This is a genomic window from Traorella sp. mt218 (assembly GCF_055420025.1).
The window spans coordinates 1-111,659 of the sequence record NZ_JBVAYM010000006.1; the positions used below are offsets into that span (position 1 = coordinate 1).

At 36.8% G+C, this 111,659-nt stretch carries 104 protein-coding genes and 3 tRNA genes; 26 read left to right on the forward strand and 81 right to left on the reverse strand.

What is annotated here, in order from left to right:
- Positions 1 to 133 precede the first annotated feature (133 nt).
- Complete coding sequence (locus ACZYT3_RS04285; RefSeq protein WP_464087804.1) at positions 134 to 2,107, forward strand: collagen-binding domain-containing protein; 1,974 nt, start codon at positions 134 to 136, stop codon at positions 2,105 to 2,107.
- 232 nt (positions 2,108 to 2,339) lie between these two features.
- Here the strand turns inward: ACZYT3_RS04285 and ACZYT3_RS04290 are convergent, their stop codons facing one another.
- The 11 genes from ACZYT3_RS04290 to ACZYT3_RS04340 all read right to left on the reverse strand — a co-directional run bounded on the left by ACZYT3_RS04290 (position 2,340) and on the right by ACZYT3_RS04340 (position 12,994).
- On the reverse strand, positions 2,340 to 3,650 hold the full coding sequence (locus ACZYT3_RS04290) for a four-carbon acid sugar kinase family protein (protein WP_464087805.1): 1,311 nt from the start codon (positions 3,648 to 3,650) through the stop codon (positions 2,340 to 2,342).
- Positions 3,640 to 4,299 (reverse strand): aspartate/glutamate racemase family protein, encoded by a 660-nt coding sequence (locus tag ACZYT3_RS04295; RefSeq protein WP_294561582.1) that lies wholly within the window; start codon positions 4,297 to 4,299, stop codon positions 3,640 to 3,642. The genes ACZYT3_RS04290 and ACZYT3_RS04295 overlap by 11 nt, the downstream gene beginning before the upstream one ends.
- Position 4,300: 1 nt before the next feature.
- The gene (locus ACZYT3_RS04300) at positions 4,301 to 5,371 is read right to left on the reverse strand and encodes an iron-containing alcohol dehydrogenase family protein (protein WP_464087806.1); all 1,071 of its coding nucleotides are present in this window, start codon (positions 5,369 to 5,371) and stop codon (positions 4,301 to 4,303) included.
- Positions 5,372 to 5,414: 43 nt separating this feature from the next.
- The gene (locus tag ACZYT3_RS04305) at positions 5,415 to 6,059 is read right to left on the reverse strand and encodes an RpiB/LacA/LacB family sugar-phosphate isomerase (protein WP_294561584.1); all 645 of its coding nucleotides are present in this window, start codon (positions 6,057 to 6,059) and stop codon (positions 5,415 to 5,417) included.
- Positions 6,060 to 6,084: 25 nt separating this feature from the next.
- Positions 6,085 to 6,840, reverse strand: a complete 756-nt coding sequence (locus ACZYT3_RS04310; protein WP_294561585.1) for an SDR family NAD(P)-dependent oxidoreductase — start codon at positions 6,838 to 6,840, stop codon at positions 6,085 to 6,087.
- Positions 6,841 to 6,902: 62 nt separating this feature from the next.
- Positions 6,903 to 7,787, reverse strand: a complete 885-nt coding sequence (locus ACZYT3_RS04315) for a class II fructose-bisphosphate aldolase (RefSeq protein WP_294561586.1) — start codon at positions 7,785 to 7,787, stop codon at positions 6,903 to 6,905.
- A 46-nt stretch (positions 7,788 to 7,833) separates the two neighbouring features.
- Positions 7,834 to 8,934 carry a PTS fructose transporter subunit IIC gene (locus ACZYT3_RS04320; RefSeq protein ID WP_464087807.1) on the reverse strand — a complete coding sequence of 367 codons (1,101 nt, stop codon included), beginning with the start codon at positions 8,932 to 8,934 and terminating at the stop codon, positions 7,834 to 7,836.
- A gap of 23 nt (positions 8,935 to 8,957) precedes the next feature.
- Complete coding sequence (locus ACZYT3_RS04325) at positions 8,958 to 9,275, reverse strand: PTS fructose transporter subunit IIB (RefSeq protein ID WP_294561588.1); 318 nt, start codon at positions 9,273 to 9,275, stop codon at positions 8,958 to 8,960.
- Positions 9,276 to 9,432: 157 nt separating this feature from the next.
- Positions 9,433 to 9,966 carry a PTS sugar transporter subunit IIA gene (locus ACZYT3_RS04330; protein WP_294561589.1) on the reverse strand — a complete coding sequence of 178 codons (534 nt, stop codon included), beginning with the start codon at positions 9,964 to 9,966 and terminating at the stop codon, positions 9,433 to 9,435.
- A gap of 18 nt (positions 9,967 to 9,984) precedes the next feature.
- Complete coding sequence (locus ACZYT3_RS04335; protein ID WP_294561590.1) at positions 9,985 to 11,955, reverse strand: BglG family transcription antiterminator; 1,971 nt, start codon at positions 11,953 to 11,955, stop codon at positions 9,985 to 9,987.
- A gap of 274 nt (positions 11,956 to 12,229) precedes the next feature.
- The gene (locus ACZYT3_RS04340; RefSeq protein WP_294561591.1) at positions 12,230 to 12,994 is read right to left on the reverse strand and encodes a DeoR/GlpR family DNA-binding transcription regulator; all 765 of its coding nucleotides are present in this window, start codon (positions 12,992 to 12,994) and stop codon (positions 12,230 to 12,232) included.
- An 80-nt stretch (positions 12,995 to 13,074) separates the two neighbouring features.
- On the opposite strand from ACZYT3_RS04340, the gene ACZYT3_RS04345 reads away from it, so the two are divergent.
- Positions 13,075 to 14,130 (forward strand): transaldolase family protein, encoded by a 1,056-nt coding sequence (locus tag ACZYT3_RS04345; RefSeq protein ID WP_464087808.1) that lies wholly within the window; start codon positions 13,075 to 13,077, stop codon positions 14,128 to 14,130.
- Position 14,131: 1 nt separating this feature from the next.
- Positions 14,132 to 15,283 carry an iron-containing alcohol dehydrogenase gene (locus ACZYT3_RS04350; protein WP_294561593.1) on the forward strand — a complete coding sequence of 384 codons (1,152 nt, stop codon included), beginning with the start codon at positions 14,132 to 14,134 and terminating at the stop codon, positions 15,281 to 15,283.
- Between the two features lie 98 nt (positions 15,284 to 15,381).
- Here ACZYT3_RS04350 and ACZYT3_RS04355 read toward each other — a convergent pair whose 3' ends face one another.
- From ACZYT3_RS04355 to ACZYT3_RS04455, 21 genes are all read right to left on the reverse strand, one after another.
- Positions 15,382 to 16,230 carry a MurR/RpiR family transcriptional regulator gene (locus ACZYT3_RS04355; RefSeq protein ID WP_464087809.1) on the reverse strand — a complete coding sequence of 283 codons (849 nt, stop codon included), beginning with the start codon at positions 16,228 to 16,230 and terminating at the stop codon, positions 15,382 to 15,384.
- A gap of 104 nt (positions 16,231 to 16,334) precedes the next feature.
- On the reverse strand, positions 16,335 to 17,246 hold the full coding sequence (locus ACZYT3_RS04360) for an N-acetylglucosamine kinase (protein WP_464087810.1): 912 nt from the start codon (positions 17,244 to 17,246) through the stop codon (positions 16,335 to 16,337).
- The gene (locus ACZYT3_RS04365; protein ID WP_464087811.1) at positions 17,231 to 18,340 is read right to left on the reverse strand and encodes a DUF871 domain-containing protein; all 1,110 of its coding nucleotides are present in this window, start codon (positions 18,338 to 18,340) and stop codon (positions 17,231 to 17,233) included. Before ACZYT3_RS04365 ends, ACZYT3_RS04360 begins: the two co-directional genes overlap by 16 nt.
- 57 nt (positions 18,341 to 18,397) lie before the next feature.
- A complete protein-coding gene (locus tag ACZYT3_RS04370; protein ID WP_294561597.1) occupies positions 18,398 to 19,753 on the reverse strand; it encodes a PTS sugar transporter subunit IIC in 1,356 nt (451 codons plus the stop codon).
- 26 nt (positions 19,754 to 19,779) lie between these two features.
- Positions 19,780 to 20,094, reverse strand: a complete 315-nt coding sequence (locus ACZYT3_RS04375; protein ID WP_294561598.1) for a PTS sugar transporter subunit IIB — start codon at positions 20,092 to 20,094, stop codon at positions 19,780 to 19,782.
- Between the two features lie 109 nt (positions 20,095 to 20,203).
- Positions 20,204 to 20,566: a hypothetical protein gene (locus ACZYT3_RS04380; protein WP_294561599.1), complete on the reverse strand. Its 363-nt coding sequence runs from the start codon at positions 20,564 to 20,566 to the stop codon at positions 20,204 to 20,206.
- Positions 20,532 to 21,038 carry an alpha/beta fold hydrolase gene (locus tag ACZYT3_RS04385; protein WP_464087871.1) on the reverse strand — a complete coding sequence of 169 codons (507 nt, stop codon included), beginning with the start codon at positions 21,036 to 21,038 and terminating at the stop codon, positions 20,532 to 20,534. Before ACZYT3_RS04385 ends, ACZYT3_RS04380 begins: the two co-directional genes overlap by 35 nt.
- Complete coding sequence (locus tag ACZYT3_RS04390; RefSeq protein WP_464087812.1) at positions 21,005 to 21,268, reverse strand: hypothetical protein; 264 nt, start codon at positions 21,266 to 21,268, stop codon at positions 21,005 to 21,007. Before ACZYT3_RS04390 ends, ACZYT3_RS04385 begins: the two co-directional genes overlap by 34 nt.
- A gap of 8 nt (positions 21,269 to 21,276) precedes the next feature.
- On the reverse strand, positions 21,277 to 21,600 hold the full coding sequence (locus ACZYT3_RS04395; protein WP_294561601.1) for a PTS lactose/cellobiose transporter subunit IIA: 324 nt from the start codon (positions 21,598 to 21,600) through the stop codon (positions 21,277 to 21,279).
- A gap of 16 nt (positions 21,601 to 21,616) precedes the next feature.
- Positions 21,617 to 22,525, reverse strand: a complete 909-nt coding sequence (gene murQ, locus ACZYT3_RS04400; protein ID WP_464087813.1) for an N-acetylmuramic acid 6-phosphate etherase — start codon at positions 22,523 to 22,525, stop codon at positions 21,617 to 21,619.
- Entirely contained in the window at positions 22,515 to 23,972 is a 1,458-nt protein-coding gene (locus tag ACZYT3_RS04405; protein ID WP_464087814.1) for a glycoside hydrolase family 1 protein, read from the reverse strand. The genes murQ and ACZYT3_RS04405 overlap by 11 nt, the downstream gene beginning before the upstream one ends.
- Before the next feature lie 288 nt (positions 23,973 to 24,260).
- On the reverse strand, positions 24,261 to 24,701 hold the full coding sequence (locus ACZYT3_RS04410) for a hypothetical protein (RefSeq protein WP_464087815.1): 441 nt from the start codon (positions 24,699 to 24,701) through the stop codon (positions 24,261 to 24,263).
- 13 nt (positions 24,702 to 24,714) lie between these two features.
- Positions 24,715 to 25,209: a hypothetical protein gene (locus ACZYT3_RS04415; protein WP_464087816.1), complete on the reverse strand. Its 495-nt coding sequence runs from the start codon at positions 25,207 to 25,209 to the stop codon at positions 24,715 to 24,717.
- A 321-nt stretch (positions 25,210 to 25,530) separates the two neighbouring features.
- The gene (locus ACZYT3_RS04420; protein WP_464087817.1) at positions 25,531 to 26,274 is read right to left on the reverse strand and encodes a hypothetical protein; all 744 of its coding nucleotides are present in this window, start codon (positions 26,272 to 26,274) and stop codon (positions 25,531 to 25,533) included.
- Positions 26,275 to 26,348: 74 nt separating this feature from the next.
- Complete coding sequence (locus ACZYT3_RS04425) at positions 26,349 to 26,996, reverse strand: ATP-binding cassette domain-containing protein (protein WP_464087818.1); 648 nt, start codon at positions 26,994 to 26,996, stop codon at positions 26,349 to 26,351.
- Between the two features lie 11 nt (positions 26,997 to 27,007).
- Positions 27,008 to 27,706: a hypothetical protein gene (locus tag ACZYT3_RS04430; RefSeq protein WP_464087819.1), complete on the reverse strand. Its 699-nt coding sequence runs from the start codon at positions 27,704 to 27,706 to the stop codon at positions 27,008 to 27,010.
- On the reverse strand, positions 27,690 to 28,337 hold the full coding sequence (locus tag ACZYT3_RS04435) for a hypothetical protein (protein ID WP_464087820.1): 648 nt from the start codon (positions 28,335 to 28,337) through the stop codon (positions 27,690 to 27,692). Before ACZYT3_RS04435 ends, ACZYT3_RS04430 begins: the two co-directional genes overlap by 17 nt.
- 185 nt (positions 28,338 to 28,522) lie before the next feature.
- Positions 28,523 to 29,353, reverse strand: coding sequence for a hypothetical protein (locus ACZYT3_RS04440; protein ID WP_464087821.1), 831 nt, complete (start codon positions 29,351 to 29,353; stop codon positions 28,523 to 28,525).
- Between the two features lie 15 nt (positions 29,354 to 29,368).
- Positions 29,369 to 29,587, reverse strand: coding sequence for a hypothetical protein (locus ACZYT3_RS04445; protein ID WP_294561612.1), 219 nt, complete (start codon positions 29,585 to 29,587; stop codon positions 29,369 to 29,371).
- A gap of 161 nt (positions 29,588 to 29,748) precedes the next feature.
- Positions 29,749 to 30,441 (reverse strand): hypothetical protein, encoded by a 693-nt coding sequence (locus ACZYT3_RS04450; protein ID WP_464087822.1) that lies wholly within the window; start codon positions 30,439 to 30,441, stop codon positions 29,749 to 29,751.
- Between the two features lie 233 nt (positions 30,442 to 30,674).
- The gene (locus tag ACZYT3_RS04455; protein WP_464087823.1) at positions 30,675 to 31,916 is read right to left on the reverse strand and encodes a hypothetical protein; all 1,242 of its coding nucleotides are present in this window, start codon (positions 31,914 to 31,916) and stop codon (positions 30,675 to 30,677) included.
- Positions 31,917 to 32,072: 156 nt separating this feature from the next.
- On the opposite strand from ACZYT3_RS04455, the gene ACZYT3_RS04460 reads away from it, so the two are divergent.
- Positions 32,073 to 33,314 (forward strand): hypothetical protein, encoded by a 1,242-nt coding sequence (locus ACZYT3_RS04460; protein ID WP_464087824.1) that lies wholly within the window; start codon positions 32,073 to 32,075, stop codon positions 33,312 to 33,314.
- Positions 33,315 to 33,486: 172 nt separating this feature from the next.
- Here the strand turns inward: ACZYT3_RS04460 and ACZYT3_RS04465 are convergent, their stop codons facing one another.
- Positions 33,487 to 33,681: a hypothetical protein gene (locus ACZYT3_RS04465; RefSeq protein WP_464087825.1), complete on the reverse strand. Its 195-nt coding sequence runs from the start codon at positions 33,679 to 33,681 to the stop codon at positions 33,487 to 33,489.
- 204 nt (positions 33,682 to 33,885) lie between these two features.
- Here ACZYT3_RS04465 and ACZYT3_RS04470 point away from each other — a divergent pair, with 204 nt between their 5' ends.
- The 5 genes from ACZYT3_RS04470 to ACZYT3_RS04490 all read left to right on the forward strand — a co-directional run bounded on the left by ACZYT3_RS04470 (position 33,886) and on the right by ACZYT3_RS04490 (position 39,101).
- Entirely contained in the window at positions 33,886 to 34,278 is a 393-nt protein-coding gene (locus tag ACZYT3_RS04470) for a helix-turn-helix domain-containing protein (protein WP_294560852.1), read from the forward strand.
- Between the two features lie 2 nt (positions 34,279 to 34,280).
- Complete coding sequence (locus tag ACZYT3_RS04475) at positions 34,281 to 35,486, forward strand: hypothetical protein (protein ID WP_464087826.1); 1,206 nt, start codon at positions 34,281 to 34,283, stop codon at positions 35,484 to 35,486.
- 94 nt (positions 35,487 to 35,580) lie between these two features.
- Positions 35,581 to 37,017 carry a tagaturonate reductase gene (locus tag ACZYT3_RS04480; RefSeq protein WP_464087827.1) on the forward strand — a complete coding sequence of 479 codons (1,437 nt, stop codon included), beginning with the start codon at positions 35,581 to 35,583 and terminating at the stop codon, positions 37,015 to 37,017.
- Between the two features lie 2 nt (positions 37,018 to 37,019).
- Positions 37,020 to 38,492, forward strand: a complete 1,473-nt coding sequence (locus ACZYT3_RS04485) for a UxaA family hydrolase (protein ID WP_464087828.1) — start codon at positions 37,020 to 37,022, stop codon at positions 38,490 to 38,492.
- Entirely contained in the window at positions 38,493 to 39,101 is a 609-nt protein-coding gene (locus ACZYT3_RS04490) for a hypothetical protein (RefSeq protein WP_294560848.1), read from the forward strand.
- A gap of 90 nt (positions 39,102 to 39,191) precedes the next feature.
- On the opposite strand, the gene ACZYT3_RS04495 is transcribed toward ACZYT3_RS04490, so the two are convergent.
- The 3 genes from ACZYT3_RS04495 to ACZYT3_RS04505 are packed head-to-tail and all read right to left on the reverse strand — an operon-like array spanning position 39,192 to position 41,970.
- Complete coding sequence (locus ACZYT3_RS04495; RefSeq protein WP_464087829.1) at positions 39,192 to 40,214, reverse strand: PfkB family carbohydrate kinase; 1,023 nt, start codon at positions 40,212 to 40,214, stop codon at positions 39,192 to 39,194.
- 8 nt (positions 40,215 to 40,222) lie between these two features.
- Positions 40,223 to 41,179, reverse strand: a complete 957-nt coding sequence (locus tag ACZYT3_RS04500; RefSeq protein ID WP_294560846.1) for a bifunctional 4-hydroxy-2-oxoglutarate aldolase/2-dehydro-3-deoxy-phosphogluconate aldolase — start codon at positions 41,177 to 41,179, stop codon at positions 40,223 to 40,225.
- An 8-nt stretch (positions 41,180 to 41,187) separates the two neighbouring features.
- Entirely contained in the window at positions 41,188 to 41,970 is a 783-nt protein-coding gene (locus tag ACZYT3_RS04505) for a 5-deoxy-glucuronate isomerase (RefSeq protein ID WP_294560845.1), read from the reverse strand.
- Positions 41,971 to 42,318: 348 nt separating this feature from the next.
- Between ACZYT3_RS04505 and ACZYT3_RS04510 the strand changes: the two genes are divergently transcribed.
- Positions 42,319 to 42,522 (forward strand): hypothetical protein, encoded by a 204-nt coding sequence (locus ACZYT3_RS04510; protein ID WP_294560844.1) that lies wholly within the window; start codon positions 42,319 to 42,321, stop codon positions 42,520 to 42,522.
- Positions 42,523 to 42,552: 30 nt separating this feature from the next.
- Here the strand turns inward: ACZYT3_RS04510 and cysK are convergent, their stop codons facing one another.
- The 3 genes from cysK to ACZYT3_RS04525 are packed head-to-tail and all read right to left on the reverse strand — an operon-like array spanning position 42,553 to position 46,949.
- Positions 42,553 to 43,452 (reverse strand): cysteine synthase A, encoded by a 900-nt coding sequence (gene cysK / locus ACZYT3_RS04515; protein WP_464087830.1) that lies wholly within the window; start codon positions 43,450 to 43,452, stop codon positions 42,553 to 42,555.
- Between the two features lie 45 nt (positions 43,453 to 43,497).
- Positions 43,498 to 45,240, reverse strand: a complete 1,743-nt coding sequence (locus ACZYT3_RS04520; RefSeq protein ID WP_464087831.1) for an ABC transporter ATP-binding protein — start codon at positions 45,238 to 45,240, stop codon at positions 43,498 to 43,500.
- On the reverse strand, positions 45,237 to 46,949 hold the full coding sequence (locus ACZYT3_RS04525) for an ABC transporter ATP-binding protein (RefSeq protein ID WP_464087832.1): 1,713 nt from the start codon (positions 46,947 to 46,949) through the stop codon (positions 45,237 to 45,239). Before ACZYT3_RS04525 ends, ACZYT3_RS04520 begins: the two co-directional genes overlap by 4 nt.
- Positions 46,950 to 47,060: 111 nt before the next feature.
- On the opposite strand from ACZYT3_RS04525, the gene ACZYT3_RS04530 reads away from it, so the two are divergent.
- Both ACZYT3_RS04530 and ACZYT3_RS04535 read left to right on the forward strand, forming a co-directional pair.
- Positions 47,061 to 47,136: transfer RNA gene (locus ACZYT3_RS04530), tRNA-Asn, on the forward strand.
- Between the two features lie 5 nt (positions 47,137 to 47,141).
- Positions 47,142 to 47,217, forward strand: a tRNA-Glu gene (locus ACZYT3_RS04535).
- Between the two features lie 496 nt (positions 47,218 to 47,713).
- Here the strand turns inward: ACZYT3_RS04535 and ACZYT3_RS04540 are convergent.
- The 10 genes from ACZYT3_RS04540 to ACZYT3_RS04585 form a co-directional block, all read right to left on the reverse strand.
- Complete coding sequence (locus ACZYT3_RS04540; RefSeq protein ID WP_464087833.1) at positions 47,714 to 49,030, reverse strand: PTS sugar transporter subunit IIC; 1,317 nt, start codon at positions 49,028 to 49,030, stop codon at positions 47,714 to 47,716.
- 18 nt (positions 49,031 to 49,048) lie between these two features.
- Positions 49,049 to 49,348: a PTS sugar transporter subunit IIB gene (locus tag ACZYT3_RS04545; protein ID WP_464087834.1), complete on the reverse strand. Its 300-nt coding sequence runs from the start codon at positions 49,346 to 49,348 to the stop codon at positions 49,049 to 49,051.
- A 22-nt stretch (positions 49,349 to 49,370) separates the two neighbouring features.
- Positions 49,371 to 50,846: a glycoside hydrolase family 1 protein gene (locus ACZYT3_RS04550; protein WP_464087835.1), complete on the reverse strand. Its 1,476-nt coding sequence runs from the start codon at positions 50,844 to 50,846 to the stop codon at positions 49,371 to 49,373.
- A gap of 18 nt (positions 50,847 to 50,864) precedes the next feature.
- Positions 50,865 to 51,185 carry a PTS lactose/cellobiose transporter subunit IIA gene (locus ACZYT3_RS04555; protein ID WP_464087836.1) on the reverse strand — a complete coding sequence of 107 codons (321 nt, stop codon included), beginning with the start codon at positions 51,183 to 51,185 and terminating at the stop codon, positions 50,865 to 50,867.
- A gap of 12 nt (positions 51,186 to 51,197) precedes the next feature.
- A complete protein-coding gene (locus tag ACZYT3_RS04560; protein WP_464087837.1) occupies positions 51,198 to 53,105 on the reverse strand; it encodes a BglG family transcription antiterminator in 1,908 nt (635 codons plus the stop codon).
- 789 nt (positions 53,106 to 53,894) lie between these two features.
- Positions 53,895 to 55,316, reverse strand: coding sequence for a pyridoxal phosphate-dependent decarboxylase family protein (locus ACZYT3_RS04565; protein ID WP_464087838.1), 1,422 nt, complete (start codon positions 55,314 to 55,316; stop codon positions 53,895 to 53,897).
- 143 nt (positions 55,317 to 55,459) lie between these two features.
- Positions 55,460 to 56,866 (reverse strand): glycoside hydrolase family 1 protein, encoded by a 1,407-nt coding sequence (locus ACZYT3_RS04570; protein WP_464087839.1) that lies wholly within the window; start codon positions 56,864 to 56,866, stop codon positions 55,460 to 55,462.
- 43 nt (positions 56,867 to 56,909) lie between these two features.
- Positions 56,910 to 57,230: a PTS sugar transporter subunit IIB gene (locus ACZYT3_RS04575; protein ID WP_071441384.1), complete on the reverse strand. Its 321-nt coding sequence runs from the start codon at positions 57,228 to 57,230 to the stop codon at positions 56,910 to 56,912.
- A 51-nt stretch (positions 57,231 to 57,281) separates the two neighbouring features.
- On the reverse strand, positions 57,282 to 58,595 hold the full coding sequence (locus ACZYT3_RS04580) for a PTS sugar transporter subunit IIC (RefSeq protein WP_071441383.1): 1,314 nt from the start codon (positions 58,593 to 58,595) through the stop codon (positions 57,282 to 57,284).
- A gap of 11 nt (positions 58,596 to 58,606) precedes the next feature.
- A complete protein-coding gene (locus ACZYT3_RS04585) occupies positions 58,607 to 58,933 on the reverse strand; it encodes a PTS lactose/cellobiose transporter subunit IIA (protein ID WP_464087840.1) in 327 nt (108 codons plus the stop codon).
- A 132-nt stretch (positions 58,934 to 59,065) separates the two neighbouring features.
- On the opposite strand from ACZYT3_RS04585, the gene ACZYT3_RS04590 reads away from it, so the two are divergent.
- The 3 genes from ACZYT3_RS04590 (at position 59,066) to ACZYT3_RS04600 (ending at position 67,506) form a co-directional block, all read left to right on the forward strand.
- Positions 59,066 to 60,952 carry a BglG family transcription antiterminator gene (locus tag ACZYT3_RS04590; RefSeq protein WP_464087841.1) on the forward strand — a complete coding sequence of 629 codons (1,887 nt, stop codon included), beginning with the start codon at positions 59,066 to 59,068 and terminating at the stop codon, positions 60,950 to 60,952.
- Between the two features lie 873 nt (positions 60,953 to 61,825).
- On the forward strand, positions 61,826 to 62,779 hold the full coding sequence (locus ACZYT3_RS04595) for a hypothetical protein (protein WP_464087842.1): 954 nt from the start codon (positions 61,826 to 61,828) through the stop codon (positions 62,777 to 62,779).
- 173 nt (positions 62,780 to 62,952) lie between these two features.
- Entirely contained in the window at positions 62,953 to 67,506 is a 4,554-nt protein-coding gene (locus ACZYT3_RS04600; RefSeq protein WP_464087843.1) for a SpaA isopeptide-forming pilin-related protein, read from the forward strand.
- A 29-nt stretch (positions 67,507 to 67,535) separates the two neighbouring features.
- On the opposite strand, the gene gltA is transcribed toward ACZYT3_RS04600, so the two are convergent.
- From gltA to ACZYT3_RS04615, 3 genes are read right to left on the reverse strand one after another with little or no spacing between them, the layout of a single operon-like run.
- Positions 67,536 to 68,918 carry an NADPH-dependent glutamate synthase gene (gltA, locus tag ACZYT3_RS04605; protein WP_464087844.1) on the reverse strand — a complete coding sequence of 461 codons (1,383 nt, stop codon included), beginning with the start codon at positions 68,916 to 68,918 and terminating at the stop codon, positions 67,536 to 67,538.
- Entirely contained in the window at positions 68,918 to 69,757 is an 840-nt protein-coding gene (locus ACZYT3_RS04610; RefSeq protein WP_464087845.1) for a sulfide/dihydroorotate dehydrogenase-like FAD/NAD-binding protein, read from the reverse strand. The genes gltA and ACZYT3_RS04610 overlap by 1 nt, the downstream gene beginning before the upstream one ends.
- 38 nt (positions 69,758 to 69,795) lie before the next feature.
- Positions 69,796 to 70,431, reverse strand: a complete 636-nt coding sequence (locus ACZYT3_RS04615; protein ID WP_464087846.1) for a M48 family metallopeptidase — start codon at positions 70,429 to 70,431, stop codon at positions 69,796 to 69,798.
- A gap of 113 nt (positions 70,432 to 70,544) precedes the next feature.
- Here ACZYT3_RS04615 and mnmL point away from each other — a divergent pair, with 113 nt between their 5' ends.
- Positions 70,545 to 71,489 (forward strand): tRNA modification radical SAM protein MnmL/YtqA, encoded by a 945-nt coding sequence (gene mnmL, locus ACZYT3_RS04620; RefSeq protein WP_464087847.1) that lies wholly within the window; start codon positions 70,545 to 70,547, stop codon positions 71,487 to 71,489.
- A gap of 38 nt (positions 71,490 to 71,527) precedes the next feature.
- Here the strand turns inward: mnmL and ACZYT3_RS04625 are convergent, their stop codons facing one another.
- The gene (locus tag ACZYT3_RS04625) at positions 71,528 to 72,682 is read right to left on the reverse strand and encodes a S1C family serine protease (RefSeq protein WP_294561025.1); all 1,155 of its coding nucleotides are present in this window, start codon (positions 72,680 to 72,682) and stop codon (positions 71,528 to 71,530) included.
- A 129-nt stretch (positions 72,683 to 72,811) separates the two neighbouring features.
- Between ACZYT3_RS04625 and ACZYT3_RS04630 the strand changes: the two genes are divergently transcribed.
- Positions 72,812 to 73,642, forward strand: a complete 831-nt coding sequence (locus tag ACZYT3_RS04630) for an undecaprenyl-diphosphate phosphatase (RefSeq protein WP_294561024.1) — start codon at positions 72,812 to 72,814, stop codon at positions 73,640 to 73,642.
- Here the strand turns inward: ACZYT3_RS04630 and ACZYT3_RS04635 are convergent.
- Positions 73,635 to 74,222, reverse strand: coding sequence for a hypothetical protein (locus ACZYT3_RS04635; RefSeq protein ID WP_294561023.1), 588 nt, complete (start codon positions 74,220 to 74,222; stop codon positions 73,635 to 73,637). The two genes, ACZYT3_RS04630 and ACZYT3_RS04635, sit on opposite strands and share 8 nt — an antisense overlap.
- Positions 74,219 to 74,761: a hypothetical protein gene (locus ACZYT3_RS04640; RefSeq protein ID WP_464087848.1), complete on the reverse strand. Its 543-nt coding sequence runs from the start codon at positions 74,759 to 74,761 to the stop codon at positions 74,219 to 74,221. The genes ACZYT3_RS04635 and ACZYT3_RS04640 overlap by 4 nt, the downstream gene beginning before the upstream one ends.
- Before the next feature lie 216 nt (positions 74,762 to 74,977).
- Here ACZYT3_RS04640 and ACZYT3_RS04645 point away from each other — a divergent pair, with 216 nt between their 5' ends.
- The 4 genes from ACZYT3_RS04645 to ACZYT3_RS04660 all read left to right on the forward strand — a co-directional run bounded on the left by ACZYT3_RS04645 (position 74,978) and on the right by ACZYT3_RS04660 (position 78,713).
- Positions 74,978 to 75,856 carry a PRD domain-containing protein gene (locus tag ACZYT3_RS04645; RefSeq protein ID WP_464087849.1) on the forward strand — a complete coding sequence of 293 codons (879 nt, stop codon included), beginning with the start codon at positions 74,978 to 74,980 and terminating at the stop codon, positions 75,854 to 75,856.
- Positions 75,843 to 76,724 carry a 4Fe-4S dicluster domain-containing protein gene (locus ACZYT3_RS04650; RefSeq protein WP_464087850.1) on the forward strand — a complete coding sequence of 294 codons (882 nt, stop codon included), beginning with the start codon at positions 75,843 to 75,845 and terminating at the stop codon, positions 76,722 to 76,724. Before ACZYT3_RS04645 ends, ACZYT3_RS04650 begins: the two co-directional genes overlap by 14 nt.
- 4 nt (positions 76,725 to 76,728) lie before the next feature.
- Positions 76,729 to 77,223, forward strand: coding sequence for a PTS sugar transporter subunit IIA (locus ACZYT3_RS04655; protein ID WP_464087851.1), 495 nt, complete (start codon positions 76,729 to 76,731; stop codon positions 77,221 to 77,223).
- Between the two features lie 116 nt (positions 77,224 to 77,339).
- Positions 77,340 to 78,713, forward strand: a complete 1,374-nt coding sequence (locus ACZYT3_RS04660) for a PTS transporter subunit EIIC (protein ID WP_464087852.1) — start codon at positions 77,340 to 77,342, stop codon at positions 78,711 to 78,713.
- Between the two features lie 61 nt (positions 78,714 to 78,774).
- On the opposite strand, the gene ACZYT3_RS04665 is transcribed toward ACZYT3_RS04660, so the two are convergent.
- Positions 78,775 to 79,185: a hypothetical protein gene (locus tag ACZYT3_RS04665; protein WP_294561021.1), complete on the reverse strand. Its 411-nt coding sequence runs from the start codon at positions 79,183 to 79,185 to the stop codon at positions 78,775 to 78,777.
- A 141-nt stretch (positions 79,186 to 79,326) separates the two neighbouring features.
- Here ACZYT3_RS04665 and trkA point away from each other — a divergent pair, with 141 nt between their 5' ends.
- The 3 genes from trkA to ACZYT3_RS04680 all read left to right on the forward strand — a co-directional run bounded on the left by trkA (position 79,327) and on the right by ACZYT3_RS04680 (position 82,292).
- Positions 79,327 to 80,685: a Trk system potassium transporter TrkA gene (trkA, locus tag ACZYT3_RS04670; protein ID WP_464087853.1), complete on the forward strand. Its 1,359-nt coding sequence runs from the start codon at positions 79,327 to 79,329 to the stop codon at positions 80,683 to 80,685.
- Between the two features lie 5 nt (positions 80,686 to 80,690).
- A complete protein-coding gene (locus ACZYT3_RS04675; RefSeq protein WP_294561019.1) occupies positions 80,691 to 82,145 on the forward strand; it encodes a TrkH family potassium uptake protein in 1,455 nt (484 codons plus the stop codon).
- A gap of 73 nt (positions 82,146 to 82,218) precedes the next feature.
- A tRNA-Trp gene (locus ACZYT3_RS04680) sits at positions 82,219 to 82,292 on the forward strand.
- Between the two features lie 326 nt (positions 82,293 to 82,618).
- On the opposite strand, the gene ACZYT3_RS04685 is transcribed toward ACZYT3_RS04680, so the two are convergent.
- The 23 genes from ACZYT3_RS04685 to ACZYT3_RS04795 form a co-directional block, all read right to left on the reverse strand.
- Complete coding sequence (locus tag ACZYT3_RS04685) at positions 82,619 to 84,427, reverse strand: ABC transporter ATP-binding protein (RefSeq protein ID WP_464087854.1); 1,809 nt, start codon at positions 84,425 to 84,427, stop codon at positions 82,619 to 82,621.
- Positions 84,417 to 86,225, reverse strand: coding sequence for an ABC transporter ATP-binding protein (locus ACZYT3_RS04690; RefSeq protein WP_464087855.1), 1,809 nt, complete (start codon positions 86,223 to 86,225; stop codon positions 84,417 to 84,419). The genes ACZYT3_RS04685 and ACZYT3_RS04690 overlap by 11 nt, the downstream gene beginning before the upstream one ends.
- Before the next feature lie 66 nt (positions 86,226 to 86,291).
- Positions 86,292 to 87,290, reverse strand: a complete 999-nt coding sequence (locus ACZYT3_RS04695) for a sensor histidine kinase (protein ID WP_464087856.1) — start codon at positions 87,288 to 87,290, stop codon at positions 86,292 to 86,294.
- Positions 87,287 to 87,970, reverse strand: a complete 684-nt coding sequence (locus ACZYT3_RS04700; RefSeq protein ID WP_464087857.1) for a LytR/AlgR family response regulator transcription factor — start codon at positions 87,968 to 87,970, stop codon at positions 87,287 to 87,289. The genes ACZYT3_RS04695 and ACZYT3_RS04700 overlap by 4 nt, the downstream gene beginning before the upstream one ends.
- Positions 87,971 to 88,396: 426 nt before the next feature.
- Positions 88,397 to 88,810 carry a hypothetical protein gene (locus ACZYT3_RS04705; RefSeq protein ID WP_464087858.1) on the reverse strand — a complete coding sequence of 138 codons (414 nt, stop codon included), beginning with the start codon at positions 88,808 to 88,810 and terminating at the stop codon, positions 88,397 to 88,399.
- 8 nt (positions 88,811 to 88,818) lie between these two features.
- Positions 88,819 to 90,312 carry a Y-family DNA polymerase gene (locus tag ACZYT3_RS04710; RefSeq protein ID WP_464087859.1) on the reverse strand — a complete coding sequence of 498 codons (1,494 nt, stop codon included), beginning with the start codon at positions 90,310 to 90,312 and terminating at the stop codon, positions 88,819 to 88,821.
- Positions 90,313 to 90,457: 145 nt separating this feature from the next.
- Complete coding sequence (locus ACZYT3_RS04715; protein ID WP_294561012.1) at positions 90,458 to 91,018, reverse strand: TetR/AcrR family transcriptional regulator C-terminal domain-containing protein; 561 nt, start codon at positions 91,016 to 91,018, stop codon at positions 90,458 to 90,460.
- Positions 91,019 to 91,089: 71 nt separating this feature from the next.
- Complete coding sequence (locus ACZYT3_RS04720) at positions 91,090 to 91,398, reverse strand: PTS lactose/cellobiose transporter subunit IIA (protein ID WP_464087860.1); 309 nt, start codon at positions 91,396 to 91,398, stop codon at positions 91,090 to 91,092.
- Position 91,399: 1 nt separating this feature from the next.
- A complete protein-coding gene (locus tag ACZYT3_RS04725) occupies positions 91,400 to 91,702 on the reverse strand; it encodes a PTS sugar transporter subunit IIB (RefSeq protein WP_294561010.1) in 303 nt (100 codons plus the stop codon).
- A complete protein-coding gene (locus ACZYT3_RS04730) occupies positions 91,703 to 92,800 on the reverse strand; it encodes a DUF871 domain-containing protein (RefSeq protein WP_464087861.1) in 1,098 nt (365 codons plus the stop codon).
- Positions 92,797 to 93,243 carry a DUF3284 domain-containing protein gene (locus ACZYT3_RS04735; RefSeq protein WP_464087862.1) on the reverse strand — a complete coding sequence of 149 codons (447 nt, stop codon included), beginning with the start codon at positions 93,241 to 93,243 and terminating at the stop codon, positions 92,797 to 92,799. The genes ACZYT3_RS04730 and ACZYT3_RS04735 overlap by 4 nt, the downstream gene beginning before the upstream one ends.
- Before the next feature lie 61 nt (positions 93,244 to 93,304).
- On the reverse strand, positions 93,305 to 93,526 hold the full coding sequence (locus ACZYT3_RS04740; protein ID WP_464087863.1) for a hypothetical protein: 222 nt from the start codon (positions 93,524 to 93,526) through the stop codon (positions 93,305 to 93,307).
- A 49-nt stretch (positions 93,527 to 93,575) separates the two neighbouring features.
- On the reverse strand, positions 93,576 to 94,889 hold the full coding sequence (locus tag ACZYT3_RS04745; protein ID WP_294561006.1) for a PTS sugar transporter subunit IIC: 1,314 nt from the start codon (positions 94,887 to 94,889) through the stop codon (positions 93,576 to 93,578).
- A 261-nt stretch (positions 94,890 to 95,150) separates the two neighbouring features.
- The gene (locus tag ACZYT3_RS04750; RefSeq protein ID WP_294561005.1) at positions 95,151 to 96,116 is read right to left on the reverse strand and encodes an ABC transporter permease; all 966 of its coding nucleotides are present in this window, start codon (positions 96,114 to 96,116) and stop codon (positions 95,151 to 95,153) included.
- On the reverse strand, positions 96,116 to 97,267 hold the full coding sequence (locus ACZYT3_RS04755; protein WP_464087864.1) for an ABC transporter permease: 1,152 nt from the start codon (positions 97,265 to 97,267) through the stop codon (positions 96,116 to 96,118). Before ACZYT3_RS04755 ends, ACZYT3_RS04750 begins: the two co-directional genes overlap by 1 nt.
- On the reverse strand, positions 97,264 to 98,796 hold the full coding sequence (locus ACZYT3_RS04760) for an ABC transporter ATP-binding protein (RefSeq protein ID WP_294561003.1): 1,533 nt from the start codon (positions 98,794 to 98,796) through the stop codon (positions 97,264 to 97,266). Before ACZYT3_RS04760 ends, ACZYT3_RS04755 begins: the two co-directional genes overlap by 4 nt.
- A 169-nt stretch (positions 98,797 to 98,965) precedes the next feature.
- On the reverse strand, positions 98,966 to 100,057 hold the full coding sequence (locus ACZYT3_RS04765; protein ID WP_464087865.1) for a BMP family lipoprotein: 1,092 nt from the start codon (positions 100,055 to 100,057) through the stop codon (positions 98,966 to 98,968).
- 213 nt (positions 100,058 to 100,270) lie between these two features.
- Entirely contained in the window at positions 100,271 to 101,125 is an 855-nt protein-coding gene (locus tag ACZYT3_RS04770) for an aldo/keto reductase (protein ID WP_464087866.1), read from the reverse strand.
- A 116-nt stretch (positions 101,126 to 101,241) separates the two neighbouring features.
- Entirely contained in the window at positions 101,242 to 102,078 is an 837-nt protein-coding gene (locus ACZYT3_RS04775; protein ID WP_294562114.1) for a YjjW family glycine radical enzyme activase, read from the reverse strand.
- A complete protein-coding gene (locus tag ACZYT3_RS04780; RefSeq protein ID WP_294562113.1) occupies positions 102,062 to 103,570 on the reverse strand; it encodes a YjjI family glycine radical enzyme in 1,509 nt (502 codons plus the stop codon). Before ACZYT3_RS04780 ends, ACZYT3_RS04775 begins: the two co-directional genes overlap by 17 nt.
- Before the next feature lie 163 nt (positions 103,571 to 103,733).
- The gene (locus tag ACZYT3_RS04785) at positions 103,734 to 105,596 is read right to left on the reverse strand and encodes an ABC transporter ATP-binding protein (protein WP_464087867.1); all 1,863 of its coding nucleotides are present in this window, start codon (positions 105,594 to 105,596) and stop codon (positions 103,734 to 103,736) included.
- Positions 105,593 to 107,326 carry an ABC transporter ATP-binding protein gene (locus tag ACZYT3_RS04790; protein WP_294562111.1) on the reverse strand — a complete coding sequence of 578 codons (1,734 nt, stop codon included), beginning with the start codon at positions 107,324 to 107,326 and terminating at the stop codon, positions 105,593 to 105,595. Before ACZYT3_RS04790 ends, ACZYT3_RS04785 begins: the two co-directional genes overlap by 4 nt.
- The gene (locus tag ACZYT3_RS04795; RefSeq protein WP_464087868.1) at positions 107,319 to 107,753 is read right to left on the reverse strand and encodes a MarR family winged helix-turn-helix transcriptional regulator; all 435 of its coding nucleotides are present in this window, start codon (positions 107,751 to 107,753) and stop codon (positions 107,319 to 107,321) included. The genes ACZYT3_RS04790 and ACZYT3_RS04795 overlap by 8 nt, the downstream gene beginning before the upstream one ends.
- Positions 107,754 to 107,915: 162 nt before the next feature.
- Here ACZYT3_RS04795 and pyrR point away from each other — a divergent pair, with 162 nt between their 5' ends.
- Together pyrR and ACZYT3_RS04805 are read left to right on the forward strand one after the other, a co-directional pair.
- A complete protein-coding gene (gene pyrR / locus ACZYT3_RS04800; protein WP_294562109.1) occupies positions 107,916 to 108,434 on the forward strand; it encodes a bifunctional pyr operon transcriptional regulator/uracil phosphoribosyltransferase PyrR in 519 nt (172 codons plus the stop codon).
- Between the two features lies 1 nt (position 108,435).
- Entirely contained in the window at positions 108,436 to 109,455 is a 1,020-nt protein-coding gene (locus tag ACZYT3_RS04805; protein WP_464087869.1) for a M42 family metallopeptidase, read from the forward strand.
- Positions 109,456 to 109,499: 44 nt separating this feature from the next.
- Here ACZYT3_RS04805 and ptsP read toward each other — a convergent pair whose 3' ends face one another.
- Both ptsP and ACZYT3_RS04815 read right to left on the reverse strand, forming a co-directional pair.
- Positions 109,500 to 111,206, reverse strand: coding sequence for a phosphoenolpyruvate--protein phosphotransferase (gene ptsP / locus ACZYT3_RS04810; RefSeq protein WP_464087870.1), 1,707 nt, complete (start codon positions 111,204 to 111,206; stop codon positions 109,500 to 109,502).
- Positions 111,207 to 111,269: 63 nt separating this feature from the next.
- Complete coding sequence (locus tag ACZYT3_RS04815) at positions 111,270 to 111,572, reverse strand: MG284/MPN403 family protein (protein ID WP_294562106.1); 303 nt, start codon at positions 111,570 to 111,572, stop codon at positions 111,270 to 111,272.
- Positions 111,573 to 111,659: the final 87 nt, after the last annotated feature.

Sequence of the window (111,659 nt, forward strand, 5' to 3'; positions counted from 1 at the left end):
CATCAAGTATAACATATCCATGATAATTTTTTCTTCATTAAAAAGCATCAACATGATACGCTTGTCTTCATATACTGAATAAGAATGATTCTTTTAGCTGATTTTGTAAACCAAATCTATCCAAGGAGAACTTATGAAAAAAATTAACAGCTTTATCTTGCTACTCTTATCTGTTTTCATTCTTAATACTCAAAATATCAAAGCAACTGCCGCTTCAAATTTTGAAACGACATCCGGAAGCTATACAATCGAAAATATATTAAGCAAATTCAATGTATTTTCGTTTAACGATGTTAGCGGTGTGCATATCGTAGGCCCGATTATTGCCAAGGGCGATCTATATAATCGCACAAGTCATCAAGGGTTTACCTTTGGTGATTATGATCAAGGCATTTCCAGCTATATTCAAGGAAAGATCGCTGCCGGAAGCCGTATTAGCAGTTCTTACAGTCATATCAATCCTGACCAGTATATCGGAAATACAAATACACTTTTTAAAAAGGTTTATTGGGGAGATGACTTTGTTTATCAGGTAAATGGTGCTGATTATGTCAATAATAAAGTCAATGTCTATCAAACAGATCATTATGTCGATTGGAACAAGGCTAAAGATATGCTGGCAAATGAATCGATCCAACTTTCCCAGCTGCCTTCCCGTCTATTAACAAATGCAGATATAATCACAACGCCAGGTATTGTCAGCGTACAGATTCATGCAGGAGAGCGTGTAACGATACCTGAAAGTGTCTTACGTCAGATCAATCGCATCCAGTTTATCGGCAGCTATGAAGAACAAACCGTCATTAATATTCTTTCTGAAAATGAGGTCATTCTTCCGGGCGTGATCACATCCTCTTCATTTGGTGAATATGGAAGCAATATGAACATCGTGTTTAATATTCCTTACAGCACCCAGGTAACTTTGCCCAATGCTTATGGTAATGGTATCGGTCATATCGTAGCCCTCAATGCTAATGTCATCCATCGCAGCGGTAATTATAACGGCGGCATCATTGCGGCCAATTTAGACAGCTACTCAGAAGGACACATGTGGAATTATAGCGGTGGACCGTTGATCACGGAAACACCTGTCGAAACAACTCAAATCAGTGGTACTAAATATTGGAACGATCAAAATGATTCCTATGGATTACGTCCGCAAAGCGTTCAGATCAATCTATATGCCAATGATGAGCTGATCGACTCACAAAATATAAATGAAGCAGGAAACTGGAAATATTCATTCAATGATCTTCCTATCTTAGAAGAAGGTTCTTATTCGATACGTGAAACTGAAACAGAACATTATATCGCTTCTTATGAAGATCATGATATTACCAATACCCTTCAAACAGGAAATATCCAAGTAGAAAAAAAGATATTCATCAATCAGATACAAACTGACAGTGATGAGATTTTCCATGTTGCTCTTTATGCCAGGGATCAATTAATAGCCGTCAAGTCAATTCAGGCAAATGAAACCATTACCTTTGAAAATCTTCCTTTAGGTACGTATCATCTCTATGAAACCGACAGTAAAGGTCACACGCTTATCAATTTTCCTTACCAGTCTATCTTCACATCAAATATGATCGAATTAAATGAACACCAACAGATGTTTACAACTACCCTTATCAATTCAATCAATACCCATGTACAGATTTATAAAAAAGATATTGATGATAATAACTTGAAAGGAGCCCACCTCCAGCTGTTAGATGAAAATCAGAATATCGTAGCGGAATGGATTTCTGCCGATGCGTCTTATGACATATATGCATTACTTTTACCGGGTAAGGAATATACGTTAAGAGAAACAAAATCACCTCAGGGCTATCAAAAAGCAAATGATCTAAGCTTTACGGTACAATACAGTAATCAGATACAAAGAATAAATCTGATCAATGAACCGGAAAAAATCATTGATCCTGAAATTGTGGTTGATCCGGAAAAGCCGGCAACCCCTCAAAAACCTGTTGGTCCAATTCAATCAGATAAAACAAATACACCAAAGACAAGTGATTCTTCACTTATGATTTATGGTTCACTGTTACTTATCTCCGGTTTATGCATCCTATTATCCGTTAAGATGAAAAAAAAGTCCTAGTGACTTTTTTTTGTTTAGGCTATACAGCATGGATCGATAAATTAATCTGAGAGGATCAATACATCTAAAACAGCACATGAGATAATCCCATCTAAGCTTTGTTCCCATACTTGTAAGAAAGACTAAAAATGTAATTCCTCATGATCATGTCATGCATCAGCTTTTTATCATATAATGGATATCCAAATAAAAAAGCTCTTCAGATAAATTGTCTGAAAAGCTTTAATAATTCTTAATTATGAAGTGTTTCAACTACCTTATACAACGTAGTTTCATCACCGACATTTCCCGGGAAAACAACGACCGGAAGATTTTCAAATTTACTGCCTTCCAGACAGCGAACCACACCGACATTCTGTTGGATCTGGCCCAATACCCATTCTTTTGATACTTTTAGGCCTATTGTTAAAGCATCGCTGGAGGTAATACCGCCTTTGGTGATCAAAAAGCGCGGGCGAATCGTTAAACGGGAAAGAACACCAATCAGCTCACTTGAAATCGCTGTTGCCATTTCCAGTTGCTTTTCCGGGTCATCACCCGGAAAATCCACTCTTTCTCTTCGTGTCGCAACGACCGCAACCTTATCCTCTTTCAATACCTTTTCAAGTTCATTGCTGACACGCAGACTTTCTTCATGTAAGGTATGGTCTAACACCTTATGCTGGTTAAATTCGATCCATACCAAATCCTTGGCATGTTCTTTTAAATAAGCTAATTGTGAAGCCGTTTTCTTTACATGGCTGCCGACAAGGATCAAACCTCCCGTACCTTCCTGAACACAATCTTCTTTCGTCAGATAAGGACGATCTTCGATATGGGCCAGCTCTTTTACGATACTGGCAGCACAACGGAACATATAGCGCTTATGACATTTTTCAAAGGCACCGACAAATTTCTTCAGATCATCCATGCATGTACAATTGACGATTACCTTATTGAAATGTGAAATACTGTCCAGTTTCTCAACAACTGTATGCTCATCATTAAGATCTTCAAGTGAAATGCTGATACAATCGGCTGCCTTATAAGCACCCTTTGTCTTTTCTTCTACATATTCCTTTAGATCAGAAGTATGGTAAGCAAAAGATTTATCCTTTGCAAACTCACTTTCACCACATGGCAGCCAGCCATCATCCGTTTTCACATAATGAATGTCATTTTCTGTTTTACGAATACCGTCTAAATACGGGCAAATGATCTCACCGTCAATTTGTTGTCCGTTTTCTTCTAAGACCTGACGGATGACTTCTGTTTCCAACGGATAATGACCACGTAATGTTGAATCACCTCTTGAAAGGATCATAAAGTCAGTATTGCTTTGTTTAGCGGCTTCTACGATCAACTGTGTTAGTTCTTTATGATATTCAGCTGTTTTTTCTTCACTGAAAGAACGAGAATTTGTCAGAATATAGAAAAGTGATCCTGATGATGTCATAGCTTCCTTCAGATTATCAAGTGTTGGCTGAGTAATTACCAAAACATCATGAACACTTTGAATACCTGTCGGATCATCATCAAGTACGATCATCTTTCTATTTTCCATAAAGCATCTCCTTTGCACGATCAATAGCCATTTCAGGACTTGTAAGCACCGGCTTAGAAGTTTCTTTCAAATAAGGAAGGATGGCCGTCATAGAACCCTGGGCCAAGACAACGACATCACATTCTTCACAAGCCTTGTTGATTTCATTTAATACAAGCTGATTATGCTTTTCGACATTTTTCTCCTTCATCAGGATATCTAAAGCACCATTAACAAGATATTCTTTTACTTCAACTTCTTTTCCGGCTTCCTTAGCCTTGGTTCTTACTAAATTACAGCTAGGCTTCATCGTAGAGGCAACAGTTGCGATCACCGCAATTTTCTTACCTAAAGACACAGCCTTCTCTGCCATGGCTTCATCAATCTTAAGTGTTGGGATATCTGTGCATTTCTTCGCAATATCAAACGCTTCACCAACGCTTGAGCACTGATTAAAGATCAAATCAGGCTTTAAAGAAGCAGCTGTCTGAACATAGGTCATCATACGTGAAATAATAGCCGGTGTCAGACCGCCATTGCCCTTGACTTCTTCCAAGAGTGAATCATCAATGATATTCACTAATTCAACTTCGGGCATCTTTTCTTTTACTAATTCTTTTAAATCATTTAAAGAAACAGGACTTGTGTGAATCATTACTATTTTTTTCATCTTATTTACCTCCATATTCTTCTAAATCTTTCATTGCCTGATAGATTAAATCTTTGGTTACCGGATATGGTACATGTTCAAGCTCGGAATTACTTTCAGCTTTTTCCAAGATATCACTTAAATCATCATGAATATCCAATTCCAGATCTTTTAGACAAGTTGGTAATCCGATCTGTTTATTAAACTGATAAGTCTTTTCTAACATATCCATCTGCTTGTCCATCATCAGCTGTACTAAAGTTCCATAAGAAACGACCTCACCATGCAAATGATTTTTTTCAATGTGCTTACGTACGGTCAAGCCATAGAAAAGTGCATGGGCAAGTGCTGAATTATAGGCCGGATCAACTGATAAAGAAACACTTCCCGTCGTAATCAGAATATTCTGAATTACCCTCTCAAGAGCCGGTGTCACTTTATGATGTTTCGCATCCTCTAAAGCCTTTGCGCCATCACGAAGCATTGGATAGTAGCAATTTTCACCAATCTTGATACCTAATTCACTGGCATAATCCAATTCATCATTTCTGGCACTAAATACAGATTCTACATGTTTTGCCATCGTATCACCGATACCTGCCCATAAATATTGGAGCGGAGCATCACAGATGATGCGTGGCTCAATAAAGCAGTGAACCGGAGGCTGCTTGAGCTTCGGAATATCTTTAAATGAACCATCAGCATTATACATAATACTGATCTTTGTTACTGCAGCACATGTCGAAGCAATGGTCGGAATCGTATAAACCGGTAAATTCAGCTTATCACCAACATATTTGACCGTATCCAGACATTTACCGCCACCGACACCGATCAGTGCCTCTACCTGGTCCATGCCTTCAAATTGACATATCTTTTCAACATTTTCATAGGTTGCTTCATGACCATAGTTTTGTGAAACTACGACATCTAATTTAGCTTCAGCAAGCGCCTCATCTAAATAAGGCTTTGCAGCCTGATAAGCTTTATTTCCGTATAAAACGGCAACCTTGGTATTTTCTTTCAAAAAATCACGGATTGATTTACATGCATCCACGCCCATCGTAAATCGTGGTAAAAATACACTATTCATAAAAGTTCCTTTCTATAAAAGAAACCATGCGAAAACATGGTTCCTATTTTGCTAATAATTCGTCAACGTAAGCCTTTAATTCAGGAACCTGACAGCCTTCATTGAAGCATTCCAAAAATCTTGGAGATAATGCCTGTTTAACGATATCCTGATCGATAGCTTTTAATGCAGAAACCAAATCTTTGCCAATTGCTTCTTTCATCTTGAACAGATTTGCAGCATTTCTATTCTGAGATTCTTTTCTGCCCGGCTCATTTGGATAACCCATTCCCTTAGGTGAACCAAAAGCCTTTTCAAAAATCGTATGAATATTCAGTTCAGCACCCCATCCAAATCCTTTTGCATAAGGAATTGAAAGTGCATTACCGTTATTGATCTGTAAGAATAAGTAAGCATCACTTGGTTCGATGCAATAACCGCAGACAACGCCCGGGAATGCATTTAAAGCCATTAAAGCTCCCTGACCTGTACCACATCCGGTAACTACAAAGTCAACAGCCTTTGAATTTAACAATAAAGCTGCCTGAACACCAAGGTTCAAATAAGTCAGATAAGGATCATCGCCATCCTTGCACATACCTGTATTATATACAGTGTGTCCCATTGGCTCTACAACATCTTTCAACTGTTCCAAAATAAGTGCGTTTTTAGAAGCCTGACTGAATTCATTCATCAATGCAATTTTCATAATCGTTCTCCTTTTCTATTGTATATTAACGTGACAGCCATCCGCCATCAACAGGTAATGTAGCCCCACATACATAATCAGAGGCACTGGAAGCTAAGAAAACCACCGGTCCTTTAAGTACTTCAGGTTTTCCCCAATATCCGATAGGGATACGGTCCAATACTTCTTTATTACGTACAGGATCTTCCTGCATCGGCTTTGTCATCGGAGTATCCATATACCCCGGTGCGATAGCATTACAATTGATTCCAAGTTTCGATAATTCATTGGCCATGGATTTGGTCAATCCCATGACACCACTCTTGCTTGCGGCATAGGCCGGAGCATAAATACCGCCGGTAAATGATAACATGCTGGCAATATTAATGATCTTGCCCTTGGTCTTTTGCTTAACCATTTGATTTGCAGCACTTTGTGACATATGGAATACATTTTTCAGATTCAGATTGATCAGAAAATCCCAATCTTCTTCCGGATAATCTAAGAACGGTGTACGACGGTTCGCACCGGCATTATTTAACAGAATATCCAAATGACCATATTCCTTTACCACTTCTTCTACGATTTTATCAGATAAAGCCTTTGAAGGTTTTGACAGATCAGCGAAATAATAACGATATTGACGTCCTGTTTTTTCAATAGCAGCTTTGATTTCATCATCATTATCATTACCAACATTGAAGATGTCAGCGCCCGCTTCAGCTAAAGCTATGCACATAGCGAAACCAAGCCCTCTGTTGGCACCGGTCACTAATGCAACCTTTCCATTTAATTCAAACATCTTTCTACCTCACTCGCATTCCTCAAAAATGAAGGTGGCTTTAACAGCCACCTTTATCAAAACTATTCGTTACCTACAGTAACTGTTTCACCATAGATGTACTGGTCATTTGAACCAATAACACGAATATAATCTTTAACAAATTTCTTAATAGCAGCTTCTGCAACCATCATGATTTCAAGATAGTTCAGTCCCGGATTTTCTTCCCAAGCAGCCTTCATAGCATCTTCAGCAGCATGGAAAGCATCAGTACAAACATTGATCTTGTTAATACCGCCGGCAACAGCCTTACGGATGTTTTCTTCTCCTGAACCTGAACCACCGTGTAATACAAGTGGCATATTAAGAGCTTTCTTTAGTTCAGCAAGTCTTTCGAAATCAAGAACCGGAACATAACCTTTCGGATAATTTCCATGAGCTGTACCGATAGCAACCGCTAAAGCATCTACACCTGTATCCTTTACAAACTGAACAGCTTGTTCAACATTTGTGTACAGATCATCTCTTGAATTGTCGCCATCAGCAGCCTGTCCTACGTGTCCTAATTCACCTTCAACACAGATGTTCAAAGGATGAGCCAAGGATACGATTGTTGAAGTTCTCTTAACATTTTCTTCATAAGGATAGGAAGAGGCATCAATCATTACGCTTGAGAAGCCACGATGAATTGCATCTACCATATCACTGAATTTCTGTCCATGGTCAAGGTTCAATGCAACCGGAACATTTGCACGTTCAGCCATTTCCTTGATCATTGGAACCATTTCAGTCGGATGAGCCAGTTTAGCCATCTGGCCAACTCCAATATTAATGATAATAGGTGAATGTTCTTCCTCAGCAGCTTCGATGACTGCACGAGCCATTTCCATGTTCACACTATTAACTGCCATAACTGCATAATTGTGTTTATGAGCATGCATTAAGATATCTTTCATTGATACATACATAACTAATTTCTACCTCTTTTCCTTCCTTTAGATTCAAATAATAATATTACAGGTTAATGTCTAAGTCTACGATTTCTTCTTCGACTGTATCTTCTTCAGCCAGCGGTTTCTTAACAATAGCATATAATACACCAGTTACCACTGAACCAACGACCAATGCAACAACCCACATCAAAGGATTTGTTGACAATGGCATAACGAAGATACCACCATGAGCTGCAGGAGTTCCGATTCCAAGCATCATTGCCAAACCACCGGCAATACCACTACCGATCATTGAGCAAGGGATGAAACGAACAGGGTCGTTAGCTGCGAATGGAAGAACACCTTCAGTAATGAAGCAAAGTCCCATGAAGATACAAGAAATACCAGTATCTCTTTCAGCCTGAGTAAACTTCTTAGGCTGTAAGAATGTAGAAATAGCAACTCCCAGAGGTGGAGTCATACCACCGATGATCTTTGCTGATTCTGGCGCATAGATTCCGTCAGTCATCAATGCGTTAGCAGCCATAGATGCAGTCTTGTTGATAGGACCACCCATATCGAAGCCCATGCAAGCACCGATAACGGCACCAACGATAAACTGAGATCCACTGTTCAGTGAAGTGATCCAATCTAACAATGCGTTCATAATCCAAGTCATTGGAGCCATTGCTACACCGAAGAATACAACACCTGAAATGAAAGTTACACATACCGGAATGATCAATACCGGCATCAAACCCATCATAGCTTTAGGAAGCTTGATCTTCTTAAATACATTTACTAACCATCCAATGAAGAATGCCATGATCATTGCACCCAAGAATCCGGCTTTAGCCTGGTTAGCAGTATAACCGATGATGAAGCCCGGAACGATACCTGGACGCTCAGACATAGAATAAGCAATACCAGCAGCTAATACACCGCAAGCAAATGCCATAGCAAAATCAGATAATTTAGAAATTGACCACCAGAACTGTTTCCAATCTAACATATTTAAGTTAGAGAAAATAGTTGCAGCTCCTTCAGCATCAGGTGCGTAATCTCCTACTTGCCATCCACCAAGACCTTTTGCAAGAGCACCTAAGATACCTCCGGCAACTACCATTGGGATCATGTAGGAAATACCGGTCATAACATGTTTCTTAACAGTACTTATTGACATAATTTTACCCCTCTTTATTTTTTTTATTTTCTATTAGCTAACTTCTTTTCGATTGTCGCAATCAAGCTCTTTGGATTCTTCATTGCAACGTTGATAGGAATATCAACTACCGGCTTACCGGCAAATCTTTCAACTCCGCCTACTGCGATATCATGAGCTAAAATAACAACATCAGCAGCAGCAATGTCTTCAGCTGTCAACTGGTTCTGCGCACCAATCGTTCCCTGAGTTTCAATCTTGCACTGATGACCTGCTTCAGTAGCAGCAGCCTGGATCTTCTCAGCTACGATATATGTATGTGCGATACCTGCAGTACAGCATGTAACACCTACAATTCTCATTATTTTCACCTCAACTTTCTAAATGACTTGCTTAACTACATTCATAATTTAACACTCGTAAACCCTTTCAGTAAAAGTTAAGTGGTAATTTTAATGTGGTAATTTTTAATTTATTTTCATTTCATGTCTATTTTATGAGCATTTTTTGAATATTTTATTAAGAGAAATTGATATCAACATCGAAGTTTTCATCTTCCTGATTATCCCCGGCATCACCGCTTTCCGGCTCATTCAGGATCACATCGATCAATTCCTTTTTCGTTTTTACATCCTGCAATTTCGCAACACGTGCATCATTACCAAGCTTGCCTGCCAATTCAGCCAGCAGCATCATATGATTGGCAGCAAAATCAGAATCATTGCTTACACAGAATAAGAAAATGATATTTGTATCCTGAAAACCGTCATTCGACATGCTGCTTTCCCATTTGATCATATTCTTCGTACGTCCGATCGCAATACCGATCTTCTTAACAGCATCACTTTTTCCGTGAGGAATTGAAATATGATTTCCCATGCCCGTAGGTCCTTCTGCCTCACGTACATAAATATCCGATACAAACTGATCTACACTTGTAATATAATCATTTTCCAAAAGTCTTTGACTCAAATTTCTTAATACTTCATCCTTTGTAGTTCCTTCTACTTCAAGATCAATAATATTCTCATCCAAAATATCTATAAGTGCCATATTTTTTCCCTCCATTGCTTATTGAACCAAATATGTATAGAAATCGACATTTGATTCAATATTTCTTAAAATGTTGACTTTCTCGTCGCTATCAACAAGCTTGATATATTGCTTATAAAACATCTGTGTCCGATTGGCCTCAAATTCATTTGACATTTTCACAACCAAAAGGAAGACCACATCTACTTTTTCAGTGTCCCATAAAATCGGTTCTTGCAGGGTGGCAATTGCTACCTTTGCCTCATTGATCTCGTTTTGATCACCATGAGGAATCGCTACACCATTACCGATGGATGTCGGTGTGATATTTTCACGATCAAAGACCGTTTGAATATATTTATTGGTAACATAACCCTTTTTAACTAATTTCTTTCCGATCAAATTCAAAAGTTCTGTCTTATCCTTGACCTTCTGATGAACAAAGATCAGATCAGGCTCAAAAAGCTGGTGACAGGAAGCATCGAAATGCACCCTTTTCTCATTGCTTTGATAATTGATCTGACGGATTTTCTCCTTCACCTTATTGACACCGGTATCGTTGATCCAATCACTGATTTCCACGATGCGGGGATCCTCCAGATATAGATGCTTGGTCGTAATGATCAGATTCACATCTTCACAGTCACGGATATTAAAATCATGCATGCTGCTGACATGAATCGTCTTCAGCTCATCGCAGGAACGCTTCAGCTTATCACAGATCATCTGATTCACTCCCATGCTTGCATTTGAAACAAGCAGTGCCGTGATCGGTGATGAGTTGCGATCCAAAGCTGACTGAATATATAAGGCAATATAGCTCAGCTCGTCTTCCGTGATCTTCAAACCGAAATCTTCTTCAAAAAGCACTGAGATGAGCCATGAGATACGCAGTGTCTGTTTGAACTCGCTTTTGATATAGCCCGTCAGCTCATTCGAGTACGTACGCTCATACTTCATCCTGAAAATCATGGGTCTTAGATGCAGCAGCAAACCGCGATAAAGCTCCTCATCATTCGTCAGATCAACATTGGTCACGTTGCTGACAACATCAATGACCTTCTTCACAAAGGCTTCCAGCTTGGAATCATATTCTTCCAGGATCGAATGCAGACCGGTGCCGTTATATCCCTGATCGATCATTCTGGCACACAAGATCTGAATTGATAAGAAAGCAATATCTTCGATTGGAATCTGCAGATCCATATTTTCAGTGATCTTTTTGAATACCATTTCCGCAAGACGATATTCGCTGTACTGTGACAGCGTCTTCAATTCGCTTTTTGAAATCTGCAATGACTTACGCTTGTCCTGCATACATTCAAAAACGCTCATACAGGAGTAAATCAAAATTTCATTAAAAGATTCATCTGCCAGATTAAAGCCCCATTCCTTTTCCGTAGAAATGATGCTTTTACGTATCAGATTTACATTTAACCCGGGCATGAAATACAGAATACTGGCATCAATATCCGAAGTATTCTCCATTTTCATAATGAAATTCTTTAAAGCCAGGCGATAGCTAACCTCACTGCACTCAAGTTCCAATCCCTTGTTACGGACGATATTCAGATTGATAGAAAAAATCTTTAACCAGTCTTTACAGTCATTGATGACCTTTAATGCTGTCGGTACGCTGAGATAGAGATAATCTGCCAGCTGTCTTGTAGTTAAACTCGTCGTTCTATTCATTTTAAGAATCCTGCGTAAAGCTGCGATCATACGTGACTGGTCACTTTGGATGACATCCCTGTTGGCGCTTGTTACATTCATCATGATCTTGCTGCGCTGATATTCATCCGCTTTCAGCCACATACCGATTCGAGGCTTCTTACAGATTTCGCCTAAACCATTTTCCATCAACATCGTATTGATAGCATCGATCTTCGTGCGAATCGTTTTCTCTGACAAACCTATCTCACTTGCCAGCTGATTATTGGTCACCATGTCATTTTCTAAAAAGGCTTTCAATATTTGCTGGGTGTAGTAATTCGATTTGTTATCGTTCAAGCTCTTCACTCCTTTCATGTGTAATTTATCACAAGTTTTCCACTCTTCATTAAAAGAAACATGGAAACAAATGTGGTAAATTTTTATTTATTCAAACTTATTATAACGTTTTCATTTATATTTTTCAAATTTTGTGTGTATTAAAAAGGAGCAGAACCTAATTTTTCCACTCCTTTTCTTCACATTTGAATTTCATTATTTTTTTGAGTAACTTTTGGTAATATTTTGTTGACATTGTGAGTAACTTGTCCTAGAATGTAATTGTAATCAAAGATTATTGAGGTGTAATGACTTTGATTTGATGTTTTTTGAAATAGTTCATGTATTTTACTTCCGGAAGCTTGTCCGTAACCAGCGCATCGATCATTTCAAGATCTGCAAAGCGATTGAACGCTACACAGCCGATCTTACTGGAGTCACACATGAGATAGACCTTGTCAGAACGTTCTATCACCTGTCGCTTCAATATACCGTCCTGTGGATCCATGTTGGTCAAACCTCTTGTCAGAGAAAGTCCGACCGTCGCCAAAAAAGCTTTTGAATAATAGTAATGCGCATGTGTTGCATCAAAATTAAAACCTCGGATGCGAGGACAATATTCCCCGCCAAGAAGGATGACCTTCATATCCTCACAATCTTTTAAAGCTTCCATTGCTAAAATACTATTTGTCACCACGGTAATATTCTTTGTCTTATCAAGATAAGGAATGATATGGCAGGCAGTCGTACCGGAGTCCACAAAGATGACATCATTTTCTTCGATCACCTTTGCGGCAACTTCACCGATACGTTCTTTCTCTTCAAGGTGAGAGCTTAAACGCAATTTGATGTCGATGAAGGTCTTTCCTTTCATGGAATCATCCTCATTGATGACGACACCTCCATATACCTTGCTGACGATCTTGCGGTCTTCCAGCTCTTTTAAGTCACGACGAAGCGTCTGCATTGATACCTTAAAAATATCCAGCAGCTCTTCATTCGTTGATGATTTTACTTTACGAAGATAAGCTTCTATTTCATTGATTCGATTATATTTCATCTCTTCACCATCCTCCTCAATATTATAGCGATTCACTTTAATTTTTTCAACAAAGAAAAAGGAAAGAGGTAAAAGGCAAAATGAAAAAATTATTAGAAACTGTTACAAAATTTCCGCAGACACAGGTATGGAATGATTCCTGCAGCTGTAACGAGCTGAGCTATGCGATTGAAAACGGTGCAGTAGGCGCAACAACCAATCCGGTCATCGTTTTGAATGTATTGAAAAAAGAATTGAAGGAATGGGAACCGACAATTGAAAAGATCATTGCTGACAATCCGACTTTCAGTGAAGATGAAGTAGCATGGGAAGTGATCAAATCAATGGGAGCGAAAGCAAGCAAGCTTCTCTATCCTATATTTAAAAAAACAAACGGACAGAAAGGACGTATCTCTTTCCAGACAAACGCTAAATTTTATAATAATGCCGCTAAGATGGTCGATCATGCCTGCGAGCTGGCAGCAACCGTTGAAAATTCCCAGATAAAGGCTCCTGCTTCAAAAGCCGGTATCGAAGCCTATGAAGAAATGACCTATCGTGGTGTCAGCATCAATGCGACCGTTTCCTTCACCGTTGCTCAGGCCATTGCCGTTGCGGAAGCAGTTGAAAGAGGTCTGAAGCGTCGTGAAGCCGAAGGCTTGCCAATTGATACGATGCATCCGGTATGTACGATCATGGCAGGACGTGTCGATGACTATTTGAAAAATGATATCAAAGCAAAAGGAATGCTTGTAGAACCTGAAATATTGGAATGGGCAGGTGTCGCAGTTGTAAAGCATGCTTATCAGATATATAAGGAAAGAGGCTATCGTACACAATTGTTAGTAGCTGCTTACAGAAATCCTTATCACTGGCTGTCATTTATCGGCGGCGATATCGTTCTGACGATCCCTTATGCATGGCAGGTTAAATATAATGAATCTGATTATGAAATCAAAGACTATATGAGCCAGCCGGTAAATCCGGATTATCTATCTAAGCTGATGGAACTTGAAGAATTCCGCAAAGCCTATGATGAAGATGGTTTAAAACCTGAAGACTTTGAACATTATGGTGCCTTTAAAGCAACCATCAATTCATTCTTGGGAGGCTATGATGACCTCTGCAAGCTGATTCGTGGCTATATGGTGAAATAATATGGCACATACATTTTTAACTCCATCTAAGATCATCAGCGGCTCTAACGCTTTAAATGATGCTCAAGCCACGATAGCATCTTGCGGTACAAAAGCCCTGATCGTGACAGATGAAACGATGATCAAACTGGGAAATGCCCAAAAAGTCATTGATATCTTAAGTGCCAATGATCAAAAATTTGTTGTCTTTGCCGGTGTTACAGGCGAACCAAATGATATCATGATCGCTGATGGTGTCAAAGCTTATCAGGAAAATGAATGTGATTTCCTTATTGCCATCGGCGGCGGTTCACCGATTGATTCAATGAAAGCAATCGCTATGATGAACCAGTCAAAAGAACCGATTGCTTCTTACATGGGTAAAAACATTGAAATGGATCTGCCAAAGATGATCGCCATTCCGACAACGGCCGGAACAGGAAGTGAAGCAACGATGTTTACGATTATCACCGATACCGCATCAGAAGTAAAGATGCTTCTAAAAGGTGCCTGCCTCATTCCTGATGTAGCCATCATCGATCCACTATTCTCAATGAGTGCCCCTAAATCTGTAACAAGCTCCACAGGTATCGATGCCCTCTGCCATGCTGTTGAAGCCTATACTTCAAGAAAGGCACAGCCACTTTCCGATACCTTTGCACTTAGTGCCATCAAGAGAATCTTCAACAATCTTCTGATTGCTTACAACGAACCGTCTAATGAAGAAGCACGTATTCAGATGTCACTGGCTGCCTTAGAAGCAGGTATTGCTTTCAATAACTCTTCTGTAACGATCGTTCATGGCATGAGCCGTCCGATCGGTGCCCTCTTCCATGTGCCTCATGGATTAAGTAACGCCATGTTACTGGAAGGCTGCATGAAATATGTCGTTGATGGCGCTTATGATCGCTTTGCCGATATTGCCCGCTACACCGGTGTATCAACCAGCACTTCTGACAAAAAAGCTGCCAATGACTTCATCAATTATCTCGTTGATTTCCTTGCCAAGATGAATGTACCTACGATGAGTGAATATGGCATTGATAAGGAAACATTTGACGGATGCATTGATAAAATGGCAAATGATGCTTATGCCAGCGGATCACCAAGCAATACAAGAAAAGAAATCAAAGTCAGCGATATGGTTCGCTTATACAAAGAAATCTATAAATAATAGAAACTCCTGTTTGCGTTCACAAACAGGAGATTTTTTTTCATCATTGATTGATGAAAATATAAAGATTGCCTACATAAAAATCTGCAATACTACCATTACTTGTTCTTTTTTAATTTATGAATCAGGCTTCTTGTCTTTGTTAAAGCAGATTTGGTTTCATTGAAGTTTTCTTTTGCTATTCCATAGTAAATCAGATCTGTTAATACCAATGCAGAATTTCTTGAAGAAATTGCACCTAAGCGCAGTTCTTTTTCTTCAATCGGTGTATAAAGCTTTATATCTGCATTTTTTGATAACGTACTTTTCACATTATACTGTGTTATCGCTATAACCGGAACTTCATTTTCCTTTGCGTAATCTACAGCCAGGTTTACCATCTGGGTTTCACCGCTATAACTGATGGCTATTAAAATATCTTCTTTGCTGATATGGGCCAATCTGGCTAAAAGCACATCAAAATCCTCATGATAAATTACATTTCTATTAATACGGGTCAGTTTCTGCATAAAATCCATACAAACGATTCCACTGCCTCCTACTCCGATCAAATAGATATTCTTGGCATGTTTTACTTTATCTATTGCATTCTTTAAATTTGTGATATCAAGGAGCTTGTATGTCTGTTGAATATTACGTTCTGATATCTTTTGGATCTTCTTCACCATTACTTCGACAGAATCAGTTTTTTCAATTAAGACATTAAATAATTCATCACTTTCATCTTCATCTTTTGCTAAATCTAATTTCATAGCAGTAATACCTTTATAACCCAGCTTTTGCGCAAAGCGAATTGTCGCTGCAGCTGAAGTACCTGTTTCTTCTGCTAACCTTTGTGTCGTAAATGTCAGGGCTTGTTCTCGATTATTCAATATATAGTCTGCTATGCGTTTTTCTGTGGCAGTAAAAGAAGATGATGCTTGTTTTATTTTATATATGCAACTCACACTGTTACCTCTCTCTCCTTATTATAATATTATAATAACATTAAATTGATTGCCAAAGAAAGATTAAATTATTAAATAAGCAAGAATATCGGCTGTTTTTTCATTTATTTCTCTTTAAATGCATCTCTTGCAAGTAAATATGCTCCATATACCGGATTGTGAAGAGGAGCGATGATCTTTATTTTTTCATCACATAATTTGTTCAACGGATCTAAAATATAATGACCCGCTTTCCATACGCCACCGGCATAACTTACTAATACATTTTCCGGAAAATCTGATTCCAACGCATGGATCATTTGATACAGATGTTCTGCCGCTTCTTCATATATTGCAATTGCAGCGGCATCATTCTCTTTTGCCAATTCATATGCATATATTGCGAGATTTGCAATTTTATCACGCTTATTTTCCAAAACATTTGAGATGAAAGCTATCATATCATAATCATCATCTATTTCACATTTTTCCTTAAGATAGGACATAAGTGCTGTTTGAGGTTTTCGTCCGTCACACTGCATGGAATATTCCTGAAGAAGTCTTTTCGCAATCCAATATGCACTTCCTTCATCTCCGATCTGGAATCCCCAGCCACCACACCGGTCATACTCATCATTATGCTTAGCCAGTGCAATAGACCCTGTACCGGCAATCAACAAGATCCCATCTTTTCCATTCAATGCTCCTTCCAAAGCAATCTCTGCATCATTTTTTATGATATAAGCATGTCCTTGAAAGCTCTTGGCACATATCCTTTCTATTTTTTCCCTGATTTCCTTATTTTTCCCATAACCTGCCAATCCGGCACAAATATAAACTTCATCATCTATATCAATATTATTCTGCATGCATATTTTCTCTATACCGCTAACCAAAATTTGTATGGCTTCATTTTCTTCGACTTGCAGGACATGACAGCTGGAAAGCGTAAATTCACATACTTTTTCATTTTTCTCTGAATAACAAATAAAAGCTGTCTTTGTTCCGCCGCCATCAATTCCTACATAATATCGCATACTTCATCCTTTGCGAAACGAAATTTCTGCCATGGTTTGATGTAATCCAATAAAAATATTTCATTTTCTCTTATATGTCCCACGACATTCGACATACCCGTATTTTTCATATCATGCAGTGCTATTTGAAGCTCTCCCGCATAATGCCCGTATTTACTGCTTTCAATTACGATATCTCCTTTTTGAATCATTTCTTTTGGATGAAATAATTCAAAATCATGCCCTTTATATTTCACTCTGCTTTGCGTAGAACGAATCATGTTCTCATTTTTATCACCCCGATTGAAATGCAATTCTTCAAATAATATTTTTTGTTCGGTTTCGGGAACATTCTTTTCCAGCTTTACATGAAATGTGACCAAAGATAAATCCAAGTTACTCACACTGTCTAATTCTTCATCTGTTGGATAACAATTAGAAATGATGATATCATCTACACAATCCATTGCGATAAAATGCTGAACCTGTACATCGATAGGTAAATTTCTATGCATTTCCAATGTTGGTAAACCTTCTGTAACCGGCCATGATCCAAAGGTATTTTCATTTTGGCTTGTGACGAAGGCAGCGGTATGCAAACCATGCTTTTTAAATCGTTCTGTACATTTTTTAAAGAAATTTATTTCCAGACCTGAATATGCATGTGGGTAAAAGTTATGACAACCATATAAATTATAACGATTTGGCTGATAATCCATGATCGTATCAATGGTACTGACATCATTGCTCATATTAATTTCGATTTTTAAACCATATGGATTAAATGTCATGAGTGATTCTTCGCTTCCTGTAAATCCGACATCCAGACGTAATCCGTCAGCTCCGATTTCTTTAAAGAAAGATAAATCCTGATAGCTGATTCCCAGTTGTGAAAAAACTCTTGGGGCCACATCTACGATAATTTCAAAACCTTTTTCTTTCGCATATAAATTAATTTCTTTAAAATCCTGTTTTATCTCTTCCTTGCTTTTTTCTACTGATAATAAACAAGAAAATATTCTTGAAAATCCACGTGCTGCCGCTTTGTCAATATAAGACAGAATCGTTTCTTTATCTGATTTTTCCGGATAGATCGATATTCCTAATTTTCTCATATGTCCTCCTTTTACAATAAATGCCCTGTTTTATTCTAACAGAGCATTTCTATTTAGTTAAGCCTCACTTACTGATACATCCTGACATTCTTCTTTATATAATCCGTTATCATACATTCTGAAGAATGGATAATAAACGATGATCGATAAGATAATCAACAATACATTTAATACAGCAGCTCTCCAATCATTACCACAAGCAAGGAATGCTCCAATTGGTCCCGGCAGCGTCCAAGGTGAACTGGCAACTACGCGATTAACAAGTCCCATGGATGTTGCGATCCAGGCAATCAAGCTATTTAAGAGCGGTGCAATAATAAATGGAATGATCAATCTTGGATTTAATACGATAGGTGCTCCGAAAATCATCGGTTCATTGATATTAAATATTGATGGAATCAATGCTGTTTTTCCTAAAGCTTTACCATATGCAGAACGTGCTTTAAAGGCAAATAAGATCGCTAATCCCAATGTTGCACCTGAACCTCCGATCATGACAAACCACTGATAGAATGGCTCAGCAGCAATATTCGTTATCTCTGTACCGGAAACGAATGCTGTCGTATTTGCTTCTAATAATACCAGCCATAACGGACGAGCCAATGAACCTACGATTGACCAGCCATGAATACCAAATGACCAGAAGAATTGTGCTAAGAAGATAATCAAGAATACAGATGGCAAAGAATCTGAAGCCTTGATTAATGGTGAAATAATGGTAGCTACGATAGAATGTACATCAATTCCAATAAACATCGTTATCGTTGCGACAACTAATAAAACGATAGCAGTTGGCGTTAATGCTTCAAAAGATCTGGCAACTGAAGCCGGTACCTGAGCCGGCATAGAAATTTTGAATCCACTTTTCTGTGTAAATCTGAAGACTTCAACAGCAAAGAATGAAACAATAATTCCGATAAACATTCCGGCAGAACCTAAATTACCCATTGGCAATACAAATCCTGATGGTACTTGTGAAAGAAAATTGGCTAATTCTTCATTTGAAGCCGCTAAAGTTTTTATTCCTTCTGTAACTGCAGGAATCGATGAAGGAATAATGGTTAACAAGAATGCTAATTCTGAAAGAATTCCTCCTGACAGACCGTCTAAATCATAGGACTGTGCCAATGAATAACCAATACCGAATACAGCATATAATGTCATAATATACATGGAAACACGATATGGCATTAATATCTTCGTCTGATTTGCAGCTATAAACTGTGTAATCCCCCAATCACTTGGCATTGAATTTGGCAAGAAAGCAATAACCATGAACATTGATGAAACAATGATTAACGGTAATGTAGCAATAATACCATCACGAATGGCACGTAAATGACGCTGCTCTGCTAACTTGGCCATTGGTGTTGATAATTTCTCATCCATAAATTTTGTGATTTTATCAAACATCTTTAATTTCCCTCTCTTTCAATTTATTATTTTAAATCGCCTAACTCAGATTTGATCTGAGCTAATAATTTTGATCCGCCTAATGGCGTATAGCCTTGTGGCTGGATCAATACGCAAGGAACTCCGGCATCAGTCGCCTGGGCCTTCAATACATCGTAACGATGACGAATTTGCGGAGCAACTAACCCAATCGCATACCCGTTCTTAATTTCTTCTGCAAAAGCTTGCGTACTGCATTCAGAAACACTCATATCAATTCCATCCTTTTTTGCTGCTTCCTGTAATGCTTTTGCACAAATAGCACTCGACATCCCCTGCGAACAAACTAACAATACTTTCATGTACAATCTCCTTTCTGTTTTTCTAACCATGCTCATTATAGCATTGTAATCGCTTTCCTGCAATAATATTTTATTAATTTTTTATTTTTTTTGAAATATTATTTTACAATTACGCTATTATACCTGTATATACAACCAAAAAGATCAAAAAAGCTATAAATACAGATAAGAGCAATCCAACGATCCAAAATGATTTACATATCCCTGTCTTTCTTTCTATGAAAAACTGAGAAAAAGCTACCGAAAATCCTGAGAAAAGTCCTCCAAACAAGACGGTAGGCAAACGATAGTCGATCTTCATCCACTCACATGCCTGAGGTATCAAAAATAAAGATCCAAATGTAACGATAAGAATAAGAAAAGCACTCTTATATCCGAAAATGGGAATATCATAGTCCGTCACACCTGCAGAGGATCTATATTTTCTCTGCATATCCTTATTCTTTACTTGCCAAGTTTTTAATTCTGCCATAAAAATCATGAACCTCCTTTCGAACGCTTTCTGTATATGAAATTCTGCTGAAACAATGATCAGCATCAGGAATTAAAACCACTTCAGCTCCTGTATAAGCCTTCTTATAATTATCCAGGCTTTCCATTGTCACATATTGATCTTCTGTGCCCTGAACAATTTTTATCGGTCCCCGGTACCTGTCAATTCCACTAAAATATTCAAAATTTTTACTTTCTTCCATCAGCTTTGGATTTATTTTAAATCCATTTACTTCTAAATTACTTTCATCCATTGAATCACGTGTCATTTGAAATAATATTTCATCAAAATTTCCGGCCGGTGATAATAAAAACAATGATTCTACATTCATCTTTTTAGCCACATGAGAGGCGATAACTCCGCCCAAACTAAAAGCAAATAAATGTACCTTATAATTTTCCTTCTGAAATTGTCGAACTATATATTGGCATTGCTCAATTTGACTCTTGATACTTTCTTCTTCAAAAAACTACCATCACTATCCCCGGAACCTAAAAAGTCAAATCGATATACTGAAAAGCCTTCCTGACAAATATCATCTCCAAATGTACGAAGCATAAAGTGGTGATCCGCTTTATTACCCATAAACCCATGTATGATACAAACGATATCATGACCTTTTCCTTCATGCAAAAAGCCACGAATTGTTTTATCCTGAATTTTAATTTCTTTATATTTCATTTATATTCCTACTTATTTTCTAAATCATATAATCGTTTATTCATACGGATCAAATTTTCCGCAAGTGTACAAACTTCAATAGCCGCCATTAAATGATCCTGTGCATGAACAAATAAAACCGTGACTTCATGATGTTTGCCGGCAGCTTCTTCTTGAATCATTTCTGTCTGCACCTTATGTGCAGATACCAGGCTTTCATTGGCCTCATTTAATAATTCTTCGGCTTTCTCAAATTCTCCCTTTTCTGCACAAGCAATTGCCTCATAAGCCAATCCTTTCGCATTACCACCCTTACTTACTAATTCAAATACAATTAATTCCATGTTTTCCATTCTAATGAAACCTCCTTTATACACCTGTTCTGATTATTTTGGAAATATGCCCGTCAGCTTCTTCTAAAACTTTTTGAGCATTTGTCTTATCCATATTCATGATATGCATGATGATGGCAGTTTTTACGTTCTTTCCGCTCTCTGCAAATAAATCATTCGCTTCTTCATCATCAATTTTCAAAAGTTTTTTCAACATACCATTGGCACGCTTTTCCAGCTTCACATTCGTTGCCTGGACATCAACCATATAATTGTGAAAAACTTTTCCCATTTTTATCATCGTTGCAGTAGATATCATATTTAAAACCATTTTTTCTGCTGTTCCGGCTTTCATTCTCGTTGATCCTGTTACTACTTCCGGACCTGTTACCACTTCTACCGGAAAATCAGCATATTTTGAAATATCCGCATCTTCAACACAACAAATGCTGCCTGTTACTGCGCCAATAGAAGCCGCATACTTTAAAGCTCCTATGACATAAGGTGTTCTCCCGCTTGCGGCAATACCAATAACGATATCTTTAGAACTTAAATTTCTTTCATTCAAGTCTTTGATGCATTGATCAAATGAATCTTCTGCTCCTTCTTGTGCTGCAAAGATAGCTTTTTCTCCTCCGGCAATAATTCCCTGCACCAAATCTGCTGAAACCCCATAAGTAGGGGGACATTCAGAAGCATCTAAAATACCTAAACGCCCTGAAGTACCAGCTCCTATGTAAATGATACGTCCGCCATTTTTTACTGCTGCATAGGCCGCATCTACTAAAGCTGTTATTGCCGGAATCTGCTCTCTTACAGCATCTGCAACCTTTTGATCCTCATTATTTATTTTTATAAGAATTTCTTCAGTTGAGCAGCTGTCTATATCAACTGTATCCGGATTTTGCTGTTCTGTAATCAACCCTGCCAAACTTTTATTTTCCATGTACACTTTTCCTCTTCTCTCTAATAAAATTCTGATACCATGTAAAACTGTCTTTCTTATAACGATTATATGTTCCATTTCCAAAATTATCCGCATCTACATAAACGACACCATAACGTTTTTCCATTTCACAGCTTCCTGCAGATACGATATCTATGATTCCCCACATTATATATCCGATTAAATCCACGCCATCTTGAATAGCTTCTTCGATTTGTTCAAAATGTTCTTTAAGATATCTGATTCTATATTCATCATGAATCGTTAGATCTGGTTCCAAAACATCTCTGCTTCCCAATCCATTTTCTGAAATGAAGACAGGTTTTTGATATCGATCATATACTTTATTTAATGTGACTCTCAAACCGATGGGATCAATCTGCCAACCCCATTCAGTGGCTTTTAAATAAGGATTTTTTGTACTTACTACCAAGTTTCCGGCTGTTTTTTCTTTTTCCTCACAAGAAACAACTGAAGATTGATAATAAGAAAAGGAAACAAAATCAGCAGTATTTTTAAATAAAACGTCTTCATCTTCTTTTGTTATCTCAAATTCAATACCACGTTCCTCGAAAAATCGTGTCATATAAGACGGATATTTACCTCTTGCTAACACATCTGCGCAAAACCAAGTATTTGTATTTTCTTCAGTAACCATCTTCATATTATCCTCAGGACTACATGAATAAGGATAGTAACAAAAGCAAGCAATCATACAGCCAAATTTCCCTTTGACCATAGAATGACCAAGTTCAATAACTTTTGCACTAGCAACAAATTGATGATGTAACGACTTAAAAACAAGAGATTGATCATAATCCCCCTCCACAGGTTTCAATAGTCCTACACCGTTATAAGGTGAAAAATAACCAGCATTAATTTCATTAAATGGCAGATAATAATCAATATATTCACCCCAATTTTCAAATACGACCCTTGCAAACCTTACATAAAAATCAATAAGCTTTCGATTTGTCCAACCACCATATGCTTCTACCAAGTGTAGAGGAATTGCATAATGATTCATGGTCAAAAATATCTTTATACCTGCATCATGCAGTTTTTTTATAATTTTGTCATAATAATGGATCCCTTCCTGATTCGGTTCTTGTTCATCACCCTTTGGAAATAAACGGGCCCAGCTTATAGAAAAACGATAAATATCAATGCCCAGTTCTTTCAATAATGCAATATCTTCTTCCATACGATGATATCCGTCTGATCCTTTACGGAACGGATAATAACCGTCTTTAGACATCTTTGCCTGCTCAACGATATCTTTCGTTAATAAACGGGTATTCGTCGTTGCATTTGATGTTCTCTTCATATAAGGTCTGCAATCTTGGGTATCAATACCCTTTCCACCTTCATTCCATCCTCCTTCATATTGACTTGCGGCTGTTGCGCCACCCCACAAGATTTTTCTCTCTTCACATTTAAATTTCATTCGAGCCCTCCTAGAAACCGCTTTCTTAACATGTATAGTATAACATGTTTCAATCTGAAATGAAATAAAATTTTAATTATAATTAAAATATTTTGATAAATAATTTCAATTTTTATTTTACAATCTCCAAAATAATGCCTGTACATTTGATATGACCTTCCTCATTTTATGCCGGAAGATTCCCGGCAATAAAAAAATTTATAATCAAACTTTTATAAAAAATCACAACAGAAAACTCCTGCTTGCCAAACAAACAGGAGCTATATTTAATATTCATCATTTTAAAGCTCAATCTGACACTTTATAAGCATCAAAATATTCATACATCATATCCAGTTTCTCCAATAAACGATCCATGTAATTTTCATTTGCATCTTCATTAGGAACATACTTGACACCATCAATGCTTACACCGGATTCATTAACCAATACGATCGTTTCTTCACATCCCACACAATAACCATTCCAATTGTAAGTCAGTCGATATATCCAATCTCCTTCAAATGCTTCATCCGTTTTTTCTATATTACGGGAAACATTAGGAAAGAACATGATCATAGGATAACCATTTGCCCGATTGACAAATATATACCCGTCATCATCGACATATTCAAATTTAACACCTAAAGCGCTATAAAAAGAATCTTCCGGAAACTTATCCTGAGCCTGTGAGCACCCGGCAACGATAAGAGCAAAGATCATCCATACTACACATATTATTTTCTTCATACACTCACCTGACCTATTCTACATCTTCTTTGCATTCACCATATTCTTCGTACAGATAAGCGATCTGATCGAGCACAAGCTGATAATATTCCTCAGGATCAGAGCTTTCAGGAACATATTTGAAACCATTGACACTTAAACCATCTTCACTCAACAGCACAATTGTTTCCTCACAGTTGTCACAATACTCATTCCAATTATATGTAATTTTATAAAGCCACTGATCATTCGCTTCTTCATCGGTCTTACTAAATTTTAAGCCATAAAAATAAGTTAATAATGGATTACCTGTTGCTCCGTTATCCACATATAAATATTTTTCATTTTCTTCTTCAATATATTCAAATTTTGCACAATTAGCATATGTATAATTATCAAAAATTGTTCCTCTGTCAGGTTCCCTCCACCTTATCATCTGAATAACACCAACGACACTGATCAGCAATAGGCAGTCTGCCACAACAATAAATAACCGAAATACCAATGATTGTCTTAATTTCTCTTTCATATGATCTCCTTATATTATCCGATACGAAACCATCAAAATAGATACTACTATATCAATTCGTTTACACTCATAATCTCTAAATACTTATCATACATTTTGTATGATCACATCCAAGTCTTCTTCCGCAAATAGCTGATCATTTAAATATACCGTTATCTTTAACGTTTTTGGTATTTCCTAATTTTCATAAATATCAGCAGGAATCAAATAAGTCATGATAGGTACTTATAAAGATTGGTCTTTGCTTATTTTTTTAGGTAATATTTCAGACTTGGCACTTGTAAAACCGGTTGTTTCCGCAAAAAAATTCAGGAAATGTGATCAATCATCAAATATCTCTTTTTCATAAGGACCTGCTGTTTCTCTGCAACTGCCATCCAGATACAAAGCTTTTAAATCTTCCCGATCCTCCGGTATATCTTCATAACGATCATAAGTATGGATCTGTCCTACATACTCTACTGGTATCGTTTCTTCCATATTACTGCAAACAATCGTAACGTAAAGCGTTGACATACCTTTCTCATATTCTTCTTCACTAAAATTATTCTTCACTCTGGCATTTCCCATATTTCCTAATGTCTTATCAAAATAATATGCTACAAATTCATTAGAATCATATTTTACCGGTATTTCAAAGTCTTCAAAATATGGAATAATAAAACTATCAAATGTCATATAACCCGGCTCTTGTTTATAATAATCAACAAGTTTTTGATCAAGTGAAAAAGAAAATTTTTTAATATGAATCATTTCTTCATAAAGTGGCGCTATAACAATCTGATAACGATAAATATAAGATTCACCATAATAAGGGTAAGGGTCATCATAAAAAACTTTTGAAACATTTAATATTTTTACTTGAAAATGTTCTCCCTTTACATAAGTATCTGCATCAGCCTGAAAGAAATTTTTCATGCTTTCTGTCAAGTCTGGATTATTATTGTCAATAAGCTTTAGTTGTTTAGGCGTACAAGCCAGAAGTAAAAAACCAAGCAATATCATTCCATATTTTTTTATCTTCTTGCATTTATTTCTCAATATAAAACTACTATTACCTATCAACCTTCTATCCTCCATTTCTTTCAATACATGTTCATCTAAAATATCTTACATAAAACTGACTCATCTATCTTTATTTAATTCTCATTATGCATCACTTTTTCTAAATGGTTTTTGGTTAATTCTAAAATTTCACAATCAAACTGTGAAACCTCTTCAAGATAATGGCTTGTAAGAATCATCGTTTTCCCTTTTTTCTGCTCATTTCGAATAATCTCAATCAATTTTTTCTTCACGCTGTGATCCAACCCATTAAAAGGCTCATCCAAAATAATATACTCAGGATCTTCCATAAATGCCTGAATTAACCGTAATTTTTGCTTTGTACCCATCGAATATTTACGATAGGTACGATCAATTTCACCCTTCATTTCAAAGATATCCGCCCATTTATATAAATCTTCTTTACCACATATCTTTTTTATAGATGCAATTATTTCCAGATTTTTTATTCCACTTAAATATGGAACAAAATCAGGATTATTGATACAAACTCCAGCATTTTGAATAAAATCATATTCCTTTCCCAATTGCTTGCCGTCAATCAATATTTTTCCCGAATCACATAATGAAAAACCACAAATCATTCGTAACAATACGCTCTTTCCTACACCATTATCTCCCAGGATAACATAAGTTTTCCCTTTTTCAAACGTATAACTGAAATCATGAAATAAAGGTTTATTTTTAAATCCTTTTGTAACTTTGACTAATTCAATACTCATAATATGTACCTCTACACTATTTCCTTTCTATATTTTAAGATAAGATAATAGATCACACTGCAAATAATCAAACAAATGATATTTTGTATCATGCCCATCATTGAATTTGAAAAGAATATTAAATCTAAAAAATGAAAATTAATATCTAACATTATTATAAAGATATAAATGATCAAAATAACCACTGTAATAACATTAACATTAAATCGAGTTAGAAGTATCTTTGCCAATATTGACATAGAAGCATATATACATCCATATTTAACACTAAATATAAAAAGCATGATAAAGCTTGTAAATGAAAAGTTATAGTTTCTGATTAAAAACACAAAAATCAAGCTGGCAAGAAGAATAGATAGAAATATCAGTATAAATTGTTCGATACCTTTTTTTACGATTTTTTTTAATTCATATTCAATATAGTTTTTCTTATTTTGAAAGCGATATATTATAAAACTATCCAGCCCATATTCATCGGATGCCTGTACTACCATATTAATGCTTATAAGCGTAAATAATAATGAATAGAATATAAACAGACGAATTTGAGCCATTGGATTATTTGTAAACTGAAAAGAAGCAGCTTTCAATATTTCAGATAATTCATTTCCTTGAAAATAATAATTTTGTAACTGCGACTCACATAAAATAAGTAAAAATATAGAAATATATAAAATTTGAATCAAAACTAATTTAATCGTCTTCATCATGAACAATCTCTTTTCCCTTTACTATCAACCAATAAATCAATACATACAGCAACAAGTAAATAACAAAGTGTGACAGCTGCATATCCGGACCGCTCGGATATATACCATAAAATATATTTATTGATTGAAGAAAGTCATTATTCGTCATAATTGAGGAACATAATACTATTGGAAAAAAAATATAAGACCAATCCTTTTTGCCAATCTTTTCAAAATATATTATTATAAAAATAAACAACAGAGCTGTAAAACACTGATAGCAATAAACTTGTATCACTTCAAATAAATTACACATATGTGTTGTAAAAAGAACAAAACAGATAGGAACTAAATAAGCCAGAACCAAAACCATATTACGACAAATTCTATCAACGACATAATCTAACCAAAGAGTATATCTTGTAACCATCATTTCCATAGGTTCCTGATTAAAAAACAATAATACAAATTCACCTAAATAAATAATTAAAAGAGGCTGAAAGTTACTACCTATGCTATAATGCATGACCCCGTTAAAATATCCTAAAACCCTTGAAATATCAAAATACAAAAAGAATGAAAAAAGAATAATAATTGCAATTGTTATGTAATTAAAATAAAGTGAAATTTTCTTTTTAATAATATTTAACATATCCATACACCAAATACGCTTTCAGAATCAATATAGCTATAAATAACATTACATAAAATTATTTTTACTTTATTCATTACAATTACCTTCTTTCCATCAAATTGGTTCTCAATATATATTTAAATAACTTTTTATACAATTCACATACAATAAATTCTTCGTAAAATTATTCAGTTAGATCATTTTTACATGATTCTTTCCTTATTTTTCTTAATATAGTAATAAATTATTCCACCTATTATTACTAAAACAATTACATGATAACATACCATATACGTTGTCATTATATACTGATAAGTAGACGGGGCTGTATAAGCTAATACTGAATAATAATCCAACTCCCCTGATCCCATCAAAGCACTGATTACATAAAAGAGAAATGGAATCAGTACGATCAAATACTTCTTATCTGTTCTTAATGATACATATATCGTCAATAAGCCAAACTCCAAAGCAATCAAAAAATATGATACAAATCCTTCGGCCAAATAATACAAATGATAGTGTTCAATCAGTGTTTCTCTGTCAAATATATCCGCAAACATTGTATAACCGCCAATGATTTCTTCACCAAGCAAACTTCTTGACGGGAAATAGGCAGCTGCCCATTCAAATACGATGACATATCCTATGTAAACAGCCAAAGCGCCAATCAAGGCGGTCAATATTATATTTTTTATCAATTCTCTTGAATATTTATTTTTTCTTATTGCCGTAAAATGCATCACTTTATCTTTATAAACAAGAAATGAAAATACTGAATAAGTTGATATGAGAGGAATCAGAATCTGCCACAACCCCATACCCCACATCAAAGTTGTTTCTAAAGGCGTACACATTGCGTAATATATTTCATTCGTATTGTTTAACTCGTTCACAAAATAAAGCTGTTCCGGTGTTGGCTCCCCAAATCTGGCCCTTAAAGAATCTCCTTCTTGGGTATAAAACATAATTGCTGATAAAACAATAAATAGTATGACAGTTTTTATAAAGTAGCGAATCCATATTCTTTTCATAGTTTTATAGATCCATTAGAAAGCAAACCTGAATCCTGAAATTTTTGATTTTACATTTTCTAGGCAGTTAGGAATTATTCCGCTACTTGTAGATATGGATGGTATTGTTAAACCTGTAACAACTGTTGTACCTGAATAAGTTATTGTTTTACCAGTCCGCGTCTTTGTATTTGCTTCCACATTTGTTAAAAATGAGCCAGAAATTATAGGTAATGATATTCTATTTTTTTTCATTTTCACACCTCTCAATTCTTCCACACAATCTATTTGTTTTTATAGATTGAATCTTCCAGAAATCATCAAAAATCCGTTACCTTCTAAAATAGAACCTCGTAATAATACATTAGTAGAGCCGTTTAAGAATTATTATCTTTCATGACAATAAATCAGTCAGTCTATATGATTCTTTCCTTATTTTTCCTAATATAATAATAAATTATTCCACCTATTATTACTAAAACAATTACATGATAACATACCATATACGTTGTCATTATATACTGATAAGTAGACGGGGCTGTATAAGCTAATACTGAATAATAATCCAACTCCCCTGATCCCATCAAAGCACTGATTACATAAAAGAGAAATGGAATCAGTACGATCAAATATTTCTTATCTGTCCGCAGTGATACATAAATCGTCAACAATCCAAATTCCAAAGATATCAAAAAATATGATACCAGTCCTTCTACTAAATAATAGAGCCGATAATGTTCAATCAGTGTTGCTCTGCCAAATATATCGGCAAACATCGTATATCCGCCAATAATTTCTTCACCAAGCAAACTTCTTGATGGAAAATATGCAGCTGCCCATTCAAATACGATGACATATCCTATGTAAACAGCCAAAGCTCCAATCAAAGCGGTTAATATTATATTTTTTATCAATTCTTTTGAATATTTATTTTTCCTTACTGAAGTAAAATGCATTACTTTATCTTTATATACAAGAAATGAAAATACTGAATAGGTAGATATGAGAGGAATCAGAATCTGCCATAACCCCATTCCCCACATAAAAGTTGTTTCTAAAGGCGTACACATTGCGTAATATATTTCATTTGTATTATTTAATTCATTCACAAAATAAAGCTGTTCCGGTGTTGGCTCACCAAATCGGCAATCAAATAATCTTTAGTCTGTGTGTAAAACATGATTGCGGATAAAATAAGAAACAATACGAGTGTTTTTAGAAAATGACGAAGCCATACTTTTGTCATAATTTATATGCCACTGATCCCCTTTCTTTACTATTATTGTAAATTAAATTGTAAACGATTTCAATAATAAGAATAAAAAAATAAGAATACCCTGTTTTAGGCATTCTTTATATATTTATTCATTTTTTGATGAAACTTCAAATAGCTTTTTTTATGCTTTGTATTTCTTAAAGAAATCTTCTCTATCTCATATTCCATCAAAGACCAAAAGGGGTGAAAATATTTCTGATATTTTAACTGATTTGGAATCACACACTTCATAATATATTCCACTAATTCATCATCGCTTGCACCTTTTTTTACCATTAAAAAATATCTTAAATAATCCGCATCATATCTTGTATTTATATTTTCTTCACATAATTCTTTTGGATAATCCATTTGTTTATGCGAACAGATACTACATACAAATAATAGCTCATTTAAAGACTGATAGTTTTCAATATTTTCCATAAATAATTCATAAGCGGTATCATATCTTTTATTTAAGTAATTATTCATACCAATACTATAATTCATATTTTTCTTTAAAACATTAGGTATATCGAGATCTTTTTTCATTTCTAAAAGCTTTTCAGCCTCCTCCTGTGCTAAAGAATCATCGGTGTTTCGATAAATGCCATAAATACTTAATCTACATTTAATCTGCCAGTAATAATTTTGTTGCTCTTTAAACATATTTAAACTTTCTTTAAATAATTCTAACGCTTTAAGGAAATAGCATTTATATTTATTATAAAAAGCCAGTTGATATTTCATCATCGGATGATTTTCAAATTTCTGAATATATAAGATAATCTTATCTGCCAACTCATAACTTCCTATAAAATCATTATTTGAACGAAACATTAGATCTAAAAGTAATATCTTTAATTCATCTTCTATGATATCTGTTTTAATCATGACTAGACAATCATTGACTTCTTCTAAACGCATATACGTATTCTTTCGGTAATAATTAAACAGATACTCAAATACATGCATATATTCATGAAAGATAGCGGAATCTTTATAAGGTGCAAGTTCTTGAATCGTTTCCTGATACAACTCATCAAAATGATCTTCTTCATAATATTCAAAGACATGTACTAAACGTATCAAATAATCACTGAGCCATTCTTCAAAATTTTCTTTTCTATGAAAGTTTATTCCAAAATAATTAAGATAATTGAAATAAAATTCATCATTTTTTATGATTTTCCCTTTTGTTGCATAATGAAAAGTAGAATAAGCGGATAATTCTTCTATTTCTATTTCTTTGATACTTTTCCCTTTACTGATACGATAATAATTAAAAAGTTTCCCCAATCTTTTCTTTTCTGTTTCAGTTAATAACATTCTATCCCTACTTTCCATTTTATATGATTATACAGCAATGATTTTTTACTGGCAACTTTCCTATTTTCGATATCATATTGTATTTTAATCCATCAAATCATGCACATCTTATTGATAGTTTTCATTCATATCTTTTATAATGATGACATGGGAAACATGCATTATGAAAAGAAAATTATTGGAAAGCTTATAAAGTATTATCGATTAAAAAAGAATATCCATAGGATCGAAATCATTCAAATTTCAAATAATAAACAGATTTGTTCCTTAAAGACACTCAGAAAAATTGAAGAAGGGATCGTTGTAAGTGATCATTATTATGATTATCTTGCTGTTGGACTGAATCTGCATTTTTGTCTTGAAGAAAAGGATCTGATGCAGCTTATGCATTATCGTGGACGATTGATTTCTTCTTTGAATGTTTTTTCAAGATCTTTGATGGAAGAGCTTCTTCATGAAATAAGCAGTTGTCTTTATTTATTGAATAATGTCATTTATTTTAAAGAAATGCTGGGCCTGTTTCATGATATTCTGGATTATCATTTAAATGAAAAGCTGCCATCTCGTTCAACGATTGATTTATATTGTGCGCTAAAGGATATGGTCCGGCGGAAAGATCAAAAGCTGATCTATTATTTTTTGTATCAGATATGTCATGTGGCCCCTTATTTGGACCGTAAACAGATTGAAAAAAGCTGCCTTTCTTTTTGTCCTGATCCTTTATTTATCAAAAATCAACTGCTTTATATCAGTCAGTGCTTTTCGCTTTTTAAGGCTTATGAGAAGATCAAGCAGCTTTATGTCCAGATAGAAAACCGGATCACAGATTATCAAAAGATCACTTTTTATAATGTTATGGCTATGATGCAGTTAAATATGAATGATATTGAATCTGCTTATAAAATGATCAGCAGGATCACCACGCTTCTTGAATCAAATCATGATTATCCGGGCCAGCTTCTTTTTAGCCTGCATATGCGGGCGGCCATTATCTGTTACGCCATGAAACAATATGAGCAAGCCATTCAACATGCCCTTATATGTTATTTTTCTTCTCATGAACATCTCAATTATAATTATTTGCTTTTATTCAGTGCTCTTGAGAAAACAAATAAGCATGCTCTCTTAAAAAAGATTTTACAAGAAGCAAAAGCTTTTCATTTTCATAACGATATCGTATCCAAGCTCTTTCAATATTATCAGATCAAACACCTGCATTCTTTTTCAAGTGTTCAAAAGCATCGTTTGCTTACAGATCTGATCTTGAGTAAGCTGATGATACTTTGTAGTTATTGTGATCTTTATCAGGAAATACTCACTGAGGAGATGATGGCTCACGCAGCTCATACCCGTGATTATAAAAATCTTTATATCTTTCTTCAACAAAGTTCCTATTAATCATAAAAGATCAAGATAAACAATAACAATTGATGTAAGAGCGAATGATTTAATTTTTTATACATATGGGCAAAGTATCTGGTACTATGTCCATATTTATTTTTTATTTCATATAAAGAATGTTTTTTCATATGCTTCCTCCTTCATAAAGCGATCCTCTGCATGCTTTTTCTTATATGCCCCAGCATTCAGGTGAACAAATGACACGCGGCTGATTTGTCCTCTCTTCTTCACAAGCATATTTCCATTGTTTCTCTTCATCCTTATCGCAGCAGCAGACAGCATCACCTTTATTTTCTGCTGCCTGAATGTTTGCACAGCACATCATGAATGATAAAGCACTTAATACAAAAGTTCGTTTTCCCATCATTTCCCTCCTTTCTTAATATTTTACACGAAAATTATGTTTAAAAAGCGATTTTTCCGATTTTCGTCAAAAAGTTGCATGAGTGGGACGGTGTGCATGGATTTGGTCAGATTTCACGCTTTTTCAATACTACAATCCTGTTTTGATGAATATGTTATTCATCTATCGGGAATAATAGAATTTATAATAGAAACAGGTGATGTTATGATTCGACAATTAAGTGAATTTTTAATGGCAGAGTGCCGTAAGCAAGGTCTTACAAACCAAGCGCTGGCAGAACGCTGCAACAATCAGATCAGTGCCGATTACATTGGTAAGATCAAAAATAAAGTACCTAAAACGGTCAGTATTGATATTCTGAATATCTTAGCTGTCGGTCTTGGTATGACTTTGAAACAGCTTTTAGAAGAAGCCGGCATCATTGATACTTTAGATCATTATACGTTAAATAATATTGAAGCTGACAAATTTATCGAACAGCTTTCTGATTATATTTCACCTTTTGTGAATGTAAAAGAAATGAGTGCTGCACAGAGAATTGAATTAGCTAACTATATCTATGATAATATCCGTATGGTTTCTTATAAATATAAATAAACATGGTATCAAATGATGAAAAGAGGATCATTGGTCTGCTGATCGGTCATTACCGCCGGAAAAAGCATATTTCACGGAATGAGCTGTTATCAACGTCCAATGATTCTTTATGTTCACCTAAAACACTTATACGAATTGAAAATGGTCATATTCCTAAAAGAAATCAGTTTTATATATCATTATGTCAATCTCTTGATGTCAGCTATCCCTTTGAAGTAAAGCTTTTATATAAATTAGATAATTACCGGCAAAAGCTGGTTCATGCAATCCTTGAGGGTTCCAAGGGAAACATGGAAATCTTATTGGAAAAGATAGATGAGGATTTCACTCATCATATTTTATATGTCAGTGAAAGAGCATGGCTATATCAAAGCATTTTGACCTTACTTTTATATGATCAAGTGCCAAGTCAGGAAAAGATGGATGTTTTTTATTGTTTAAAGGATGTTCTCTTAGAAGAAGACCGCAAACTTTTATTTTTTCTTTTCATGCATCCGAAGATAAGAAAGAATGTAGATAGATCACTGATTCATGAAAGTCTTGTCTATGAACATGAGCCTCTTTTCTTTGATTTTCACCTTTCTCATATCATTTCTGTTTCATCCTTGCTTTACAGCCATCATCAGCTTCAAAAGATCCTAAATAAAAAAGAAGAGCTTACAGATTTACAGAAAATATTGCTTTTCAGACGTATTGCTGAAATTGAAGCAAGCGGCAATGATATCGTTTTAGCGTATAAGACGATGAAAAATTGTCTGTGTCTTCTTCATCGGGATATCTGTGATCCTTTAAGGGCTTCTATTTATATAGATTGTGCTTTATTCGCTTATCAATCCAATGATACAGATGCCTGTATCCATTATCTTTTTGAGGTGGTTTCTATCAATCTGTCGCTTTTGAAAGAAGCGTGGCTTTTATTGCTGCATGTATTGGAGAAAAGTAATCAAAAGGAATTGCTGATGCATTATTTGTTTGATATGAATTTGACGGATGAACAGGATGAAAGGGGGAAAGCTGTTTTGTCTTATTTCCGGTTGAAATATGATACGATGGATGCCCATGATGCGGATAGAGAAAAATATATCTGTCAGAAATTAAAGGTATTGGGTGAACATAAGGTTTATAAAAAGATCCTGTTGGAAGAGCTGATGGGAATCGTAGCGGTTACTTCCCATTATAAATTTATATATCGTTTCATGACTAAATAAACCAAAAATTACCACATTAAAACTATGTTTCTCTTGTGTAAGCATGAGGCTTTTTTGATAGAATGAACATGAAATATTGGATATGGAGGTAATTATGGAAATATTAAGTGCAAAAATACACCCAAAGAAAGATCGTCCAGTCAAAGTGCTGCAGTTTGGAGAAGGAAACTTCCTGCGTGCCTTTATTGACTGGTTTATTCAGGAGATGAATGATAAAGCTGATTTTAATGGGGATGTCTGTGTCGTACAGCCATTGGATTTTGGCCGTGTTGAAGAGCTTAGAAAGCAGGATGGCTTATATACATTGCTTCTGGAAGGTGTCAGCAATGGTGAAGTGGTTCATCATAAACAGGTAATCGATGTTTTAAGTGACTTCATCAATCCTTATCAGGAGTATGAGCGTTATCTGGATTATGCGAAAAGCAGTGATCTGAAGATCATTCTTTCAAATACGACGGAAGCCGGTATTGCCTATGATCCAACTGATACGGATGAAATGAAGACTTCACCGACATATCCGGGAAAACTTTTGACTTTCTTGAAGAAACGATATGATTTCTTTGATGGTTCTAAGGAAGCCGGTTTGTATATCCTGCCATGTGAACTGATCGATCATAATGGTACTACATTAAAGGAATATCTGAATAAGCTTTCCCATGATCGTCATTACAGTGAAGCATTTATTACATGGCTGAATGAAGCTAACCTGTTCTACAACACTCTTGTAGACCGTATCGTTCCGGGTTATCCAAAGGATCAGATCGAGCGTTTGCAGAAAGAGGATGGCTATATCGACAACAATGTAGTGAAGGGTGAAATTTTCCATTTGTGGGTCATTGAAGGTGATCCTGCGATTAAGAAGGTATTGCCGTTTGAAAAAACAAATTTAAATATTCTGGTGACAGATGATGTACGTCCTTATAAGGAAAGAAAGGTCAAGATCTTAAATGGATCCCATACCTGCATGGTACCGATTGCTTATCAGTATGGTGTCCGTGCCGTGAATGAAATGATGAATGATGAATATCTGAAGAATTGGCTTTTTGCTTTCTTAAAAGAAGAGGTCTGGCCGACGATCGATCTGCCTCAAAGTGAAAAGGAACAGTTTACAAACGATGTGATGGAGCGTTTCATGAATCCGACGATCTATCATGAATTATTGACGATTTCATTGAATTCCATGACAAAGTATAAGACACGTGTGCTGCCAAGTGCCATCGGTTATTATGAACAGACTGGTAAGCTGCCAAAGCGTTCACTCTTCTCATTGGCTTCTTTGTTTGTGATGTATTCATTAAAGAAAGAGGATGGAAGCTCTTTGGTGATGGATGATCCGGCATTTATTGAGATGTGGGCACATTTATGGAAGCAGCCTGATGTTGATGCCCTGGTGAATGAGGTCATGATGATGAAGGATCACTGGGAATATGATTTTACACAGATGAAAGGAAGTCTTGACTATGTGAGCCAGTGTGTGAAGGACATATTGGCTTTGGGTATGAAAGCAGCCCTTGTCAAGCATTTTGGATAAATATGAAAACATTACATATCAATGATAAGGACAATGTGCTGATAGCTCTTGAAAAGGGGCAGAAGCATGATGTCGTCAATGGTTTTGAGCTGTTAGATGATATTGATGCAGGGCATAAGATTGCCTTGCGTGATATTCAGGAAAATGAAGATATCATTAAATACGGTGAATCGATCGGTCATGCAACACGCCTGATCCATCAGGGAGAAAAGGTTCATTCCCACAACATGAAGACGAATCTTTCCGGTCTTAAAGAGTATGTCTATACACCGGTTACCTTCGAGAAGCATACGGTCAAGACAACTCGTGAATTAAAGGCTTATCGCCGAAGCAATGGTAAGGTAGGCATTCGTAATGAGCTGTGGGTCATCGTAACGGTTGGCTGTGTGAATTCAATTGCCAGAAATATTTTGGAGAATTTCAAAAGCCGTCATGATTTAAGTGATATTGATGGTATTTATACTTTTGAGCACCCTTATGGATGTTCACAAATGGGAAATGATCAGGAAAATACGATCAAGATCTTACGTGATATCGTCATGCATCCTAATGCCGGCGGTGTTCTTGTGTTAGGTTTAGGTTGTGAAAATAACCAGTTGAAGCCTTTCTATGATTCCCTTGTCGATATTGATTCGAAGCGTATTCGTTATATGAATTGTCAAGATGTCGAAGATGAGGTCAAGGAAGCAAATATCATCTTAGATGAGATTTATGAAGAGATGCGTCATGATGTGCGTGAAAAGGTTGATTTCAAAGATATTACCTTCGGTTTGAAATGTGGCGGAAGCGATGGCTTCTCAGGCATTACTGCCAATCCATTGGTTGGACGTTTCTCAGATAAGATGCTGACATTAGGAGCAAATTCGATCCTTAGCGAGGTTCCGGAAATGTTTGGTGCTGAGCATATTTTGATGAATCGTGCCGATTCTAAAGAAACCTTTGAGAAGATCGTCAATCTGATCAATGGCTATAAAGAATATTTTATGAGCTATAATCAGGTAGTATATGAAAATCCATCACCGGGTAATAAAGCCGGTGGAATTACGACGCTTGAGGAAAAATCCTTAGGATGTATCCAAAAAGCCGGTACAAGTCCTATTGCCGATGTCTTGGATTATGGAGAAATGCGTAAGAAAGCCGGAGTATCTTTATTGTATGGACCGGGAAATGATATGGTCAGCGTAACTGCAATGGCTGCTTCCGGTGCACAGCTGGTATTATTTACAACAGGCAGAGGTACACCTTTTGGCGGTTTTGTACCGACGGTCAAGATCTCTACGAATACTGCCTTATTTAAGAAAAAACCGCAGTGGATCGATTTTAATGCCGGTGTTCTTCTTGAAAATCATACGCTGGATGAAGTCAGTGATGAGCTGATGGATAAGATCATTGATATCATCAATGGTGAAAGATGCCAGAATGAAATCCATAACTGTCGTGAAATTGCGATATTTAAACAGGGAGTGACGTTATAAATGGAAGTCTTATTGATGAGCATCATCGTTGCGTTGCTGGTCGTATATGGATTTAAGGCATATCGTCTTTATCCGACCTATAAGAATAGCATCTTTCAAGATCTCATGCCGAGCTTTCTGGAGTATTTTTACCGGGTGACCATCCGTAAGGATGCTTCAACAAGTTCATTTTTGAAAGATAAGCTTGGAACGCATCGCATGACATTTACGACCTTGCAGAATAACGATCATAAGATCACAAGCCGTTTTGTTATCATTCTTTATAATAAGGGCATTGCCTTGATCAGCTATCTTGATCCTAAAGGTGCTCTATCAGGTCAGACAAATGATAAGCATTGGTTCATTCGCCGTGAAAAGCAAACCGTTAAAATTGCCAACCCTAAGATTGAGAGTGATAAATATGCGATTTTGTTAAAGAAGAAGTATCCGGGTCTGCCACTCACACAATATGTTGCAGTAGGAAATGAGTGTGATATTTCTAAGATCAAATGTGATTTCATCGTTTGTCACAACAATGAGATCATTCGTCATCTTTTAGAAGCCGGCACACCTTATGTTGAGGATGAAAAGATCATCGAAGCTTTTAATTCCGCAAATAAAAACGCATAGCAATATGCCATACGTTACTTTGGAGAGCTTAAAAAAGCTCTCTTTTTTTAGCTAAACTTCTTTTATAATAGAAAAACAGCCTTCCGGCTGTTATCTCTGTACTCTTCCGCTGGCATCTCCATTTGCAAGCGTTAAAACTTCACTTTCACTGACAAGGTTGAAGTCACCTGGTATCGTATGCTTTAAGGCACTTGCCGCTACCGCAAACTCTAAGGCTTCGCTCTGTGTCTTCATGGTCAATAATCCATGGATCAATCCACCGGAGAAGCTATCTCCGCCGCCTACACGGTCAACGATCGGATTTATATCATAGTGCTTTGACTGATAGAATTCGTTTCCATCATAGATCAATGCGCTCCATCCGTTATGTGAAGCACTATGGCTTTCACGCAGCGTCGTACATACTTTTTCAAATCCGAAAGCTTCTTTCATCTGGGCAAAGATCTTCTTATATCCTTCTAAATCCAGTTTACCGCTGGCTACATCGGTTCCTTCCGGCTTAAATCCTAAACAAAGCTCAGCATCTTCTTCATTTCCGATACAGATATCAACATATTGCATCAAATCTTTCATGACCTTCTGTGCCTGTTCAGGTGTCCATAGCTTTTTACGATAATTCAGATCGCAGGAAACCTTTACATGATGACGTTTGGCAGCCTTGCAGGCTTCCTTTGTCAATTCGGCAGCTTTTTCACTGATGGCCGGTGTAATACCTGAGAAATGGAACCAGTCAGCACCTTCCATGATTGCATCAAAATCAAATTCTCCAACGTCTGCCTTGGCAATCGCACTGTCTGCACGGTCATAAATGACCTTGCTTGGGCGCATAGAAGCACCGCTTTCCAAATAATAGATACCGATCCTTTCACCGCCACGTACGATATAATCTGTATGAACACCGTATTTACGTAATGCATTTACAGCCGACTGTCCGATTTCATGCGTCGGTAATTTTGTTACAAAATAAGCATCATGACCATAATTTGCTAATGATACAGCAACATTTGCCTCACCTCCGCCATAGCATACATCAAAAGAATCGCATTGTACGAAACGTGTACGCTCCGGTGAAGAAAGACGCAGCATGATCTCACCTAAAGTAATAATTTTCATATTTTCTCCTATTTCTTCATTAAATGAATCTTAAATCCACCGATTTCTTTTTCAAAATAAATGACTTTTAATGAATGATCCTCGTTATATGCCTTAGAGCTTTCATCAAAAGCATAACCCAAGCTTTCATAATAGCGAACAGCTCTTTCCACGCTGTTGACCTTATAAGCAATATGACCATGTGTTCCTACCTGATTCTTCATGACTTCGATCGTCTTTCCGGCAAAGCATGATTTTGAATGAGGTTCTGTTTCACACTGCAACAATCCTGCAAATGCACCTGCAACATCTTCAGCACTCGTTTCATCGGCATTCACACCTACATGTGCCAGTTCAAGTCCCAGCATCGTCTTAACAGCATTTTGTGTCAATTCTTTGATACGATCAAAATTGCCTTCTTTAATCGCCTTAGCATCAACCATCCAAGTACCGCCGCAGGCAACGATACGATCATAATCTAAGTATTCGACGATATTGCTTTCCTTAATGCCGCCTGTTGGCATAAAGTTTACATTGACATAAGGTGCTGCCAGGGCTTTGATCATCTTCAAACCACCCAGCGGTTCTGCCGGGAAGAATTTCACCGTTGTCAGTCCGAATGACAAAGCAACTTCAATATCACTGGCATTCGCACATCCCGGTATGACAGGTACGTTTTTTTCAATGCAGTAGCGAACGATTTCCGGATTCAATCCCGGAGAAACGATAAATTTCGCACCTGCTTCCAAAGCATCATCAACCTGCTGCTTTGTCAATACCGTTCCGGCTCCAAGAAGCATCTGCGGCAATTCCTTATTCATGATCTGCATTGCTTTTTTCGCATGCTCTGTTCTGAAGGTTACCTCAGCTACCGGAAGACCTCCTTCACAAAGAGCCTTTCCCAATGGAAGAGCATCTTCAACACGATCGATCTTGATGACCGGTACGATTCCGATACGACTGATCTTATCTAATATCTCGTTCATGTTTCCTCCTATTTTTCCGGCCAGATCTTGCAATTAGGATCTAACAGCCATTCATGCTCCTTCACATTTTCAGCTCCGGTCCAAGGATTATCATCAAAATGACGGATGATCCAGAAATAATACATCGCATATCCCGGTGCCGTTACCTGTGGATGAGGTAATTTTTCAGTTACACAGATATAGCTGTAATCTTTTACCTGATAAACATTATCGCCATAGAAGCTGGCACCAAATCCTTCAGGGCGGTTAAAACGGTAATAATAAAGCTCCGGCTGATCATGTAAGTGAGGAATAAATGTAGACCATTTGCCCGGATAATTGACCGTTTCCCCAAAAGCCATATTACTTAATGGATTGATCGAATAATCTACCATCGTTCTTACATTTCGTGTAGCACAGTCATTCCACTGTCCGGCACCACGATCAACAACAACTACATTTTCTTTTGTAAATAAAGTACTTGCAAATTCTTTTTCATTTTCTGTCATAAATAACAGATATTCACTATCCGTATCAGCACTTACTTCAACATGGACTCCTTTGCATACATGAAGTCCGACAGGTGCATCATCGAATACGTTACCACGTTCGATCGTTGCGCTCTTTCCTTCATAATTCAAAGTAAGCTTTCCTTCCTGTAAAACGATCAAGGTTTCCTTTTCACTGTCCTCGTACGTCTTTTTTTCACCTTTCTTTTGTCTTACCAGATAAGAATAAAGCATCATTCCCGGATAAAGATCAGAACGATTCGTTAATTCAACCGTTGTTTTATCTTTTATATAATTCATCATAATCTATGATCCTTCCTTTCATATCCATTATATCTTTTTTTTTCATTTTGTACTAATAAAATAAGAACATGTAATGTGGTAATTTTTTATATATTATGTTTGAATATCCAAAAATTTACCACAATTATTTTTCTTTTAATTTTCTCTCAAAACATCAACTTTTACTCTATAATAAAAACGAAACATTTAGGTGTAAAAGCCTCGTTTTAATAAAACGGCTGAATCTTCCTCCCCTTCAAACATTCAGCCGTTTTAGTTTTTCCTTGATGAATGAAAACATTCAAGATATAATACATAATAGTATTGTTAACATTATAAATACTTTTATTAAAGATGAAAGGAGATAGTATGCCAATCTCAATCAAAGAACTCATTACGTATATTGCCGCTTTTGCCGGTATCGCGATCGTATGTATCGTCAGAGTACGCTTTTCAAAAAGACAGCTGAAAACACCTGACAATGCTTATACGCCTGATGAAAAAAAGCTTTTATATACAGGCTACGCTATTTTGGCAGTAGCACTCATACTTGCCTGTATCCCTGTCTATTAAAAAAACTTCAATGTTGCGCATTGAAGTTTTTTATTTAAATAAATCCGTTGATAAGTATCGCTCCCCTGTATCCGGCAGCAAAACAACGATATTTTTTCCTTTGTTTTCTTCTTTTTCCTGTAATTTTTTTGCTTCAAAATAAGCTGCTCCGGCAGATATACCGCATAAGATGCCATATTTCTGTGCCAGCTCATTCGCACCGCTGTAAGCTTCTTCACCACTTACGGTATCAACCTTATCAACGACGCTTTGATCTAAATTTTTAGGAATAAAGCCTGCTCCGATTCCCTGAATCTTATGCTTTCCGGCTTCACCTGTCGTAATCACTGCACTCTCCAATGGCTCTACACCAATAATTTCAACATCCTTCTTATGTTCTTTCAAATATCGGCCGACACCACTGATCGTACCACCCGTACCGATGCCCGCTACAAAGATATCAATTTGTGCATCTGTATCATCTAAGATCTCAACTGCTGTCGCTTCATAATGCGCCAGTGGATTATCACTATTTTCAAACTGTTGAGGAATAAATGAATTGCTGATCTCATCATGAAGCTGCATTGCTTCCGCAATAGCTCCCTTCATACCGAGTGACCCCTCTGTCAGTACAAGCTCAGCTCCATAGGCCTGTATCAGCTTTCTTCGTTCTAAAGACATCGAATCCGGCAAAACAATGACGCATTTCATATGCAGGGCAGCACAAACCATGGCTAAGCCGACACCTGTATTGCCGCTTGTCGGTTCAATGATGACCGTATTTTGATCAATTCTTCCATCATCAAGAGCCTGTCGGATCATCTTATATGCGATTCGATCCTTCACGCTTCCTCCGGGATTAAATGATTCAACTTTCGCAAACAAATGATCATTTAACGCTACTAAAGGAGTATGACCAATCGTTTCAAGGATACTTCTTTTTATGTTCATTTTATTTCCTCCCTATTGTTAGGATATGCATTTTTCACATGTAAGTCAACTCATTTGATTTAAAAATTGCGAATGATACAGGGTTGCATAAAAGCCCTTTTGTTTTAAAAGTGCTTCATGGGTTCCTTTTTCAATGATCTTGCCATCCTTCATCACCAGAATGCAGTCCGCATTTTGAATCGTGCTCAAACGATGGGCAACGATAAAACTTGTCTTATTTTTCATCAATTCCTGAAAAGCATGCTGTACCTGCAGCTCCGTTAGTGTATCAATATTAGAGGTTGCCTCATCTAAAATCAAGATCTTAGGATCCTGCACCATAACACGAGTAATGCATAATAACTGTTTCTGGCCAATCGAAAGATTCGAACTGATATCTCCCAGCATCGTATCATAGCCTTGAGGCAAACGCTGGATGAACGAATGAGCTTTTGTTTTACGGCTGGCTTCGATCAGCTTTTCATCACTGATATGTTTGTGCAAAGTAATATTATCTCGAATCGTAGCATTTTTGATCCACGTATCCTGTAAGACCATACCGAAATGATTACGCAGAGATTTTACTGTAATATCACGATAGTTTATATCATCAAGCAGAATATCTCCCTCATCAATTTCATAAAAACGCATTAACAGATTGATCAATGTTGTCTTTCCGCATCCTGTCGGGCCTACGATGGCTATGCGCTGTCCCGGCTGAACAACCAGATTAAAATCACTGATCAACGGTTTATTCTTATTATAAGAAAAGCTGACATGACGCAATTCAACCTTTCCTTTTACATTTTCAAGATCAAAAGCATCGGGTGCATCTAATTTTTCCACAGGTGAATCAATAAATTCAAATACACGCTGAGCACACGCTAAAGCATTCTGCAGCTCACTGATGACACTGGTAATCTCATTAAATGGTTTTGTGTACTGATTTGCATAATTGAGATAAATGGTCAGCTGTCCGACGCTCATGCTGCCTCCAATAACGATCAGTGAACCCATCAATGCAACTGAAGCATATACAATAGCATTGACAAAACGGGTACATGGGTTCGTCAAAGATGAATAAAAAATGGCCTTCATTGAGCTTTCTTTTAATTCCTCGCTCATAGCATTGAACTCTTCAATATTTTCCTGCTGATGTTCATAGGCAACACTTACTTTATGATGAGAAATTCTTTCATTGATAAAAGCACTGATGCTTCCTCTGTTTTTAGATTGTATCAAAAAAAGCAAATGTGTCTTTTTAGAAATAAAGGCTGCCATGACAAGTGAAAGAGGTGTAATTAATAAGACCAAAATTCCCATGCGCATATCAATCTGAAGCATGATAAACAAAGTAATAAAGATACTCAAAACACCTGTGAAAAACTGTGTAAAGCCCATCAAAAGGCCATCACAAAGAATCTCCACATCATTTAAGATACGGCTGAGAAGATCCCCCTGATCATGAGAATCAATATAAGAAATCGGACACTTGCTGATATGCTCGACCGCATCCTTACGAATCCTGTAAGAAACATGATATGTTAATTTATTATTGATCCGATTCATCAGCCATGTTACGCCAACATTTATCAGCAGTACAGCTGCCATACGTATCAATACCTGAATAATCGCATTAAAATCAACATTTCCCGTCCCTATTGCATAATCAATGGCCTCACCGATGCAGATTGGCAGATATAAAGTCGTAATCACACTAATAAAAGCACAAATAAAAGAGGCAACTACTAATTTTTTATCCTGTTGTATATAGAAAAGAACTCTTTTCATGACCGCTTTCCGATTCATGCTTCCACCTCCCTTATCTGTGAGGCACTGATTTTCTGATAAATGACACAGTTTTTCATAAGCTCTTCATGTGTACCCATGCCTACAAGCTTTCCTTCATCCATCACTAAGATCATATCGCAATCCATCAATGACGATACACGCTGGGAAATCGTGATCAATGTACATTCATAATTTTGAGCAATTGCCTTTCGTAATGCTGCCTCTGTTGCATAATCCAATGCGCTGCTGCTGGCATCTAAAATTAAGACCTCTGCCTTTGCAACTAATGCCCGGGCGATTGTCAAACGCTGACGCTGCCCACCGCTTAAATTCAATCCATTCTGTGCAATTTCATAATCCAGACCCTTTTCCTCTACGAAATCTGCCATCTGGGCATTTCGACAGGCTTCCATCATTTCTGCTTCACTGGCATCCTTTTTCCCCCATCTTAAGTTTTGAGCAATCGTACCCTTGAATAAGACTGCCTGCTGCGGAACCAGAACCACTTCTTCATGAAGCTTTTTCAAATCAACATGACTGATATCAACGCCCTTATACAAGATCTTACCACTGCTTGCATCATAGAAGCGTCCCATCAAGTGAACCAATGTGCTCTTACCACTTCCTGTACCGCCAATAATACCTATACGTTTATTTTTCGGAATACAGAAAGACACATCCTGTATCGTATCCATCTGATCATTTTGATACCTAAATGAAACATGCTCGAAATGAAAGACACAATTGTCTTCATAAGAGATTTCCTCAGGCTGATTCAAATAGCTTGTCTGCATATTAAAGATCGATTCGATACGTGAAGCACTGGCGATGGCCTTAGTCAGATTTAATACAAGATTTACAAGTTTGATCAGTTCGATCAGGATGCTTGACATATAAGAAACCAAGGCTACCAATTGACCTTGTGTGATGCTTCCTTCAAATACCTGAAAGCCACCTTTATATATCAGGATAAGAATGGCACAATTTAAGATCAATGTGGTTACAGGATTTAAAAATGCATTGATCTTTCCAACCAGTATGCTGGCATCGTAATAATTTTTATTTTGCGTTTCAAATTCTTCCGCCTGTTCTTTTTCAATATGAAAGGCTCGAATGACACGGACACCGCTTAAATTCTCCGATACGAGCTGGGTCATCCTTTCAATAAGAGAGGCTACCTTCTTCACCAGCGGAATACTTACGACCATGATGAAAATGACAACCAGAAATAAAATTAAAATCGTAATTACAAATACGATTGCTAATCGAGGGCTAATGGTAAATGCCATTATCATTGATCCGAATACGATAAAAGGTGAACGTAAAAACAGACGTAAAAACAAATTCACACCATTTTGTACCTGATTGATATCATTGGTAAGGCGGGTAATCAAGGTGCTTGTACCTACCTGATCGATCTCGGTATAACCAAAGCTTTCAATATGGGCAAATAAATCACGACGCATTTCCTCGCTCATTCCAACAGCGGCCTTAGCACTGAAATATTGGGCACTGATAGCACTGATACAACCGATCAAAGCCAATAAGCCTAATGCCAATGCACAAAGCCAAATCAATGTCTGATTTTGTTGAGCAATTCCTTCATCTATCATCTTTGCAATAATTAAAGGAACAAACAGCTCGAAGCCTGCTTCCAGCAATTTAAAAAAAGGACCAAGGATCGTTTCTTTTATATAGTTTTTTATGTACTTCAGAAGTAATTTCATATTTTTTTCCTCTCAGCAGTGATATTATAATATTCCCTTTCATTCAATTCAATATTTTTTTAAAAAGTGCTTGCATTATCTTAAAGGTCATGCTATTATAATTAAGCACTTGCCTAAATAGCTCAGTAGGTAGAGCATCCGGCTGTTAACCGGCAGGTCACAGGTTCGAGTCCTGTTTTAGGCGCCATTGATGGCTCGTTGGAGAAACGGTTAACTCACATGCCTTTCACGCATGCATTCACGGGTTCGAATCCCGTACGAGTCACCAAATTACTTAGAAAGTCCTATATTTAGGACTTTTTTTGTATTTTCAAGAGGCCCGTTGAGAAGATTTTGAGAAGAATTGCTGATGTAGGCAGTTGCTTCGTCTTCATTTCTCTTGATAAGATGCATATAACCTGCAATGTCATGTTCACATTACTATGCCCCGGTCTTCTGCTTACAGCAATAATATCTTTCTGACATTTACTGGCAGACAGCATCATTTCTAGCCCCATTGATATTTGTTTGAGAAAGAAGACTGTTTTTTTGAATATTCATTTTATATTTCAAAATTTTCTCCAGACGTTCATTCAGATATTTTCCTAAATAAATACTATGATTGCTTTTGATTTTTTTAACTTCACAAGCTCACTGAGGCCGTTTTTTAATTATTGACTTATTCAGATGAAATATTCAATATTTATTGAAAGATTTATAAAATTAATAAAAAGACCATCTATTATAAATACTAAATAAGTATTTAATGATGGTCTGATTTTTATTTAGTCATTTGCTTCTTCATCTTCATCTACTAATGTTCTTTCATATAATTTAACAAAAGGCATATAAATCAATGTACAAATCACAAGCATCACTGCCTGTACTAAGCAGGCTTTCAAATCGCCTCCACTTCCAATGAAAGTTGCGAAAATTACAGGTGTAGTAGCAGGAGTATAGACAATTAGTGGATCCACAAAACCTATAGCCGTAGCTGCATATCCCAAAAGAATGCATACAGTTGGGCATAAAACAAATGGAACGATCATAATTGGATTTAGCATAACTGGAAGGCCGAATATTATAGGTTCTCCGATATTAAACAAAGCCGGTATAGAAGCAATCTTTGCGATTTCTCGATTTTGTTTTTTCTTTCCTACTATGAAAATAGCAATTACAAGAGCAAGGATGCAACCCGCTCCACCAATACGTAAATAATAATCCATAAAAGCATCACTAATGATATTAGGCGCTTTTAGTCCTGCTGATAATGCAATCATATTTTCATTCATATTAGCAGCTAAGAAAGGACGCAAAACAACATTATTAACAGCTGAAGAATGAATACCTAATGTAAACACGAATGAAGCGATGGCTGCAACAAAAGTAAATCCAGGAAGTCCAGTTACCAATCCTTTCAAAGGTACTTGAATAAGTGAAACCACAAATTGATAAATTGTTGTACCGGCTAATCTAAATATAAATGCAATAATTGCGAAAATGAAACCAGTTAAGATAGTTGGTATAAGCACATTAAACGATTTAGCTGATACTTCTGGAACTCCAGCAGGCATTTTAATCTGCAGATGAGTATTATTGCTTAATTTCATAAAGATTGTTGTACCTATTAAGCCAATAATCATTGCCACGATAATACCGCTTGTACCAGTATAAGTGAATGAAATCATGTTTGTTGCATTAATGGTTGTTTCTTCAGAAGTCACAGCCAATGTTAATGGCATAATAATAACCATGATTGATAATACAGACAGTACGGCTCCAATAGGATTATCAAAATTTTTATATTTTGATAAATAATAAGAAATCGCAACAGCTAAAGCTAAGGAAATAATGTTATTTGTACCATTTGTTACTGAAGTAAAAATAGTCCTAATGGATTCTAATGTTTCAGCGGTCATAAACCCTGATAAGATCCCACCATCATTAAAAATCAATGAACTAAATAATGTAGCAAAACTAGATAACATCATTAACGGAATAAATGCCATAAATGAACTTTGAATGCTCTTAATATAATTGTTAGCCGCTAGTTTTCTTGAGAAAACAGTTATTTTATTTAAAAATGTATTTGATGTATTCATATTTATCCTCCTTTATATCTATCGAATCATTTCTAATGATTTAGCTAATATTTTGTCGCCTTTTAATCTTCCATAATCAGTTGGCTGAATTAAATAAACAGGCAGATCGGGATACTTTTTTTCTACTTCTGCAGCAATATAATTAATTTGTGGTGCTAACAGAAGAATATCATAGTCCTTAACAACTTCATCTAAAGATGTTGAACCTATAGCCGTAATTTCGACTTCTTCATTGCTATTTTTAGCCGCTTCTTTCATTTTTTCAACCAATAGCCCAGTTGAAAAACCTCCCATACACATTAACAAAATTTTTTTCATAGAAATGCTCCTTTCTTTATATTTACAAATTTTCGCCATTTGTTTCTATGACTTTTTTATACCAATAAAACGAATCCTTTTTAAATCTATTTAATGTTCCATTACCTTCATCATCACGATCAACATAAATCACACCGTATCGTTTACTCATTTGACCTGTTCCACCCGAAATAAGATCAATGCATCCCCACATAGTGTAGCCAATTAAATTAACTCCATGATCAATAGCTTTTTTCATTTCAAGAATATGATTTTTCATATACTGTATTCTATAATCATCATGAATCGTACCGTCATTTTCCATTTTATCTACTGCTCCCAATCCATTTTCAGTAATCATGACAGGTAAATGATAACGATCATATATAACTTCTAAAAAGTATCTCAGTCCTTTCGGATCATTTGCCCACCCCCATTCAGAATAATCTAAGTAAGGATTTCTTTCTCCATTGGCTATATTTCCTGCGACCATATCTTTGATTTCATGAGTAGTAACTATATTCGACATGTAATAAGAAAAAGTATACATGTCAACAACCCCTTCTTTTAAATCAATTAAATCCTGATCTGTAATATCTACTGTAACCTGATGCTCATTCCATAATCGTTTTGAAAAAGATGGATATTCTCCTTTGCATTGAACATCTCCACTATAGAAAATACCTTTTTCCCATCTATATCGAGTAGCAATAATATCATTAGGATCACAAGTTAACGGATAATGAGGAATGCCACATATCATGCAACCAATAACGTTTTCTTTATCGATTTCATGACCTTTTTTAACAGCATGAGCACTTGCAAGAAACTGATAATGTAATTGATTATATGCTTCCTGATACGCTTTATCTGTAGCATCACTTCCATACATATCTAACATACCAACAGCATTATTTATTTCATTAAAAGTTATCCAATACCTGACTAAACCTTTAAATTCTTTAAAGCAAGTTTCTGCATAATGATCAAAAAATTGTATTGTTTTTCTATTATTCCATCCACCATACTTTTCTTCTAAATAAACAGGTGTATCAAAATGCCATAACGTAACTAAAGGTTCTATTTTATATTTTCTTAATTCTTTAAAGACTTCTCTATAAAATTCAATTCCTTTTGAATTAGGTAATTCTTCATCCCCTTTCGGAAATAATCTTGACCATGAAATCGACATTCTGAAAACTTTAAAACCAAGCTCAGCCAACAGAGCAATATCCTCTTTATATCGGTGATAGAAATCTACAGCAATGTGATTTGGATAATAGCAATTATCTAATATTGCATATCTTGCACCATCCGGAAGGTTCAATCCACGGATTGCAGGCATCATTCCGGGATGACCATCTTTATCAATGTATGTCACCTGCCGTCTTTTTTTCGGCGTTCCGACTGTTCTAAAATCACGGACAGCAGGCCCTCTTCCATCTTCATTCCATGCACCCTCAAATTGATATGCTGCAGTTGCACCTCCCCACAAAAAATCTTTTGGAAAACTTGTCATGTATTAACCTCCTTACAATTAATTTTTCTCTAATCGAATTTTAATTTCTTTAATAAGTTCTGTTGCTATTTCTTTTACAGTAATAGCTGTCATCAAATGGTCCTGCGCATGTACCATCAGTAAAGTAACTTCAGTCTTATTTCCTTTTACCTCATTTTGAAGAAGCTTGGTTTGGATTAAATGAGCCTGATTAAGGTTTTTTTCTGCTTCTTTCATCAATTTATCAGCACCTTCAAAATCATTCTCTCTAGCTTTCCAAATTGCTTGAATCATTTCACTCCTTGCCATGCCACTATTAGCTATAATTTCTGTCACAATTTGTTCATAATTCTCATTCATTTTAAGTTCCTCCTAAATTAATTTTTTAAGCTCATAAATAAACGCTTCATAACTATCACAGTTTAACAATCTTCTGCGTAAATCATCATTTTCTATAATTTTTAATAAAAGACGTTGTAATTCCTGATGTAAAAACAAACAATCAGCTCGTAAATTTATTAAAAAGATCATTTGAACCTCTTTATCAAAACATCGCAATGGTTTTTTTAATATTGTTACTCCAACACAGCTTTCATTTGCTTCTAACCGGATAGGATGAGGACTTGCAACTCCATTCATAAAAATTGTAGGATATTTTTTTTCTCTTTGTAAAACCAGCTTTGGATAATCAGAATTAGCTTTTCCAATTTGATGCATATATTCTGCTTGCTGTTTAATTATTTCAAAATAATCCCCACTTTCAATTATTTGAAATAATTCTTTATTAAAAAGTGCTAAGACATTCAATAGAGTTCTACTTTCTGATTTTTGTTGTCTTAATTTTAAAAGAGTTTTGTTTTTTATTTCAGTAATCTCATCATCACTTAGGAATTCTTTAATTTGAATAATTGGTATGCCATGATATTCTTCTCCTATCGGAACAGTAGATAAGATTAAATCCGGCTTTTCTTTTTCTGCGGCCTCAATATCATTCATTGAAATCACTACAATGCTCGCATTCATAAAAATACTTTCTAATTTAAGTTTTATGAGCAACGAAGTGCTTTTTCCTGTTACACATATAACAGCAATCCTTTTTACATCTTCCAGCTGTTTCTTTTTTATTTTCTCAAAATGAGAAGCAAAATGAAGTGTTATAAATCCAATTTCATCTTTAGTTAATTCAAAATTGTCCATGCCTTGTGAAATTAAATCGGCAAAACGAATTGCTACTGTAAATACATTATTATATTTTAAATATATATCATCAATTAAAGGATTTTTTAATTGAAAATTATATCCTATACGGTCAATAAGCGGATAAATATGTAACAGTAAATTACCAATTAATTCATCGTCATTTTGAAAATCACCATTAAATTCTTCATCTAATTGTTTAAGTATTTCTTTAATTTTTATTTCATATAGTTCTCTCGTTTTTTCATGTTGATTTAACACCGAGGTTTTTGATTGTATCTCCAGGGCAAACAATTTTATTTCATCTTCAGGTAACTCAATACATATTTGTTCATATACTATTTTTTTAATTTCCTCCGAAATACTTAAATAGAGCGGATCAATATCTATTTTTTTCTCTAGCTTTTGGATAAAATTTTGTTGGTATGAACGATACATTACAATTTGCAAATGTATCATAATATTTTGAAATGCTAATTCTGAAATTTCAAGATTATACTTTCTGATTATAGCTCTTAGTTTTTCTTGAAGAAGTCTATCATCAAACTTTGAAATAAAATCTAAATAATCACGTACAGGTTCGACATATAATTCTGATTCGATAACATATTTTGAAAATGCCTTACGATAATCTTTTTCATTTCCTTTTATTCTAATCCCATAATGACGTCTGTTTTCTAAAGTTAAGTGATTACTTTCTAATTCCTGACTTACTTGTTTTAAATCTGTTAATAAAGTAGATCGGCTTAATCCGGTATAATCGCTTAATTCCTGTAGTGTCACATAAGTCGATGACTGCATTAAATAAAACAAAATAATATGGGTCCTTTGTGGTTGACTAAAATAATCAATTTCACGTATTGATGCTTGAAAATACTTTTCGAATTTTTCATTATCTTCTATAAAAACCTTCAACCCTTCGTGTTTGACATTTCTAATATAACAACCATTTTCCTTATCTTGATTAATAAGTTGTATAGTCCTACGAATTGTGTTTTGAGATAGATTCAATTTTTGCGCTAATGCTTCATATGAAATATAATCATTTTCACGAAGACAACGTATAATATCTGTTTCTCGCATCAATCTCTCCTCCTTCGTAATTTATTTTAACTAGTTGATTAATGAAAGAAAAGTTCATATTTGATAATTAAAATTACCATTTTTATATCTTTAGATAATTTTTATTTTAATTGTTCTAGTTAACTATTCGGAAGAAGTAAATTGCAAATTATATGAATGATTGAATATTTGCACTATAAGGTGAATAATCTTAATATTTTTGTTGTATTATGATTAACATAGTAACTTTTTTATTTTGAATACAAAATATTCCTAAGTATAAGTTTATTATGTAAGTATAATAAAAATATCCAGTTAATCATTCATGTATAGACAATAAGCCCTGTGAACAGTTTCAAGGATTATTTAAAGATATCTTATTTACTTTATTTCCATGCATAACTACAAAAGACAAGATGATAAAAGCAATCTATAAAACACTTGATTATTACATCAATGAATTTCCGTAAAACATGTGGAGAAGTCAGAAAAGAAACTTTAACAACAAATATACCAATCATATAAATAAAGTCTAATAAAAGATCAAAGAACATTGTGCCAATATTGAAGCAAAGAAACAACGACAAGCAGAATGAATAATTATACTCAAACATTAGAAAAGCCATCAGCGTCATGATGACGTGATGGCTTACATAGAAATTTAATTATATATTGTATCTAATCGGCAAGATATGGATCACAAACTGTCCTATTTCTTGTTTCTAATTAGAAGATATCAGTGATTTATTTTATCATAGTTAATAATCAGTAACTATCTGATGATAATTATTTATAGAAGTACTCTTTTGATTATGACAGTATTTCCTCACTCGCTTCAATTGCATACTTATTTAAAAGTTCAACTGTTTCCTTTAAATCTTTTTCTGTTGTTTCTGGGTGAATTGAACAAATCCTTAAAACCGTTTTTCCCTTTAATTGGGTAGTCAATACACAAGCAAACCCATTTTCTGTCATTTTATGTGAAATTGCCTCATTGATCTGATCACAAGAATGTTCACTTAATGATTTAGGTGCGTAACGAAAATTAATGATAGCCAGTTGGGCCGAAGTTACAATTTCCCAATTTGGTTTCTCTTTAATTATTTCTTCTAAACACTGAGCATATTGGATACCATGGGTAACCATTTCACTAAGCTTATCCGTTCCTAACGTTTGTAAGGTCAGCCACAACTTTAAACTGCGAGCTGGCCGAGTGAGTTCAATTCCCCACTCCCAATAATTCACTTCATCATTTTCTGCCACGGCATCCTTCAGATATTCAGGATTAGAGCTGAAACAATTGGCAAGATCATGTGAATTTTTAAAAAGGATCATACTGCATGCGTACGTTTGAAATAACCATTTGTGTGCATCCCATGTAATACTATCTGCACGAGAAATCCCATCTAACAGATGATGATACTCATTTGAAACTAAGACAGAGACACCATAGGCTCCATCAACATGGAACCATAAATCATACCTATCACAAATATCTGCAATCGGATGAAGCGGGTCGATGCATCCTGTATTTGTCGTTCCTGCCGTTGCAACTACTACAAATGGTTTTTTTCCTGCTTCAAGATCCTGCAAGATTGCCTTTTCCAGACAACGAGTGTCCATTCGTAACTGATCGTCACAAGGAATGATGCGAATCAGTTCTGTAGTCAGTCCCATAATACGCAGTGCCTTAGCGGCGGAAAAATGTGTCTGCTGAGAAAGGTATGCAACCCCATTGAAGTACATATCTTCTGAAAGTTTTGCATGACGTGCAACAACAAGAGCTGTCAGATTTGCAATTGAGCCACCCGAAACAAATAATCCTCCTGCCGTTTTCGGATATCCTGCTTTTTGACATAACCATTTGATTGTTTCCTGTTCAATGCAGCTTGCACTAGAACTTTCTAACCATGTCCCTGCATGTGGATTGTAAGAATCTGTCAAGACATCACCAATCCATGATAACGGAGAAGCCGGACTTGGTACAAAGGCGAAAAACCGCGGGTGCTGCATAATTGCCTGATTCGCATAAATAGTTTCAATCATCTCGTGAATCACTTGATCCAACTCGCGCCCTTCTTTTGAAAAACCGATATTTCTCAATTTTTGAATGACGTCATCACTAGCAATAGTCACCGCCTTCTTTTCACGTAAAGTATCGTAAAAATCTATGTACGTCTTTGCTATTGTCTGTACAGAACGATACAGCTCTTCTTTTGTTATGCTTTCCATTTCAAAGCCTCCTCCTTCAAGCTCAATCAAATTATCCTTCCTGATGGAATCGAAAATGATACAAATCCATATAAGTACATTAAGCTTATACTTCTCCACTATCTACAATATCATAATGCCGATAACTAATATATAAGTTTAAACTACAACTCTTCCCCATTTGTTTCGATTACTTTTTTATACCAATAAAAGCTGTCCTTTTTATATCTTTTTCCTGTACCTGATCCATCGTCATTAAGATCAACATAGATAAAACCATATCGTTTGCTCATGATGCCACCACCTTGTGAAATCAAATCAATTGGAGCCCAAGTGGTATAACCCATAACATCACATCCGTCATCCACCGCCTCATGCAAAGATCGGATATGATTTCGTAAATATTCGATTCTATAATCATCATGAACAGTACCATCAACCAATTCTTCCTGCTTTGCCATTCCATTTTCAACGATAAAGAGTGGTTTTCTGTATCTGCTATAAAACACTTCACAGGTATTTCTTAAACCATCTGGATCAATGATAAATCCCCAGTCATTTTTGGTTAAATAAGGATTATCGTTATTTTTTGTACGATCTCCCCGACTGCTGTTTGATCTATCTCTCGAAATACCCGAGAAGTAGTAAGAGAAAGGTATATAATTACCTATTCCCTTTCTTAAGATAACAAAATCCTCCGGCTCTGTTTCAATATGTAATTGCTCTTTTTCAATCGTGTTTAACCATTGATAATTATATTCGCCATCACACATCACATCTAAGAATCCATACTGATATTCATTCATATCGACGATACTTTCATAGTAATCTAGCGGATCACAAGTTCTTGGATAGCATATAGTTGCGGAAAGGGATGCATTACAATAACTACCTGGAATGATCCGCTGTGATTCAATGACGCATCTGGCGTTTGCGAGCAATTGATTATGTGCAACTTGATAAATCAATTCTTTTTTGTTATCTCCATCCTCCAGATTGACACCACCGTTCTGATACAAATATCCAGTATTAAATATAAAGTTAATTTCATTGAAAGTAATCCAGTATTTTACCAAATCTTTATATCTTTCAAAGCAAGTCACAGCATATCGTACGAAGAAATCAATACATTTTCTATTTGCCCAGCCTTTATATTTTTTCGTTAGATTTAATGGCATCTCACAATGTGACAAAGTAACCAAAGGCTCTATACCATATTTACGACATTCTTTAAAAACATTCTCGTAAAACTGTAAACCGAGCTCATTAGGCTGTTCATCATCACCATTGGGAAAAATTCTTGACCAGCTGATAGATAATCGGAAACATTTAACTCCCATTTCAGCCAACAAGGCAATATCCTCTTTATAACGTTCATAAAATTGATTACCTTTATGTGACGGGTAATTTACACCTTCTCTTAGTTCTAAGGTGACGTGATCTCTATTGTGTTCTTCGATTGACAACACATCAATGATTGACAGGCCTTTTCCATCCTTATCCCATGCACCTTCACACTGATTTGCGGCACATGCACCTCCCCATAAAAAACCATCTTTAAATTTTTTCATGTATTTCTCCTCATATCTTCTCTCTAACTACACCTTTGTTTTTCTATCGTTTATGTTCTTCAATTGCCTGAATTGTCGCATCCAAAATATTGTCTGCCTTGATCATGCCATAGTCAGTAACAGCCATATTCACTAAGACTGTATCTTGGTGAATATCTTTTTGGATTTCTTTTGTCAAATAAACAATTTGTGGAGCAATAAGTACTGCATCATATTGCTCTCCTGCATATTCTGATGTTTCTTGAACAGAGATTGCATGAACTTTACAATCATAGCCTCGCTTTTCCGCCTCTTCACGGATTTTCATCTCCAATATGCTACTGGACATTCCTAAACTGCAGATCAATAATAAATTAAGTTTCATAAATTTTATACGCGATTAATAATATATTTATGGAAAAATCATCAAAACACCTTATTGATTTGGATCGTTCGCTTCTTCTTTCAACTTCTGATTATCATAAGTTTTAAAGAATGGATAGTAGATGAGCATATCTACTATAATAAGAACGATTGCCAAAACCGACCCTGTCCAGCTCAATGTTGCTAAAAAGCCACCAATTGGTGTCCACAAATTCCATCCGGCAAAGGAAACGACATGCGGCACCAGCTTCAATGCAGTTGCAACATATGTGATAATGAAGTTAACACTTGTTGTAATCGCCATAGGAATGATAAATACCGGATTCATCATCAGCGGAACACCAAAGATAATTGGTTCATTGATATTGAAAAATGCTGGAAGGATTCCTAATTTACCAACTGTCTTACACTGTTTGGATTTAGAGAATAAAAATAATAACACCGCAAGACCAAAGGTTGCTCCACAACCACCAATATTTACAAATGTATAATACATACCATAATTTACGATGTATGGCAGCTCATAAATGTTCGTTCCTGCTGCATAAGCTGCCTGATTGGCATAAAATGCTGTCCAAAGGAATGGTGAGAAACCTGAGAAGGCGTTGTCATGAATACCGAACCACCATCCTAAGCTGCAAAGAAGACAATAAATAATCGTTCCAGCAGGAGATAGCAGAATGGATACTAAAGGTGACATGACTAAATCAATGACATTTGGAAATGCTACCCCGGCAATCTGGATGCATAGCGTATTTATGATTGCCCAAGAAAATACAATAATGGCACATGGTACTAATGTAACAAAGTTTTGGGTAATAGCGGGAGGCACTCCTGCACCACCAATTTTGATCTTTCCGACATTATGATTGATAAGCCAAGACAATGCCAAAGTAGATAATACTGATACGATGATACAACTCAGAAGACCTTGTCCTCCATAGTTTGTAAAGCCCTGAATTAATTCACCGTCATATGTAAATGTAGCAGTAACCAGAAATGCAACCAATGCGTTTACCATTGCTGACAATCCCTTGATACCAAGCTTCTGTCCCAAATAATAACCAATAGCTGCACTTGAAATCAGAGCAAAGCAATTCATGCTGGCAAAGCTGACCATTGTCAGAATATTACCAAGCGAGTTAGCTAAATCTGTCCATCCCTTGATAAACGTATAGATAATTCCCGGATCTAAAGTAGTGTAATCGACCGGTGGTGTACTGATTACCAGCGTCAACGAGCCAATAATCATAAATGGAACTCCAGCCATCAGACCATTGGATATGGAGCTTAATATCTTATTGCTCTGCATCATACCAGCTAATGGGAGAAGCTTCTTTTCTAGTAAATTTTGTAGTTTATTCATTTTTTCCTCCTTTATTCTTTTTCGTTAAGCATCTTTTCATACAACTTGATCAGCCTTTTTGCAAACCGTTCATAATTCAGCGTTGTCATAAGATGATCCTGGGCATGCATCATGATAACACTATATTCTATGACTTCATTTCTCGCTTCGGAAGTAAGCATGCCCGTCTGTGCTTTATGTGCTGCCACAAGCGCTTTATCTCCTTCATGAATCTCTTTTTGAGCTTCTTGAAACTTTCCCTCCTCTGCATTGTCTAAAGCAAGGTTAAAGTGATTTAGCGCATCTCCAGAATGTGCAATCAATTGAAACGCTAATAACTGTACTTGTGATTTTTCCATATCTATCGCTTTCCTCCTTGGCATCATTCTATAACAAACACTCATGTTGTGCATTTTTGTTTTTGCGTACCCCCTGGTAAATAAAAAATTGAAATGAAAAAAGGATAGATTATAATATAAGTGGTGAAGAATATGAATCAATTTACAGATAGGCAACTGAAAATCATCCATTTGATTACAAATCAGAATGATACTATTACCTGCGAAAGACTATCGCAGCTTTTAAATTATTCAAAAAGGACCATTCAGAACGATATTGCTTATATTAATAAAAAAACAAATTTAATCATAAATACACCGTATGGCTATAAGATCGATCCAACTGTGTTATCACAGCTCGATCCTTCACTATTTGTCGAAAATACCAACAATACACATATCATTCTTCGGCGGCTGATCATGAAAAATAAAACATACAATATCAATCAGCTTGCAGACAAGTTATATATTTCAGTAAGCACTCTTGAAAAAGAGATCAAAAAAATCAGTAAAATACTAGCGGATCATAACCTTGAGCTGAAACGTGAACGAGGATCCATCTCTATCGAAGGTAGTGAATATTACAAAAGAAAGCTGATCATGGAGCTGATCAAAGAAGAAACAAGTTCTACTTTCAATTCCATAAACAATATTTCAAAATATTTCGATCAACTGAATTTCACCAGAATACAAACAATTGTAAATGAGTCAATCAACAGACATGGCTATTATGTTGATAAAAACTACTCATTTAATTTATATCTGAATATTACAATTGCACTATTTAGAATGAAATCTGCCATCTATATTAAAGATCTGCCGAAAAACTATGTAGATCAGCAGTCTGTAGAATATCAGATTTCCAAAGATATTTGTAAAAGTTATTCCTTACACTGGAATATTCAACCACATGAAGAAGATATCATTTATATTGCCTTGCTACTGTCTGGACAAATAAAAAATCAGGAATATTTACATTCAAATGAGAAAACAAACCCTGTTTTAGCTCCAGATTTTATTCATAGAATTGATCAGATTCTTTCAGAAACCTTTAACTATTATATGTTTTCAATTGATTATTTCAAATCCCTGCAAAACTTTGCCATGCATATTGATGGAATGATCAAAAGAATTAGAAATAATCAATTAATTTCAAATGATATCTTAGATACCTTAAAGAAAAATTGTCCATTTGTTTTTGAAGTTTCCATCCATATTTCAAAAAAGATAGCTGATGAGTTCCATATAGAGATATCTGATTCGGAAATTGGCTTCATTGCTGTTCATATCGGCCTTTTGATGAATGCCTCTGAAGTTGACCTGATAAAAGTGAAAATTCTATTGATCTGCAGCGATTATCTGAATTTGATAGATACTGTTTCTGCTCAAATATTAAAGTACCATAAGGATTATATCAATCTGACAGTTGTTACTCCCGATGAAGATGATATTAATATTGACTACAATGTAGATTTAATTATTTCAATCAAGCCAATCAACATTATTGGCAAAAAAGTCATCATCATTTCTCCGTTATATACGGTTGCTGATGAGTTGAAGATCTATCATGCAATCAATGAAAAACTGATTGAAAAAGATATTGCAAACAAAAATAAAGTATTATCTTCTTATTTCCATGAACATCTGTTTTTTAAGACAGATGCATATTCTACTAAGGAAAGTGCTATTCGCTTTCTTTGTGAAAAAATTATTGGTTTTGGTTTAGAAAAACAAGGATATACTGAAAAAGTACTCTATCGGGAAAGCCTATCAACAACCTGTTTCTTTCATACATTTGCTATTCCGCATTCGATGGATTTTTCTAATACGAAAACGATGTTTACGGTTTTGATATCAGAAAAAGGTATTCAATGGGATGATTCTCTTATTCATATCGTCTTGTTAATTACCATTTCCAAACAGGATAAGAAAATCTTTAAAACAGTTTATGACTCTATCATACGCTCTTTATCCGACACTTCAAAAATTCCTAAGTTGATTCATTCTAAAGATTTAAGTGAGTTTATCTCACAATTGTAAATCACTCTTACAGTATTTCTTCATGCGAAGTTCATATATTATATAATCAGTATTAATTTTGGACGAATTAATTTGCCTCGTAAATATCCACTGATATACAGCTTTGGAAAGAATTGCTGATATGAGAAGTTACATTTCTCCCTAATAATTCATTTATGTTATTAAAAAAAACATTACTGAAATCATATTTATCGGTAATGTTTTTATATGTGTTCTTTTTTACTTATTTTAACTTTTTTCTTACGACAGACATATTTACGTATTTCATATCTGAAAATATGACGTATTACGTAAGTATAGATTATGATCGCTAAGATCAATATTAAAAATGTCATCCAAAAGGATTCTGTTTTTTGAAAAAGGCTGTTAATTGAAAACAATAAGTCCGCCGAAAAGAAAAAATACATGATCATATCAAGATTCCATAATAATTTATAAAAAGAACCTTCTATTTCTAAAGTATATACATTACCGTTAAATGTGAATTCATGTTCATAAAATTCCATCTTCTTGATTATTTGAAATACTTCCATAAAATTCCTTCTTTCTTATTACACATCAATTTTTATCTTGAAAATAGTTGATGAAGATATCTTATCATCGATATTATATAATGTTCTTTATTACACAACAATAAAAAAACATTGATAAATTTTCTAATTTTTTTCCTTTTCAGGGTTTTGATGCATATAAGAATAGTAGGGGGGGTGACATATAAATATTTGATCATTTATTCTTGAAGTTTCTTTATCGCTACTATAATATTATCTTATATAAATCATGATCTAAGTTATACTCTTCTCTAAAATATATCAGATAATTATTAAAAGAAAAGAACTTATTTACCAAATTAAGATACAAGGAGGAAAAAACATGAATAAAAAGATGTATGGCATGTTATCTTTAGCCATATTATTATCAACGACAGCCTGTTCATCTGCTGATGATCTTCAGCTTGCGAAAACTGAAATTACAGTTGAATACGGTGATCCATTATCACTTGATCCAAAAGATTATTTAATTGAAGATACTGCCGAGGATATCCTGCATGGTACTTCTGTTAAGGTATTTATCGCAGAAGGAAACAACAAAACAAATGAACCGCTTGATACAGATGGTACAGGGTTGGAGGTTGGCAGTTATATTTTATCGCTTTCATATAAAGATGAAACCGAGGATGTAAAGGTGAATATCGAGGATACGACGGCACCTGAATTTGTGAATTTTACTGAAAAGGTCATTCTCATTCAGGGAGAATCAACCGATCTTACAAAATTATTTCAAGTAAAGGATTTATCTGCTGTCGAAGTTACAGTGGAAGGTGAGGTAGATTTTGATACAGTGGGAAAATATCCCGTTACGTTTATCGCAAAAGATAAATATGAAAATATGACAGAAAAAGAATGTGTGATCCAAATTGATGAAAAACCTAAAGAGATCATTCCGGTAATAGATACTATGGGAAATGATTCACCAAAGAACAGCGAATCAACTTTTGGTTCAAACAGCGCTACATCAGCAGCAAATTCAAATGCTTCATCAAACAGCAGCCATGGATCAGTGACTACTCAGCCGATTCAGCCGGAGCCGGCACCAATGCCTCATCAGCATAAGTTTGTCGTCAACGATACGACTACTTATTATGAAGGAAGTGAACTTCTATTTAATCATTGGAATGATGCAGTTGCAAAATCAACAGATATTCAGTATGAATTAAATGGTGAAACTTGGCAAAAGTGGGGATTATGGAAAAATGTATCTGTTTTTGGTGTTCGTTGTTCGAATGGTTGTGATGAACTATGGTATGCAGTAGAATTGATATATTAAATGATTTTTAGAAATATGAAGACAATCATATTTCTTTTTTTATGATCTTTTTTACTGTTTTATCGTATCAGACAGCTTTTTATTTTGAAACAGATAAATTTTTTTGATAATTTTGTAATATTTTTTTCCTTTTTGCAATCGGAGTGCATATAAAATAGTAGGAGGGAAAAATTATGAAAAATAAAAATACTTCATTAATTATAAAATTAAAAAAGAAAATACGTTTTATTTTAATAACAAGCTTATTATCCGTTGGGATAATGTTACCTAAATGGCATATTCCGACATATGCTGCCACACACAATGTTAATGAATCTTTTCCAACTGAAATTCAAAGCTGGCATCGTTTACGGGGTACTGGTATTCCCGCATTTCTTACTATAGATGGTGAGGTGGCTTGGTGTATTGAACCGGGTAAGACAGCACAGGTTGGGATGAATACAGAATATACATTTGAAGATATTGGTTATAGCCGTGAATCAGGTAAAAAGTTGGCATATATCGCTTATTTCGGGTATCGTGTAAATCCGACTTATGACAATTATGTTCTGACACAGAATTTAATTTGGGAAACGATTGGTACAAAAGCCGGAAATGACTTTTATTTCTATGTAAGCAGCCGATATCCGACAAGAGTGAGTCAGAAAGCATGGCAGGATTCTGTAATGGCAAAAGTGAATGCGATGGAAACTGTACCTTCATTTAATGGTGGTCATTATACATTAAATGTGGGCGAGTCAATTGAAATAGAAGATACGAATGGTGTACTTCAGTATTTTACAATGACTTCCGCAAGCGGTCTTGAGATATCAAAAAACGGAAATAAATTTAAAGTAACGGCAACAACTGCTTCATCAGATACTTCTGTGATAAGACTTGTTCGTAATATCGATCAAAGTGCGTTAGGAAGTTTGTTTGCGGTAAAATCAAAAGATTCTCAGGCTATATCTTCAGTAAAGATAACAGATCCAGCTTCTGCACTTCTTACTATAAAAGTGAATAAATATGGAAGCTTAACTATCACAAAGAGAGATGATAGAAATAGTCTTGTACCAAATACATCCTTTAAGATCAGCTACAATGCAGATATGAATGATCCAATCGGAACCTATACAACGGGAAAGGATGGTACAGTAACGATCAATGAGCTGTTGCCACAGACAGTTTACATTCAGGAAACTTCTGTGCCTGAACATCTGATCCTTGACAGTACGATCCGCTCAATAGAAATCGTACCAAATGAAACAGTTTATTTTAGTGCTACGAATGATTGGAAGCAAGGAAAGATCCAAGTCGTAAAGAAAGATGCTGAAACAGGTGAAACCGTAAAAAAAGCAGGTACTCAGTTTGATATCTTGAATACCAGTAATCAGGTTGTACAAACCACTACGACTAACTCTGAAGGTGTTGCGATTTCTGACTGGTTGGATTATGGCACCTATAAGGTAAAAGAAAAGACTGCTCCGAATGGGTACACAGTTAATGCCAGTGAAAGTAATCCGATCGCTGTAATTGAAAATAACCAGACCTATACGATCGATATCAGTAATACACGTGTAAAAGGACGTATTGCTCTTACAAAGGAATTTGGTGAAACTGAAACAGGATTGACAGGCAATTCTATTTTAGAGGGGGTCACTTATGAGTTGCACGCTCATGAGAATATCTTAAATCCTATGGATGGCAGTATCTTGTATGCGAAAGATTCAGTGATTCCGAATACGACAAAACAGACAGATGCTGATGGTAAGATCACATGGACTGATCTTTATTTAGGTAGCTATGATGTTCATGAAATGACAAGTAATGGTACGGTTGTCGTGAATACAGTAGATGTTATTGCTGATCTTGACTATGTTGATCAGAATACTCCAAATGTGAGTGTATCTGTAAAGCACAAAGATAAGCCGAATGAACAGGTTTATAGCTTGATCAAGATTGGTTCTAATGGATCAACGGGTGAGGTACCAACACTTGAAGGTGCTGAATTTACAGCCAAGCTGAAGTCCGATGTAGATCGCTTAGGCTGGGATACAGCCCCTGCTTATGATGTATCAGTGACTGATTCAAAAGGATATCTGGTATCTCAAAAGTTGCCTTATGGTACATATGTAGTACGGGAAACAAAGAAATCGGATGAACATGAAGCAGTGAAAGATTTCATCCTTACGATCACCGAAGACAGTGATGAACCTCAGCCTTGGATCATCATGAATGATGCGCCATTTGAAGGTATGCTGAAGCTAGTGAAGAAAGATGCTGAAACCGGCAAGACGGTATTGCTGCCAAATACGACCTTCAAGATCAAGAATCTTGATACTGGTGAGTATTTAACTCAATTCGTCTGGTTCCCTATTCCTCACAACGTAGACACATGGTCTACGACAGATCAGGGTATCGTTTATTTAAATGATGTTGTGATGTATGGTAACTATCAGCTGGAAGAAATCACCGCACCAAATGGTTATGTATTGAATACTGAACCTGTAAAATTTACAGTTTCAGAAAATGGCATCTATGAAATCGGTGAGGATGGTGTTACCCCTGTGATCACGGTTGAGATGGAAGATATTTCTGTTAAAGGACAGATCACAGTATATAAAGAAGGTGAAGTCTTTAGCGGTGTACATCAAAATAATGATGAAAGCTATTCCTTTGATTATGAATCAAAAGGACAATCAAATACAGAATTCCAAATTATTGCGGATACAGATATCATGGATCCAAGCAATGATGGCACCGTTCTATACGAAAAAGACAAAGTGGTTGAAACGATTACCACTGGAACTAACGGCTATACAACGTCCGGCAAGCTTCCATTAGGTGAGTATCGCATTGAAGAAACTAAGGTACAAAATGGTATGATCTTAAATAAGGAAATCCAGAAAGTAAAGCTGGAATACAAAGATCAGACAGTAGAAGTCGTATCAGCAGAGATCAGCTTTAAAAATGATCGCCAAAAAGTAAATATAGAACTTACGAAGAAAGATGATGAAGGAACCTTGTTAGCTGGTGCTGTCTACGGCTTATATACCAAAACAGATCTCATGCTTGATGATGCAATCCTCCTTTCGGCTGATACATTGATCGAAACAGCTGTCACAGATGAAAATGGCAAGCTGTCTTTCAAAGCAGATCTTCCTATTTCTTTGGATGAAGAAAGTCATTTCTATGTCAAGGAAATCAAACAACCGGCGGGTTATGTGTTATCAGATAACGTTTTTGATATTGATACTAAATATAAAGCACAGACGATTACGATAATCAACAACTCTTTCACTGATATCAATGCAATCACAAAGATTGAACTTTCTAAGAAAAATCTAACATTTGCGGAAGAACTGGCAGGGGCGCATATCCTTGTTATGGAGAAAGAAACAAATAAAATTATTGATGACTATGTATCTACGGATAAACCGCATCTGATCAAAGGTTTAGAGGTTGGAAAGAGCTATCTCATGATTGAAGAATCAGCACCTTATGGCTTTGCCATCAGCGAAACGATTGAATTTACAGTATCCGCAACAGGAGAAATTCAAAAAATTGAAATGTTGGATGATCTTGTCGTTGGAAGGCTTGTATGGAACAAGACCGGTAAGATTTTTACACACACAGTGACTGAAATGACAGAGGTCGGTATCGTTGAATCACCGGTATTTGAAGAAAGTAATCTTTTAGGTGCTGAGATCACGATCTATGCCGCCGAAGACATCACGATCGGCAACCACATTTATTACAAGAAGGATGAAGCGATTCAGACTCTGGAAAGCGACTGGGATGCAGTGGAAAGCATGAATCTTCTGGTCGGATCTTACTATTATGTTGAAACCAAGACACCAATCGGATATATTTCTGATACAGAAAAACATTACTTTGAAATCAATGACAGCCAGTCCACGGAAGTACAGCTGATCGAATCAACACTGGTCAATGATCTTCCTTCCTATGAAATTGAGTTGACAAAAGTGTTTGAACAAGGCTATCTTGAATTTCCTGATGTCTATAAGGATGTTATTTATGGCATTTTTACCAGAGATGATACCTTTGATCATATAGGCAATGTCGCAATTGAACCGGATATGCTGGTTGCTACCGTGGGCATCGATGAAGAAGGTCATCTTGTCAATGTGCCTAGACTTCCTGTAGGAAATTATTATCTGAAGGAGCTGTCTACAAATAGTGCCTATATTCTTGATGAAAAAGAATACGACTTCAGTATCGATCAATCCCATGATGAAAATATCGTTGTATCTGTCAACAATGGTGAAGCTGTCATGAATGAATTGAAATGGATAAATGTTCACATAAACAAGATTGACTCTCAGAGCGGCCAAGCTATCTTAAATAAAAACTTTGCATTCACACTTTACAGTGATGCGAAATGTACAAAAGAACTCATTCAAGCTGGAGGTAATACTAGTGAAGGATATGCGGAAATTAAACTGAGTTATGGCACTTGGTACATAAAAGAAACTGCAGCACCTAAAGGTTATCTTCTCAGTGATGAAATAATACGTATCAGCGTTGGAGAAAATGGGATTTTTGTCAATGATCTGCCTTTACAAAACGATGATATTTACGAAATTGCTTTTGCCAACACGCCAATACCTTCAACATCAGTTGAAACAGGCGATCAGACATTAATCACCTGTCTTTTACCATGCTTCATTTCTTGCTTCTTTTTTATCCTTTTAAAAACAAGCCATAAAGATAAAAGTGTTCATTAAAAAATCCTTATATAAAAAAAACAAGCCTTTTACAGCTTGCTTTGGATATATTCATCAATAGATGCCGCACATTTCTTTCCGGCTCCCATTGCCTGGATGACCGTTGCCGCACCGCTGACAGCATCTCCTCCGGCAAAAACACCTTTTCTTGTTGTCATGCCTTTTTCGTCCACTAAAAGACAACCTTTTGCATTTGTTTCCAAGCCCTTTGTTGTTGAACGAAGCAATGGATTCGGACTCGTACCGATTGCCATGATCATGCAGTCACAGTCAATGACAAAATTGCTTCCTTCTTTTGTGATCGGTCTTCTTCTTCCAGAGGCATCCGGTTCACCTAATTTCATTTCCACACATTCAACACCGCAGACCCATCCGTCTTTTCCAATGACTTTCACCGGATTGGTCAACAGCTTAAACTCAATTCCTTCTTCCATGGCGTGCTCGACTTCCTCATATCTTGCCGGCAGCTCTTCCATGCCTCTTCGATAAACGATCGTTACCTCGGCACCCAAACGTCTGGCACTTCTGGCAGCATCCATGGCAACATTTCCACCACCGACAACTACGCACTTCTTAGCTCTATAAATCGGTGTATCACTGTCTTCCTGATATGCCTTCATTAAATTAAAGCGTGTCAGATATTCATTGGCTGAAAAGACTCCTTTTAGATTTTCTCCCTCTAAACCCATGAAATTAGGAAGTCCGGCTCCACTGCCAATAAAGATTGCCTCAAAGCCTTCATCAAAAAGCTCATCAATCGTTTCGCTTCTTCCGATGACACTGTCACATTCTATGTTGACGCCCATCTTTTCCAAAGCATCGATCTCATGCTGGACGATTGATTTTGGTAACCTGAATTCAGGAATACCATAGACCAATACTCCTCCGGCCATATGTAAGGCTTCAAACACAGTGACCTCATAGCCAAGTTTTGCCAGATCACCGGCACAGGTCAACCCGCTCGGACCTGCTCCTACGACCGCTACCTTATGTCCGTTAAAAGGAATTTTCGATGTTTCCTCTTTTAAATTTTCTCTTGCCCAGTCCGCAACAAAACGCTCTAACCGGCCAATACCGACACTTTCACCCTTGATTGCCCGTACACAGTATTTCTCACATTGGTTTTCCTGTGGACATACTCGGCCGCAGACAGCCGGCAAAGAACTCGTTGATTTAAGAATCTCATAAGCTTTTTCAAAATTCTTTTCCTTTACTTCACGAATGAAATCAGGAATATGGATCGACACCGGACAGCCCTGCATACATGGCTTATGCTTACAATCCAAACAACGATTTGCCTCTTCTACTGCCATCTCTTCGGTATAGCCCAAAGCGACTTCATCTATATTTCCGCTGCGTACTTTTCCATCCTGCACAGGCATTTCGACCCGTTTCAAACTCATGTTCGGCATTACTGTACCTCCTTGTTTAAAAGAGCACATGTCTTTTCATAGGCATGCTTTTCAAATTCACGATAAGATGTATTACGACTGATCGCTTCATCAAAATCTACTTCATGACCGTCAAAATCCGGGCCATCCACACAGGCAAACTTTGTCTTGCCGCCAACGCTTAATCGACATCCCCCGCACATGCCTGTTCCATCAATCATGATCGGATTCATCGATACCGTTGTCTTAACATTGTATTTCTTCGTCAACAAGGCCACGAACTTCATCATGACAAGCGGTCCGATAGCAATCACACAATCAAAGGTCTCCTTTTCCAAAAGTCTTTCCAGAGCATTGGTAACGACACCCTTTTCACCTACGCTGCCATCATCACTCATGATATAAAAACGATCGCTTACCTGTTTAAATTCATCCTCTAAGATCACCAGATCCTTATTTCTAAATCCGACGATCGTCGTAACATCGCTTCCCTGCCGATGAAGCGCTTTTGCGGTTGGATATGCAATTGCACAGCCAACACCACCGCCAATCACACAGACCTTTTTCAATCCTTCGATCTCGCTCGGCTTTCCCAAAGGACCTACGAAATCATGAATATAATCATTCTCATTTAATTCATTTAATTTTTTCGTCGTTGCTCCTACGATCTGAAAAATAATCGTAACTGTATGTTTTTCTGGATCTGTATCGGCAATCGTCAAAGGAATACGCTCTCCCTTTTCATCTACACGCAAGATTATAAACTGTCCTGCCTTTGCCTTTTTCGCAATTTTTTCATGTTCTACTACCATTTGCGTCACTGTTGGATTCAGACGCTTCTTTTCAACGATTCTTACCATGCTGCCTCCTCCTATTCTTTGATAATCATACCACAAAATCACTCATCTATTGTAATTAATTTAGGTCCGTTTTTACTTACTTCTTTATAATCCGGCATATATTTTTCAATGATCGCATAAAACGCTTTTGAATGATTCGGTTGAATCAGATGTGCATATTCATGAATCACAACATAATCAATGAAGCGCTCCTGATAATGAATCAGCTGTGAATTTAAGGTAATTTGATTTTTCTTAGGCATGCAGCTTCCCCATCTGCTTGTCATTTTTCGTATTTTAAGCGCAGGCTCATTGATTATATAATCATGGCTCATCTTCTCATATACTTCTTTCATCTTTTGTTTTAAGATCTTTTGAGCCATTTCTTTTTCATATTGAAGCAATATCTTATATTCATCCTCACTTTCCCTTTTATAAATCATACAAATACCTTCTCTCAGCCTTACTCCGCTTGTCTTAGACAATACGGTTTTGATAGGATAGCTCTTTCCAAGAAACAAAAAGCGCTGATTATCATGAAGGATTTTTTGCTGTTGTTGAATCATGCACATCTTTTCCAATATCCATTGACATTTTATTCCTACAAATTCATCTACCTTTTTAAGAGGTACATAAGCATTACATGAAACAACGATTTCACCATTACGCGTGATATGCAGATTTATATTTTTCACATTCTTGATGATTAGGGTATAACATATCTCAAGATCATTTACTTTTATTTTTCTCAACATGAATTTATTATAATGAATTTAAGATACAGATGCAAATATGTTATACTAATATCATGAAAAATCCATTTATTTATTCGAATGACAACAAAAGATATCACACCTTTAACTATTACTTAAAAAACACCTACCATGAAAAAATCTTTAAGGTTCCCTTAGACGGAGGGTTTACCTGTCCGAACCGTGATGGCAGCAAGGCTTTTGGCGGCTGTACCTTCTGCAGTGCATTAGGAAGCGGCGACAGCATCATTCATCACGAAGATATCATGCGGCAGTTTGATGATGGAGTCAAACTATTACGGAAAAAATGGCCGAATGGAAAAGGTATGGCCTATTTTCAAGCCTATACCAATACCTATGGCCCACTTGAAAAATTAAAAAATCTTTTTGAACCCTTTATTCAAAGAGAAGATATCGTTGCACTTTGCATCGCGACAAGAGCGGACTGCCTCAATGATGAAAATATTGCCTATCTTGATTCCTTAACCGTCTATAAAGATGTCTGGGTAGAAGTCGGCTTGCAGACGATCCACGATGAAACAGCCCAAAGAGTCAACCGTGCTCATGATTATGCTTGTTTTTTAAAGGCCATAGAAAAGCTGGCTGACACCAACTGTAAGATCTGCGTCCATATCATCAACGGTCTTCCTTATGAAACAAAAGACATGATGCTTGAAACGATCCAAGCAATCGCTCAGCTTCCGATTCATGCAGTCAAGATCCATATGCTTCATCTTTTAAAAAATACGGCAATGGCAGATGAATATGAAAAAAATCCTTTTCACATCTTAACATTGGAAGAATATGTGGAAATTGTCTGTGAGCAATTAACTTATCTTCCTAAAGAGATCATTATCGAACGATTGACAGGAGATGGAATAGCCAGTGAATTGATAGCACCATTATGGACGATAAAAAAAGTCTGCGTCTTAAATGAAATCGATAAATATATGGCCCGTCATGAATTATATCAAGGCATGAATTACAAAAAAAATCTGTGACTCAATGATTCCACATCATCACAGATTTTTTAATTTCACTATTCTGCCAGTGTACAGCTCAAATCTACATATCCGTCATCACGGAATACCTTGAATGTCATCGTATCACCCACTTTGTGTGAACTTAAAGCATTTCGTAAATCATCACTTGTCGTGATCTGTTCGCCATCTGCCTCAACAATTACATCATTTTCCTGAATACCGGCAGCTGCTGCATTGCTGTTTGGCGTTACTTCACTCACTAAGAGTCCTAATACATTCACACCATGCTGCATAGCCTGAGTAATACTGCTGATTTCATAATAAGTGATACCTAAGGTAATTCTTCCGCTGACCTTACCATTTTCTATAAGGTCATTCACAACACTTTTCGCAATGTTAATAGGAATGGCAAAACCTAATCCTTCAATATCGCTACCACTTGATTTCGCATTAACGATACCGATCAATTCACCTCTTGAATTAAATAATCCACCACCTGAATTTCCCGGATTGATTGCTGCACTTGTCTGAAGCAAGGTCATGCTTTGTCCATCAATCGTAATATCACGGTCTTTGGCAGACAGAATACCTTCTGTTACCGTACCGCCCAGTGAACCCAATGGATTACCGATCGCAATGACGTTCTCACCAACATTCAGTGTATCCGAATCACCTAAAATCGCCGGCTGAAGATTATCAGCATTGATCCTTAACACGGCCAGATCCGTTTGTGCATCACTGGCAATCAATTCTGCATCATATTCATCACCGCTCGTTAATCTGACTTTGATCTCATCCGCACCATCAATGACATGATGATTTGTGACGATCAGACCTGCATCACTAAAAATAACACCGCTTCCTGCACCACTGGTTACATATTGCTGTAAAAAGACGGTTGTTTCAGTTTTAGAGGTCGTAATTTCAACAACACTATCCTTCACATTCGCAACGATATCTTCCGTAGACATCTCATCTACGGCTTCACCATCAGCATTTGTCTGAACAACAGATTGATATATGACATCTGTATTGTTGATGCTGCCGCCGTTTAAATGAATCGTAAGAAGTGTACCGCCGATTCCGCTTGCAAATCCTACCAGAACACATAATAAGACCCACAACAGCTTTGATATATTCTTTTTTTCTTTTTTCTCTTCTTTAATTTCAGTTTCATGAACTTCAGTATCTACGATGTTTTCATCATCCATACCTAATACCTCCCTTACACCTCTATAATATACGCTTAGCATGTGTCATAAAAATGATAACTTTGTGAAATATTTGTGAAGAATGTTTTTTTTGTGATACAATAGAACCATCATAAAGGAGATTTTTATATGGAGTTTTTAATAGAAATACTAAAAGCCATTATCTTAGGCATCATTCAAGGGATTACCGAATGGCTTCCTATCAGCAGCACGGGCCATATGATACTCGTAGATGAATTTCTTCATCTGGCAGGCGGAGAAACATTTGTGGAGCTTTTTCTGGTAGTCGTACAATTCGGTTCGATTCTAGCTGTCGTGCTCATGTACTTTAATCGCCTGAATCCTTTTTCAAAAAGAAAATCAATCAGTGAAAAAAAGGAAACGATCAATCTATGGATCAAGATCCTGATTGCCTGTGTTCCTGCCGGTATCATTGGTGTATTATTTAATGATCAGATCAAAGCATGGTTTTTCAATCCCCCGGTGATTTCAATTACGCTGATTGTCTATGGTATTGGCTTTATTGTCATTGAAAGGCGTAAAAGACGTCCTGTCATCAATCATTTGAATGAGATCACTTCTGTCAAGGCCGCTCAAATCGGCGTATTCCAAATGTTGGCACTTATTCCCGGCACAAGCCGTTCAGGTGCAACGATCATGGGAAGTACCCTTTTAGGTCTGAACCGTAGAACAGCAAGTGAATTTTCATTCTTTCTTGCCATTCCGGTCATGCTCGGTGCAAGTCTTTTGGATCTGGTGCGCTATGACGGCATCCTGACAATTCAAAATATTGTTGTCTTAGCTGTCGGCATGTTTACCGCATTTATCGTTAGTATCATTGCTATCAAAATGCTGCTTTCCTACATCCGTAAGCATTCATTTGAAATATTCGGCTACTATCGCATCATCCTGGGAGCAATCGTCTTTGTTTACTTTGTGGTCATTCCATTTTTCATTTAGCAGTCCAGTCTATATATAAGCTGTAATCCTTAAGCCTGTTTTCTATAAGCAGGCTTATTTTTGTTTCCAATCCATTAATAAACTGTTCTTTATCCGGTATCAATATACAAAGGCTCTGTGGATTATTTTCCTGATAAAACGGCAGATCTGTTGTTACTTCCGCTCCTTCTTCATAATAAAGTGCATCAGCTTCTTCAACGTTTTCACTGTCATTCGCCTCTACCCAATTCTGATATTGGGGAAATAATTTTTTTAAAGAATCCAGTTTTTCATTCATCATTACCTCTATGACAGGTATCTGATTCGGATTTTCATATTCACTCACAGCCTGCAATGCAGCTTCACCGACAGCTACGATACCATCGACATACTCATCCTCGGCATTTTTAATTTCTTGCTTACAATCACTTTGACAAAAAACAACTTCTGTATTGTCAATAGGTGAGCTAACCCATTCACGTTCATTTTCATCTGTCAGGATGATGATCTTAATTACATCACTATCAGACTCACGTATCAGTGTATATCCATTTACACAACCGCTTAAAAAAAATAATAAACAAAGCCAGACTTTTTTCATGATATTTTTCCTCTCAAATGATATAAATAAATAGGAAGTGTTATTCCTAAAAATACCTCCACCAGCGAATTAACGCTCATATGGTGGGCACCATAGATTCCTAAAGCAATGCCATCGATCAGTATAAGCAAATAATCATAAGGAAAGATGGTATATGAGAAACAAAGAGATATGACCATCATGATAATGACTACCAAAATCATGATTAAGCCTATAAATGATAAAGCAATATGAAATTGTGCTGATAATGGATGGCTTTGCGGAAAATACGGTAAGATCACAGATATCAAAAATAAAAGCGCACTTATGACAATCCAGGGCATGAGCCTTTTTGCATGGAGGCATTTAGGAAGACATCGCTGAAAACCAAGGGCCAAAGCTGTTTCACACATGATTGCCCAGACAATAAAATACAGATGCATTCCGTCCAGATTCCCAACATAGGAAAGGTTTTCCTGAACCAAAGAAGCATGCATAGCAAACCACAACGTATATAATGGATAAACGATATGCAAATATAAGAATATGAATATTTTCATATCTCTATTTTATCATACCCTAGTCAAAATGCATACTTGTATCTCATTACACTTTATTATGATATCAAAAATTTAATTTTTTTATTGACAACGTTTACAATTTTGATTACTATATAAACAGATATCCAGAATTGTAACTGAAGAAGGCAAGATCAGTATCTAATGTGTTTTTATGCATTATATACTGATCTTTTTTGCATTCAGAAAGGAGGTAACATGGCAAAACAATATACGATCACCAAATTGATTAATAACAATGTCGTTTTCTCTACAAATGAATCTCAAAATGAAGTCATCCTTTTCGGAAAAGGAATCGGCTTTGGAAAAAAAAGAGGTGATAAAATTGATGAAGCTGTGATTCTAAAGATATTTGCAGCAAATGATGATAAACAGAAAAATTATCTAATGAATCTTGTTGAAGATATTCAACCCGTTTATATTGATGTAGCCGCAAAGATCATTCAATTATTTGAAGATGAGCTTCATGTGAAAGTAAATGATATGATGAATATCAGCCTCTCTGACCATATATCCAATGCGGTCATAAATAAAAAGGAAGGCTTTGAGCTTCAATTAGATATTCTTCAAGAAATCATTCATATTTATCCTACAGAATTTGCAATAGCAAAAAAAGGATTAGAATTGATAGAAAAAGAAACAGGTGTGCTGTTAAGTGATGATGAAGCTGGATTTATCGTCATGCATTATATCAATTCACAAGGCAACAGTTTTAGAAGTGATGCGAAATTCAGACTCTTATTTCAGGAAAAGCTGATTAATGATATTGAAAAATGTCTTCAAATCAAGCTGGATCGACATTCTTTATATTATTCACGCTTTCTTACCCACCTCAGTTTTTTAGCGGCAAGAATCCATGATTCACAAATGCTCGTCGATGATAACTCAACACTTTATCAGATGATCATCAGTCAATATCCTCAGCTAAAAGCATGTGTCGAAAAAAATGCACAGACTATTGCAGATGAATTTCATGTTCAGATCACAGATGAAGAAAAAGGATATCTTGCGATTCATATCAAAAATATGATAAAAGCACTTAATCAGAAAAAGGAGAAGGATCATGAATCTTTTTGATAAAAATCAATGCATGGGATGTGGAAACTGTATTCCTTTTTGTCCAAAACATTTATTAAAATTATCTGAAAATTTAAATGAACGTAACGTCCATTATATTGAGATAACAGATGAAAAAGCTTGTTTACATTGTGGTCAATGTGAACTGATGTGTACAGCCAAAGCCATTAAGATTGATCATTCTAGCATGGTGAGCGGTTATAATCTTATTGATGAAAAAGCCATTCCGCCTCATGCAGGATGTTACTTAGGTTCTTTGACAAAAGCATTGGCAGACTGTCTGTATAAGATGAATATATCTGAAAAGACCGTGATATTTAAAAAGAAAACTGCTGATGTAAATTTAAAAATAGAAACCCATGATTATCCTGATGAAAGTTTTTACGAAGATGCACTTGTTTATAAACAAAATAATCCGGATAAAGTGGTCATTCTTATCTGTTCCAGCAGCAAAAAGCCTTCAGTTGAGCGAAATCGAAATCGATATTTAAATCTTACCAATGAAAATATCACGATCATCAATACCTTAAACTGGTTTGAATGTGAAAATGATTTTACAGGAAAAGCCAAAGGCGGATGCCATATGCTTGAAGAAACAGCTAAGCTGAAAAAAGGTGCTTTTCTTGCACGTGGCAGCATTAAATCAATCAAAGATATGATTCAATTGGAAAGGTATCTGATGAAGGCCTTAAATAAACAAATAGAAAATAAAGGCTATTCGATCGTTGAAATTGTCTTTCCTTGTTTCTATCGCCTGGCAGGACGTCCTCAGAAGTTAATGGAAAAAGATGAAATTTGTAAGATCAATGATTGGTTTGAAAAATTTGTTATCGAAGATTATCCCGATGGAATTCTTTATGAGAGGTAAAACTATGTTTTTTAGAAAAAAAGAAAAAATAACTGAAAAACCAAGAAATTATATTGTAAAAGCTCCTATAGGAGGAAAATTAAAAGATTTACAGGCATTAAATGATGGTGTCTTTTCCGAACAGCTTTTAGGAAAAGGATGTGTAATCTGTTCAGATGATGAAACGATTTATTCACCGTTTGATGGAAATGTCGTGATGATAACTGAAAGCAAACATGCGATAGGTCTGCTCAGTAGTACAGGTGTGGAGCTATTGATTCATGTCGGATTAGATACTGTTATGATGAATGGTCAAGGATTTGAAGTGAATGTAAAAAAAGGTGATTCGATTCATACAGGACAAAAACTGATGTCTTTCTCAAAAAAGAAAATCAAAGAAGCCGGTTATGCGGATGATGTTATCGTTATTGTTTCTAATACAAAGCAGTTTAAAGATGTCGTATGTACAAATCAAAAAATTATTCGAGTGGAGGAGGAATTGCTGACCGTAATCATTTGATATTAAAATCTGATAACCAGAATTGTTACTTTCAGTAGGCAAGATCAGTATCAACATAAAATACGACATCTTTTACACAGATCACCTTTTTTATAAAATGAAATGGAGGATAAAACATGAAAGAACTTGCTGAAAAATGTATTCAATTGGTTGGTGGGGCACAAAATATCAAATCTGTTTCCCATTGCGCTACTCGCTTGCGCTTAACGCTTATCGATCAAAGCCTGGTCGATGAAAAAGCTTTGCTTGCCGTTAATGGCGTCTTAAAAGTAATGAACGTAGGTGCCCAGACACAGATCGTCGTCGGCAGTGACGCTCCTGAATTATATGGTATCGTCAGCAAAATGCTCGATAATGATAAATTAGGAGGAACTGTTGAAGATAAGGAAGCTGAAGCAACTGATACAAAGACAAAAACTTCACTCGTTTCAAAATTCTTTGATGCTTGCAGCAGTATGTTTACACCGCTCGTTCCTGCTTTTACTGCCGCAGGTATGATCAAAGCTATCCTTGCAATCCTTGTAGCTTTCGGATTATCGAAGGATTCACAGGAATATGTCATTATCAACTATGTTTCAGATACGGTTTTCTACTATCTGCCTGTACTTTTGGCTGTTACGGCTGCTACTTATTTTAATTGCAATCGCTTCATTGCTGCCGCTATCTGTGCCATGTTTGTCTACCCGACATATACAAGTTTTGTCGATGCAGGTGATCCCGTATATTTCTTTGGAATCCCGGTAGTTTTATATAATTATACTTCAACGGTCTTCCCAACTATCTTAACCGTATGGTTCATGTCATATGTTGAAAAATTTGCACGTAAGATATCACCAAAAGTCATCAAAGCCATTCTTGAACCTATGTTAACATTCTTGATCACTTTCCCTGTAGGTTTATTGCTTCTAGGTCCTATTGGTGCGGTATTAGGAGAATGGTTCATGAATCTGTTTGGTATGCTTGATGAACATGCTCCATTCCTTGTTCCAACTATCATGGGTGCTGTCACTCCATTCCTTGTATTCGTTGGTATGCATCGGGCAGTCGGAACTTTGGAAACGATGCAGATTGCCCAACAGGGCTCAAGTGCGATTTCCGGCTCTGGCCAATTAGCAAGTAATATTGCTCAGGGAGCTTCAACGCTCGTATTGTCAATCAAATCAAAAGATGAAAAAGTAAAACCACTTGCCTTTACAGCGGGAATTACTGCCTTATGTGGTATTACTGAACCGGCACTTTACGGTTTTACGGCCAGAAATAAAAAATCTTTAATTGCAACCATTATCGGTGGTGCCGCAGGAGGGCTTTATGCAGGATGTACACATTTGGTTCGTTTAGCAAAAGGAGCTCCGGGATTACCAACACTGCCTGTATTCATCAGTCTTGATAATCCGATGAACTTTGTCAATGCATGTATCACGGCTTTGATCGCATTTATAGTTGCCTTTGTCGTAGCTTGGATCATCATAAAGCCAAAAGACGTAAAATAACATCATATCAAAAAAGAGTAATTTTAGATAAAGCATCAAAATTACTCTTTTTTAATATAGATTAACTTCTTCCATCAAATGAGTGCTTACAGATCGGGCAGGTGATCGTAACCTTGCCCTTCCCTCTTGGTATTCTCAATTCCTGTCCGCAATTCTTACAGTGATAATATTTATATTTCTTTTTATCACGTTTTTTATTTTTTTGAAATTTATATTTGATTTTATCTGCAAAATTATAAACCGGTGACATCATATTTGTATAGATTCGATTTTCATTATAACGTTTACTGAAATTTTTAGAAAACATACGGAAGTAATTATAGATCATTGGCACTAAAGACAAATATAAGATGATGTTATTTCGAGTCAAAAGACCAAGAATCACCAGAATAAAAAACAGTATGTTCAAGCCATTGCTTAACTGATCTACACCGTACCTTCCAGTCATAAACTTTCTGAATTTTTCTTTCATGACAATCTCTCCTTTGGTTTTTTTATTATAACACACCTCCTTTCTGACAAAAATGTCAAATCTGTCACTTATCGTATTTACAAGTTATTTTAAAGTGCTATAATGGTTCTGATTTAACTAGAATATATAAGTGAGGTAGTTATGAAAATAGTAGTGTGTGGAGATGGAAAGGTTGGACAAACCGTTTCTCTTCAGTTATCTAAAGAAGGTCACGATGTCGTTATTATTGATAAAAATGAAAGAGTGGTCAGTCATACCACCAATACGATGGATTGTCTGTGCATTCAGGGAAATGCCGCTTCAAGGGATGTCTTGATCGAAGCAGGAGTAAAAGAAGCAGATTTACTGATTGCTGTTACAAGCTCAGATGAAGTAAACCTGCTTTGTTGTCTGTTAGCTAAAAAGCTGGGTGTCAAACATACGATTGCACGTGTACGTAATCCTGAATATGCAAATGATATTCATTACATACAAAGTGACTTGGGATTATCCATGTCGGTTAATCCGGAATTTCAGACTGCATTGGAAATTGCCCGTTCTTTACGTTTCCCAAGCGCAATAAAAAATGATTCTTTCGCAAAGGGTCTTGTTGATCTTGTGGAATTTAAGGTGAAGGCAGATTCGATCCTCATCGGTACAGCTTTAAAAGATTTAGAAAAAGTCAGCGGTGTAAAAGTTTTAGTATGTGGTGTTTTGCGAGATGGTCAAGCCATCATACCTGATGGAAATTTTATATTCCATGAAGGTGACAAGGTATCTATCACAGCGAAGCCAACTGAAATCTTATTATTCTTTAAAGCCATTGGTGTGCCACGTCCAAAAATTAAAAATGTTATGATCATCGGCGGAAGCAGAATTACATATTATTTAAGCAAGATGCTGCTGGAGATGAATTATAATGTTACGATTCTTGAGATGGATGAAGAAAAAGCCAAAGAGCTGGCTTATAAGCTTCCAAAAGCAACGATCATCAATGCTGATGCTACAGAACCGGATATTCTGTTAGAAGAAGGTCTGAATGATACAGATGCTTTCATCACACTGACCGGTATGGATGAAGAAAACATTCTTCTGGCATTATATGCTAATCGTGCAAATGTGAAAAAAACGATTGCAAAGGTAAATCGTATTGATTTCGGTGAGCTTTTAAGTGAAGTCGGACTTGATTCTATCGTTTCTCCGAAAAAAGTCGTTGCAAATCAGATTACCCGTTATGTACGCGCTATGCACAATTCTATGGGAAGCAATGTGGAAACGTTAACGAAGATCATCAATGATGAAGTAGAAGCTTTGGAATTCAGAGTTGCGAATACATTCAAGATGCCGAATGTTCCTTTGAAAGATCTAAAAATCAAATCACAGGTACTTATTGCCTGTATCGTTAGAAATCGCCACGTTCTCTTTCCGGATGGTAATGAAGTCATCCTTCCTAAGGATAATATTATTTTAGTAACCACTCGTTCAGGCTTAAATGATCTGAATGATATTCTTGAGGGATAAGATATATGAATAAAAGAATGGTCATACGTATTTTAGGTATCGTGATGGGGGTGGAAGCAGCTCTTCTGCTTTTTCCCTTTGTCGTTGGTTTGATCTATCAGGAAGCATGTACGGTATATTTTGCCTACACTTCAATTTTCTGTTTTGTTTTATATTTAATATCATCAAGGGTTCCGATTAAAAATAAAACGATCTATGCGAAAGACGGTCTGGTCATCGTATCACTGGCATGGGTGCTTATGTCCCTGGTGGGTGCCATTCCGCTTGTCTTGACGAATGCCACACCGACTTATATCGATGCTTTCTTTGAAATCGTTAGTGGTTTTACTACAACGGGTTCAAGCGTAATCGTTGATGTAGAGGCTATTGCCCGCTGTGCTACCTTCTGGCGCTGCTTCTCTCACTGGATCGGCGGTATGGGAGTGCTAGTTTTTATCCTCTCAATCGTAAAAATGCAAGGAAATGATCACAACATGCATATCATGCGTGCAGAATCACCCGGCCCTATGGTGGGTAAGCTCGTGCCAAAGATTCGTCAGAGCGCTTCCCTTTTGTACATTATCTATACTTTTTTGACGGTTCTATTGATTGCCCTTTTGTGTATAGCCGGCATGCCTTTGTTTGATGCAATGTGCAATGCATTTGGTACAGCAGGAACAGGAGGTTTTGCAATCTTAAATCAAAGTATCGGTCAATATAACAATGTTGTCTATGAGGTTATTATATCTATCTTTATGTTTTTATTCGGAGTGAATTTCAATTTTTATTTCTATATTCTCATATGGGATAAAAAAGCTCTTCTATCCAGTGAAGAAGTAAAAGCATATACAGGTATTACCCTGACCTTTATTCTTTTGATCGCATTGAATTTGTGGCCTTTCTACGGTAATATCCTAACCGCTTTAAGGCATTCTTCCTTTCAGGTGTCCAGTATTATTACGACGACCGGATTCTCCAGCTGTGATTTTAATTTATGGCCACAGTTTTCTAAGACGATGCTTTTAGTACTGATGTTCATCGGTGCCTGTGCGGGTTCAACAGGAGGCGGTGTAAAGGTAAGTCGTTGGATCATCATGTTTAGAAAGTTTAAAAACACGATTAAAAAGACGATTCATGACAGAAGCATTAGCGTTGTTACCTTTGAAGGAAAGGTTGTAAGTGATGAGGTTATCAGTCAGATATTCGTGTTCTTCATGGCATACATATCAATTTTCTTTCTTGGTCTTATTTTAGTATCATTGGATGGTTTTGATTTTGAAAGTACTTTCTCTGCAGTAGCTACCTGTCTTGGCAATGTCGGACCGGGATTAGGTATTGCAGGCCCTTTAGGAAACTTTTCTGCATTCTCAGATCTTTCAAAAATTGTTCTTTCCCTATGCATGCTTTTAGGAAGACTGGAAATATTCCCTTTGTTGATTACGATGCTTCCACAGACATATCGGAGAAATACTCATTTATAGAGAATCCAAGCGATTCTCTTTTTATTTTATACTTGCGTAAAGTCTATGATTATGGTAATATTATATGGCAGTTAGGGGTATAGTACAATGGTAGTATAACGGTCTCCAAAACCGCTGATGCGAGTTCAATTCTTGCTACCCCTGCCATAGAAACACAGCAAGGTTCATAAAAGCTCTTAAAATAAAGCTTAATGAACCTTTTTTATATAAAAGCTATGAAAACATCCTTTCATAAAGAAGAAGGCCTATGTAAAATTGACCTTCTTCTTTATTTAAACTTATATAATAGTATTTTTATTCACGAAGAATTGACATAAGATACCCTCTCTTGGTTGTATGCAATAGTCAAAATCTTAAGAAACAAAAGAAGGAGATAGGATATCAATAGAACCGCACAGTGAGTAGGCAGGCAAGTATGCAGCAGATAAGTTGCATATGATTTTGGCTATAAGATCATTTCAAATTATTGGACTTTATATATAATACTGAGCCTGGGCATTCCATAGCTGCTGATATAAACCATCTTCTTCCAACAATGATTCATGGGTTCCCTTTTGAATGATCTCACCATTTTCAAATACGATGATTTCATCACAAAATTTACATGAGCTCATACGATGAGAAATAAAGATTGCTGTTTTATTATCCACCAATTGATTTAAACTCTCATAAATTTCAGCTTCTGCCAATGGATCAAGAGCTGCTGTCGGTTCATCCATGATCACAAAAGGTGCATCCTTATATAAAGCACGAGCAATCGCAATCTTTTGAGCTTCTCCACCACTAATATTCACACCATCTCCCAGATCCTTATAAAGACGCGTATGCTGTCTGTTTGGCCACGACAATACCTTTTCCTTCATAGATACCCTTTCAAGTACCTCAAGGCATTTATTTTCATCTACATCACTGCTTCCGGCTATATTTTCATCCAATGGCAGAGGAAATAATTTAAAATCCTGAAATACGACCGAGAAGATATCAGTATATTCCTTATAATCATATTTTTCAATATTGATACCATTCAATAAGATCTCACCGGCACTTGGTTCATACAAACGACATAACAGCTTAATTAACGTAGTCTTCCCGGCACCATTCTGACCAACGATCGCTAAACGCTGATTTACTTTCAATTTTAAATTAATATTCTTTAATACATAATCTTCAGTATCGGGATATTTAAAAGAAACATTCTTAAATTCAAATTCATACTGATAGTCATCTCTTTTTTCAATCGGCAATGTACCGTCATAATGCATATTCTTCGAATTAATAAATTCTTCAAAATTACCGAGATATTCAAACCGATAAGCCAATTGATTATAACCGCTGATAGCCTCATTAAAAGTCGTGCTCATACGAGTAATGCTTCCTGTATAAAGCAAAACATCACCAATGCTGATATTCCCTTCTAATACGCTCAAACCTACATAGATATAAACAAATGCGGTAAATAACTGCATGAAAAATGCAATGATCCCATAATACTTCCCGGCAGTATTCGCATATTTTTTAAATACTCGATTGATCTTCTTATTAAAAACAAAATACCAATGATTGATCAGTTCTTTCATGCGATATAAACGAATATCTTTCCCATTTTGAACATTCAAAGCACTTGAAATGATATAATTTGATAAAGAGTTCATATGTTCATTATCATGCTGCATCGTCACTTCAATTTTTGCCAGCCGATTTTGCATGATGTTCTCTATTGCCATAAACAGAATAAAAGCAATGAATAAAAGTAATGTATAAAAAAGAAAGTTTGAAGAATAACTGCTTTGAATCAAAAGCTGTATAGTAAAGATCAGTGAACAAATAATCGAGCTGAAGTTTTCTACCAGGGTATAAGAAGAATCAATTTGTGAAGCAATACCACCGCTTCCATTTGACCCGTTTTTAGCTCTTCGGATCTTATCCATCGTTTCTGTTTTTTCAAATTCTTCATATTCCATGATATATGCTTTATGAGCTGTCTGTTTCCAAACAGTGTAATCACTCGCATCCGCAATGACGACCATTCCCTGATAACAGGCTTTTTCTATACAGCTTAACAAAAAAGTTGCAAGAAGAAGAATCATGATCTGCGTCTTCGCTGCTTCTATATCCGACCTTAATAAGAAATCCAAGATCCTGCTAGAATAATATAATGAGATATATGGAATAAATCCCTTTAAAATACCACCTATGATCACATAAATCAAAATCCTTGGATGATCTCTTTGAACCATTTGATAGAATTTCTTTGTATATATCCACGTATCCTTAAGCTTCATCTTCATTCACCTCCTTATAATACTGGCTCTGCACATGAAACATATTGGCATATAAACCATTTTTCGCCATCAGTTCATCATGTGTACCACACTCTGCGATCTTACCATTTTCCAAGAAAAAGATACGATCACAAAAACGAGTCGATGACAAACGATGTGAGATAAACAACGATGTTTTATTCTTAACCAAAGAAGCATACTGATCATACATCTCACTCTCCGCAATCGCATCCAACGCCGCTGTCGGTTCATCCAAGATCAAAAGCCGGGTATTTTTATAAAGAGCACGTGCTAAGAATAACTTCTGAATCTGGCCCCCGGATAACTGGATCCCTTGTTTTTCTACATCCTTGCCTATATATGTATTCTCCTTCTTAGGCAAAGAAAACACTTTCTCATATAAACCGCTTTTCTTAAGAACATTTATCAATCGGTCATGATCAATCTGTTCATCCATTTGTCCCGTAACATTCTGTGCAATCGTATAAGATAACAAAATCGAATCCTGGAATAATACTGCCACCTGATCAAAATACTGATCGATATCCAATTCATTCATATCGATACCATTAATCAAAATACGTCCGGAAGTCGGTTTATAGAAACCGCACAACATCTTGACCAAGGTTGTCTTCCCGGCACCGTTTACCCCTACTAAAGCAATCTTCTCAGCAGCATCGATCTTAAAAGATACATGATCCAGGATCATCCGGTCGCTGTTCGGATATGAAAAGCATACATCATCAAACTCAATTTCAAAGGTCTGACCATCCTTTTTATCGAAAATTTTACCGCTGTTATGTAAATAAATATTTTTTAAATCTATATATTCACGATAATAATTAATTTGCATGAGGCACCGTGAAATAACCGCAGCACTTTCACTAATCTGACTAAACCAGCTGCCAAAGCCACTGACTATGCCCAGATACAAAACAAATTCACTGATATTCATTCCCTGAACCAGCAAATAAATCAGATAGCCGTAACAAACGCCATCTCTTATCAGCTGTAAGATCAAGCCTATAAAATCATATAAATAATATAAGCTTTGTATCTTTGCCTGCTGATGCTGATACTCACGATTATAACGTTCAAAAATAGAGGTCAGCCAATGAGAAAGCTGATATAAACGAATGTCCTTCCCATTTTTTACCTCGCTGCTCTGATCAAAAAAGTAGCGCTGATAACGTGCTCGTTTAGCTTGTTCATCCTGATGTGCATTTTCATATCTTTTAGCTATGACATAGAAAAGATACTGAATCAAAGATAATGTCAGAAGAAATACGACGATCAGAGGATGTACATGAGAGATAACAAGACTGTATAAGATTAAGCCTGAGATACTGGTAAGCAAAAGAACATTTTGATGAAAAAAGCCTTCGATACCAAATGAATTATTATTAATTGCACTCATCGCTTTATTCATATCATTCTGCACAGCTTCACTTTCATATAAAACATAATCCATGTCCATCGATTTATTTATCAATAAAGGCCAAAATAATTCACACCGAACAAAAATATAATAAAACCAGTTTCTGTTCTTAAAATAAGTTGCCAAACCATTTAAGATTCCTGCAAGCGAAAATGATAAAAGGCAGATCCAAACCAAACGCTGAATATTGCTTCCACCTTCCAGCAGACCTATGATCATCGAAGGAAAAAGGACTCCTAAAAAAGGTTGAATCGCATTCGTGATGACTTCTAAAATATTTTCAACAACGAATCGCGGACTATACTTCCACAAATATTTATAAAGATATTTATAATTATCCCATATTGAATATTTCTTCATTTTACCACCCCTGCCGCTATTATAAATATAAATCCGTCCATGATATAAAAAAATGCACGAATGGTATCATTTCGTACATGTTTGGTTCATTGGCAGCATGATTTCCGTTACAAAGACCCCTGGTTCATTTTTTCGATTGATATAACCGTTATATTTTTCAACTACCTTATTGATCCTTTTTAAACCATGGCCATGATTACCTCTTTTGGTCGTAATATATTCCTCATCAAACTTTCTGACAACTTCATTGGTCGCATTCGTAATACTGATATAAAGCTGCTTCTTATACAAACCTATATATAAACGAATATATTTTTTATCACTTACCTTCTCACAGGCTTCGATAGCATTATCAATCAGATTTCCTAACAAAACACAGCAATCAATACTCGTAATCGTTAAATTTTCAGGAATGGATACCTTAACAGAAACCTCTATATCCTGTGCCATTGCCAGTGAAAGCTTTGAATTTAAAATAGCATCTACTTCAACATTCCCACTTTCCACGATCAGCTTGATGTCATCAAGATCTTTTTCAAGATCATTGAGATAGCGGATCGACTCTTCAATCTGATTTTGACTCAGCTTTGCTTTTAACGACTGTAAATGATTATGATAATCGTGGCGCCAGCCCCTCATTGTCATATAGATATTCTGAACCTCTTCCACCTGATTTTTCAACAGTTTATTTTGATAGCTGTTACTGTAGCTTTCAAATGTACTATGCAAAGATGTATCATACATTCTTAACGAAATGAAATAAAGCGATAAAAGCAGGCATGTAAACTCAAGGCTATGCGTCATATAACCCCAAATACTCATCAGCAGCATAACCACAGCCTGCATCACGAGTGGCAACAATGCACTTCTCTGACAATAAGAAAAATAACATAACTGTATCAGGAGATATATGCACACGATCACCGCTACAGCTTTCCTAAAATAGATATAAGCAAGCAAACCACCTATGAGCGCTGCAGCCGAAAGCAGGAATATCGTTTTAAAATGCTGTGTCTTTCGCTGTGAAAACAATGAATAGCCGATCAAGATCAAAAGTCCGATCATAAAAGGCCTCCCCTGATATGTTCCATGAAAGCTTCATTGACCTTTTTCAAAGATTTTCGGCTAATAGGAATCATCGTTTGATCATCTAAAAGACACTGATCTTTGATCACTGCTTCAACATGATCCAGATTCACAATATAAGAGCGGTGTGTCTGGATGAATGTATCAGGAAGCCCGGCGTACAATTCACTTAAAGATTTCTTGACCTCTATTACTTTAAAAGCATGAATGCTGCAATAATGTCCATAAGACTCTATATACAAAATATCATCACAACATATTTTCATTTTGTTGACATATAGGTATGTCTTTTCTTTTTGAATAGAAGCTTCGACCAAATCTAATAATTCATGACATTTCCTTTGATCTAATGGTTTTAGTAAATAACGCATGGCATTTACTTCATAACCCTCAAAAACATATTCACGAATCGCAGATAAAAATATGATTATGACTTTATCATCAATACTTCGAATTTTTTTGGCACAATCGATCCCATTCATTTTCTTCATTTGGATATCCAAGAAGATACAATCAAAAAGAAACTGGTTTTCACACTCAAACAGCATCTCTTCCGCACTATGAAAACAAGTCACTTCATGGTTCTTATCATGAGCCAAAATCATTGTTTTTAAGCTTTCACACTGACTGCTATCATCATCACAAATACATATTTTCATAAAAATATTATAATAAATTTCATTTTAAAGTACAATGAAATTCTATAACGCACTTTTAATCAAAAAACCTCTTTTTCACTCATTAAACTTACATATTATATAAAATGATTCACAGATTTTTACACATCATCATAATGAAGCATTTACAAGATATGTTAACAATTGAACAACTTCTTTTGATACTTATCTAAATATATTATACAGGCTGATGGATTGGTATCAGATTTTGTTGCTTTTTATCGATTCCTACCATTTGATCATATGGTGATAAATCAAACAAGGAGTACATCGACATAAATCTCGTCAAATTAACATTTTGATTTTTTACGCAAACTTTGATATAAGTATCAAACGCTCGGATATCAGCCTCAGCTTAACAGGCCCTGTAATACTGCCATTTTAAATTTCTCCGCTTTAATTAAAAGCCTATAAAATCTCTATGTCAATAATGTCATAAAAAAATATCTTAGTTTGATCGTCAAAAATCAGTGTTTGTTCATTCATTTTAATGATTTTTCCTGTTTTATTGATATATGCTCCCCCTTCTTTTCTTTCATCTTTTTGGAAATAAGTAAGATTCACGAATGGTTTCGCCTGAATATCTTTCTTCAAAAAGCAAAGCTTTTCATTGATACAGGCTTTCCTTTCTTCTGCCAGCAGTATTTTCTCTTCAGTTAACCTGGCTGTTTCCAGTATCGCTGCCTCATGTCCGTTCAAAGCAGCAAAAGGAGAAAACTGAGCAGCACGATCAGATAAAGACATATGAGCATGCTTTTGCGATCCTTGATAATCAAAATAAATAATATCCTCATAACATTGTTTATATAAATTAAGATTCATAAAACCTCCTAAGCCTTATGTCCGCCAATCTGCTGATTACGCTCTATCGCAGTCGATCCTTCTTCAAGGCTGGTCAATGTTAAAACAGCATTTTTTCCATACTTTTTCTTAATGGCAAGCATCGTCTGCTGGATCCTCTTTTCACGTTCCAGCTGTATCTGCTGTGCTTTCTTTTCTTTTTCAAGCGTATCATAATCAATAAAAAGATTTAACTGTTCCATATCTTTTTGATTTGAAATATCCTGATCCGTGCGCAGATGATTGAATGAAATATTAATACGTCTTATTTTTAATTTTTTATCAGCAATCTTATCATAAAGTTTTAAAACAGCGTCACGTATCAGCTTTGTCGATGCGCAAAACTCCTTCATCCGTACGCTTCCATGAGCAGGCTTGGGAACAAGACGCCCATAATGATCTCGCTTGACCTCACCTTTGTAGGTACTGTCCCTTTTCAGATTTTCAATATCATAGCCGATATTCAAACATATCTGATCCGTTTTTAACCCTTTATCCACTAATTGCAAGACCAATGAATCACACATCTCTGTAATGATGATCCGCCCCTTATCAAAAGAGTAAGGACAAGACAATACCTGCCCCGTTCCTAAGCTGTTAGAGCTTGGCCTATAATTTTTGATATTCTCCATCGTACAAGGTTCTCGACCCCATGCATGATCGATCAAAAGCTCCGCATTGATACCAAAAAGACGATATAAAAAATCTTCATTCGTAAGAGAGCATCGTGCAACATCTCCCATGGTAAACAATCCATTTGCTTCTAATTTCTTGGCATAACCTCTGCCAACACGCCAAAAATCAGTCAATGGCCGATGATTCCACAGCAAACGACGATAACTCAGTTCATCTAATACTGCAATACGCACCCCATTCTCATCAGGCTCAATATGCTTGGCAACGATATCCATTGCCACTTTACATAAATACAGATTACTGCCAACTCCCCCGGCCGCAGGAATCCCTGTTTCTTTGTAGATATCCTGAATGATCATGGCCGTCAGCTCCCTTCCGCTCATTCCATACATTTTCAAGTATGCAGTTGCATCAATAAAAACTTCATCGATCGAATAGACATGTATATCTTCAGCTGCCACATATTTCAAATAAATTTCATAAATTTTTGTACTATACTTGATATACAAAGCCATACGCGGCATCGCTGTAATATATGAAAGTTTTAAAGAAGGATCTTTTTTTAATTCATCATCCTTCACCGACTCACCGGAAAACACATGCTGCGGTAATAACCATTTTCTTTTCTCATTGATTTCTTTGACCTGCTGCACCACTTCAAATAAACGTGAACGGCTTGAGATCCCATAAGCCTTCAAGGGTGGTGAAACCGCCAGACAGATTGTTTTTTCAGTACGCAATTCATCAGCTACGACAAGATTGACATTAAGCGGATCCAGACCTTCAACACATTCCACAGAAGCATAAAATGATTTCAAATCGATGGCAATATAAACGTGCACTTGCATAAAACACCCTTCTTTCATATCCATCTATTTCAAATATATGATTCTTCTTTATACCGGTACAGCCATATTATATCATTTTTGACATAAATATGATATATTTTTTAATATTTTTATAAAAAAAGTTTGAAATCTTCCATCTCAAACTTTACTTTTGCATTCTCATTTTTCTTTTTTGCTTATTGAGCTGTTCCATATCGGCTTCTATCTTCTTTAACTTTGAAGAAAGATCGACCGGCGTCATCTTCATGCCCTTATCCACCCACGAAATGATACATCCTACGCATCCCTGCGCTAAAAATTCACTGATAAATTCTTCTTCCTGATCGTTCACACAGCCATTTTCATCAATGACATGGATCGCATGAAGAAAAAGATTTTTAAATATCGTAAAACAAGGATCAATGAATGACTTAGGGGTAGCATGAATCGTACGCATATAAAATTCTTTATCATTAGACATGATCATCAGCATCTTTTCAATTCTTTTTTCCCAGTTATCCACACCAATGCCATGCGCTAACGGTTCTAAACAATCATGAAGATAGGTCCACTCCAAACATTCATATTTATCTTGAAAATGATAATAAAAAGTTTGCCGATTTAAATTGCATTTTGATGTGATATCAGAAACAGAAATTCTATCAAAGGGTTTTTCATGTGTCAGTTTTTTTAGGGCATTCCCTAAAGCATTCTTTGTATGTGACATGTGATCAGCTCCTTGCCGGTAATATTTTACCATATCTTAATAAAAAGAAAAAGAGATGAGATACATCCCTTTTACACGAGCCTTTTATAGATATCAATAAATTCACGCGCCAAAATACCAAAGGCCTCCGCACTCATCAGCTGATCCTCTGCATGAACAAGCAACAAAGCATATTCACTTTTATGTCCGTCAGCCTCCTCTTGAATGAGCTTGGCATGAGCCGCATGACCTTCGATAAACATTTTCTCGCCTTCATCCATAAGTAAATCTGCCTCGATAAACGCTTGTACTTTCGCCTGCCGGATCGCTTCTATATACAAAGAACGCGCAGTACCTGCACAAGCAATGATCGTAAAGCTCACAAGTTCTATTCCTTCCATATTAATCTTTAAGAAGAAGGCGCGCCTGCTTCACGATCGCTTCTCCATCCATCCGTCCGTAACTTCTCATTTCAATGGCTTCTACGGGTTTATCAGGAAAGGCATTTTTCATTTCCTTGAGTTGAAATTTTACTTGCGGACCTAATAGGATCACATCCCATGAGCTGCCAAGCATTCTGGCTTCAGAAATGGAATGTGCTTCTACCCGGATCTCATAATTTTCTTTTTCTGCGGCTTTCATCATTTTATCCACCAGCATGCTGGTAGACATACCGGCAGAACATACCAGTAATATTTTACGCATTTATTTTTCCTCTTTTCTAAGTATAAAACGGCTCCATGGACGTACTTCATCCAAAAGGATCAACTCTTGTGGCACAATCGATCCGACCACATTCATCCGTCCATCATTTTCCATGGTCTGTAAAGCAAGATGGACCTCAGCTTTATAGCGGCCGAGCTGATCGTTCATAATGATGACATCTCCGCGATGCACCCATTTCTCAGTATCATGAGGCGGTATCGACTGATCATGATAACGTAACCGAGGCATCGTAGAACGAATCATATAATCACTGATATCACCTCTTGCGATATGTTTAAAATCATAGAGGATCTCTTCTTCCGAAGAAGTATTATCTCTTGCTTTTATATTAAATGTCAGCAAAGCATCAAACGCCTTTTTGGCACATCTCAATTCATCCTCTGAAGCATATGCATTACCAATCACGATATCATCGACCATGTCCATTGCTTTTAAATGTCTGATCTGCAATTCCAAAGGCAGATCACGATGTATTTCAAGCGTGCATAATCCCTCGTTGAAGCAAGGACCAAAGCTACCCGGATTCTGAGAAGTTACAAAGGCCGCTGTTCTAAGCTGATAAGCCCTCATTTTGCTTGTCGCTTCTTTAAAAGACTTGATGCCTAACCCACTATATCTTAACGGATAAAAGTTATGACAGGTCATGAGCTTTTCCTGATTCGGATGAAAGCATAAGACACGATCGATCAGATTATCGAATACAGAAGCATTCAGCTCGATTTTTAAACCTAAAGGATTGTAGGTCATTTCAGCCTCTTCTTTTCCCCCAAAACTTTCATCCATTCGGATACCATCCGCATATATCTCTTTAAAAAAGGAAAGATCCTGATAAGTGATGTGCAACTCCTTAAATTTCTTCGGTGATACATCAAAGATAATTTCAAAGCCTTTTTCCTTCGCATAAGCATTTAAGTCCTTAAATATAGATAAAACTTCAGCCCGTGTACGCACAGATGTGCTCAATAAGCATACAAAGAGCCGTGTAAAGCCATATTTCGCCGCCAGATCAAGATACTCTTTATCCTTTTGAAGGTTATCTGATATTTCCGGATATAAAGATATTCCTAATTTTTTCATATGCTTTCTTCCTTATTGAGAATATGATATTCCATGGCCATCAGCATCCTTTTCATTTTCTTTAAATTAAAATAATAAAGAATAAAGCTCATCACCTTATAATTCCAGACATGAAACTTCTTCGTTGAATCAAAGGTTTCAGTATAAGTCACATGAATATGATCTTCATCAATTTTCTCTATTTTATAACCAACATGACTGATATTGGAATTCAGTTGTATCTTACTTAAACAACATTCAGGTTTTATAAATTCTATGAGTTCTACATGACCCTCCAAATCTTTTCCCGACCTCCTAAAAATCTTTCTGTAACACAACCCTTTTTTTATTTCATTTTTATTTTTAAATTCATCCGAATTCTTAAAGATATCGATCATCAGCGACTGTGTCAGATATTCAAAAAAATCATGCTGAGAAAGATTCATTTCTACACTTGCTTTCATCTGTGTCCTCCATTCCTAACTGCATACTTTTAAATTGTAAATATTTCCCGGGTAATGAATCTCATTCTTCATAACTTACTTGATAATAGAGAGCACTCCCCCACTTGCAAGTCTTTATGACTTTCTCTACCGTTTTCGCAGCCTCGCGCTGATCACCATCTACCTCAAAATACAACTTCATTTTTTCCTGTTTCAGATAATGAAAGGTAAAACCGTCATGGGTAGCACCATTTAATAAACCGATCACATCTTCTCTTTTTAACGGCATTTGTATGAAGATCATCTTTTTCCTTTCTAAAAGAACAGACCTATTTACATAGGTCCGCTTATATTTATTTCTTCGCTGCCCTATTTGCTGCCATTACAAATGGCAGATAGATAATAAATGCAACTACCAGACAGATCAGGGCCGTTAGTGCAGCACCGATCGAACCGTTTGTAGCTAACAAAGCTCCAAATACCGGTGGCGTTGTCCAAGGAACCGTATTCACGATAGGTCCCGCAAATCCCCAAACGGTCGCATAATAACCAATCAGAGTCATGATTGGCTGGGAGATCACAAATGGAATCAGATAAATCGGGTTCAATACGACCGGAAGCCCAAAGAGTACCGGTTCATTGATTTGGAAAATACCGCAGCCAATACCATATTTAGCGACCTCGCGATCCTCTGCCGCTTTTGATACAAGTAAAATCGCCGCTACCAATGCCAAAGTCGCACCTGATCCGCCAAGAAAGACATATGCATCCCATGAGCCACGTACCCATGGAGATAGTTCATTGGCACCCATTCCGACCTTGGTAATTCCTTCCGCAAAATTCTGAATGTTCATCAAACCTAATGTTCCATATACCGGAGCCATCACTGCCTCTAAAAGATTCGCTCCATGAAGGCCAAAGAACCAAAGTAATGGAATCAGCGTAGAGATCAGCAGGATCGACCAAATGCTCTGACTTAATTTCATTAAAGCCGTTTGAATATTCACCTCAAACCACGCAAAGACATTTAAACCCGTAAGCCGTGTAAACATATAATAAACAAGTCCCCATATCAAGAAAGTTAATAATCCCGGAAGTATGCCTGCAAATGCCTTGCTGACAGCCGGCGGTACCGATTCCGGAAGATGAATGACCCATCCCTTATCAACGGCCCACATATAGATCTCAGGAGCTGTCAGGCCAATGATCAATCCTATAAATAAACCTTGTGCCCCCAGATAATGAGTAACATAGCTGGCAACCAGTTCATTATTCCGCACCAATGCTCCACAAACGATAAAACAACCCACAGTCACTAATGCCGTAGATAAAGCATCTTTCCCTTCATATTCAGCACGCTTATACCCTAATGAAAAACATAAGCCTAATGCCATGATGCTTAAAGAGCCTGCATCAATTGCTGAAAAAATCGGTGCGATATTTGCATTGGCCCATACGATAAAGCCACTTTCAGCACCTATAAAATTAGCCAATAACCCCCAAGGAACAAAAAATACATTATTCAATAAAACAGCGATGGCCCCAGCCATGATCAATGGCATCAATGAGGCAAACGCATCCCTGATTGCGCTTAAATGTTTCTGTGAACCAATCCTCGCAGCAATAGGTACAAATTTGTCTTCAATCAATTTGATTAAACCATTCATAATTTATCTCCTTTTCTCTTCCACTATATGCAATTCAATCCTCAGACATGCCATATCCACACAAGACTTCTATATCCATTATACCTTAGATATTCACTTCATCCATATCTTCCCAAAATTCTTTTCCAAGCCTTAAAAAAAACACCACCCAAACGTCTCTTTCAAACGTATTGTATAAATATAATCAATAATAAATGCAATTTTCATTCCATACATGAAAAAAAATCAGGTTTTACCCTGATTTTAGTCGTTTTTAGTCGTTTATCTTTTTCCTGCGTCATATATTTCGCCGCTGGCCTTAGGTGCCATGGAGCGACCACTAAACAATATCAACGCAATGATCGTTATGACATATGGGAAGATCGAATAGAACTCGACAGGCAAGCCCATAAGCATCGGTATGCTTGATGAGAAATAACCCAGGGTCTGTGCAAAACCAAAGAAGATTCCCGCAAACAAGCAGCCCCAAGGATTCCATTGACCAAAGATCAATGTCGCAATTGCCACGAATCCTAAACCATGAACCGTTCCTACATAATAATAGGAAGATGTCGTCATGATCAAAACAGCTCCTGCAAGACCACTTAACGCTCCTGAAATCAATAAGCCCTTCCAACGTGTCTTTACAACATTAACACCCATTGATGCACTGGCTTGCGGATATTCACCACATGATCTTAAACGTAAGCCGAATGGTGTCTTATAAACCAGATACCAGGTCAGCACGACCAAGAAGAACGCAATATAAGTTGTGATATAAGCGTTCTGAAAGAACATCGGACCAATGACCGGAATATCCTTTAAGATTGGAACATTAATTCGCGTAAACGAAGAAGTCATCGCATAATAATCAGATTGCTTCTTACCATCAAAAAGTATCTGACAGAAATAAATCGTCAATCCGCCGGCCAATACATTCAAGGCTGTACCCGAAATTGTCTGATCCGCACGGAAATGAATCGAAGCAACACCATGGATCGCAATAAACAACATACCTGAAATAATTGCGACAAGAAGAGCCAGCCAAGGTGTGATCGTATTTGGAACACCGCCTCGTTCACAGAATATGATCGTACAGCAAGCCACAAAGGCACCGATCTGCATCGTACCATCAACAGCAATATTGACAATACCGCATCTCTCCGAATACAAACCACCTAATGCACCAAGAATCAGAGGAACCGCACTCATAAGTGCCAAAGGAAACATTTGATAAAGCAATTCCATTATACGTTACCTCCTTCCGGTTTTTCTTCAATCTCTTTCTTTTTTATCTTTCTTTCACTAATTTTATCTAAAAGCAATACAATTGCATACTGAATAGCCACCAGATAAATGATGATCGCTTGTATCAGCTCACTGATTTCCTTAGGAATATTGAATAGCTGTAAATTTCCGCTCGCTGCCTTGAATAAACCAAACAGCATACCGGCCAGAAGAACTCCAATACCCGTAGAACCACCTACCAGCGCCACAGAAATACCGTCGAAGCCATAGTTATCGAAAGATGTAAAGATTCGTCCATAACGATAAATTCCAAGAATCAGCAGCGCTCCGGCAATTCCCGTAAGTGCACCTGAAATCATCATCGACATCGTGATATTTCTCTCAACTTTCATACCTGCAAAGCGAGCCGCTTCCTTATTAAAACCGGTAGCACGCAGGCTGTATCCAAAGGTCGTCTTTTCAATCACGAACCAAAATAAGACGACAGCCAGAAGGGCAACGATAAAGCCCCAGTTAAACTGTGAAGTCGAATTAGAAAACACCTGTTTCAATTCAGCGCTTTCCATGATCGCAATCGTACGATCGTTCGTATTCGGATCGATCGGCAAAAAGACTTTTGTAAACCATGCACAGGCATACATACCACAGTAATTCATCATGATACAGATAACGACCTCATTGATACCACGATAAGCCTTTAGAAAGCCCGGCAAGAATCCCCAAAGCGCACCGGCTGCTGCCGCTGCCAGGATACAGGCAATCGGATGAATGATCGGCGGCAATTTAACCAACAATGCGACCGCTGCCGCTGCCGTACTTCCGGCAATGATCTGACCTTCACCACCAATATTGAACAAACCTGTACGATAAGCAAAAGCCACAGATAAACCGGTCATGATGATCGGCACTGCATTTAAGAACCAGTTCAATACATACATGATATTGAAAGAACCAAGATTCTGTAAGTTAAAGCCTGTCATCGAACGAACAAGTGCTGTCAGCAAATCAAATGGACTTCTTCCGGTAAGGATAGTAAGAAGAAAGGCAAATATAAGACCCACAGCAACAGCAATCAATGAAATTGTTAAATGACTATGCTTTTTCTCACCGCTGTCTTTACGTTTTGTTGTAACCTTCAGTTTAGATTTCATACTACTGCCTCCACTCTCTTCAACGAACCAGCCATCATCAGACCCAATACGTTTTCATCTACATCTTTCTGATATACCAAGCCACTCAGCTCTCCATCATGAATAACAGCAATACGATCCGACAGATTCATGATTTCATCAAGTTCAAATGATACTAACAGAACCGCCTTCCCTTTATCTCTTTCTTCAACGATTCGTTTATGAATATACTCAATGGCACCGACATCCAAACCACGCGTCGGCTGAACGACCAGCAGCAAATCACTGGAACGATCAATTTCACGAGCTATGATCGCTTTCTGCTGATTACCACCTGACATGCTTCGCACGATAGTATCCTTACCTTGACCGCTGCGCACATCAAACTGTTCGATCAGCTTATCCGCATATTGATCGATTTCATTTTTCTGCAGGATACCATGCTTAGAAAAAGGTTCACGATCATAATAATGTATGACAAAATTTTCTTTTAACGTAAAATCCAAAACCAATCCATGCTTATGACGATCCTCCGGTACATGTGCCATTCCCGAATCCAATCGTTTCTTGATAGGAAGCTTTAATATATCTTTTCCTTTCAAAATAACTTGACCGCTCTCAGCCTTACATAGACCTGTCAATGCATAAACAAGCTCCGTCTGGCCATTTCCGTCAATACCGGCAAGTCCGACGATTTCACCTGCTCGCACATCCAGGCTGAAATTCTTAACAGCCATCAGGCCTTTCACATTTTTCACACAAAGATCCTTGATCTCCAGAACCTTTTCCTTTGGATGTGCTTCACCCTTTTCAACGGCAAAGCTGACATCACGGCCAACCATCATTCTGGCCATCTCTTCTTCAGAAGTCGTCTTGACATCTATTGTTCCGATACATTTTCCTTTTCTTAAAACCGTACATTTATCTGCTGCTTCTTTGATTTCCTTTAACTTATGTGTAATCAAAAGAATTGTTTTTCCCTCTTTGACAAGATTACGCATGATATGCATCAGTTCATGAATTTCCTGTGGTGTTAAAACCGCCGTCGGTTCATCAAAGATGAGGATATCTGCATTGCGGTACAACATCTTCAAAATTTCCACACGCTGCTGCATCCCTACGGAAATATCACGGATCTTCGCATATGGATCAACATTTAAACCATATAATTCACTCAATTCTTTGACACGGGCCGCAGCCTTTTTCATGTCGATCGTTCCGAATTTTCCCTTCGGTTCAGCTCCTAATATAATATTTTCCGTTACCGTAAAACATTCAACCAGCTTAAAGTGCTGATGAACCATTCCTATACCTAACTGGTTGGCAACATTAGGATCGCTGATCACAACCTCTTTCCCCTTAACTTTGATCGTTCCCGAAGTTGGCTGATACAGACCGAATAAAATTGACATGATCGTCGATTTTCCAGCACCATTTTCACCCAGCAATGCATGCACGGTGTTTTCTTCAACACGCAGCGTTACATTATCATTTGCGCGAATACCCGGAAAATCCTTAGTAATATTCAGCATTTCTATTGCATAGGCCATTCTTTTTTTCCTCCTGCTTTTTTATTATTATATCATTTAATGATATGTATATAAAGAAACTTTTATTTTATTTCTGTCCGATTCGTTAATTTTGAAATGATAATAAAAGACGGCTTGATCATTTTTATCTCTGATCCTGCCGCCTTTTTTATAATACGCTATTCAATGCTTATTCCTGAGAAGTTGCACCTGTAAAGCTGGTATTAGGATTATCTGCGTTTGTAACCGGAGTATCGCTGACAGTAATCTCACCATCAAGAACCTTCTGCTTATACTCTTCTACCGTATTCAGGACTTCTTCTGACAGGTTAGGGTTTTCATCAGGTAATCCGACACCATTATTTGCTAATGAATAAGTGTAGATACCACCTTTGAATGTACCGTCTGCTACTGCTTTACATGCATCATAAGCAGCTGTATCAACACGTTTCATCATAGAAGTCAGAATGACAGACTGAGTCTTATCATCATCATAGAATCCCTGTTCGTACTGATCGCTGTCAACACCGATGACCCATTTCTGGTTTCCGGCCAATGTAGCCTCTTTGGCAGCCTCAATAACACCGTTTCCAACTCCACCAGCAGCATGGAAGATAACTGAACATTCAGCAAACTGCTTTTCAGCCAATGTCTTACCTAAAGCAATGTTATCGAAAGAGTTAGCATTATCGAATAAAACCTTCATGTTTGGATCAACAGCCCAAACACCTGCCTGATATCCGGCATAGAATCTCAGCATTGATGCACTGTCACCACCGGTGATATAACCAACAGTGTCTTCACCTAATTCCTGAGCCTTTAAAGCCGCAACAACACCTACAAGGAATGATCCTTCATGTTCTGTAAAGCCTACCTGCATGACATTCGTATATTTGTCAGCATCCAGCCAGTTAACATCAATAACCAACATCTTCTGGTTTGGATAAGTTTCAGCCATCGTCTGAATAGCTGTATCGAACTTATATCCGGCAGCTACGATCAGATCTGCTTCTTCATCCGCAAATGTTGATAAGTTTGGTACATAATCAGCATCAGCTTTTGATTCGATATACTTCGGAGCTTCAGTATATCCCATTTCATCGTAAAAATCCTGAATTCCCTTGTAACTCGTTTGGTTGAAAGACTTGTCATTGATTCCGCCTGTATCAGTTACGAAACCAACAGAAATTTGATCTGTGTCACCGCCTTCGCCGTTGCCAGTACATGCGACTAAACCAACAGACATCATGGCAGCTAAAGCAACTTTTAATAATTTTTTCATTTGATCCTCCTATAAAAGTTTCCTTTCTATTTGAATAATAACCTTTTTTAGTGTCTTTGTCAATGAATATTAAAGCGTTTACATGTATTTTAATGATATATTTTAGTTTACTTGCATTTTCAGTAACAAATGATTTATAAATCATTTAATTTCAAATCTTTCACTTTCTAAAATAAAAAGGCCTTCTAAAAAAGACCCCTTTTAACAATAATTTTATTTTTGTTCATCAACCGGCGGCACCATTTCCGCATAGCTCTTCAGAAGCTCAGGCGTACTCGTATAATAACGCTTATCCTTATTAAGTGCTGCGATATCAGCCATTTCATCATCATCCAATGCAAAGTCAAACAGATCAAAATTATCACGGATATGATCAGGATTCTTCGAACCCGGAATCACGATATTTCCCTCCTGCAAATGCCAGCGAAGAATGATTTGCGCATTGCTCTTATGATATTTTTTCGCAAGCCTTGTAAATACTTCTTCCTGAAGCAATGCCTTATCACCATGCCCAAGCGGATACCATGCCTGAATCGCAATATCTTCCTTAGATAAGAAATCTTTTAACTCCTTCTCTTGTGAATAAGGATGAATTTCTGTTTGTAAAACAGACGGTTTGATCTCACAAATATTTAAAATTTCCTGAATCTGTTCCTTAGTAAAGTTAGATAACCCGATAGCTCTTACCTTACCCTCTTTATAGGCTTTTTCCATTAAACGATAACTAGCGATATAATTGCCCGCCGGCTGATGAATCAACAGCAAATCAATATAATCGGTATTCAAACGTTCCAATGTTTTTTCGACAGCATCCTCCTGTTCATAAAACGATGGCCATAACTTAGTTTCCAAAAAGATTTCTTTCCGATCGACACCGGATTTCCTCATTCCTCTTCCAACAGCTTTCTCATTAACATAAGCATTGGCCGTATCAATCAAACGATAACCATTTTCCAAAGCACTCACCACTGAAGCTTCGGCTTCATCCGGACTCAAAAGAAATGTACCAATACCCGCCATTGGCATTTCAACACCATTATTTAATTTTATATACATCTGTTTGTTCATCTGCATTTCCTCCTGTACTTACAGTTGAATTATATCCTGAATCATCAAGATTAAGAAGTTTTTCTTAGTTATGATGTATATACCTTATAATAAAAAAGATGGAAAAAATTCCATCTTTAAACGATAATTGTATGAATGGCACCTAATTCAACAGCCTTTTTCTTCAATGCCTCACATTCCTCTTCACTGGCTATATCATGTCCCATTTTCTCAAGGGCATCTTCACGAACACCAAAAGGACGATAGCGAAGCAATTTATAATCACAGCGATCCTGGATGATACGGGCCACATGTGTAACTGTATCTAAATTTTCCTTCGGATATCTCGGCAAGATCACTGTACGGACCTCTTGCAATTTATCTGTTTCCAAAAGATAATGCAAATTCTGTAAGACACGGTCATTCGAATGATCACACAACGCTAAATGAAATTCAGGATCATATGCTTTCACATCCAACATGACACCGTCACAGAGCTCCATCAATGATAAATGTCGGGAAAAGTCGATAGAACCATTTGAATCGATCAGACAGGTCAATCCCATCTTCTTTACTTCCCTGAACAGTTCTTCCAGATATTTCGCATGAAGCATGCATTCACCGCCACTTACCGTAATACCGCGAATAAATGGTTTCATCGGTGCGATCCTTGCCACCAATTCGCTGACCTCCAGATCCTCGATCTTAGGCGAAGCCATCCTCTTGCAGGTATGGATGCATAAATCACACTGGACGCATTTTTGCTTGTCCCACACTACCTTACCTTCCTGGATGCTTAAAGCGTGTACAGGACAGCCTGCGACACAATCCCCGCAATGATTGCAGCTATGGATCGTTTCAGGATTGTGACAATACCAGCACTTAAAAGAACAGCCCTGAAAGAAGATGCTCGTCCGATTACCCGGACCATCAACATTGGAAAAAGGGATGATCTTATTAACGGGCGCTTTCATGTACCCTTCGATCCAGTGCATTTGAATAATCTCTGGCACCCTTGCCAAATACACTTACATTATTCAATGACTGTTTTTTCTTATCCAGCTTTTCAAGCTCGCTCTTCTTCACAAGATAACCCGTCACTCTGACAACATCATTATTTGCCAGATAACCGGAATAATAACGCATACCAGCCGCAAGAGCTCCCTTTATGATATCTACCAGTGCCATCGGCGTCTTTAACCATGTTTCCTCATATTTAAAGATATCACCGATACCTGTCGGGAAATATTTGTGGAATAAGGTCGAATGTGCGATCTGCTTATACATTTCCGGTTCACAGCCGATCGGGATACGGCAGCCCGGAGAATTTTCACGTCCATCACTGTCCAGACCGACCTGTGCATGCAAACGATAACGGTTATTCGTTGATTCACAATATTTAGCTTCTCTTGAATTGACAAATTCTTCGATCTTCTGCACGATCTTGACACCTAACTGATCTGCCTCATCATTATTGCCAAAGCCCTTCTTCGGATCATCAATGCCCAAAAGGTGATTGACACATTCCGCAAGACCGACCATACCGAACATTCCTGTAAAGTTTTCCTGCTTTACAAAGCCTTCGGTAGCTAAGAAATTTGATTTAAAGAATGCACTCTTTTCAACGATGAAACAGATACGGTCATTCATCATGTTCCACATCAGATCACAGTAATAAGGCAATGTCTTATTTAAAAATTCATCAACACTGCCTGCCTTCAGGCTCATTTCATATAAACGCAAGCGTGCAAGCGTATATCCTCCGCCAGCCATGCGAAGTCCGTTATAACAGCTGGCAATCGCATAATCTTCTCCCCATTCGCTGACAAACATACGATGGTTGGCAAAAGACGGTTTGGCTGTCTTCATCATGCATACAGCACATCTTTCCGCAAAATCATCACTTGTCAGGTCAGGATCATATTTCAAGGTCAGATTTGGAATTGCCAATTGCATTTCTTCAGTTAATTCCAAAATCAGACGGCCTGTTACGCTATCCTTCGGACCGATATCGGCATGAACAAAAGAATCTGTCAATGTGCGGTCAATATTCAAAAGAAAAAGACGCAGACATTTCTTTGCTTCTTCTCTTGGAAGCTTCAAAGTGAACGGTTCCAAAAGCGTATCTAATTCTCCCAAAAATACAGGAAAGGATGTTACGGAAGGAACATGACGATACATGATCAGTAAATTATTACAAGCCTCCCATAAATCATTTGGCGGATCAAGCTGAAGAAAAGAGCTTCCTTCATTGATAAATTTCTGATAATCCGGAATGATATAACGAGGGCGATACGGAAGGTTTCCTTCTCCCAAATCACATATGATTCCTTCTTCTTTGGCTTTTACAAGTTCATCTGATAATTTGATCGTATGATCAAAGCTTTCTGCAAGGCGTGCCAAGGCCAGCAGTTGCTGATGATAAGTCAGCGTTTCATCTTCTACGATTTTTAATACTTCTTCCATAAAAAGTACCTCCAAGATAAGTATATATTATTTTTCAAATAAATTCCATTCAAAAGATATATTTTCTTTAATAAATTTATTCTTTTTTAGGAATTATTCTTATTCTATGCATTTTTTCAAAGAAAGAAGCAGTCCTTGCTGCTTCTTATGTCTTCATTTCAAATTATGACAGCTCCGTTATACCTGTACAAAGCTCATAATATTTACCTTTCTGAGCCAGTAATTCTTCGTGGTTGCCACGTTCGATGATCTCACCATGCTCCAATACCAGTATGGCATTTGAATTACGTACCGTAGAAAGTCGGTGGGCAATTACAAAAACGGTTCTTCCCGTCATCAGACGATCCATACCATCCTGAATCAATGCTTCCGTACGCGTATCGATGCTTGAAGTCGCTTCATCAAGGATCAATACCGGCGGATCTGCAATAGCAGCTCTGGCAATTGCCAACAGCTGTCGCTGACCCTGGGAAAGGTTCGCACCGTCACCACTGATAACTGTATCATAGCCTTGAGGCAGGTGCTTAATGAAGGAATGTGCATTTGCCAGCTTAGCAGCAGCTATGACCTCTTCATCTGTCGCATCCAATTTTCCATAACGGATATTTTCTCTGACCGTTGTTGTAAATAAGTGCGTATCCTGCAGCACCATTGCCAACGAGCGGCGCAGATCTTCTTTTCTGATCAGCTTGATATCGATGCCATCATAAGTGATCTGTCCGTGATTGACATCATAGAAGCGGTTGATCAGATTCGTAATCGTTGTCTTACCTGCTCCTGTACTGCCGACAAAAGCAATTTTTTGACCCGGTTTCGCAAACAGATTGATATGTTTCAAAATCACTTTATTTTCTTCATATCCGAATACGACATCATGGAAGCGAACATCTCCCTGTAAAGGAACCAGTTCAAAAGTATCACCATGCGGATGCTTCCATGCCCAATGTCCTGTTCTTTCTTCACATTCAACAAGCTTGCCATTTTCTTCTTTAACATTTACCAATGTTACCTTACCATCATTGACCTCGCTCTTTTCGTCAATCAAAGCAAAGATACGCTCAGCTCCCGCTAATGCTCTAAAGATGGAATTAAACTGCTGTGATAGGTTGGTAATCGGCATTGAGAAGCTTCGTGTGTACTGCAAGAAGCTGGCCAGTGAACCAATGTCCAGCATTCCGTTAATAACCTGGAAGGCACCTAAAGAAGCGATGACGGCATACGTTACATAAGAAAGATTTCCCATGATCGGCATGATGATCGAAGCATACGTATTTGCTTCAATGGCTGCATCACGAAGCTCTTCATTGAGCTTTTCAAAGTCTTCACATACCTTTTCTTCATGATTGAATACTTTTACGACCTTGACGCCTTCAAACATTTCTTCGATATAACCGTTAACACGGCCCATGCTTTTCTGTTGTTTTTGGAAATACTTGCTGCTCAGGCTTCCGAATTTTTTGACGATCAATACCATTAAGAATGACATGGCAATGATAAAGAGCGTCAAAAACGGTGATAAGATCAGCATCATCGTAAAGTTACCGACTATGCTGACTGCACTTGATACCACGGCAGTAAAGCCTTCGCTCATCGCTTCACGTATCGTATCAATATCATTGGTATAACAAGACATGATATCACCATGCTGGTGCGTGTCATAATACTTGATCGGAAGATCCTGCATTTTATTGAAAAGATCCTTACGCATCTCATTTAATGCCCGATTCGACAAATTCATCATGATATATTTATATGCATAACCTGACAATACACCAACGACATAAATGATGACAAGCTGAGTAAGAACAAAGATCAAGCCGTCATAAACACGATTCTCTTTCGCTACACCGATCATTGGTGCAATGTAATCATTGATAATAGGCTTCAAATAATAGTTTCCGGCAACCTGTGCACCACTGCACAAGATGACCAAAATGACAACCAAAAGCAGCTGAAGCTTATTTTTAGCCATATATGACATCACACGCATAAGCGTCTGGAATGGATTATAAGGTTTCTTACTCATTCGCTCACCACTCCTTTCATTTGAGAATGATATACTTCCTGATAGATCGGATTTCTTTCAAGAAGCTCTTCATGTGTTCCAATATCATTAATTCTTCCTTCATCAAACACAAAGATACGATCTGCATCCTGTACAGAAGAAATTCTTTGGGCAATGATGATCGTTGTCATCCCCTTTAAGTTTTCTTTTAATTCTTTACGGATGCTGGCATCTGTTGCCGTATCTACCGCACTCGTTGAATCATCTAAGATCAAGATCTTCGGATGTTTCAGAAGCGCCCTGGCAATACACAGACGCTGTTTCTGTCCACCGGATACATTTGTACCGCCCTGTTCGATATAAGTATCATAACCATCCGGGAAATCCATGATAAAGCTATGCGCATTTGCTACCTTACAGGCTTCGATGCACTGTTCCTTTGTCGCTTCCTGATCGCCCCAACGTAAGTTTTCTAAGATCGTACCGCTGAAAAGCACGTTTTTCTGAAGAACCATGCTGACAGAATTTCTTAAGGTTTCAACCTGGATATCTTTGACATTTCTGCCATCGATCAGTACGCTTCCTTCCGTTACATCATATAAACGCGGAATCAGCTGAACGAAAGTAGACTTACTGGAACCTGTACCGCCAATGATCCCGATCGTTTCTCCTGCTGCGATCTTGACATTGATATTTTCAAGTACCAGTGAATGTACATCATTCTTGTATGAAAAGCTGACATTCTTAAATTCGATGCTTCCATTCTGGATCGGAAAAGCACTGCTTGACTCACTGTCCTTGATATCAATATCCTCATCCAAGACCTCCACGATTCTCTTTAAAGAAGCACTGGAAATAAGTACATTGACAAAGATCATGCTTAACATCATCATTGACATTAAGATCTGATTGATATAAGTAATAAAGCTCATCAGCTCTCCTGTCAGCATTTTGCCATCCATGACCAGTCCGCCTCCGAACCAGAGAATCAGAATCACACACGTATAAGTTGAAAGCTGCATGACCGGCATATTGAAGATAATAATCTTTTCAGCCTTGATGCTTGCCTCCATCAAAGCATCATTACTCAACTTGAATTTTGCCTTTTCATATGCACTTCGTACAAAGGCCTTTACAACACGTATCGCTGTTAAGTTTTCCTGCGTAGAAGCATTCAAGCCATCATATTTATACAGCATCGCTTCAAATCTTGGAAAAGAAAGCTTAACGATCATAAATAAAGCAATTCCCAAAATCGGAACGACCACTAAAAAAATCATCACCAGCTCTGCATTGATGCTGGTAGCTAATATCATAGCTGTAAAAAACATGATCGGGCTTCTGATTGCCATACGATTCAGCATCATGAACATATTTTGAATATTATTGACATCAGCTGTCGAACGGGTCACAAGCGATGCCGTTGAAAAGTGATCGATATTTGAGAAAGAAAATGTCTGAATCTTGTCAAACAAAGCCTTTCTCAGCTGACTGCCGAACCCCATGCCGGCTACAGAACTGAATCTTGAACCAATCGCTCCTGCTATCAGTGAAATCAATGACATGAGCAGCATGATACCACCGATTTTTAATACATAGCTCAGATCTTTGTTGGCTACACCCACATCGACGATCTTAGACATCATAAAAGGAAGCATCATTTCCAACACTGCCTCAGTGATCATGGCCAGCATACATATCAAAGCATACTTCCCATAGCCTTTTAGATAAGGTTTTAATGTTTTAATCATCTTCATTCTCCTTTCTCATCGAAGCATTCAGCTTATCAAGAATATGTGCAAGCCCCTCACATTCCTGATCGCTTAATGCATCAAATATCCTCTCATCCATTTCATCAAATTTTTTCCGGCAAGCCTGTGTTTTCAGATTGCCGCTTTCAGTAATCGTAATCAAGGTACTCCGCTGATCTTTTTCATCTGTTTTTTTCGCCAAATATCCTTTTTTCACAAGGCGTTTGACACTTGTCGCAACACTTGGCGGTGTTACATTCAAAGCCGTGGCTATTTCTCTTTGGGTACAACAGCCTTTGGTTCTGACTGTCTCCAAAATAGGCAGCTGTCCATAAAAAAGGCCCTCGCTTTCCATGATCTTACGAGTTTGCCAGCGGTGCATTCGATTAAACATAGTAATAGATTTCACAATTTCCTTAGGTTCCATAACGCTCCTTTTTTAGTTAACCGATTAAATGTTAATCGATTTATAAATGATACATCTATTATATATTTATGTCAAGCATGTTTGATATAAAGTTTTTCATAATTTTCTATTAATTTTTTAGATCATATGAAGTATAATATCACTATCAAAAAAGGAGTTTTTATGGAAGAGAAAATGATCTTGGATGAAGATGGAATGCGACGCTCTTTGACCCGTATGTCGCATGAAATCATTGAAAGAAATAAAGGTGTTGATAATCTTGTTCTGGTTGGCATCAAAACCAGAGGCGAATATCTGGCTCACCGTATTGCCTCTTTTATTGAAAAGGTGGAAGGTAAAAAGGTGGATGTTTATCCGCTGGATATAAAAGCCTGGCGGGATGATCTGGATAAGAAGCAGCCGCTGCCTGAAATCACTTTTTCGGTTGCCGATAAAAAGGTGGTTCTGGTCGATGATGTTTTGTTTAAAGGACGTACGGTCCGTGCAGCACTTGAAGGTGTCTTGCATTTTGGAAGGGCCAAGGAGGTCCAGCTGGCCGTACTCGTAGATCGCGGTCATCGTGAGCTGCCGATTCGAGCCGATTATGTCGGTAAGAATATTCCCAGCTCGCTGGATGAAAATATAAAAGTACAAATAAAGGAAATTGACGGACAAGATCAGGTCGTCATAGAAAGGAAATAGTATGGATCAGGAAAGATTTAAAAAATTTGCATATCAGCTCTTCGCTATCGATTCCCCAAGTGGATTTACGAAACATGCCATTGATTTTTTAGAAAAAGAAGCGAATGGTTTAGGCTTTGAAACAAGCCGTAATCAAAAAGGAAACTTACATATCTTAGTTACCGGTAAAGACCATGATCATAAAGTCGGTATCAGTGCGCATACAGATACGTTAGGATTAATGGTACGCTCGATCAACGCAGATGGAACCCTTCGTTTCACAAATATCGGCGGTCCATCAATGCCAACGCTGGATGGCGAATATTGCCGTATCATAACTCGCAGCGGTAAAACATATACAGGAACGATCCTCTCCGCAACTCCGGCTGTCCATGTATTTAAAGAAGCAAATACAGCCCCACGTACGACCGATGCCATGGTCGTCAAGATCGATGAAATCGTTAAAAGCAAAAAAGATGTGGAAAAGCTGGGCATTATGAATGGTGATATCATCGCCATTGATCCAAAAACAACGATTACCGAAAGCGGATTTATCAAAAGCCGTTTTCTGGATGATAAAATCAGCGTCTGCATCCTTTTCGAAATTTTAAATTTGATCAAGGAAAATCAAATCGTTCCTGCCCATGATACCTATTTTATAGTTACGACTTATGAAGAAGTCGGTCATGGAGCAGCAAACCTGCCTGAAATATCTGAACTTCTGGCCTGCGACATGGGCTGCATCGGAGCGGATCTTTCATGCAGTGAATATGATGTCAGCATTTGTGCCAAGGATTCCGGAGGACCTTATGATTATGATATGGTCGGACGGCTCATTGAATTGGCAAAAAAAGAAAAATGCCAGTTTGCCGTTGATATCTATCCGTTCTACGGAAGCGATGTCGGTGCTGCATTAAGTGGCGGCAACAATATCAAAGGAGCTCTTATCGGACCGGGGGTTGCGGCAAGCCACGGAATGGAGAGAACCCATATGCAGGCGATCGAATCAGCGGTTAAGCTGATCCTTGCCTATCTTCAATAAGACATAAAAAAAGGTTTGGAAATTTGTTCCAAACCTTTTTTTGACTATTTATTTAATGTATCTTTGATTAACTGTATCACTTCTTCTGAAGTTGCTAATGTAAGTGCCTTATTTGCCAGCTCTTCCATTTCAGATTTCTTTAATGAATTGATCATTTTACGAGCTGGAAGAATGGAAGTAGCACTCATTGAGAACTCATCAAGACCTAATCCCAGAAGTACAGGAGCAGCCATGGCATCTCCGGCCATTTCACCGCACATACCTACCCAGCGTCCATTCTTATGAGCACCATCGATCGTCATCTTGATCAAACGCAACAGTGATGGATTTAATGGCTGATACAGATAAGAAACTTTTTCGCTCATGCGGTCAGCAGCCATTGAATACTGGACTAAGTCATTTGTACCGATAGAGAAGAAGTCTGCCTCTTTGGCAAAGTTATCAGCATTAACCGCAGCAGCAGGAATTTCAACCATCATACCTACTTCTATGCTGTCACTTACTTCAACACCTTCAGCAATCAAATTAGCCTTTTCTTCTTCAAATAAAGCTTTAGCTTCTCTAAATTCATCCAATGTCGCAATCATCGGGAACATGATGCAAAGCTTACCGTATTTAGAAGCACGGATCAAAGCTCTCAACTGTGTCCTGAAGATATCTTTTCTATCTAAGCATAAACGAATAGCACGATAGCCAAGGAACGGATTCATTTCTTCAGGGAATGTGAAATAAGAAAGCTTCTTATCTCCACCAATATCCAATGTACGAACAACGACCTTTTTACCGTTCATTCCTTCAAGAACGGTCTTATAAGCCTCAAACTGTTCATCTTCAGTAGGGAATGCCTGTGAATTCATGTATAAGAATTCTGTACGATACAGACCTACACCTTCACCGCCGTTATTAATGACACCTTCAACATCCTTTGGTGTTCCAATATTTCCTGCAAGCTCAACCTGATGTCCGTCAAGCGTGATCGTATCTGCATGAAGCAATACTTTCAAGGCTTCTTTTTCTTCCTTATAAGCCTTTGCCTTAGCTTCATATTCTTTAACCGTAGCTTCATCAGGATTTACGATTACTTCACCATTTACAGCATCCAGAATCATCAAATCTCCATGCTGGCATGCTTCCATCACACCTGCACAGCCAACAACAGCAGGAATTTCCAAAGAACGTGCCATGATTGCAGAATGACTTGTCCTGCCACCGATAGCTGTCGCAAATCCCTTTGCATGTTCATTCAGCTGGGCGGTATCTGAAGGAGTCAAATCATGAGCAACGATAATAGAATCCTCATCAACCAAAGAAAGATTTGGAATTAAGACACCAAGTAAATTACACTTTAACCTGAAAGTAACATCCTTTACATCAGCCGCTCTTTCTTTGAAATAATCGTTATCCATAGATTCAAACATGGCAATCGTATTTGCGGCCACAGTGTCAGCTGCATATTCAGCATTAACATGATCATTTTCGATCATGGCTTTGATCTGACCTTCAAAATCAGGATCAGAGGCCATCATTAAATGAGCATCAAACACAGCTAATTCTTCATCAGAAAGCTTGCCTTCTGCCTGAGCCTTGATTGCCTCGATATCCGCCTTTGTCTTAGAGAGTGCAGCATTAAACTTTGCAATTTCTGCTGACGGCTCGATTCCTTCCTTTTTTTCGATCGTTACTACCGGTTGTTCAAGCTTGTAAACCCTTGCAATTGCATAACCGGCAGAAGCAGCAATACCTTTTAACATAAATCATCCTCCTATGGTATTATGTAAAATAAGAAAAATTCTACAAGGATATTTTAACACTATTTAGAGCGTTACGCAATCAACAAATGCTTCAACTGCTTCAGATTTTCTTCGATAATAAGTGCTCTTCTTAAAATACTCCTGCCACCATTTTTTATTTCTTTCATTTAAATAATCATTGCGTATGATCCTTTCATATTCAGGCGGCAGCAATTCGACCAGCTGATCGATATATCTTATAAATTCGACACCGCTGTCCAATACATAATTATTCGGCATTTTACGTTTGCCTTCAGCGACCTCCTGCTTGATTTCTTTATACATCTTTGCTATGTAGCACATGATTTCCTCATTTCTATTATCCATTTCTTTCCCTCCTGCTTATTTATATATAGACATATTTCTACATAAAATGCTACATATTTTTTGTCAAGCTTCCAAATTTGTCCGATT

What these genes read in the sequence shown, in the direction of transcription:
- ACZYT3_RS04580 (WP_071441383.1), bottom strand. Translation starts at nt 58,595, where the DNA reads ATGAATAAACTACAAAATTTACTAGAAAAGAAGCTTCTCCCATTAGCT.
- cysK (WP_464087830.1), bottom strand. Translation starts at nt 43,452, where the DNA reads ATGAACATAAAAAGAAGTATCCTTGAAACGATTGGTCATACTCCTTTA.
- ACZYT3_RS04410 (WP_464087815.1), bottom strand. Translation starts at nt 24,701, where the DNA reads ATGAAGAAAATAATATGTGTAGTATGGATGATCTTTGCTCTTATCGTT.
- ACZYT3_RS04710 (WP_464087859.1), bottom strand. Translation starts at nt 90,312, where the DNA reads ATGCAAGTGCACGTTTATATTGCCATCGATTTGAAATCATTTTATGCT.
- ACZYT3_RS04430 (WP_464087819.1), bottom strand. Translation starts at nt 27,706, where the DNA reads ATGATGAAGACGATTAAATTAGTTTTGATTCAAATTTTATATATTTCT.
- ACZYT3_RS04675 (WP_294561019.1), top strand. Translation starts at nt 80,691, where the DNA reads ATGAATAAAAGAATGGTCATACGTATTTTAGGTATCGTGATGGGGGTG.
- ACZYT3_RS04650 (WP_464087850.1), top strand. Translation starts at nt 75,843, where the DNA reads ATGAATCTTTTTGATAAAAATCAATGCATGGGATGTGGAAACTGTATT.
- ACZYT3_RS04625 (WP_294561025.1), bottom strand. Translation starts at nt 72,682, where the DNA reads ATGGATGATGAAAACATCGTAGATACTGAAGTTCATGAAACTGAAATT.
- ACZYT3_RS04705 (WP_464087858.1), bottom strand. Translation starts at nt 88,810, where the DNA reads ATGAATCTTAATTTATATAAACAATGTTATGAGGATATTATTTATTTT.
- ACZYT3_RS04585 (WP_464087840.1), bottom strand. Translation starts at nt 58,933, where the DNA reads ATGGAAAAATCACAAGTACAGTTATTAGCGTTTCAATTGATTGCACAT.
- ACZYT3_RS04700 (WP_464087857.1), bottom strand. Translation starts at nt 87,970, where the DNA reads ATGAAAATATGTATTTGTGATGATGATAGCAGTCAGTGTGAAAGCTTA.
- ACZYT3_RS04525 (WP_464087832.1), bottom strand. Translation starts at nt 46,949, where the DNA reads ATGAAATTACTTCTGAAGTACATAAAAAACTATATAAAAGAAACGATC.
- ACZYT3_RS04570 (WP_464087839.1), bottom strand. Translation starts at nt 56,866, where the DNA reads ATGAAAAAATTTAAAGATGGTTTTTTATGGGGAGGTGCATGTGCCGCA.
- ACZYT3_RS04790 (WP_294562111.1), bottom strand. Translation starts at nt 107,326, where the DNA reads ATGATTAAAACATTAAAACCTTATCTAAAAGGCTATGGGAAGTATGCT.
- ACZYT3_RS04565 (WP_464087838.1), bottom strand. Translation starts at nt 55,316, where the DNA reads ATGGAAAGCATAACAAAAGAAGAGCTGTATCGTTCTGTACAGACAATA.
- ACZYT3_RS04685 (WP_464087854.1), bottom strand. Translation starts at nt 84,427, where the DNA reads ATGAAGCTTAAGGATACGTGGATATATACAAAGAAATTCTATCAAATG.
- ACZYT3_RS04645 (WP_464087849.1), top strand. Translation starts at nt 74,978, where the DNA reads ATGGCAAAACAATATACGATCACCAAATTGATTAATAACAATGTCGTT.
- ACZYT3_RS04425 (WP_464087818.1), bottom strand. Translation starts at nt 26,996, where the DNA reads ATGAGTATTGAATTAGTCAAAGTTACAAAAGGATTTAAAAATAAACCT.
- ACZYT3_RS04510 (WP_294560844.1), top strand. Translation starts at nt 42,319, where the DNA reads ATGCCAATCTCAATCAAAGAACTCATTACGTATATTGCCGCTTTTGCC.
- ACZYT3_RS04415 (WP_464087816.1), bottom strand. Translation starts at nt 25,209, where the DNA reads ATGAAAGAGAAATTAAGACAATCATTGGTATTTCGGTTATTTATTGTT.
- ACZYT3_RS04720 (WP_464087860.1), bottom strand. Translation starts at nt 91,398, where the DNA reads ATGGAAGGAATAGAACTTGTGAGCTTTACGATCATTGCTTGTGCAGGT.
- ACZYT3_RS04360 (WP_464087810.1), bottom strand. Translation starts at nt 17,246, where the DNA reads ATGCGATATTATGTAGGAATTGATGGCGGCGGAACAAAGACAGCTTTT.
- ACZYT3_RS04475 (WP_464087826.1), top strand. Translation starts at nt 34,281, where the DNA reads ATGGTATCAAATGATGAAAAGAGGATCATTGGTCTGCTGATCGGTCAT.
- pyrR (WP_294562109.1), top strand. Translation starts at nt 107,916, where the DNA reads ATGGAAGAGAAAATGATCTTGGATGAAGATGGAATGCGACGCTCTTTG.
- ACZYT3_RS04715 (WP_294561012.1), bottom strand. Translation starts at nt 91,018, where the DNA reads ATGTCACATACAAAGAATGCTTTAGGGAATGCCCTAAAAAAACTGACA.
- ACZYT3_RS04795 (WP_464087868.1), bottom strand. Translation starts at nt 107,753, where the DNA reads ATGGAACCTAAGGAAATTGTGAAATCTATTACTATGTTTAATCGAATG.
- ACZYT3_RS04550 (WP_464087835.1), bottom strand. Translation starts at nt 50,846, where the DNA reads ATGACAAGTTTTCCAAAAGATTTTTTGTGGGGAGGTGCAACTGCAGCA.
- ACZYT3_RS04470 (WP_294560852.1), top strand. Translation starts at nt 33,886, where the DNA reads ATGATTCGACAATTAAGTGAATTTTTAATGGCAGAGTGCCGTAAGCAA.
- ACZYT3_RS04760 (WP_294561003.1), bottom strand. Translation starts at nt 98,796, where the DNA reads ATGGCCTATGCAATAGAAATGCTGAATATTACTAAGGATTTTCCGGGT.
- ACZYT3_RS04635 (WP_294561023.1), bottom strand. Translation starts at nt 74,222, where the DNA reads ATGAAAAAAGTCTGGCTTTGTTTATTATTTTTTTTAAGCGGTTGTGTA.
- ACZYT3_RS04695 (WP_464087856.1), bottom strand. Translation starts at nt 87,290, where the DNA reads ATGATCGGACTTTTGATCTTGATCGGCTATTCATTGTTTTCACAGCGA.
- ACZYT3_RS04460 (WP_464087824.1), top strand. Translation starts at nt 32,073, where the DNA reads ATGCATTATGAAAAGAAAATTATTGGAAAGCTTATAAAGTATTATCGA.
- ACZYT3_RS04435 (WP_464087820.1), bottom strand. Translation starts at nt 28,337, where the DNA reads ATGTTAAATATTATTAAAAAGAAAATTTCACTTTATTTTAATTACATA.
- murQ (WP_464087813.1), bottom strand. Translation starts at nt 22,525, where the DNA reads ATGGAAAATAAAAGTTTGGCAGGGTTGATTACAGAACAGCAAAATCCG.
- ACZYT3_RS04380 (WP_294561599.1), bottom strand. Translation starts at nt 20,566, where the DNA reads ATGGCAGAATTAAAAACTTGGCAAGTAAAGAATAAGGATATGCAGAGA.
- ACZYT3_RS04730 (WP_464087861.1), bottom strand. Translation starts at nt 92,800, where the DNA reads ATGAAAAAATTAGGAATATCTTTATATCCGGAAATATCAGATAACCTT.
- ACZYT3_RS04330 (WP_294561589.1), bottom strand. Translation starts at nt 9,966, where the DNA reads ATGGCACTTATAGATATTTTGGATGAGAATATTATTGATCTTGAAGTA.
- ACZYT3_RS04540 (WP_464087833.1), bottom strand. Translation starts at nt 49,030, where the DNA reads ATGAATACATCAAATACATTTTTAAATAAAATAACTGTTTTCTCAAGA.
- ACZYT3_RS04740 (WP_464087863.1), bottom strand. Translation starts at nt 93,526, where the DNA reads ATGATCTTCATACAAATGCCGTTAAAAAGAGAAGATGTGATCGGTTTA.
- ACZYT3_RS04320 (WP_464087807.1), bottom strand. Translation starts at nt 8,934, where the DNA reads ATGTCAATAAGTACTGTTAAGAAACATGTTATGACCGGTATTTCCTAC.
- ACZYT3_RS04345 (WP_464087808.1), top strand. Translation starts at nt 13,075, where the DNA reads ATGAAAAAATTATTAGAAACTGTTACAAAATTTCCGCAGACACAGGTA.
- ACZYT3_RS04545 (WP_464087834.1), bottom strand. Translation starts at nt 49,348, where the DNA reads ATGAAAAAAATTTTGTTAATGTGTATGGGAGGTTTTTCAACTGGGCTA.
- ACZYT3_RS04375 (WP_294561598.1), bottom strand. Translation starts at nt 20,094, where the DNA reads ATGAAAGTATTGTTAGTTTGTTCGCAGGGGATGTCGAGTGCTATTTGT.
- ACZYT3_RS04370 (WP_294561597.1), bottom strand. Translation starts at nt 19,753, where the DNA reads ATGTTTGATAAAATCACAAAATTTATGGATGAGAAATTATCAACACCA.
- ACZYT3_RS04485 (WP_464087828.1), top strand. Translation starts at nt 37,020, where the DNA reads ATGAAAACATTACATATCAATGATAAGGACAATGTGCTGATAGCTCTT.
- ACZYT3_RS04590 (WP_464087841.1), top strand. Translation starts at nt 59,066, where the DNA reads ATGAATCAATTTACAGATAGGCAACTGAAAATCATCCATTTGATTACA.
- ACZYT3_RS04520 (WP_464087831.1), bottom strand. Translation starts at nt 45,240, where the DNA reads ATGAATCGGAAAGCGGTCATGAAAAGAGTTCTTTTCTATATACAACAG.
- ACZYT3_RS04340 (WP_294561591.1), bottom strand. Translation starts at nt 12,994, where the DNA reads ATGAAATATAATCGAATCAATGAAATAGAAGCTTATCTTCGTAAAGTA.
- ACZYT3_RS04595 (WP_464087842.1), top strand. Translation starts at nt 61,826, where the DNA reads ATGAATAAAAAGATGTATGGCATGTTATCTTTAGCCATATTATTATCA.
- ACZYT3_RS04770 (WP_464087866.1), bottom strand. Translation starts at nt 101,125, where the DNA reads ATGAACAAACAGATGTATATAAAATTAAATAATGGTGTTGAAATGCCA.
- ACZYT3_RS04750 (WP_294561005.1), bottom strand. Translation starts at nt 96,116, where the DNA reads ATGGAATTGCTTTATCAAATGTTTCCTTTGGCACTTATGAGTGCGGTT.
- ACZYT3_RS04395 (WP_294561601.1), bottom strand. Translation starts at nt 21,600, where the DNA reads ATGGAAAACATGGAATTAATTGTATTTGAATTAGTAAGTAAGGGTGGT.
- ACZYT3_RS04465 (WP_464087825.1), bottom strand. Translation starts at nt 33,681, where the DNA reads ATGGGAAAACGAACTTTTGTATTAAGTGCTTTATCATTCATGATGTGC.
- ACZYT3_RS04285 (WP_464087804.1), top strand. Translation starts at nt 134, where the DNA reads ATGAAAAAAATTAACAGCTTTATCTTGCTACTCTTATCTGTTTTCATT.
- ACZYT3_RS04690 (WP_464087855.1), bottom strand. Translation starts at nt 86,225, where the DNA reads ATGAAGAAATATTCAATATGGGATAATTATAAATATCTTTATAAATAT.
- ACZYT3_RS04505 (WP_294560845.1), bottom strand. Translation starts at nt 41,970, where the DNA reads ATGATGAATTATATAAAAGATAAAACAACGGTTGAATTAACGAATCGT.
- ACZYT3_RS04805 (WP_464087869.1), top strand. Translation starts at nt 108,436, where the DNA reads ATGGATCAGGAAAGATTTAAAAAATTTGCATATCAGCTCTTCGCTATC.
- ACZYT3_RS04575 (WP_071441384.1), bottom strand. Translation starts at nt 57,230, where the DNA reads ATGAAACTTAATTTATTATTGATCTGCAGTTTAGGAATGTCCAGTAGC.
- ACZYT3_RS04455 (WP_464087823.1), bottom strand. Translation starts at nt 31,916, where the DNA reads ATGTTATTAACTGAAACAGAAAAGAAAAGATTGGGGAAACTTTTTAAT.
- ACZYT3_RS04660 (WP_464087852.1), top strand. Translation starts at nt 77,340, where the DNA reads ATGAAAGAACTTGCTGAAAAATGTATTCAATTGGTTGGTGGGGCACAA.
- ACZYT3_RS04600 (WP_464087843.1), top strand. Translation starts at nt 62,953, where the DNA reads ATGAAAAATAAAAATACTTCATTAATTATAAAATTAAAAAAGAAAATA.
- ACZYT3_RS04390 (WP_464087812.1), bottom strand. Translation starts at nt 21,268, where the DNA reads ATGAAATATAAAGAAATTAAAATTCAGGATAAAACAATTCGTGGCTTT.
- ACZYT3_RS04480 (WP_464087827.1), top strand. Translation starts at nt 35,581, where the DNA reads ATGGAAATATTAAGTGCAAAAATACACCCAAAGAAAGATCGTCCAGTC.
- ACZYT3_RS04295 (WP_294561582.1), bottom strand. Translation starts at nt 4,299, where the DNA reads ATGAAAAAAATAGTAATGATTCACACAAGTCCTGTTTCTTTAAATGAT.
- ACZYT3_RS04495 (WP_464087829.1), bottom strand. Translation starts at nt 40,214, where the DNA reads ATGAAAATTATTACTTTAGGTGAGATCATGCTGCGTCTTTCTTCACCG.
- ACZYT3_RS04735 (WP_464087862.1), bottom strand. Translation starts at nt 93,243, where the DNA reads ATGAAAGCAAGTGTAGAAATGAATCTTTCTCAGCATGATTTTTTTGAA.
- ACZYT3_RS04655 (WP_464087851.1), top strand. Translation starts at nt 76,729, where the DNA reads ATGTTTTTTAGAAAAAAAGAAAAAATAACTGAAAAACCAAGAAATTAT.
- ACZYT3_RS04755 (WP_464087864.1), bottom strand. Translation starts at nt 97,267, where the DNA reads ATGAAATCTAAACTGAAGGTTACAACAAAACGTAAAGACAGCGGTGAG.
- ACZYT3_RS04640 (WP_464087848.1), bottom strand. Translation starts at nt 74,761, where the DNA reads ATGAAAATATTCATATTCTTATATTTGCATATCGTTTATCCATTATAT.
- ACZYT3_RS04310 (WP_294561585.1), bottom strand. Translation starts at nt 6,840, where the DNA reads ATGTTTGAATTAAATGGAAAGGTTGCATTAGTGACCGGTGCCAACAGA.
- gltA (WP_464087844.1), bottom strand. Translation starts at nt 68,918, where the DNA reads ATGCCGAACATGAGTTTGAAACGGGTCGAAATGCCTGTGCAGGATGGA.
- ACZYT3_RS04745 (WP_294561006.1), bottom strand. Translation starts at nt 94,889, where the DNA reads ATGAATGGTTTAATCAAATTGATTGAAGACAAATTTGTACCTATTGCT.
- ACZYT3_RS04775 (WP_294562114.1), bottom strand. Translation starts at nt 102,078, where the DNA reads ATGAAAGCGCCCGTTAATAAGATCATCCCTTTTTCCAATGTTGATGGT.
- ACZYT3_RS04765 (WP_464087865.1), bottom strand. Translation starts at nt 100,057, where the DNA reads ATGAAAAAATTATTAAAAGTTGCTTTAGCTGCCATGATGTCTGTTGGT.
- ACZYT3_RS04665 (WP_294561021.1), bottom strand. Translation starts at nt 79,185, where the DNA reads ATGAAAGAAAAATTCAGAAAGTTTATGACTGGAAGGTACGGTGTAGAT.
- ACZYT3_RS04560 (WP_464087837.1), bottom strand. Translation starts at nt 53,105, where the DNA reads ATGCGAGAAACAGATATTATACGTTGTCTTCGTGAAAATGATTATATT.
- ACZYT3_RS04350 (WP_294561593.1), top strand. Translation starts at nt 14,132, where the DNA reads ATGGCACATACATTTTTAACTCCATCTAAGATCATCAGCGGCTCTAAC.
- ACZYT3_RS04780 (WP_294562113.1), bottom strand. Translation starts at nt 103,570, where the DNA reads ATGGAAGAAGTATTAAAAATCGTAGAAGATGAAACGCTGACTTATCAT.
- ACZYT3_RS04725 (WP_294561010.1), bottom strand. Translation starts at nt 91,702, where the DNA reads ATGCGTAAAATATTACTGGTATGTTCTGCCGGTATGTCTACCAGCATG.
- ACZYT3_RS04325 (WP_294561588.1), bottom strand. Translation starts at nt 9,275, where the DNA reads ATGAGAATTGTAGGTGTTACATGCTGTACTGCAGGTATCGCACATACA.
- ACZYT3_RS04365 (WP_464087811.1), bottom strand. Translation starts at nt 18,340, where the DNA reads ATGAGAAAATTAGGAATATCGATCTATCCGGAAAAATCAGATAAAGAA.
- ACZYT3_RS04300 (WP_464087806.1), bottom strand. Translation starts at nt 5,371, where the DNA reads ATGAATAGTGTATTTTTACCACGATTTACGATGGGCGTGGATGCATGT.
- ACZYT3_RS04500 (WP_294560846.1), bottom strand. Translation starts at nt 41,179, where the DNA reads ATGAACGAGATATTAGATAAGATCAGTCGTATCGGAATCGTACCGGTC.
- ACZYT3_RS04305 (WP_294561584.1), bottom strand. Translation starts at nt 6,059, where the DNA reads ATGAAAATTGCATTGATGAATGAATTCAGTCAGGCTTCTAAAAACGCA.
- ACZYT3_RS04555 (WP_464087836.1), bottom strand. Translation starts at nt 51,185, where the DNA reads ATGAATGAGAATTATGAACAAATTGTGACAGAAATTATAGCTAATAGT.
- ACZYT3_RS04610 (WP_464087845.1), bottom strand. Translation starts at nt 69,757, where the DNA reads ATGGTAAGAATCGTTGAAAAGAAGCGTCTGAATCCAACAGTGACGCAA.
- ACZYT3_RS04815 (WP_294562106.1), bottom strand. Translation starts at nt 111,572, where the DNA reads ATGGATAATAGAAATGAGGAAATCATGTGCTACATAGCAAAGATGTAT.
- ACZYT3_RS04405 (WP_464087814.1), bottom strand. Translation starts at nt 23,972, where the DNA reads ATGAAATTTAAATGTGAAGAGAGAAAAATCTTGTGGGGTGGCGCAACA.
- mnmL (WP_464087847.1), top strand. Translation starts at nt 70,545, where the DNA reads ATGAAAAATCCATTTATTTATTCGAATGACAACAAAAGATATCACACC.
- ACZYT3_RS04490 (WP_294560848.1), top strand. Translation starts at nt 38,493, where the DNA reads ATGGAAGTCTTATTGATGAGCATCATCGTTGCGTTGCTGGTCGTATAT.
- ptsP (WP_464087870.1), bottom strand. Translation starts at nt 111,206, where the DNA reads ATGTTAAAAGGTATTGCTGCTTCTGCCGGTTATGCAATTGCAAGGGTT.
- trkA (WP_464087853.1), top strand. Translation starts at nt 79,327, where the DNA reads ATGAAAATAGTAGTGTGTGGAGATGGAAAGGTTGGACAAACCGTTTCT.
- ACZYT3_RS04445 (WP_294561612.1), bottom strand. Translation starts at nt 29,587, where the DNA reads ATGAAAAAAAATAGAATATCATTACCTATAATTTCTGGCTCATTTTTA.
- ACZYT3_RS04630 (WP_294561024.1), top strand. Translation starts at nt 72,812, where the DNA reads ATGGAGTTTTTAATAGAAATACTAAAAGCCATTATCTTAGGCATCATT.
- ACZYT3_RS04440 (WP_464087821.1), bottom strand. Translation starts at nt 29,353, where the DNA reads ATGAAAAGAATATGGATTCGCTACTTTATAAAAACTGTCATACTATTT.
- ACZYT3_RS04290 (WP_464087805.1), bottom strand. Translation starts at nt 3,650, where the DNA reads ATGGAAAATAGAAAGATGATCGTACTTGATGATGATCCGACAGGTATT.
- ACZYT3_RS04785 (WP_464087867.1), bottom strand. Translation starts at nt 105,596, where the DNA reads ATGAGTAAGAAACCTTATAATCCATTCCAGACGCTTATGCGTGTGATG.
- ACZYT3_RS04315 (WP_294561586.1), bottom strand. Translation starts at nt 7,787, where the DNA reads ATGTATGTATCAATGAAAGATATCTTAATGCATGCTCATAAACACAAT.